The sequence below is a fragment of the uncultured Psychromonas sp. genome (assembly GCF_947489755.1).
Lineage (GTDB): Bacteria > Pseudomonadota > Gammaproteobacteria > Enterobacterales > Psychromonadaceae > Psychromonas.
The window spans coordinates 1-115,343 of the sequence record NZ_CANLFB010000003.1 but is presented as its reverse complement, the minus strand read 5'-3'; the positions used below and the strand labels follow the sequence as shown (position 1 = coordinate 115,343).

General features: G+C 36.6%; 101 protein-coding genes and 1 riboswitch. Of the genes, 45 read left to right on the top strand and 56 right to left on the bottom strand.

Going from position 1 to position 115,343, the window contains the following annotated elements; all coding sequences use genetic code 11:
- Nucleotides 1-395: 395 nt before the first annotated feature.
- From Q0794_RS02780 to Q0794_RS02750, 7 genes are all read right to left on the bottom strand, one after another.
- Nucleotides 396-3,134 (bottom strand): response regulator, encoded by a 2,739-nt coding sequence (locus Q0794_RS02780; protein WP_298939989.1) that lies wholly within the window; start codon nt 3,132-3,134, stop codon nt 396-398.
- 31 nt (nt 3,135-3,165) lie between these two features.
- Nucleotides 3,166-4,023 carry a phosphate/phosphite/phosphonate ABC transporter substrate-binding protein gene (locus tag Q0794_RS02775; protein ID WP_298939988.1) on the bottom strand — a complete coding sequence of 286 codons (858 nt, stop codon included), beginning with the start codon at nt 4,021-4,023 and terminating at the stop codon, nt 3,166-3,168.
- Nucleotides 4,024-4,413: 390 nt separating this feature from the next.
- Nucleotides 4,414-5,892, bottom strand: a complete 1,479-nt coding sequence (locus tag Q0794_RS02770; RefSeq protein ID WP_298939987.1) for a sigma-54 dependent transcriptional regulator — start codon at nt 5,890-5,892, stop codon at nt 4,414-4,416.
- A 12-nt stretch (nt 5,893-5,904) separates the two neighbouring features.
- On the bottom strand, nt 5,905-6,252 hold the full coding sequence (locus Q0794_RS02765; protein WP_298939986.1) for a hypothetical protein: 348 nt from the start codon (nt 6,250-6,252) through the stop codon (nt 5,905-5,907).
- A 147-nt stretch (nt 6,253-6,399) separates the two neighbouring features.
- The gene (locus tag Q0794_RS02760; protein WP_298939985.1) at nt 6,400-7,221 is read right to left on the bottom strand and encodes an EAL domain-containing protein; all 822 of its coding nucleotides are present in this window, start codon (nt 7,219-7,221) and stop codon (nt 6,400-6,402) included.
- 392 nt (nt 7,222-7,613) lie between these two features.
- Nucleotides 7,614-8,012, bottom strand: a complete 399-nt coding sequence (locus tag Q0794_RS02755; protein ID WP_298939984.1) for a response regulator — start codon at nt 8,010-8,012, stop codon at nt 7,614-7,616.
- 427 nt (nt 8,013-8,439) lie between these two features.
- Nucleotides 8,440-9,978 (bottom strand): glucan biosynthesis protein, encoded by a 1,539-nt coding sequence (locus Q0794_RS02750; protein WP_298939983.1) that lies wholly within the window; start codon nt 9,976-9,978, stop codon nt 8,440-8,442.
- A gap of 647 nt (nt 9,979-10,625) precedes the next feature.
- On the opposite strand from Q0794_RS02750, the gene Q0794_RS02745 reads away from it, so the two are divergent.
- Nucleotides 10,626-11,390: a hypothetical protein gene (locus Q0794_RS02745; RefSeq protein WP_298939982.1), complete on the top strand. Its 765-nt coding sequence runs from the start codon at nt 10,626-10,628 to the stop codon at nt 11,388-11,390.
- Between the two features lie 1,537 nt (nt 11,391-12,927).
- Here Q0794_RS02745 and Q0794_RS02740 read toward each other — a convergent pair.
- From Q0794_RS02740 to Q0794_RS02730, 3 genes are all read right to left on the bottom strand, one after another.
- A complete protein-coding gene (locus Q0794_RS02740) occupies nt 12,928-13,317 on the bottom strand; it encodes a hypothetical protein (RefSeq protein ID WP_298939981.1) in 390 nt (129 codons plus the stop codon).
- Between the two features lie 893 nt (nt 13,318-14,210).
- Complete coding sequence (locus Q0794_RS02735; RefSeq protein WP_298939980.1) at nt 14,211-14,690, bottom strand: GNAT family N-acetyltransferase; 480 nt, start codon at nt 14,688-14,690, stop codon at nt 14,211-14,213.
- 110 nt (nt 14,691-14,800) lie between these two features.
- Nucleotides 14,801-15,367 (bottom strand): hypothetical protein, encoded by a 567-nt coding sequence (locus tag Q0794_RS02730; RefSeq protein ID WP_298939979.1) that lies wholly within the window; start codon nt 15,365-15,367, stop codon nt 14,801-14,803.
- Between the two features lie 675 nt (nt 15,368-16,042).
- Here Q0794_RS02730 and Q0794_RS02725 point away from each other — a divergent pair.
- Both Q0794_RS02725 and Q0794_RS02720 read left to right on the top strand, forming a co-directional pair.
- Nucleotides 16,043-16,384, top strand: a complete 342-nt coding sequence (locus tag Q0794_RS02725) for a DUF3316 domain-containing protein (protein WP_298939978.1) — start codon at nt 16,043-16,045, stop codon at nt 16,382-16,384.
- An 84-nt stretch (nt 16,385-16,468) separates the two neighbouring features.
- Nucleotides 16,469-16,813, top strand: coding sequence for a DUF3316 domain-containing protein (locus Q0794_RS02720; protein WP_298939977.1), 345 nt, complete (start codon nt 16,469-16,471; stop codon nt 16,811-16,813).
- Nucleotides 16,814-16,880: 67 nt separating this feature from the next.
- On the opposite strand, the gene Q0794_RS02715 is transcribed toward Q0794_RS02720, so the two are convergent.
- The 4 genes from Q0794_RS02715 to Q0794_RS02700 form a co-directional block, all read right to left on the bottom strand.
- Complete coding sequence (locus Q0794_RS02715) at nt 16,881-17,822, bottom strand: LysR family transcriptional regulator (RefSeq protein ID WP_298939976.1); 942 nt, start codon at nt 17,820-17,822, stop codon at nt 16,881-16,883.
- Nucleotides 17,823-18,023: 201 nt separating this feature from the next.
- Nucleotides 18,024-18,680, bottom strand: a complete 657-nt coding sequence (locus Q0794_RS02710) for a lysophospholipid acyltransferase family protein (protein WP_298939975.1) — start codon at nt 18,678-18,680, stop codon at nt 18,024-18,026.
- A gap of 71 nt (nt 18,681-18,751) precedes the next feature.
- A complete protein-coding gene (locus tag Q0794_RS02705) occupies nt 18,752-19,684 on the bottom strand; it encodes a phosphatidate cytidylyltransferase (RefSeq protein WP_298939974.1) in 933 nt (310 codons plus the stop codon).
- Nucleotides 19,677-20,402 (bottom strand): CDP-alcohol phosphatidyltransferase family protein, encoded by a 726-nt coding sequence (locus tag Q0794_RS02700; RefSeq protein WP_298939973.1) that lies wholly within the window; start codon nt 20,400-20,402, stop codon nt 19,677-19,679. The genes Q0794_RS02705 and Q0794_RS02700 overlap by 8 nt, the downstream gene beginning before the upstream one ends.
- A gap of 353 nt (nt 20,403-20,755) precedes the next feature.
- Between Q0794_RS02700 and Q0794_RS02695 the strand changes: the two genes are divergently transcribed.
- Nucleotides 20,756-22,633 (top strand): DUF294 nucleotidyltransferase-like domain-containing protein, encoded by a 1,878-nt coding sequence (locus Q0794_RS02695; protein WP_298939972.1) that lies wholly within the window; start codon nt 20,756-20,758, stop codon nt 22,631-22,633.
- A gap of 9 nt (nt 22,634-22,642) precedes the next feature.
- Nucleotides 22,643-23,359, top strand: a complete 717-nt coding sequence (locus Q0794_RS02690; protein WP_298939971.1) for a 3'-5' exonuclease — start codon at nt 22,643-22,645, stop codon at nt 23,357-23,359.
- A gap of 662 nt (nt 23,360-24,021) precedes the next feature.
- On the opposite strand, the gene Q0794_RS02685 is transcribed toward Q0794_RS02690, so the two are convergent.
- Nucleotides 24,022-25,602: a BCCT family transporter gene (locus Q0794_RS02685; protein WP_025563117.1), complete on the bottom strand. Its 1,581-nt coding sequence runs from the start codon at nt 25,600-25,602 to the stop codon at nt 24,022-24,024.
- Between the two features lie 504 nt (nt 25,603-26,106).
- Here Q0794_RS02685 and epd point away from each other — a divergent pair.
- Complete coding sequence (gene epd / locus Q0794_RS02680) at nt 26,107-27,126, top strand: erythrose-4-phosphate dehydrogenase (RefSeq protein ID WP_298939970.1); 1,020 nt, start codon at nt 26,107-26,109, stop codon at nt 27,124-27,126.
- Between the two features lie 267 nt (nt 27,127-27,393).
- Here the strand turns inward: epd and Q0794_RS02675 are convergent, their stop codons facing one another.
- Both Q0794_RS02675 and Q0794_RS02670 read right to left on the bottom strand, forming a co-directional pair.
- Nucleotides 27,394-27,696, bottom strand: coding sequence for a YkgJ family cysteine cluster protein (locus tag Q0794_RS02675; protein WP_037048107.1), 303 nt, complete (start codon nt 27,694-27,696; stop codon nt 27,394-27,396).
- A 96-nt stretch (nt 27,697-27,792) separates the two neighbouring features.
- Nucleotides 27,793-28,335 carry an SCP2 sterol-binding domain-containing protein gene (locus Q0794_RS02670; RefSeq protein ID WP_298939969.1) on the bottom strand — a complete coding sequence of 181 codons (543 nt, stop codon included), beginning with the start codon at nt 28,333-28,335 and terminating at the stop codon, nt 27,793-27,795.
- Between the two features lie 215 nt (nt 28,336-28,550).
- Here Q0794_RS02670 and Q0794_RS02665 point away from each other — a divergent pair, with 215 nt between their 5' ends.
- The gene (locus Q0794_RS02665) at nt 28,551-29,564 is read left to right on the top strand and encodes a peptidase U32 family protein (RefSeq protein WP_298939968.1); all 1,014 of its coding nucleotides are present in this window, start codon (nt 28,551-28,553) and stop codon (nt 29,562-29,564) included.
- Nucleotides 29,565-29,600: 36 nt separating this feature from the next.
- Nucleotides 29,601-30,479, top strand: a complete 879-nt coding sequence (locus Q0794_RS02660; protein WP_298939967.1) for a U32 family peptidase — start codon at nt 29,601-29,603, stop codon at nt 30,477-30,479.
- A 73-nt stretch (nt 30,480-30,552) separates the two neighbouring features.
- On the opposite strand, the gene modC is transcribed toward Q0794_RS02660, so the two are convergent.
- The 14 genes from modC to moaA form a co-directional block, all read right to left on the bottom strand.
- Nucleotides 30,553-31,632: a molybdenum ABC transporter ATP-binding protein gene (gene modC / locus Q0794_RS02655; RefSeq protein WP_298939966.1), complete on the bottom strand. Its 1,080-nt coding sequence runs from the start codon at nt 31,630-31,632 to the stop codon at nt 30,553-30,555.
- A complete protein-coding gene (gene modB, locus Q0794_RS02650; RefSeq protein WP_298939965.1) occupies nt 31,625-32,311 on the bottom strand; it encodes a molybdate ABC transporter permease subunit in 687 nt (228 codons plus the stop codon). Before modB ends, modC begins: the two co-directional genes overlap by 8 nt.
- On the bottom strand, nt 32,311-33,030 hold the full coding sequence (gene modA / locus Q0794_RS02645) for a molybdate ABC transporter substrate-binding protein (protein WP_298939963.1): 720 nt from the start codon (nt 33,028-33,030) through the stop codon (nt 32,311-32,313). Before modA ends, modB begins: the two co-directional genes overlap by 1 nt.
- A gap of 388 nt (nt 33,031-33,418) precedes the next feature.
- A complete protein-coding gene (gene moaE / locus Q0794_RS02640; protein ID WP_298939962.1) occupies nt 33,419-33,871 on the bottom strand; it encodes a molybdopterin synthase catalytic subunit MoaE in 453 nt (150 codons plus the stop codon).
- Nucleotides 33,872-34,120: a MoaD/ThiS family protein gene (locus tag Q0794_RS02635; RefSeq protein ID WP_298939961.1), complete on the bottom strand. Its 249-nt coding sequence runs from the start codon at nt 34,118-34,120 to the stop codon at nt 33,872-33,874. It lies immediately after the preceding gene.
- 9 nt (nt 34,121-34,129) lie between these two features.
- Nucleotides 34,130-34,612 carry a cyclic pyranopterin monophosphate synthase MoaC gene (gene moaC / locus Q0794_RS02630; RefSeq protein ID WP_025563129.1) on the bottom strand — a complete coding sequence of 161 codons (483 nt, stop codon included), beginning with the start codon at nt 34,610-34,612 and terminating at the stop codon, nt 34,130-34,132.
- Nucleotides 34,612-35,130, bottom strand: a complete 519-nt coding sequence (gene moaB, locus Q0794_RS02625) for a molybdenum cofactor biosynthesis protein B (RefSeq protein ID WP_025563130.1) — start codon at nt 35,128-35,130, stop codon at nt 34,612-34,614. Before moaB ends, moaC begins: the two co-directional genes overlap by 1 nt.
- A gap of 134 nt (nt 35,131-35,264) precedes the next feature.
- Nucleotides 35,265-35,930 (bottom strand): molybdenum cofactor guanylyltransferase, encoded by a 666-nt coding sequence (locus tag Q0794_RS02620; protein ID WP_298939960.1) that lies wholly within the window; start codon nt 35,928-35,930, stop codon nt 35,265-35,267.
- A gap of 310 nt (nt 35,931-36,240) precedes the next feature.
- Nucleotides 36,241-36,819: a NapC/NirT family cytochrome c gene (locus Q0794_RS02615; RefSeq protein WP_298939959.1), complete on the bottom strand. Its 579-nt coding sequence runs from the start codon at nt 36,817-36,819 to the stop codon at nt 36,241-36,243.
- A 15-nt stretch (nt 36,820-36,834) separates the two neighbouring features.
- The gene (locus Q0794_RS02610; protein ID WP_298939958.1) at nt 36,835-37,302 is read right to left on the bottom strand and encodes a nitrate reductase cytochrome c-type subunit; all 468 of its coding nucleotides are present in this window, start codon (nt 37,300-37,302) and stop codon (nt 36,835-36,837) included.
- 118 nt (nt 37,303-37,420) lie between these two features.
- On the bottom strand, nt 37,421-39,916 hold the full coding sequence (gene napA, locus Q0794_RS02605; RefSeq protein ID WP_298939957.1) for a nitrate reductase catalytic subunit NapA: 2,496 nt from the start codon (nt 39,914-39,916) through the stop codon (nt 37,421-37,423).
- A complete protein-coding gene (locus tag Q0794_RS02600; protein ID WP_298939956.1) occupies nt 39,913-40,188 on the bottom strand; it encodes a chaperone NapD in 276 nt (91 codons plus the stop codon). The genes napA and Q0794_RS02600 overlap by 4 nt, the downstream gene beginning before the upstream one ends.
- 71 nt (nt 40,189-40,259) lie before the next feature.
- Nucleotides 40,260-40,736, bottom strand: coding sequence for a ferredoxin-type protein NapF (gene napF / locus Q0794_RS02595; RefSeq protein ID WP_298939955.1), 477 nt, complete (start codon nt 40,734-40,736; stop codon nt 40,260-40,262).
- 167 nt (nt 40,737-40,903) lie between these two features.
- Nucleotides 40,904-41,881: a GTP 3',8-cyclase MoaA gene (moaA, locus tag Q0794_RS02590; protein ID WP_298939954.1), complete on the bottom strand. Its 978-nt coding sequence runs from the start codon at nt 41,879-41,881 to the stop codon at nt 40,904-40,906.
- Nucleotides 41,872-42,022, bottom strand: a riboswitch (molybdenum cofactor riboswitch). It overlaps the preceding gene by 10 nt.
- Before the next feature lie 268 nt (nt 42,023-42,290).
- Between moaA and Q0794_RS02585 the strand changes: the two genes are divergently transcribed.
- From Q0794_RS02585 to Q0794_RS02560, 6 genes are all read left to right on the top strand, one after another.
- Nucleotides 42,291-43,802, top strand: coding sequence for a histidine kinase (locus tag Q0794_RS02585; protein WP_298939953.1), 1,512 nt, complete (start codon nt 42,291-42,293; stop codon nt 43,800-43,802).
- Nucleotides 43,803-43,909: 107 nt separating this feature from the next.
- Nucleotides 43,910-44,545, top strand: a complete 636-nt coding sequence (narL, locus tag Q0794_RS02580) for a two-component system response regulator NarL (protein ID WP_025563139.1) — start codon at nt 43,910-43,912, stop codon at nt 44,543-44,545.
- 181 nt (nt 44,546-44,726) lie between these two features.
- Nucleotides 44,727-46,784 (top strand): ATP-dependent DNA helicase DinG, encoded by a 2,058-nt coding sequence (gene dinG / locus Q0794_RS02575; RefSeq protein WP_298939952.1) that lies wholly within the window; start codon nt 44,727-44,729, stop codon nt 46,782-46,784.
- 1 nt (nt 46,785) lies between these two features.
- The gene (locus Q0794_RS02570; RefSeq protein ID WP_298939951.1) at nt 46,786-47,568 is read left to right on the top strand and encodes a TSUP family transporter; all 783 of its coding nucleotides are present in this window, start codon (nt 46,786-46,788) and stop codon (nt 47,566-47,568) included.
- Nucleotides 47,553-48,116, top strand: coding sequence for a primosomal replication protein PriC (priC, locus tag Q0794_RS02565; protein ID WP_298939950.1), 564 nt, complete (start codon nt 47,553-47,555; stop codon nt 48,114-48,116). Before Q0794_RS02570 ends, priC begins: the two co-directional genes overlap by 16 nt.
- A complete protein-coding gene (locus tag Q0794_RS02560) occupies nt 48,109-48,288 on the top strand; it encodes a DUF2496 domain-containing protein (protein WP_298939948.1) in 180 nt (59 codons plus the stop codon). The genes priC and Q0794_RS02560 overlap by 8 nt, the downstream gene beginning before the upstream one ends.
- 208 nt (nt 48,289-48,496) lie before the next feature.
- On the opposite strand, the gene cysS is transcribed toward Q0794_RS02560, so the two are convergent.
- Entirely contained in the window at nt 48,497-49,894 is a 1,398-nt protein-coding gene (gene cysS / locus Q0794_RS02555; RefSeq protein ID WP_298939947.1) for a cysteine--tRNA ligase, read from the bottom strand.
- 287 nt (nt 49,895-50,181) lie between these two features.
- Here cysS and Q0794_RS02550 point away from each other — a divergent pair, with 287 nt between their 5' ends.
- Together Q0794_RS02550 and Q0794_RS02545 are read left to right on the top strand one after the other, a co-directional pair.
- Entirely contained in the window at nt 50,182-50,676 is a 495-nt protein-coding gene (locus Q0794_RS02550; RefSeq protein ID WP_298939946.1) for a peptidylprolyl isomerase, read from the top strand.
- 5 nt (nt 50,677-50,681) lie between these two features.
- The gene (locus Q0794_RS02545) at nt 50,682-51,422 is read left to right on the top strand and encodes a UDP-2,3-diacylglucosamine diphosphatase (protein ID WP_298939945.1); all 741 of its coding nucleotides are present in this window, start codon (nt 50,682-50,684) and stop codon (nt 51,420-51,422) included.
- Nucleotides 51,423-51,604: 182 nt separating this feature from the next.
- Here Q0794_RS02545 and Q0794_RS02540 read toward each other — a convergent pair whose 3' ends face one another.
- The 3 genes from Q0794_RS02540 to proQ form a co-directional block, all read right to left on the bottom strand.
- Nucleotides 51,605-53,266: an AMP-binding protein gene (locus Q0794_RS02540; RefSeq protein ID WP_298939944.1), complete on the bottom strand. Its 1,662-nt coding sequence runs from the start codon at nt 53,264-53,266 to the stop codon at nt 51,605-51,607.
- A 69-nt stretch (nt 53,267-53,335) separates the two neighbouring features.
- Nucleotides 53,336-55,330, bottom strand: a complete 1,995-nt coding sequence (gene prc / locus Q0794_RS02535; protein ID WP_298939943.1) for a carboxy terminal-processing peptidase — start codon at nt 55,328-55,330, stop codon at nt 53,336-53,338.
- Nucleotides 55,331-55,342: 12 nt separating this feature from the next.
- Nucleotides 55,343-55,972 (bottom strand): RNA chaperone ProQ, encoded by a 630-nt coding sequence (gene proQ / locus Q0794_RS02530; protein ID WP_298939942.1) that lies wholly within the window; start codon nt 55,970-55,972, stop codon nt 55,343-55,345.
- Between the two features lie 267 nt (nt 55,973-56,239).
- Here proQ and yegQ point away from each other — a divergent pair, with 267 nt between their 5' ends.
- The 13 genes from yegQ to Q0794_RS02465 all read left to right on the top strand — a co-directional run bounded on the left by yegQ (nt 56,240) and on the right by Q0794_RS02465 (nt 70,529).
- Nucleotides 56,240-57,598 (top strand): tRNA 5-hydroxyuridine modification protein YegQ, encoded by a 1,359-nt coding sequence (yegQ, locus tag Q0794_RS02525; protein WP_298939941.1) that lies wholly within the window; start codon nt 56,240-56,242, stop codon nt 57,596-57,598.
- Nucleotides 57,599-57,631: 33 nt separating this feature from the next.
- Complete coding sequence (locus tag Q0794_RS02520; RefSeq protein ID WP_298939940.1) at nt 57,632-57,880, top strand: YfhL family 4Fe-4S dicluster ferredoxin; 249 nt, start codon at nt 57,632-57,634, stop codon at nt 57,878-57,880.
- A 56-nt stretch (nt 57,881-57,936) separates the two neighbouring features.
- On the top strand, nt 57,937-59,211 hold the full coding sequence (locus tag Q0794_RS02515) for an MATE family efflux transporter (RefSeq protein WP_298939939.1): 1,275 nt from the start codon (nt 57,937-57,939) through the stop codon (nt 59,209-59,211).
- Between the two features lie 133 nt (nt 59,212-59,344).
- Complete coding sequence (locus tag Q0794_RS02510) at nt 59,345-60,949, top strand: ABC transporter substrate-binding protein (protein WP_298939938.1); 1,605 nt, start codon at nt 59,345-59,347, stop codon at nt 60,947-60,949.
- Nucleotide 60,950: 1 nt separating this feature from the next.
- Nucleotides 60,951-61,928 (top strand): ABC transporter permease subunit, encoded by a 978-nt coding sequence (locus tag Q0794_RS02505; protein ID WP_298939937.1) that lies wholly within the window; start codon nt 60,951-60,953, stop codon nt 61,926-61,928.
- The gene (locus tag Q0794_RS02500) at nt 61,915-62,805 is read left to right on the top strand and encodes an ABC transporter permease subunit (protein WP_298939932.1); all 891 of its coding nucleotides are present in this window, start codon (nt 61,915-61,917) and stop codon (nt 62,803-62,805) included. The genes Q0794_RS02505 and Q0794_RS02500 overlap by 14 nt, the downstream gene beginning before the upstream one ends.
- Nucleotides 62,805-63,815 carry an oligopeptide/dipeptide ABC transporter ATP-binding protein gene (locus Q0794_RS02495; RefSeq protein WP_298939931.1) on the top strand — a complete coding sequence of 337 codons (1,011 nt, stop codon included), beginning with the start codon at nt 62,805-62,807 and terminating at the stop codon, nt 63,813-63,815. The genes Q0794_RS02500 and Q0794_RS02495 overlap by 1 nt, the downstream gene beginning before the upstream one ends.
- Before the next feature lie 2 nt (nt 63,816-63,817).
- Complete coding sequence (locus Q0794_RS02490) at nt 63,818-64,597, top strand: ATP-binding cassette domain-containing protein (protein ID WP_298939930.1); 780 nt, start codon at nt 63,818-63,820, stop codon at nt 64,595-64,597.
- Between the two features lie 260 nt (nt 64,598-64,857).
- Nucleotides 64,858-66,711 carry a GGDEF domain-containing protein gene (locus tag Q0794_RS02485; protein WP_298939929.1) on the top strand — a complete coding sequence of 618 codons (1,854 nt, stop codon included), beginning with the start codon at nt 64,858-64,860 and terminating at the stop codon, nt 66,709-66,711.
- A 274-nt stretch (nt 66,712-66,985) separates the two neighbouring features.
- Complete coding sequence (gene ttcA, locus Q0794_RS02480; RefSeq protein ID WP_298939928.1) at nt 66,986-67,915, top strand: tRNA 2-thiocytidine(32) synthetase TtcA; 930 nt, start codon at nt 66,986-66,988, stop codon at nt 67,913-67,915.
- A 172-nt stretch (nt 67,916-68,087) separates the two neighbouring features.
- Nucleotides 68,088-68,840 (top strand): triose-phosphate isomerase, encoded by a 753-nt coding sequence (gene tpiA, locus Q0794_RS02475; RefSeq protein WP_298939927.1) that lies wholly within the window; start codon nt 68,088-68,090, stop codon nt 68,838-68,840.
- 259 nt (nt 68,841-69,099) lie between these two features.
- Complete coding sequence (locus tag Q0794_RS02470) at nt 69,100-69,756, top strand: Bax inhibitor-1/YccA family protein (protein ID WP_298939926.1); 657 nt, start codon at nt 69,100-69,102, stop codon at nt 69,754-69,756.
- Nucleotides 69,757-69,926: 170 nt separating this feature from the next.
- Nucleotides 69,927-70,529 carry an arylesterase gene (locus Q0794_RS02465; RefSeq protein WP_298939925.1) on the top strand — a complete coding sequence of 201 codons (603 nt, stop codon included), beginning with the start codon at nt 69,927-69,929 and terminating at the stop codon, nt 70,527-70,529.
- Between the two features lie 128 nt (nt 70,530-70,657).
- Here the strand turns inward: Q0794_RS02465 and lolE are convergent, their stop codons facing one another.
- From lolE to Q0794_RS02450, 3 genes are read right to left on the bottom strand one after another with little or no spacing between them, the layout of a single operon-like run.
- A complete protein-coding gene (gene lolE / locus Q0794_RS02460; protein WP_298939924.1) occupies nt 70,658-71,899 on the bottom strand; it encodes a lipoprotein-releasing ABC transporter permease subunit LolE in 1,242 nt (413 codons plus the stop codon).
- Nucleotides 71,899-72,582, bottom strand: a complete 684-nt coding sequence (lolD, locus tag Q0794_RS02455; protein ID WP_298939923.1) for a lipoprotein-releasing ABC transporter ATP-binding protein LolD — start codon at nt 72,580-72,582, stop codon at nt 71,899-71,901. Before lolD ends, lolE begins: the two co-directional genes overlap by 1 nt.
- Nucleotides 72,575-73,801, bottom strand: coding sequence for a lipoprotein-releasing ABC transporter permease subunit (locus Q0794_RS02450; RefSeq protein ID WP_298939922.1), 1,227 nt, complete (start codon nt 73,799-73,801; stop codon nt 72,575-72,577). The genes lolD and Q0794_RS02450 overlap by 8 nt, the downstream gene beginning before the upstream one ends.
- Nucleotides 73,802-74,017: 216 nt before the next feature.
- Between Q0794_RS02450 and Q0794_RS02445 the strand changes: the two genes are divergently transcribed.
- The 3 genes from Q0794_RS02445 (at nt 74,018) to Q0794_RS02435 (ending at nt 79,048) form a co-directional block, all read left to right on the top strand.
- The gene (locus tag Q0794_RS02445; protein ID WP_298939921.1) at nt 74,018-74,575 is read left to right on the top strand and encodes a PilZ domain-containing protein; all 558 of its coding nucleotides are present in this window, start codon (nt 74,018-74,020) and stop codon (nt 74,573-74,575) included.
- A gap of 92 nt (nt 74,576-74,667) precedes the next feature.
- The gene (mfd, locus tag Q0794_RS02440; RefSeq protein WP_298939920.1) at nt 74,668-78,147 is read left to right on the top strand and encodes a transcription-repair coupling factor; all 3,480 of its coding nucleotides are present in this window, start codon (nt 74,668-74,670) and stop codon (nt 78,145-78,147) included.
- 19 nt (nt 78,148-78,166) lie between these two features.
- Nucleotides 78,167-79,048: a CsiV family protein gene (locus Q0794_RS02435; protein WP_298939919.1), complete on the top strand. Its 882-nt coding sequence runs from the start codon at nt 78,167-78,169 to the stop codon at nt 79,046-79,048.
- 154 nt (nt 79,049-79,202) lie between these two features.
- Here the strand turns inward: Q0794_RS02435 and Q0794_RS02430 are convergent, their stop codons facing one another.
- From Q0794_RS02430 to rluC, 3 genes are all read right to left on the bottom strand, one after another.
- Nucleotides 79,203-80,180: a glycosyl transferase family protein gene (locus Q0794_RS02430; RefSeq protein ID WP_298939918.1), complete on the bottom strand. Its 978-nt coding sequence runs from the start codon at nt 80,178-80,180 to the stop codon at nt 79,203-79,205.
- A 136-nt stretch (nt 80,181-80,316) separates the two neighbouring features.
- Complete coding sequence (locus Q0794_RS02425; RefSeq protein ID WP_298939917.1) at nt 80,317-80,961, bottom strand: HAD-IIIA family hydrolase; 645 nt, start codon at nt 80,959-80,961, stop codon at nt 80,317-80,319.
- A 1-nt stretch (nt 80,962) separates the two neighbouring features.
- Complete coding sequence (rluC, locus tag Q0794_RS02420) at nt 80,963-81,901, bottom strand: 23S rRNA pseudouridine(955/2504/2580) synthase RluC (RefSeq protein ID WP_298939916.1); 939 nt, start codon at nt 81,899-81,901, stop codon at nt 80,963-80,965.
- Between the two features lie 326 nt (nt 81,902-82,227).
- On the opposite strand from rluC, the gene rne reads away from it, so the two are divergent.
- Nucleotides 82,228-85,287 carry a ribonuclease E gene (rne, locus tag Q0794_RS02415; protein ID WP_298939915.1) on the top strand — a complete coding sequence of 1,020 codons (3,060 nt, stop codon included), beginning with the start codon at nt 82,228-82,230 and terminating at the stop codon, nt 85,285-85,287.
- A 180-nt stretch (nt 85,288-85,467) separates the two neighbouring features.
- Nucleotides 85,468-86,418 (top strand): thioredoxin-disulfide reductase, encoded by a 951-nt coding sequence (trxB, locus tag Q0794_RS02410; RefSeq protein ID WP_298939914.1) that lies wholly within the window; start codon nt 85,468-85,470, stop codon nt 86,416-86,418.
- A gap of 227 nt (nt 86,419-86,645) precedes the next feature.
- On the opposite strand, the gene folD is transcribed toward trxB, so the two are convergent.
- Entirely contained in the window at nt 86,646-87,500 is an 855-nt protein-coding gene (gene folD / locus Q0794_RS02405) for a bifunctional methylenetetrahydrofolate dehydrogenase/methenyltetrahydrofolate cyclohydrolase FolD (RefSeq protein ID WP_298939913.1), read from the bottom strand.
- 298 nt (nt 87,501-87,798) lie between these two features.
- Between folD and Q0794_RS02400 the strand changes: the two genes are divergently transcribed.
- The 3 genes from Q0794_RS02400 (at nt 87,799) to yeiP (ending at nt 91,027) form a co-directional block, all read left to right on the top strand.
- A complete protein-coding gene (locus Q0794_RS02400; RefSeq protein WP_298939912.1) occupies nt 87,799-89,994 on the top strand; it encodes an FUSC family membrane protein in 2,196 nt (731 codons plus the stop codon).
- A 116-nt stretch (nt 89,995-90,110) separates the two neighbouring features.
- Nucleotides 90,111-90,437, top strand: a complete 327-nt coding sequence (locus Q0794_RS02395) for a TusE/DsrC/DsvC family sulfur relay protein (protein WP_298939911.1) — start codon at nt 90,111-90,113, stop codon at nt 90,435-90,437.
- A 23-nt stretch (nt 90,438-90,460) separates the two neighbouring features.
- Nucleotides 90,461-91,027 carry an elongation factor P-like protein YeiP gene (gene yeiP / locus Q0794_RS02390; protein ID WP_298939910.1) on the top strand — a complete coding sequence of 189 codons (567 nt, stop codon included), beginning with the start codon at nt 90,461-90,463 and terminating at the stop codon, nt 91,025-91,027.
- Nucleotides 91,028-91,494: 467 nt separating this feature from the next.
- On the opposite strand, the gene Q0794_RS02385 is transcribed toward yeiP, so the two are convergent.
- Nucleotides 91,495-91,950 carry an NfeD family protein gene (locus tag Q0794_RS02385; RefSeq protein WP_298939909.1) on the bottom strand — a complete coding sequence of 152 codons (456 nt, stop codon included), beginning with the start codon at nt 91,948-91,950 and terminating at the stop codon, nt 91,495-91,497.
- A 10-nt stretch (nt 91,951-91,960) separates the two neighbouring features.
- A complete protein-coding gene (locus tag Q0794_RS02380) occupies nt 91,961-92,896 on the bottom strand; it encodes a slipin family protein (protein WP_298939908.1) in 936 nt (311 codons plus the stop codon).
- A gap of 379 nt (nt 92,897-93,275) precedes the next feature.
- Between Q0794_RS02380 and Q0794_RS02375 the strand changes: the two genes are divergently transcribed.
- The 4 genes from Q0794_RS02375 to ptsG all read left to right on the top strand — a co-directional run bounded on the left by Q0794_RS02375 (nt 93,276) and on the right by ptsG (nt 98,772).
- Complete coding sequence (locus Q0794_RS02375) at nt 93,276-93,623, top strand: antibiotic biosynthesis monooxygenase (protein WP_298939907.1); 348 nt, start codon at nt 93,276-93,278, stop codon at nt 93,621-93,623.
- 91 nt (nt 93,624-93,714) lie between these two features.
- Complete coding sequence (locus Q0794_RS02370) at nt 93,715-95,436, top strand: serine protease (RefSeq protein ID WP_298939906.1); 1,722 nt, start codon at nt 93,715-93,717, stop codon at nt 95,434-95,436.
- Nucleotides 95,437-95,559: 123 nt separating this feature from the next.
- Entirely contained in the window at nt 95,560-96,948 is a 1,389-nt protein-coding gene (gene dbpA, locus Q0794_RS02365) for an ATP-dependent RNA helicase DbpA (protein WP_298939905.1), read from the top strand.
- A gap of 417 nt (nt 96,949-97,365) precedes the next feature.
- Entirely contained in the window at nt 97,366-98,772 is a 1,407-nt protein-coding gene (gene ptsG, locus Q0794_RS02360; RefSeq protein WP_298939904.1) for a PTS glucose transporter subunit IIBC, read from the top strand.
- 145 nt (nt 98,773-98,917) lie between these two features.
- On the opposite strand, the gene Q0794_RS02355 is transcribed toward ptsG, so the two are convergent.
- The 3 genes from Q0794_RS02355 to Q0794_RS02345 form a co-directional block, all read right to left on the bottom strand.
- Complete coding sequence (locus tag Q0794_RS02355; protein ID WP_298939903.1) at nt 98,918-99,514, bottom strand: DJ-1/PfpI family protein; 597 nt, start codon at nt 99,512-99,514, stop codon at nt 98,918-98,920.
- A gap of 90 nt (nt 99,515-99,604) precedes the next feature.
- Nucleotides 99,605-100,027 (bottom strand): GNAT family N-acetyltransferase, encoded by a 423-nt coding sequence (locus Q0794_RS02350; RefSeq protein WP_298939902.1) that lies wholly within the window; start codon nt 100,025-100,027, stop codon nt 99,605-99,607.
- Between the two features lie 92 nt (nt 100,028-100,119).
- Nucleotides 100,120-100,554 carry a hypothetical protein gene (locus Q0794_RS02345; RefSeq protein ID WP_298939901.1) on the bottom strand — a complete coding sequence of 145 codons (435 nt, stop codon included), beginning with the start codon at nt 100,552-100,554 and terminating at the stop codon, nt 100,120-100,122.
- Nucleotides 100,555-100,932: 378 nt separating this feature from the next.
- On the opposite strand from Q0794_RS02345, the gene Q0794_RS02340 reads away from it, so the two are divergent.
- Nucleotides 100,933-101,835 carry an HPP family protein gene (locus Q0794_RS02340; RefSeq protein WP_298939900.1) on the top strand — a complete coding sequence of 301 codons (903 nt, stop codon included), beginning with the start codon at nt 100,933-100,935 and terminating at the stop codon, nt 101,833-101,835.
- 172 nt (nt 101,836-102,007) lie between these two features.
- Here Q0794_RS02340 and hpxO read toward each other — a convergent pair whose 3' ends face one another.
- From hpxO to Q0794_RS02305, 7 genes are all read right to left on the bottom strand, one after another.
- Nucleotides 102,008-103,162: an FAD-dependent urate hydroxylase HpxO gene (hpxO, locus tag Q0794_RS02335; RefSeq protein WP_298939899.1), complete on the bottom strand. Its 1,155-nt coding sequence runs from the start codon at nt 103,160-103,162 to the stop codon at nt 102,008-102,010.
- Nucleotides 103,163-103,797: 635 nt separating this feature from the next.
- Nucleotides 103,798-104,304, bottom strand: a complete 507-nt coding sequence (locus Q0794_RS02330; RefSeq protein WP_298939898.1) for a GNAT family N-acetyltransferase — start codon at nt 104,302-104,304, stop codon at nt 103,798-103,800.
- A gap of 144 nt (nt 104,305-104,448) precedes the next feature.
- Nucleotides 104,449-105,057 (bottom strand): LysE family translocator, encoded by a 609-nt coding sequence (locus Q0794_RS02325; protein WP_298939897.1) that lies wholly within the window; start codon nt 105,055-105,057, stop codon nt 104,449-104,451.
- 96 nt (nt 105,058-105,153) lie between these two features.
- Nucleotides 105,154-105,807: a hypothetical protein gene (locus Q0794_RS02320; protein ID WP_298939896.1), complete on the bottom strand. Its 654-nt coding sequence runs from the start codon at nt 105,805-105,807 to the stop codon at nt 105,154-105,156.
- Nucleotides 105,808-106,089: 282 nt separating this feature from the next.
- A complete protein-coding gene (locus tag Q0794_RS02315) occupies nt 106,090-107,424 on the bottom strand; it encodes an ABC transporter substrate-binding protein (protein ID WP_298939895.1) in 1,335 nt (444 codons plus the stop codon).
- A complete protein-coding gene (locus Q0794_RS02310) occupies nt 107,421-108,851 on the bottom strand; it encodes an ATP-binding protein (protein ID WP_298939894.1) in 1,431 nt (476 codons plus the stop codon). The genes Q0794_RS02315 and Q0794_RS02310 overlap by 4 nt, the downstream gene beginning before the upstream one ends.
- A gap of 49 nt (nt 108,852-108,900) precedes the next feature.
- Nucleotides 108,901-109,626, bottom strand: a complete 726-nt coding sequence (locus Q0794_RS02305) for a response regulator transcription factor (RefSeq protein ID WP_298939893.1) — start codon at nt 109,624-109,626, stop codon at nt 108,901-108,903.
- Between the two features lie 594 nt (nt 109,627-110,220).
- Between Q0794_RS02305 and Q0794_RS02300 the strand changes: the two genes are divergently transcribed.
- The 3 genes from Q0794_RS02300 (at nt 110,221) to Q0794_RS02290 (ending at nt 114,433) form a co-directional block, all read left to right on the top strand.
- Entirely contained in the window at nt 110,221-111,639 is a 1,419-nt protein-coding gene (locus tag Q0794_RS02300) for a diaminobutyrate--2-oxoglutarate transaminase family protein (protein ID WP_298939892.1), read from the top strand.
- Nucleotides 111,639-113,111: an aspartate aminotransferase family protein gene (locus Q0794_RS02295; RefSeq protein WP_298939891.1), complete on the top strand. Its 1,473-nt coding sequence runs from the start codon at nt 111,639-111,641 to the stop codon at nt 113,109-113,111. The genes Q0794_RS02300 and Q0794_RS02295 overlap by 1 nt, the downstream gene beginning before the upstream one ends.
- 104 nt (nt 113,112-113,215) lie before the next feature.
- Nucleotides 113,216-114,433 (top strand): carboxynorspermidine synthase, encoded by a 1,218-nt coding sequence (locus tag Q0794_RS02290; RefSeq protein ID WP_298939890.1) that lies wholly within the window; start codon nt 113,216-113,218, stop codon nt 114,431-114,433.
- A 145-nt stretch (nt 114,434-114,578) separates the two neighbouring features.
- On the opposite strand, the gene Q0794_RS02285 is transcribed toward Q0794_RS02290, so the two are convergent.
- Nucleotides 114,579-115,142 carry a hypothetical protein gene (locus tag Q0794_RS02285; protein ID WP_298939889.1) on the bottom strand — a complete coding sequence of 188 codons (564 nt, stop codon included), beginning with the start codon at nt 115,140-115,142 and terminating at the stop codon, nt 114,579-114,581.
- Nucleotides 115,143-115,151: 9 nt separating this feature from the next.
- Nucleotides 115,152-115,343 (bottom strand): transposase (locus Q0794_RS02280; RefSeq protein WP_298939888.1); only part of this gene is annotated, 192 nt, incomplete at its 5' end.

Here is a 115,343-nt window from a genome sequence, read left to right as displayed (position 1 = left end):
CAATCACAATCACAATACATAAATTAACATTATATTACGTGATTAAGCAGAGTGACTAAACTGGGCCATTAACGCGATGAGATTGACTCCTGACATAAAAATAACTTTCGAGCTAAATAAGTTTTGAACCTCTCAACTTCATTAATTTGAGCTAACCTAACCTAACTTTCGTTTATTATAAAATGAACGAGTGATGCCACTTCAATAAGCAATATGCTTAATAAGGTCATAACCGAAATACTATCTTAATCAAGGAATACTGACTAAATGGACTGCAGAGCCCTTTTAAAAGACAGTACAAGGCAGTTAACTACCTGAAAGATATTTCATATTTCCCAATGTAATGGCGTCAATTTCTTTTATCTGATAATTTATTATGAGAATCGAAGAATCAATTAAACACCTGCCATTTGATTCTCTCTAAAATTCGTATAAACCGTTACAGTACGTTCAGTAATATAATTTAATTCCTTACAAAGAGTATTTGCTTTAGGAAGGTCTTTCGCTAAGCTAGCCTGCTCTAAGGCTTTACAAAAAGAAAACATGGCATCAGCACCTAACGACCCAGCTGAACTTTTTAAAGCATGAGCATGTTCGCTAAGCCCTTCAATATCTTCATCAATAAGTGATTGTGCAATCAATTGAGTACGCTGTGCAATATCATCTAGAAAAAAGCCAATTAACGTTAACACTGCTTCAGGTGACGTATCTTCTGTTAGCTGATCAAGTGTATTTTTTGATAACAAATCTGTTTCTGTTAAGCCTTGTCCAGCATGCTTGTTGTTAATGGCATGACCCTCAGTAGCAATGGAGTTATTCGTAGTCGATTTACGCTTTACTTTGGTATTATATATACAGCGATTAATACACTCAACGAGCACCTGAGTATCGAAAGGTTTAGCAATGAAATCGTCCATTCCTGCCACTTTACACCTTTCCCTTTCTGATACTTCAGCATTCGCGGTCATGGCAATAATAGGGGTATCTCGATTAATACTATGGCCTGCTTTTAAAGATATTACAGCATCAATACCGTTCATTCTCGGCATGCGCACATCCATTAAAATAACATCAAAATGTTGTTTTTCTACTATTTCGAGTGCTTCAACACCATCACAAGCAAAAAACACTTCATAGCCACGATTTTTTAAGGTTTCTCCCCCAATAAAACGATTAGCTTCTATATCATCAACTAATAAAATATGACTGCTATGAGTATTTTGCTGATTACTTTGACGGTTATGTTGATGATTGTTTTGATAATTGTTTTGATGACTGTTTTGATCTTTGTCTTGGCGGTTATCTTTGTTTTTTTCTGCTGATGCTTTGGTTTTATTGATAGCATTCAGGTAGCAAATATCATGACAAAATATTGGTCTGTGGATTCTGTTAGCATTTTTATACGCTGAAGGTAGATCTTTTCCTAAACTACTAATGCAATTAATATTAATATCAAGCGCATTTATCCAATCATTATTAGTCTTTTCTTCATCATTCAACACATTGTCATCTATTAACCAAATAGCGGAGTGACTTACAAAACGCTCCTCCATTTTTTCTCGTAATGCATTAATATCATCAAACCCAAAAAATTCTACATTCATATAGGCCATTTTTTCAGTAAAAATAGAACGCATACTTTGATTATTAGAAACAAGCACCATTGGTCCTTCAAATACTGGCATTTTAAATTCAGCTTGGTCTACAAACATCATTGGAAGCGTAAAATAAAACTCGCTTCCTTCACCAATCACACTACTAACACCAATAGTTCCGTTCATTAAATTAATAAGACCTCGCGCTATATTAAGGCCAAGCCCTGTACCACTAGACCTTGCCTCCAATGTTGAGTCCACCTGTTCAAATTCATCGAAAATCGTGGTTAACGCACTATCTTTGATCCCAATACCTGAATCTTTTACGATAACATGTAATACCTCATCACCTGTTTCTGACTTAACACGATTAAGTGAAACCATCACTACGCCTTCATCGGTGAATTTACAGGCATTATCAACAAGAATATTAAGTATTTGACGAAAGTGAATTGCATCCGTAACAACACGTCCAATGGCACCTGGTGAGACATCACCCAATAATGTTAACTGATTTTTAGTGGTTTTTGCTTCAACGCTATCTAGCACATCTTCCACTAAAGCGGCTAGATCTACCTCACTATATTTCAGTTCCATATGGCCCGCCTCAATTTTAGAAAAATCGAGGATGTCATTAACAACACCCAATAACGCATTACCGCTAGTTTTTGCTGTATTCAACAAGCGGATATACTCAGGGGGCTCTTTGATCTTCTCGGCGACTAAATTAACGGCACCTAAAACAGCATTCATAGGTGAACGTATTTCGTGGCTCATTTGAGATAAGAAACGGGATTTAGCTTGGGAAGCTTCTTCTGCTATTTGCTTAGCTTGAGTGAGATGAATTGCATTTTCATTTAATTTTTTCTGGTCCGAATTAATTTTATCTAACATCACATTAAAGGCATTAGCCGTCACACCGAGTTCATCTTTTGAGATGATTTTTGCTCTAGAGCTCATATCTCCTTTTGTCACGGCAAGTGCTACTTTTTGTAAAGTAAGAAGCCCTTTCGTTAAATATCTGCTCAATATTAGAGACACTAAAGCAACAATAAATAATTCAGCTAATGCAATAATGATTAAACGATAGCGCGCATCTGCCACAAACAATAATAAAGAGTTAACGGACAACCCCACTTGTACTTTAGCGAACTCAACACCAGCCACCGATACGATGTCTTGAGTATCAAAAATGCCACCATCAACTTGATGCATTTTAGTATCCTCAACAAAACCATTCTCTAAACTACTTGTATCGCCAGCTTCGGCAAGTATCCCTATATTATCAATGACACGAATATATTGAATATCTTTTAATTTAACAATCTGCTGAGTTATCTCATCGAGTGAGGCAATATCCGATGAGATTACTGATCCCTTAACCAATAAACTAAACAAGTGTGATGTTTCATTCGCTCTGCTATATAAGGCTTCTTCACCAGAACGTTCAATATAAGCCAATGCTTGCCAGAGTAACAAAAGTAAAAACAACGCTTCTGTTAGCCCTATCATTAACATAGTTTTTAATCGAAATGACATACATCGCGTCCTTGTAAAGTTACGTTTACAGCTATTGCTGACCGAGTAAAAAGTTAATATTTAAATCACGGACATCATCCCAATCATCACAATTCGCTTTAACAAAACCTTTCATTGCTAATGGAGCAAGTAATTCAACACGATGTTCAGCATTTTCAACTGCGAGAAATGCAGCTACTAACTTTTGTCTAGTTGCTTCATTAACACTTGGATAAGTGGCAATGGCATGCGGCGTATAATTATCAGATGTCCAAATAATTTTTAATTCATTTCGAACGCTTTCAGGCAATGCATTGAACGTACGTATAATCCCTCCACCAGCAACAAAACGACCTTCTGCAATATTACGATAGACTGCATCATGAGAATTAACATATTGATAATTAAAATTAATGTCTTTTTTAATTAAATTGGCTTTAGGAATGAGCGTCGCAGCAAAAGAAGCAGGGGCAGGGAAAGCTATAGTTTCTTCTGACAAGTCTTCTAGCTTATCAATCACGCTATTTTTATTGGCAACAATAACCCCTTTAATTCTTTTATCTTTTTCATGCACTAAGGCTTTAAATCCGACTTCTTTGTTAAGCACGACATAGTGATAGGGGTTCATATAGGCAATATCATAATCCCCGTTTGCAAGCCGTCTTTCAAAAGTAGGAATATCAGGGGCGGTTGCGAATTTCAGGTTTACGCCCGATTTTTCACTTACAAATTGTAGTAAAGGGATCCAGATTGTTGCTAACTTAGTTGCTGATTGCTGCGGTACCACGCCAAAGACTAAAGTCTTAACCTGCGCTTTGTCTTGAGTATTATTTAATACAATATTTGCATTGACAATATTAACCGTAAAAAAAATATAAATAGCGATTAAGAATTGAAATAATATTTTCATTAGCTTGCCTTTACTTAGTTATCAATACTTAAATACAGCAATTGCTATTCCAAATAATCTAAACCGATAAAAATCAATATAAGATATTGATATATAGTTAATTTATGTAAAATCTAAATCATTGAATTTATCATAGATAATGACTGTTTTAATATAATTTGCATTATGCGAATTATTTTGCAAATCACTTTACAATTGATAAGAAAATATACTATTGCAAAGAGGCTAAATTCTCATAACTAAATTCGTAATAACACTCGTAATAACCATCGAAATAACAACTACAATGCTTTAGAAAATAACAAAATATCTCTTTGACTAAAAACTAAAAAACCAACAGTAAAAAAACGGTTGGTTTATTAAATCAGAATAATAATGCGCTGCTTCTTGTTACCAGCTTTTTATTTTCCGGTAAATAGTTGAAGCACTGACTCCTAAATGAGCGGCAGCAAGAGGAATGTTACCGTCACAAATTTCAATTGCTTTTTCTATTGCATTTTTTTCTACTAACCACATAGGAATAATATCCTTAATCTCATACCGATGATCTCCCTCCTCTGTATGAGCGTCATTATTTAAATGGCTATTTGAATTGTAATTTGAATGGCTATTTGAATGGTTATTTGAATGGTTATTTACTCTATGATGGCTAAAGGTATTCTGAAAAGTAATATTTAGGCCGCTTTGAGCAAAGTTTTCCGGTAACATATCAAGCGTAATTTCATCACCTGAATGTATCACCACCATATTCTCAATGATATTTTGTAATTCTCGAATGTTCCCAGGCCAATCATATTTCATAAACATTGACTGCACATCCGATGAAAACTGACCAAACCCTTTTTCATTTTCTTGATTTTTATCGGTTAAAATTGAATTAGCTAATAATAAAATATCATCACCGCGTTCACGCAAAGGCGGTAACTGAATCGGAATAACATTTAATCTGTAATATAAGTCTTCTCTAAAACGACCTTCTCCAACTTCAGCAGCAGGATGTCGATTTGTTGCACACACCACCCTCACATCACTTTGAATGACGTTCGTGCTACCCACTCGTGTAAAAGTACCTGTTTGCAAAAAACGTAATAATTTAGCTTGTAAATTTAAATCCATTTCGCAGATTTCATCTAAAAACAACGTGCCACCGTTAGCTGCTTCTACCGCCCCTTTTCTGTCGGCAACGGCTCCACTAAAAGACCCTTTCATGTGTCCGAAGAATTCTGACTCAAATAATTCCCCAGGTATAGCAGCACAATTTATCGCAATTAAAGGCGCCTCTTTTCTCGCACTAAAACTATGTAAATATTGTGCACAAACTTCTTTACCCGTGCCACTTTCACCCGTCACAAACACACTCGCTTTACTGCGTAATGCGCTATCAAGTAAACGGAATACGGTTTTCATTGCCAAGGACTCACCAATAAATGAGATCTCTGGTACCGACAATACTTCAGTTTTTACTTTTTTAGATTCAATACTTTCTAAATTAATTTGTTTAACAGCATCTTGAACCGACGTTATCATCCTTTCACGAGAAAAAGGTTTTTCAATAAAATCAAAGCCTCCTAATCGCATGGCATCAACAGCGACGTCGATAGAACTATTTGAAGTAATAATAATGACACGTGCAGGGGACTTTTGACGATTAACAAACTGCAGAACATTTAATCCACTAATATCAGGCAAACAAACATCTTGAATAATAACGCTAGGCATTATTTCTTTTATCGCAGCGAGTGCAGAATAGCCATCAACAAAATGCTTGGTTTCATAACCCGCTTTTTCAAGTTGAGAACTGTATAAAGCACCGCTAGATAAGCTATCTTCTACAATATAAACTAATGTTTTCTTTGATGTTGTTGGCATATAAGTCCCTTACTAAACAGCATTATTATATTTGCTGTTATACGCTTTTAATGTGGTTCGAATTAATGCTAATAACTGCTTGTCAGTATTGTTAATAATCTTTCGCGGTGAACACAATCTATCATTTATTTCTTTAGCGTTTATTGCAACAGAGGTTGCACCATAAAGCATCGCAGAGTTTTTAAGAATATGAGTTGCATTTTCAATGACTGCTAAATCCATTACTTCGAATGCATGCTCTAAATCAACCAATAACAGTCTTGTCTCTTCAATAAATAAACCGATTAATTTATGGCAGGTATCTTTCCCTAAATCATCTTTCATGTTTTGAATAACACTTTCATCAATTAAACTATTCATACTTTAATCACCAATTACGTTTTCTTGCTTATTATCCAATACGTTATAAATATAAAAGAACTATAGTACCGTTTTTCAACAACTACCTTGTATTAGCTCAACTAAAACAAAATTTAATTAACTATATCGCTTGTTAACAACTAACAATCATCTCCAACGTTTTAGGTTATCCTCAAAAGTAGCTGGTCGTCCCAACAAATATCCCTGCGCAGTATCACAACCTAGTTGATTGAGTATTTGTAATTGCACTTCATCTTCAATCCCTTCGGCAACAATATGCATACCTAAACGTTGAGCCATTGCAACTATCGCACTGCATAAAGTAAAGTCATCGTTGCAAGTTGCAATGCCATCTACAAAACTTTTGTCTATTTTCAAACCATTCACTTTAAATTCTCGAAGTAAACTTAAAGAAGCAAAGCCGGTTCCAAAATCATCAACCCAGATTTGTACCCCTTCTTTCTGAAAGGCATCAAACACTTTCGCAATCACTTTAGGGTTTTGAATTAATGCGGTTTCAGTCAATTCCAATTTGATACAACGTGTTGGAATATCTAATCTTTCCACTAAGGTCATTATTTGATTAAAAATATCGGTATTCGCAATCTGTACGGCGGAAACATTAATCGAAATAACAATATCTTTTAAGCCATACTGAAGAAAACGCTTCAAATCTAGTAGCACCTGTTGAATTATCCACTCACCTAGCTCGATAATTTGGCCGCTCTCTTCCGCATGCGGGATTAGCTTATCGGGAGAGATATTGCCAAATTGAGGACAATGACAACGAATCAATGCTTCAAATCCAATTAACTTACTATTTTGCATAGAAAAAAGCGGTTGATACACCATCGAGAAATATTGGTTTTTCATCGCACTATCAATGATGTTCGTTAAATTATCTAAGACTGATGATGCATTAACACACTCGCTTTTGAGGGCAGAGCCTTGACTCTCTGGTGTATTCATAACTTTTGATTCCTGTATTACGTTGGATAGATTACTACTAATACCAATACTGCAATCCACAGACCAAGATGTTAAAACACCAAAAAAGACCGACTAATCATCTGAATATAAAAGATTAAATTAAAATGTATTAACAAGTGGTTAATCGTTGTTTACTTTGATTCGCAAAATGCGAATCAAAATACTAATAACAATTCTCAATTTGCAAGTCATTTCAGTATGCAAAGTGAACATGTCTACGCACTTTTGGATTCAATATTTGTAAATAGTTATTTAAATAAGTGCTGTGGAATGGCTAATAAGAAGAATGAATCTGATGTAAACGGGTTTAAAAAGACTTGTTAAACAGCTATCAAATAGTATTAAGGAATTAGTCTAGCCAATCTTTAAAACTAAATTTTAGAACCTTCACACCAAGATTTTAAAAAAATCTCTAAAATTGCTTTGGTGACAGGCTTTTCAATATGATGGGTAATACCCTTTTTGTATAGGTTATTAATAGCTTCTTCAGTAGCAAGCCCTGTTAACGATATTTTAGGCGTACTCTTATTTATCCCATCACCTTCAAGAATACATAATTGTTCCGCTACTTCACTGCCCTGTAGGCCGGGCATATTTTCATCTAAAAAAATAAGGTCAAATGGTTGTTGACTAGTTACCTCCAAAGCTTCAAGTCCATCGTCCGCTCCTGTTACCTCACAACCTAAGCTTTGTAAGAGAATAATCGTCAACATTTTACTGGGTTTACTATCATCTGCGACCAATACCCTGACTTTATTTACCTTTTGCATCTTTCTCTCCCTATTAATTTTTTAACACTACCTATTATCTTTTAGGTTCTACTTTAGCATTCGATTCAACGGCTCTGTTTAAAGTGACCTCAAAAACTTAGTTGAACAAATCTAGTCTGAATATCACACCAATATGCTCAGTAATGTAGCAATTAATATTCCACTATCTGTCATTTTAAATTAATTATTTACACTTATTATTTGAATCTAAATATTTCCTACAATTACCTTATGTCTATTACGTACTATCTTTCTCATTATTTTATTGCCTTAAATAGTAAGGTGTATCCAATAGCGATACAGAAATTGACGAGCCAGTATAGTAACAACGACCTTTTAACATCTGATACTACATAGCTAAAAGGTAGAGAAAGCGTGATGAGTCGTTACAGTTTATAGATATTAACGACCCACCATACATTCACGCTTATTTAATATTGACACTTGCATCACTTACCCATGTTTCGGTTATTGCTTTATCTTTTTTATCGATTAAATAAGCACGTATACTCACAGGATTTTTGTTAACTTGCTTGTAGTCAAAGGTTAATCTCCATTGGTTTTTTCCGACGATCGGATAGACTCCAATTGGCTCTACGATTTTTCCGTTGCTTGCTTCAATAATAGGCTTTATACCACTTTCACGATCAAGGCCTTTCAATATCCGTCCATCAAAATCGATGACCATTTTATTCACACCCTCTGGTATAGGTTGGCCTGGAATTCCTCCAAGACCTTGTCGAGTATCCACGACATGAGCTAACTCTTTTGATTTTGGATCAAGTGGACGCCATTCAATATCATAAGAAAAGGTAAACTCATCGCCTTTTAAGGCTGGTTTTTCGGGTACCCAATAAGCAACGATATTATCGAACGTTTCATCTTTTGTTGGAATTTCGATTAATTGCACAGCACCTTTTCCCCAATCCCCAATCGGTTTAATCCAAGCAGATGAACGCTTATTATAGAATACGCCATCGTCTTGATAGTTATTGAAATTACGATCTCTTTGAATTAAACCAAAGCCTTTTGGATTATCATCCATAAAACTATTGGTCGATACCGACTGAGGGTTATTAAGTGGACGCCAAATGTATTGGCCTGCTCCCGTGTGAATTGCGAGTCCGTCACTGTCGTGAATTTCTGGACGCCAGTCTTTAGCAATTGTTTTATCTTTTTCTGAATACCAATACATACTGGTTAACGGTGCGATGCCTAATCGTTCAACGTCCGCTCGCATGTATAGATGAGCGGTAACCGAAGTGATATGTCCTTTAGCTTCTTTGTTATCTTTGGATAACCCGAAACGATAGGCTCCGGTAATAGAAGGTCCATCAAGTAATGCCCAAACAGACAAGCTTTCGCCTTTCTGTTCTGCGGGGCCTAGCCAAAATGCGGAAAAGCGTGGAAACTCTTCCGGTTCATTCATACCAGTATTAATCGCGATACCTCGAGCAGACAAACCATATTGCCCTTCGGGTCCATCGGTACGAAAATAGGATGCGCCAAGAAAAGATATCCAATCGGGTTTCATATCTGGTCGCATTATTCTAAAGCCTGCAAATCCGAATCCTTCGGGCAGATCATGGGCGGGACTATCGGATGGCATATCAAAAAATGCATTACTAAAAGGTATGTTTTCAATTAGATTTTTATTATCTCTAACATAAATACTGACAGGTTCTTGAAAATATCGTCCGGGATAAAAAAATTGTACTGGTGCGCTTTTTCCACTTGGATATAACGTTTCCTCTTCTTTAAAGCGTATTTTCCAGTGTTGATCATAAGTAATTTTATCAATTATCTCAGGGGCAGGCACCGTAGGTGGGGAATAGGGTTTCGATGCTGAAGCTTTTGCAAGCGCCTTTAAGTCTTCGAATGTAAATGTCGTTTTATCTCCCCCTTCCACTGCGTAAGACGACATCGACGTAGCAAAAGTAATTGCAATACATAACTTTAATTTCATAAAAATAATCTCCAATAAATTGAGTCTGATAAAAATGATTGCACTGCACGGATTCCGCTGATTAATTATCGACTATTCCAAACCGCACTGATAAAGCTGAATGTCAGCATAGTCAACTCATCGAGCAATGACATAACGTTGTACTTTTTATGTTGCCCTATCTAATACCATTGTCGTTCCAGTCAACAAGTTCAAAGTAATTTATTAAACATAAGGAATAGTCTTTCCTTGTTGATTACTTTTATACATTTTAAGTAAAATCAAAGTTTAGTCATCCAACATGACCTTTAGTTTCATACTTTGAAATAATCCTGTGAATACGTCTAAATTCCGATGTGTATCTGTAAGGTTTAATAACGTGATTGATGCTTCTTCAATCTAATAGAATTTATCGCTATTTTTAATAGTCATAAAAATAAGACGATATAAATAGCTCACATCATTTACTCAAATATAATTTATTAAAATTAATAAAATTTTTAACTTAACCCTAAAAAATATTATTCAAGAGGTTAGGTTTTATTTTTTAAAGTAAAAAGCACTATGATTTATATTTGTTTTAATTTTTATTTATTGATTAACTTTGTCATTATCGTTATCTTACGCAACTTATTAATAATACAGTTATAAATACGGAATATTTTTATATGGTCGAAATGATGTTTGTCATTATTTTCATTTTCATTCTTGTATCAGTAAACTCTGATGGAGGAGATAAGAGAAAAAAAGAGGTTGCATTGCGGGTTGACCTAAAAACAAGAATACAAATTAATTTTATCGAGGGTTTTATTTTTCCTAGAGCTATAAAGGCTAAGATTGCAAAGGTTTATCCACACTTAAGCCAAGAAGAGATTGATTTTACGCTAAAGTCATTAAAATCATTTTTTATTATTTCTCATCGTGCAGGATTAAAACCGGTCGCAATGCCCTCACAAGTAGTCGACCTTGCTTGGCATGAGTTTATTATTTTCACTAAAGACTATGAATATTTCTGCAACAGAGCTTTTGGTCAATTTTTACATCATACGCCAACAGAAGCGATGAAATCTGCAACAACAGCAAAGAATGGAATTAAATTAGCTTGGCGATTGGCATGTGATAATGAATCCATCGATCATAAATCACCTGAACGATTACCGATGATATTTGATATTGATCGTAAGTTAAAAATAAAGAATGGTTTTATTTACTCAATTGATTTTAATCATAGCGTTTTTGATAACAGTAGTAAGCTCAAACGTATTATTAAAGTTAAATCTTCAGCCGGCATTAGTCGCTCTTCCTCAACAAATACGATGGCTGGGATTAGCGTAATAGATATATCTGATGACTCATCTAGTAGCGATAGTAGCTCCGGAAGTGATTGTGGTAGTAGCTGCGGGAGTAGTTGTGGAGGCGGCGGCGGAGATTAATTAACTAATTATTTAATTAATTGTGCTTATTTAAAATATCTCGAAATATACCTCATTGCATCAATATATTGGTTGATTACATTAAAGGGATAATTAATAACTCACAGATACATAATGAGGCTGTATTATTCAGGCTAAAGGGTTTGCCTTGGTTTAATGTAAACGACTCCTTCACTTATTGTTGTGATCATAAGTAACAGTATGAACAAGGCAAACTATATGTCACTGGGTAGTCACATTATCTTGGCCACGTAGGATAAATTTATTCATCCTTTTATTCACGGTGATATTACCGCTCCCGACTTTAAATAAAGTTGGCTCAATAGCACCTAGTTGTTTGCCTTATATACTGGAAATTAAAAAGATATATCATAGATTTATGCGTCTTTCTTTTCCGTTAATTAAAGATATGTTGATACATTATCATCCAGCTCAATTTGTTTGATCTCTTAGCCCTGAACATCGACTGCGTTTTATTAAACTGATTGTTGATTTGTACCAGAAAAAAGCGTGCAAGTATATTTATGACAATTTTGAAGCGCGTACTCCCCTATCTGTTATGGAAGTTATCGATATTATAACGGAATTAGATATTGATGAATCAGTTAAGAATGCCGTTATTAGTAAATTGGAAAGTAAAATTTATAATAAAAATGAAACTGAAGATGCTCAACCAAGTGTAATTAAGCGAATATTCAATACTGTGTTCCGGTTTATTGATGTTTTAAGAAAATAAGCACTTTGCTTTGAACGCTGATGCTATCAATTTAAAGAACGTTTATCGTTTTTTATCCTAGCTGATAAATTCAGAGACATTCACAGTATTTTAATTGATTATAATTTCATACCTACTATTTAAACTGTGTTTTTATATACATTGATTAAGGTACGTATAAAATTATAATCACCTTCTTCTTTAATCTCACTTGATGACAAGTCTATTATCACAGTATCTCTCGTTGTGTGCGTCTGTATTGATGCACTTTTTGTGTAGTCAGGACAAGTACAGAGGTAAAACGTGAGCATCATAGCCAATGGATAGTTGACTGTTTTCGCTTCTTCAGTAATATTTTTTAATGTGATGTTGGCTCTTATGTAATTATGTAATTATGTAATTATGTAATTATGTAATTATGTAATTATGTCTAATCATCATCACCTTGTATTACATACTAATGAAATTGAAATAGCAGCGTGAATTAAAAAACAGTAGGACAACCGATAATTTAAACAGATAAATATTACAAGTCCATTACTGTTGAATGACAAAAAATCGATTGATTGATAACATTTACATCACACCAAAATTTTACTACCTCAAGATTTGATGGCCAACTCTAAATGTTATACATATTTAAAATTAGCGAATACAAATGACAATATTAAAGAAGATTGAGGCGTTAAATTAATTAATGGTTCGTCATAATTCGTTTTAATGGCTATACAGAGTTGACTGGTATGCTCGGTAAGTGAAATCCCCCTTTTAAAGATCCAAAAGTAATTTAACAACCTTTACCAAATCAACCCGTTAACGCTATTAGTTCCGCCAGCTATTGGCCACATCTACTAACTTTAAGCCAGTAGATATAATCGTTCTAATTATACCTGTTACTGCAGATAGAACCCATATACACATCAAAACCAAAAGCAATGTACCTACAGGCTGGTCAAAGCCAAATATAAAATGCCCACTTTCCGTGGTAATAGTTATTGCTCGCTCAGTACCAGTAAGTTTGTCTAATAAGAAATTAATTGGACCAAAATCTTCGGGGTTAATTAATGCGTCAGTGATTAGATATGCAATTGCAATTAAAGTAGCAGCCCCAGCAAGCACTAAAATAACACCAATAGCTAATATCATTTTTTTTGAACGGTTTTTAGGTGGTTCGCTTTTTTTAGGCAGATTCTCAGATGATTCTACGGACATATTTTACCTTTGAGTAAACAACAGATAGTTGGACTGAATAATTAAAGTTTCTACAAAAAATGCATCAAACTTTTATAAAAAACGTAGCATACTTTTTTAAATATTCTTTATCAATCACTTATAAATTTAAACACAATAAGCATTCATGGAAAGCATATCCAGTAATTCAAATTAGTAATATAGTTACCCAACCATTTTTAAGGATAAAAATGTTCAACGAGTAGAAGCTTAAACCGTAATTAATTTTCTGAAAAAGAATATTACGAACAATAAAAAATGAAAGGAGCATCTCACCAAATTTCGAATGGTGTAATGAAAAACTAATTTTCAACTAAAAGATAACAAGAAAGTCGATGGCTATCCGTTAAGACTTTCAGGTTTCAAAAATGAATATAAATTAAGACTTGGGACTATAATCACTTATTTAGGGGGTTGAAATTAATTAAAAATACTCGATATATTTTAATTAACTTACTCAATAAGAAAATACCGAATAATTCCGTAAATATAAAGCAAAGAAAAAATGATATTAACATATTTCAGTTGTTTTTCAGTATGGAGCCAAGCGCAATATATCCAAATTAAACAAAAAGGTAGGCTGATAAACATTGTAAATGGATACCAGTTTTGCACAATAGCGATTGTACTTAATATGCCTAAAACTAATGCAAACCATTTCAACTCTTGCTCGTATTTTGATAATTTAAATCTAGCCACTATGACTTCCTTTTTCATTAAAAATAGACTTCTATTCGTTAAATTTACAATATTTTTTAAGCGTAACAACCATATAACACCGCAATAAACAGACTAAAAAGGGGTTGAAATATGAAGCAAAGCAAGGCAAAACATACCACACTATTTTTGTTACGACTTAATGTGCTTGTATGTTTTTAAAACGCTGCTAACGTGAGTAGGCTTGCACCTGTTAATTGGTAACCGAGCCATTCACTTTTAGGTTTAGCTCCAAGTGATTCATAAAACTTGATAGCAGGAGTATTCCACTCTAAAACACTCCATTCAAACCTTCCACAATCATTTTCTACAGCAAGCTTTGCTAAATATTTAAGGAGTAACTTACCAGCACCGCTACCTCGTTCTGAGTGACGAATATATAAGTCTTCAAGGTAAAGACCATTTTTACCTTGCCAAGTTGAATAATTAAAAAAATAAACAGCAAAACCAATTGGTTGATCGTTACTTTCACAAATAAGGGCTTTTGTTGACGAGTTCTCGCCAAAAATAGAGCTTTCAATAGAAGAAACAGTCGCTATAACTTCGTGCTCTGCTTTCTCATACTTTGCTAACTCCTTTACAAACTTGAGAATTAAACTTGAATCATCTCTATTTGCTTCTCGTATTACGATTGACATTGATACTCCAGTAAGAAAATAATACCCGTTTAAACGGGCAATAATGATTGATTAGAATATGAAGAGAAATAGGACCTAACAAATTATTTTTGTTCATATTTAATACTTTGTTAAGTGTTTATACTGCTATTATATTCTTGATATTGTTTTCTCATTTCTTCTTCAATCCATTCTTCAGTTATACCAAACTTCTTCCAAACTTTTAGACTTAATGACTCAACGGCTAAATCTGTAATTTGAAATAATTTAATTAACTTTTGTAATTTTTTGATCACTTTTTTCCGACCGCTTTCATCACTCATCAGGACGGCATGATCATAAAAGAAATCATGCGCCAAACAATTACGCTTTTGAAGCGATAGATTTAAATGTTCAACAAGTTCATCAGGAAGTTGAACCTTTGTTTTTATTTGATTTAATAACCGCCCGAAAGTTTGACTATTTAAATGTTCATATAATTCAAGCCACTGCTCTTGCGTCAATGACGATTGATCAATTAATTTATATGCCATTGTAAAATTAACCAATGATTTTTCTGCACATTGAGCATTAAATGAAGCCAATCCAAAAAATGCAAAAACCTCTTTTTCATCGGAAGATTCAGCATCTGGAATAGGTTTTAATTCAAAATCATCTAACCTCATAGTAATGCCTAACGAGCCTGTAGAATTTCTCATTCTCAGCCCAAATTTTAATTATAAAAACACAATATTTCATATTTACTTGAGATTCAAATAGATTCTTTAATTCTCAATAAATGATTGATTAAACTGAGTTGTAAAGGTTTTTATAAGGTTAACTAGATAGGATTAGAGAAGTTAAAGGGCTTTGCATTTGGTTTAATAAATTATCCCTTAATTTCTAGCTGTTCAGGAAAGCACGATGAATAAGATAAAGTATCAGACATTATGTATTTACGTTTTATTAGCTGTGCAGCGTAAATTTATTAAGCTTTTTATTTGCTCTATATTCAATCTTTTTACTTATTCTACTGTTTATTTATTCTAATAGTCCCATCCCTAACTTTAAAGGCACCTGTTTTACACATATCACTATTAGTGAGAGAAATACAAGATAGAACAGCACCAATAATACTGATGAAGAGAGTTAAGTTTGTAGTCTATTAATGGTTGAAGTCATGGATCAATCACTACTCAAAATACATATCAAATACGTTTTTTACCTTTTATATATTGATTGGTGACAAAATTGCCACAATGAATGGAAAAAAAGTGTGATGACGCTCACACAAAATAAATAGATAATAGTTTCATCGAGTGAGGCAACGATGCCAAGACAAGAATGTTATTCACTCAAACTAACAGCAAACTATAAAATTTAAAGGTATCGAAATGAAAAAATTAACAACATTAGCGGCAACATTACTCATTAGCTCAAGCGTTTTTGCAAGTTCACAAGTGGTTCACTCAGACAAAAACTTCAGCACAGATGCATTCACTGATAAAACACAAGCATATGAAGCAGGCTTTAATTACTTAGACAGCTTAAAAACATTAAGCGATGCTGAATTACGTCAGAAATTAATCGTGATTTCTCAAACACCAGCACACAACATTAAAATTGATGATTCAAAAGTGTCTATTCAAGAATTTGCACAAACACGTGGCCAAATTGCTTACCGTGCCGTTGTGGATGTTGATTACCACTTCACAACATTAAAAACAGATAACTAATTCTGAAACGTATCCATAAAAGATCATCGCTAGCCACTAGCCGTAGCGATAAGACAACTAAAAAATAAATTTAAAGGTAGGAAAATGAAAAAATTAATGACATTGGTAAGCGCTTTATTAATTAGCTCAAGTGTTTTTGCAAGTTCACAAGTAGTGCACTCAGACAAAAATTTTAATACCGATGCGTTTGCTGATAAATCAGCAGCATATGAAGCAGGGTTTGCTTATTTAGAAAACTTAAACAACTTATCTGAAACACAATTAAAGCATAAACTGTTAGTTATTTCTCAGTCTGCTGCCCATGATGTAAAGATTAATGAGTCTAAAGTCTCTGTTGAAGAGTTTGCAGAAGTGCGTGGTCAAATTGTTTATCGTGCTGTCATTGACGTTGATTATCAATTTACAACACTTAGAACAGATAACCGTTAATATGAGAAATAGTCACTAGTAGTAAAGTAACACTAGTGACTAACCTATTTTATTGATATTTCTAATATTATTTATACATCTTATCGTAACCATCTACATAACTATCCCAAACAGGTGGCGTGCCTATAATCCCTTGTACGGTTTCAATAAATAGTTTGATTAAAGGTGTTTGATTACGATGTGGATAAACAGCATAGATCCCCCAGTTTGTTTCTGGAAATTTATAATTAGTGAGTAATGGTACTAAGCCCATTTCTTTAATGTTTTTTTCTAACGTAAATAAACCTCGATGTGAATAGCCTAACCCTGCTTCTAATGCATTAAAAATAACACTGACCTCATTCACTTCAAGTCGACCTGATATATTGTGTGTACACATAACATCACTACCTGGTGATTCAGATATGGTGAGTTTGTTAAATACACTATCTCCACTTGAAAAAATAATGGCAGGTAATTTGGCCAACTCTTCTGGGGTTTCGGGGTTACCATATTTTTCAATAAAACTTTCAGAAGCTAATATTGCAGAGTTGCTATTTGCTATCTTACGCGCAATTAAACTTGAATCTCGCGGCGGACCAATACGAAATGCGATATCAAAACTCTCGCCTATAATGTCAACTCGTCTATCTTCGAGCACCAATTTGATATGTGTATCGGGATACTTTTCCATAAACAAATTTACAGCAGGTTGAATATATATTTTCCCGAACAATGTTGAACTGGTTATTCTAAGTAGTCCTTTCGGTGTTGAATGGTATGACTCGGCTATTCGTTGCGTATTGGCTAATAGTTCTCTTACTAATTCCGCTTGTTTATAGATTTCTTTACCGGCATCAGTCAAGGAGATAGCACGTGTTGAACGGTTTAATAAGCGTACACCTAAATCATCTTCTAATATTTTTATCTGTTTTGATAACGCTGAGCGATCAATGTTGCGTATTCCCGCTGCTTTTGCAAATGAGCCCTGTATGACAACATCAATAAAAAGGTCCAGTCTAGTCGACATCCCCATGTAATATCCCTTTTGATAGCTTGAATTCAAGTAATAAAACGCTACTTCACGGTTTATTAAAAATTAACAATAATGTTCTCATTATCAATCATAACGTTGCTTATTATTTTTAATATTATGGTTCGAATTTATGTTTTCGTTTTTCGCTTATTAATGTTTGAGCTCATAAATTTTGTTTTAATAATGAATAAGTCTTTAATATTCATCCTGCACAATGGATTGACGCGTCATGCATAACGCCAATAATTGGTTTAATGACTGAGAAACGGAATCAATATAGTGTTTTGCATCTTCTTCAAATGGAATCGCTTCACCAACCACCACATCACAGTTAAAAGGCACAAACACCCTTTCACCTTTAGGTAACGCTCGCCCAAGTCCATGCATCATCACTGGAACTACTTTTAGGGATGAACGTTGTTTAATAATGTGGTGAATACCTCGTTTTAATGCGCTTAACGCTTCAGGCTTTCCACGAGAACCCTCAGGAAAGATGAGTAATATATTGCCATTATCCAGCGCTTTATGGCACTCAGCAAAGAGCGCTTCTTTATCTCGAATATTGCTGCGCTGAATAGGAATGATGCCTATGATATTAAGTGAGAACCAAGCAACGGCTTTATTACATAAGAAATAATCAGCAGCAGCGACAGGTCGTATTTTATGGATCTGACTGAGTGGATACAGGCTCATTAATACTAGGGTATCTAAATGACTATTATGATTTGCAACAACCATCGCAGGGCCTGCTTTAGGTAACCTTGCTTTGAAAAAGATATTTAACCCTAACCCCAACAACACCATCGGTTTAACTAATAGTGCAAAAAATAGTATTTTTAAACAACGATTCATAAACTGTCCTTGTTGATGCTGCTAAGCCTAATCATTCTATTAGGCTTTGTAATGATGCTATGGGGTTACGATTAATAATATAAATAGTACAGAAAGTGGAAAAACAATGGCGCAGTATAAATAAGACTGTCGATTCGGTCTAATAATCCGCCATGTCCTGGAATTAAGGTTCCGCTATCCTTAATCGCTAAATCTCGTTTAACCGATGAAATAACCACGTCGCCAACAAACCCACTCACTGCAATTAACGCACCCGCGACAAAACCTTGCGTTATAGTTAATGGGGTTAAATAAGGTGCGAGTAACCCTGAAATAATAGTGACGGTAACCACCCCACCAATAAACCCTTCCCATGTTTTTTTAGGACTGACTTTTGGTATTATTTTATGTTTACCGAATGTTTTCCCCCAAATATATTGGCATACATCATTAAACTGCGTGATAAAAATCAAGAATAATACAAGCCCTAAGGCTCCTGCTTCTTCATTAATAACAGGCAGTTGCAACAGATAAGCAATATGACTAATGCACAGTACTGATAACATCACAGCCCAATGAATGGTACCTAAAGAACGAATAAATCCTTTGGTTTCACCAATAAAAACAGCTCGCATCGGTAAAAATAGAAAGACGTAAATAGGGATAAAAATAAGAAACATGCCATACCAAGCCGTCTCAACCCAATAATATTGAGCGGGTATTGCTAAATAAGCCCAAAGAATAACGCGTCTATCCGCTTGACGTGTAGGCATTATTGAGAAAAATTCTTTTAATGCGAGGAAACTCAATAATGCAAAAAATATAATTGAAATAGTGGTCGGCGCTAATAAAATTCCAAATAGAATGGCAATCATCCACCACCAAGATTGAATTCGCTGTTTTAGCTCAGTGTAGTCCACAGACGGATTTTTACGTTGTAAACGTAATCGAATTAAAGACCCTGCGACTAATAAAAGAATCACAAACAACATCATATAAAAAGAATGTAACGGTATATTAAACATTATCGTTCTCCTTACTTTGATTGATGGTTTCACTCGTTTCTTGCTCGACAGTCATCCCTTTTTCACTATATTGAGGAGACTCTAAATACTCGTAAGCATCGTGGCTGCGATTAAATAACGTGATCACACAACCAATACAAATACTAAGCAATGCTATCAATAGAACATAAACTTGAGTATCAAATAAAAGAGCTTCAAATGGCATTAACAATAATGCGATAGTCATGATTGCCATTCGATGTTGTTTTGCCATTGGTCCGGTAAACAAAGTCGGAGCATTCATTGACGTAGCCAGCACGCGTACATAAGCCGTCATTACGGCTAACAATCCAGCTAACCAACCTAACTCTGTTGCCCATGGAAAAACAGCAATGGCATAACCAGCACACACCAAAATTAATGGGTCAGCGACTCTATCGGGAATATCATTAAACAACTCACCTGAAGGCGTTGATTTTCCCCCTTCCATCGCGACCATTCCATCGAATAAGTTACATAATAATCGACATTGAACCAATATGGCGGCTAACCAACTTAACCAAATGCTACTGCCTGAACCGACAGCAATTAAACAGAGGCCAGATAAAAGCGCAAAAAAGACACTGGTAATTGAGATTTGGTTAGGTGAAATATTACGTTTACTTAAAGCAATCGCGATTTGATTCATTATTTTTAAGTCACGAACTTTTAAGGGGCGACGAGCATCTGAGTCAGTCATTCTGTTTCCTTACAAAACGGGTTGGTAACGTTTTACTTAATTATTATTGTTGATTGTTGATTGTTTCACTATTACTACTTAGCAATGATTTTTTAATCATTACTATACATTTTCATGACATGTTACTTTAAATTATTTGCTAACGGTATCTAAGCTTTTGTTTAGACGATTATAAATTTAGAGAGTAAAATACTAGTAACAAATACATTGATTTTATACATAATATTGTTGCTATTAAATTATGTACTGAACAGCTGAAAAAATGACTGTATTTATTAACTCGCGACTAACATAGTCAATAGAAGTTGTGTAATATCAGATCATTATCTATCCACCTATATATCGAGCTCCTCATGGAAGTTGAACTATTAGAAATTCAAGATTTTATCAGCCAACACGCCCCTTTTGACCAACTTCCCGAAGAAGCATTAGCTGATGTTGTACGCAGTGTTGAAATTTCTTATTACCGTGCAGAAACTAATATTATTGACTTTAAAGATGATATTAATGAGCTGTATATGATACGCAGTGGCGTAGTTGAAATTTATAGACGTAATGGCAATCTTTATAACCGATTAGATCAAGGGAAACTCTTTGGTCAAATGGGCTTATTAACCAATAATAAAGTCCGTTTTCCTGCTAAAACGACTAAAGATACGCTCTTATATTGTATTCCAGGTTCTGTTTTTTATGACTTATGTGATCGCTTTGAAAGCTTCGCTGATTTTGTAGAAGCGGAAGATAGCACTCGCTTAAAACAAGCCGTAAAAAGCAAAAGTGATAATGCGAATGCACTAACTACCTCGAAAGTGAAAACCTTATTAACCAGAGAGCCGCTAATTTTACAAAGCGATAGCAGTATTCAATCTGTTGCAAAAATAATGGCAGAAGAAAGCCAGTCAGCCGCGTTAATTAAAGACCCGAGTATTGATGACCAAGAAGGTTACAGTTTTGTTGGTTTAATTACTGAGCATGACCTTTGTGCAAAAGTAATTGCCTCTGGCTTAAGTGTTGAAACGCCTGTATCAGAGGTGATGTCTACAGAATTAATGTCATTAGATCATAATGCCTACATTTTTGAAGCGATGTTACTCATGTTACGCCATAACGTACATCACTTACCTATTATGAAAAATAAGCGCCCAATCGGCTTAATTGAAGTCTCTGACATTATTCGTTATGAGTCTCAAAACAGTTTGTTATTTGTAAGCAGTATTTTTCAACAACAAAGTACTGAAGATCTCGCCCAACTATCTGCTCAATTAAAAGATTGTTTTGTACGAATGGTTAATGAAGACGCTAATTCACACATGGTTGGACGAGCGATGTCTGAAATTGGACGTAGCTTTAAGCAGCGTTTATTAGAATTAGCAGAAGAGCAGTTTGGACCACCGCCTATTCCGTATTGCTTTTTAGCATTGGGTTCAATGGCACGTGACGAGCAACTCTTAGTAACAGACCAAGATAATGGACTGATTTTAGATAATAGTTACGATGAAAAGTTACACGGCGAATACTTTGAAAAGCTATCTCACTTTGTATGTGACGGCTTAGATGCCTGTGGTTATGTTTATTGTACTGGCGAAATAATGGCGACCAATCCAGAATATCGTAAAACGCAAACGCAGTGGGAAACTTGTTTTACCGACTGGATAGATAACCCCAATCCTAAAGCATTATTAAACTGTAATATTTTCTTTGATTTAACCGGTGTATACGGCCGAGTGAAATGGGCTGAACAACTTAATGCCTTCATTTTACGTCGAGCAAAAAAGAACAATCGATTCCTTGCTTGTATGGCGCGTAATGCACTTAATAGAAAGCCACCATTAGGTTTCTTTAAAGACTTTGTAATGGAAAATGATGGGCGACATAACAATTCTATTAACCTAAAACGTCGTGGTACCGCCCCACTTGCGGATCTTATTCGAGTTCACGCGTTAGCGATTGGCTCTCAATCTCAAAACTCATTTGACCGTTTAGAAGACATTATTGAAGCGGGGATATTACCTAAATCTAAAGGTGCTGATTTAAGGCATGCCATGGAGTTAATCTCCTTAGTTCGTTTACGTCATCAGTCATTGGATGTTGAGTCTGACATTGAGCCTGATAATAATATTGAGCCAGAGAATATGTCCGATCTTGAAAGGCGTAATCTTAAGGATGCATTTTTAGTATTAAGTAATGCTCAGAACTTTTTAAAATATCGTTACACAGCAAACAAATTTTAAGGTTTATAGATGCATAATTTTACTAATAAAAAAATCTTAAATTGGAATGCTTATTTACAGTTACAGGCACAAAACTGTAAAGATTCACGGCTCAAAACATTCTATAAGACAGGTACTTACCATGATGACACCCAGTTAAAAGAGATAGAGTTTGTTGCTTTAGATTTTGAAACGACAGGTTTAGACCCTAAACAAAATAGTATTATTAGTATTGGTTTAGTACCTTTTACCTTAAACAGAATATTCTGTAACCAAGCAAAAAAATGGTACGTTAATCCACAAGATAAGCTTGAGGAGGAGTCAGTGATTATCCACGGAATCACTCATTCTGACTTGAAAGGTGCACCTGATTTAAGACGTATTTTAAATCAGTTACTTGATGAGTTAGCAGGTAAAATTGTAGTGGTACATTACCGTAATATTGAACGTGATTTTTTAGATTTAAACTTACGCGCTTTGATTGATGAAGGGATTATTTTCCCAGTGATTGATACGATGCAAATTGAAGCTGAAATTCAGAATAAACAAATACAAGGCTTTTTTAATTGGCTGAAAGGTAAAAGACCAGGTTCGATTCGTTTAGGAAATAGTCGTCTGCGTTATAACTTACCCGGTTATCAACCACATGATGCATTAACCGATGCGATTGCGACTGCAGAGTTATTACAAGCACAAGTGAGTTATTATTACAGCCCTGAAACGCCGATTAAAAACATCTGGTTATAAGCTTTAAACAACATTGAAATGAGTATTTCCTTATCGTGAGCGACGATGAGGTAATACTTTAAAGCCAATGAATCAAAGATAGATTGGAAGAAGTGTAGCCAGAGTCAATATCTATAAAACGCAACTTCTATAAACACCACATCTATAAAACGCCACACAGTTGCAATACCGTTTAGCCTCATGTCTTTGTAGCACTAAATCCCTCTATTGAATTTACCCCCTCCTTTTTATTAATCGAACTTTTTTAAATAATCCCATTTTCAATCGCATTAGCTTTAATATATCCATTAAGTTTAATATCCAACCCCAATTCTGGTTAATGAAAGCGGCATTATATTTAAAATCATAGAGCTATATTTTTACTAGTCAGTGCCGTTAGTTTTGCGTAGTTCGAGGCGAATTATTGAAGCAATAACGGGTTAATGAGAGATAATTTAACGTAGAAATCTATGGATATAGCGGTGTTGTATCGCTTTGCTTATACTGTATTGGGGTGTTCTATACATCCCATTAACTCAGCCTTACTAATACAAACCCCATAAAAAAAGCGGAATCACTTTTAATGATTCCGCTTTAATACAACGAATAGTCAAACTATTGTTGCAAACTAATAATGAAAGCTACCTATTAAACTAATAATAGTGAAACTGGTAGCAGTCAAACTAGCTTTTATTATGTTTTTCAGTACGCATACCCATCAACAAGCTCACACACATTATTAACAGAATAATAGTGAATGGTAATGCCGTTGAGATAGCGCCCGCTTGTAGTGCTTGAATCGCGTTTGTTCCGCCAACCCAAAGCAATGCAATTGCGATAGCACCTTCTATTAATGCCCAGAAAATACGTTGTGGAACAGGCGCATCAACTTTACCACCAGCAGTAATACTGTCGATAACTAATGAACCAGAGTCAGAAGAGGTAATAAAGAATACCAATACTAAGACCACAGCCAATAGTGAAAGAATGTTACCAAATGGTAATTGGTCAAACATTTGGAACATAGCAAGCGGTACTTCAGTTAAACCGTTTGCACCTAACTCACCGACGTTATTAATGATTTGATCAATCGCTACACCACCGAACACTGACATCCAAAGAATGGTGACAACCGTTGGAATAATTAATACAGCGATAAGGAATTCACGTACCGTACGACCACGTGAAACACGTGCAATGAACATACCTACGAAAGGAGACCATGAAATCCACCAAGCCCAATAGAACACAGTCCAACCGTGCATCCACGCTTCATCTTCACGACCAATCGGGTTACTTAGGGGGATAATGTTTTCTATGTAGCCCATTACAGTCGTAGGAATAGTGCCCATTGAAACAGCCATTGTGACTAGTGCAACAAAAACAATTAATACAATCGCTAATAACATATTAATGTTACTGATGACTTTAACACCACCATCAATACCACGTACAACCGATACAACGGCTAATAGTGTGACAACGACAATAATGATGATTTGCGTTAATAAGCCATCATCAATACCAAATACATGATGAAAACCACTTGCAGCTTGTTGAGCGCCTAAACCTAAAGACGTTGCAAGACCAAACAAGGTTGCGATAACAGCAAAGATATCAACAATATGACCAGGCCAACCCCATGTGCGATCACCTAAAATAGGATAGAACACAGAACGCATTGAAAGCGGTAAACCTTTGTTATAAGCAAAGAAAGCTAATGATAATGCAACAACACCGTAAATTGCCCAAGGGTGTAAACCCCAATGGAACATGGTTGCGCCTAACGCTAGCTTAGCCGCTTCTGGTGTATTAGGTGTGACATTTAATGGTGTTTCATACCAACCAGTGAAATATGCAACAGGTTCAGCAACCCCCCAAAACATAAGACCAATACCCATACCGGCAGCAAATAACATTGCTATCCAAGACATGGTTGAGTAGTCGCTTTTAGCATCATCACCACCAAGGCGAATTTTACCAAAAGGTGATACCACTAAGGCTAAACAGAAAACAACAAATATATTAGCAGACCACATAAATAGCCCATCAAACATACCAATAATTTGCCACTTTAACCCGTCTAATGCCGCTTTTGAAACTTCAGGGTCAACTAACATAATCGCAATTAAAAACAGTGCAATGAAACCTGCACTAAATCCAAAAACAGGGTTGTGAACATCAAATCCCCATTTTTGAACATTATCCTGACCGACAGTGTAATCGGTGTTATCGATACTGTACTTATCTTTATTTAAACTCATTAATCCTCATTTAGAGCATACCGCTCTTCATTATTAATCCATTTGACCGAATGCATAATAACAAACATATGTCGGTGAAACATAATAGCAAAATCAATGTTACATTTCAGCGGTACATTATCAATTAGCTCATATTTATCTGAAATTGGTCTAAAACTGGCCATTAGAAGGTAATAAAAATGACAATGGATTGTCATATATACTCTCTCATTTGTTCTTATCTATTCTCTTGTCTAACCTCTTGTCTAATATTTTGTATACGGTGATATCGACTTTAAATATTAAACATAAAAACGTCTTGAACCTGCTAACACGGCCTTCTGCTTCTTTAACTGTTTTATCAAAAAATTTATTACTAAAAAAGATAACGATAACTCATTGTTCTTGTTGCTTAATTAGACCTCCTTATTAATACAAACAACCTTCTCAACACTAAGGGAAATGATAGATAATTAATGGTTTTGGCATTACAATGCTTTTTTACCTTTTTTATGTGGAATGTTAATGGCACTTCGAATTGCGATAAATGGTTATGGGCGTATTGGACGTAGTGTGGTACGAGCACTATTTGAAGGTCATCATCAAACACAAATCGATATAGTCGCGATCAATGAATTAGCGACACCCGAGGCGATTTGTCACCTAACTCAATATGATTCAACACATGGACGCTTTCCTTTCGAAGTCACACAAAGCCATGACTTACTGATAATTGAACAGCACCCTATTCAATTATTAGCGTTTAAAGACATTAATGAATTACCTTGGAAAGCATTAGACATTGATATCGTTATTGATTGTACCGGTATCTATGGTTCAAAAGCGGATGCCGATGCACATTTGTTAGCGGGTGCTAAGAAAGTAGTGTTTTCACACCCAGCCGATCAAGATGTTGATGCCACGGTTGTTTATGGTGTTAACCACCAACAATTAACGGGTAAAGAGCAATATATTTCAGGGGCATCTTGTACAACCAATTGTATTGTTCCTGTGATTGCTATTTTAGATGACGCTTTCAGTATTAAGTGCGGCACTATTACCACTATTCATTCGGCAATGAATGACCAACCCGTCATTGACTCTTATCACCATGACTTACGTAGAACGCGAGCAGCTAGCCAATCAATTATCCCTGTTGATACAAAACTAGCAGCAGGTATAGAGCGAATTTTACCTAAGTTTGCTAATAAGTTTGAAGCAATTGCCGTACGTGTACCCACCATTAATGTCACGGCCATGGATTTGAGTATTACCGTTGATAAAAGCGTTTCAATTGCTGATATAAACCAATGCTTAAAACAGATGGCAGAAGGCGAATTAAAAGGTATTTTAGGTTACACGGAAGCGCCATTAGTGTCAGTGGATTTTAATCATGACCCACGCTCTTGTATTATTGATGGTACTCAAACACGTGTGAGCGATGGTAACTTAGTTAAACTATTAGTGTGGTGTGATAATGAATGGGGTTTTGCTAATCGTTTATTAGATACTTGCTTACACTTAAAGAAATTATCAGAGCAGTAAGTTTCAGATTGGTCGTTATGACGTTGGTGAAGTCATGAAGTTGGTGCAGCTTAGGGTTGATTAATAATCGTAAAATCCTAAACTGCATAAATTGATAGTGTTATTAATACACGGTTAAGTCTTATTCAACACTCTATTCTTCTATTCTTCTATTCTTCTATTCTTCTATTCTTCTATTCAGCATGAAAGCTTTATTCTGCAGTCAAATACTTGATAGTGATGAGTTTATTATTTCAGCCATTCAATAAACGTCTTTTTAAAACACCTTTATTTAGCCGCCACAAATTCAACACTACATTCGTAAGAGCCCATTTCGAATATTCGGCATACCCAAGGTCTGTTTTCATAGATAGTGCAGAGCTTTGTATCTCGGTCAACACAGATACACCATCCATCATCTAAACGTTTCATCGTTTCACCGCCCCACTGATCATGTTCGATATATTGATCAGGCACACCGGTATCCGTGATTAGCATGACCTCTAATTGGCAGCACGCAGCATTGCATTTAGCACAGGTTAAATCAGGGCTATTTACTTCTTTTATTGCTATAGGGTTAGAGTCAGTCATTCATCCACAATGTAGTTATTAAAATGTAAAGTGCTAAGCCTATAGCGCTAAGCCTTTAAAAGATACCTTGTTGTCATCAACAGTCTATTTTTACTTTCAAATTTTAATGTTAAGCACATTAGTATCTGGATTAGTATCAGGCAAAGCTGGTATCGACACACCTGTTTTAATCAAACCAGACAAGGTCACGATTATTTTTTCAATTAATGGTGATAACTGATCAAACTCAATGTTATCCAATAGATTTTTAACTTCTAAACCTAGTTCTGTATCGCCTTGTATGTTTAAACGTCTTTGAAAAAATAACGTATCAGGATCTTCTTTGCGGCCAGCAACTAAAATAAGGTCATTCAGCGTCGCACTGAATGACACATCGGTCTGCTCCGCTTTATCTTTAACGATAATATTGTCATCAAAACTGATGAACCACGTTAACTTCAAATCAGTCACCGTCACTTTCAACCATTTTCCCTCTAAAAAAGCTAAATCATCGTCTTCAATCGCTTCTTTAAAAATATGATTAATGATTGAGAGCAAACATTTTTGTTGCACGCTAAATGGAATAAATTGACTGGGTACCGCTAATAATTGAGGTGTAATGACCACCAGCTTTTGTAATAGTTTGTTACGTAATGGCATCAGCATAATATTCCTTTCAATGATCATTTTTTAAAAATAAGAAACAAATTATAAACGCTCGTAAAAACCACAACTTAGTTTAAATCAACATACGCTCTATTATTGACGCTTATTTTTTGAAAATATCATGATGAATGTAAGTTGCATGCCCTACATCAATAAACAATTAAAATAACTTTTTACAATAACGATATTAATAAAAATGGAGTTATTGTATGGAATTGTTATGTCCAGCAGGTAGTTTACCCGCATTAAAGACCGCCATTGATTGTGGTGCAGATGCTGTCTACGTGGGGTTAAAAGATGATACTAACGCACGCCATTTTGTAGGGTTAAACTTTAACGATAAAAAACTCGCAAAAGGCGCTCAATATGTACGTGATCACAATAAACATTTACACGTAGCCATTAATACATTCGCTCACCCAGGCGAAGAAAAGCGTTGGTTTAATGCCGTTGATAAATGTGTAGATTTAGGAGCGAATGCCGCCATTATTGCCGATATTGCGACACTTGATTATGCGGCTAACAAGTACCCTGATTTAGAATTACATTTATCGGTTCAGGCTTCAGCAACAAACACTGCCGCTATCGATTTTTATCAACAAAACTTTAATGTAAAACGTGTGGTATTGCCTCGGGTTTTGTCGCTTCATCAGGTAAAGCAATTAGCGCGTAATACGTCTATCGACTTAGAAGTCTTCGCTTTTGGTAGCCTATGTATTATGGCTGAAGGCCGTTGTTATTTGTCGTCTTACTTTACGGGTGAGTCACCCAATACAGTTGGCGCTTGCTCTCCTGCTAAATATGTTCGTTGGCAAGAAACAGAGAAAGGCCTGGAGTCTCGTCTCAATGATATTTTAATCGATCGTTATCAAGCAAACGAAAAGGCTGGCTACCCTACTTTATGTAAAGGCAAATTTACCGTAGATAGCATTGATAATGAAGAGAAGATCCTTTACCACGCGCTTGAAGAACCCACCAGTTTGAATACCTTATCCATATTGCCTGAATTATTTATGGCCAACGTCAAATCAGTCAAAATTGAAGGTCGTCAACGCAGCCCAGCTTATGTTGAGCAAATCACTAAAGTATGGCGTGCGGCCATTGATAACTACAAGCAATCACCAGCGGATTATAAAGTAAAAGCTGACTGGAATGCTGTTTTAGCCAATGTATCTGAAGGTAGCCAAACAACCTTAGGTGCTTATCATCGCGATTGGCAATAGTCGCTCTATTTTAACGCATCAAAGTTAGGATTAAATATGAAATTATCATTAGGGCCTTTATTATATTATTGGCCAAAACAAACAACCGAAGACTTTTATCAACAAGCCATGAGCAGCGATGCTGATATTATTTATTTAGGCGAAACTGTCTGTAGCAAACGCCGTGAATTGAAAGCGCGTGATTGGATAAATTTAGCTAAAGAGCTCAATCACCAAGGCAAAGAGATTGTCTTATCGAGCATGGCGTTATTAGAAGCCCCATCAGAAATCAAAGTATTAAAACAACTTTGTGAAAATGGAGCGATGTCCGTAGAAGCCAATGATATTGGCGGCATTCAATTGTTATCAGAAAAGAAAGTGCCTTTTGTTTGCGGCCCTGCCATCAATTGTTATAACGCTCATACGCTTAAGTTATTTGTGAATAAAGGCATGCATCGTTGGGTAATGCCTGTCGAACTTTCTCGAGACTGGTTACAAAAAGCATTAACAGATGCAGAAAAAATAGGCATAAGAGGTCATTTCGAAGTAGAAGTTTTTGCACATGGTCATTTACCGTTAGCTTATTCTGCACGTTGCTTTACCGCAAGGTCTGAAAATAAAGCCAAAGATGATTGCGAACTTTGTTGTATCAAATACCCACAGGGAAGAGCGACGAGTACTCAGGAAGGCCAACAAGTATTTGTACTGAACGGCATACAAACTCAATCTGGTTATTGTTATAATTTACTCAATGATATTGAAAGTATGACTGGTCTCGTTGATGTCGCACGCGTTAGCCCAAGCTCTATGGATAGCTTAACCACATTACATCAGTTCAAACAAAGGATATTAGGGGCAGAGCAATACGTTAAGCACGATAACTTACAATGTAATGGTTATTGGCATCAAATTGCAGGCCTTTCTTTACAAGGTTAAGTTGATTTACTTTAAGGGTGATTAACCAGTAAATACATTCGCTAATACATTAGTTAATATATTAGTTAACACATTAATTAATTATGCTCATGGTTTTAACATGAGCATAAACATGACTTCCAATCGCTAAGTTAAGTTTATTAAATGAACGTAGCGTAATGTACGCATAGATTGATTGTGATTCTACTTGTAAGGTCAAGACCACTGCTTTTTGGTTGTCTTGAGAGAAGTCGACTATTTGCGCTGATAAGCAGTTTAATAACGAACTCCCTTCAATAGGCTGAAGTGCAATAATGACATCACGGCTGTTTATTTTTACTTGTATTTGCGATGTGGTAGGTGCTTGTTCTGCAGAAACATACAATGTTTGACCGTCTAAGCACCCTTTAATCAACGCTTCTTGTTGATCATATTCTTTCACTAATACCGTTAAAATTAAGCCTTGTTGCGCAAACTTTATCAACGATAAATGACTGTCTAAAAATAGCTTCTGTGGTTCCCCAATAGCTTCAACTTGGCCATTATTAACCAACAACATCTGTTTACTAAGATAAAACAGCTCATGCTCTGAATGAGTAATATAAAGAATGGGAATTTGTTCACTTACCTGCTTTAAAAAAGGCAATAGTAGTCGTTTACTGGTCACATCTAACGACGAAAGAGGTTCATCCATTACCAATAATGCAGGATTAGTTAATAACGCGCGAGCAATGGCAATTCGTTGCTTTTGTCCTCCAGACAACTGAGTTGTTTGGTGTGATAAAAGATCTGAAAAGCCTAATTTTTCTGCTAAATGGTGAATGGTAAACGTGCTGTTTTTTGCTTTTCGTACTGCCAATTCCAAGTTTTGTTGCACATTCAAATGCGGGAACAACCTGGGTTCTTGAAAGACAACGCCGATGTTCCGATCTTCCACTGCTAACTTATGGATCTTGTTATTACTATTAGATCCTAACCACTGTTGTCCTTGAAAGGTAATATTACCCGTACAGCTTTCTAACCCTATTAAACAACGTAATAACGTGGTTTTACCTGCGCCTGAATCACCGAATATCGTACACACGCCGGATAAGTCAACTTCACCTTTAAAGTGTAAATCTTTACTGTGCTTGTCTTGTCCTTTAAAGGATTTTTGAATATTAAATTTAAGCATTTAACACTCTCTGTTGACGCTTTTGTAGGAATCCATATATCACCACTAGCAAAGAGGTCGAAAAAGCTAATAAGATGAAAGAGAGTTGATGTGCAGCGCTGTATTGTAAAGATTCAACATGATCAAATAAGAGAATAGATAACACTTGCGTCTCCCCAGGAATATTACCGCCAATCATCAACACCACGCCAAACTCGCCAATGGTATGTGCAAAACCTAATGCACCAGCAATAATAAAACTAGGTAATAACATTGGAAATATTATTTTGTATAACCGTTCATACTTTCCATAACCAAGTGTCGCACTGACTTCTAAATAGCTTTTGTCTAAATGCACAAAAGCGCTTTGCAAAGGCTGAACAACAAAGGGTAATGAGTAGATCACTGAAGCAATTACTAAACCAGTAAATGAAAATGCCAATGAAGTATCGTTAAAGCTCAACCACCATTCGCCTAAAAAATGTTCTGGAGAAAAAGCGATTAATAAATAAAAGCCTAAAACAGTGGGAGGTAAGACTAAAGGTAAGGCCACAAGCGACTCTATTAGCGGACGTATTTTTGTTTGGCTGCGCGCTAACCACCACGCCAAAGGAGGAGCAATGATCATCAGCAATAACGTAGTCAAACTCGCTAATTTAAGGGTTAACCAAATTGCTTGGTAATCTCCAGCGCTTAGCATTAATTATAACCCTGAGATTTAATCTGTTGTTGTACTTCCTTAGACAGTAAGAAGTCTCGAAACAAATTAGCTTCCTTTAACTTCTTATCATTGAGTACGATACCTGATTGTATTAATGGTTGATGCCATGCGGTGGGAATTAACAAATAATGCTGTTGATTTTTTTGCAGTACTGCGGCGTACGACACTAACCCTGCAACAACATTTTTAGATTCTACAAATTGATAGGCTTGGTTGATGTTATTACCTTGGATATATTCAAGGGATTGCCACTTATTGGTGAATTCAAGCGATTGTTGTGCGGCAATACCATAAGGAGCAAACTTAGGATTTGCGATGGCGAGCCGGCCTGTGTAAGCCATAAAATCATCTATTGTAGGATTACTTAAAGCATTGGGTTGCCAAAATACTAAGCGCCCCTGTGCATAGATAAAGTCTGGTTGTGTTGTTTTGTTTTCTGCTTTTAATAGATCGACATGCTTTTGATCCGCCGATAAAAATAGATCAAAAGGAGCGCCACGTAATATTTGTTGGTACAACGTGCCTGTTGAAGCGCTAGAGATATTAACCTCGATAGCGTATTTATCAGAAAATTGTTGTCCAATATCTAATGCTAATAATTTAAAGTTACTAGCGACTGCAACATTTAAAGCAGCATGACTTTGCAAGCTCACTAAACCAGTGAATATAAAAATAATAATGCTTAGATATTTATTCATTAATGTTAATAACCTTTATGACGATGCTCAAAAAAAAAGGGTTCAAATACAGAGGTGGAGAACTCTATCCCTTAAACTAGAACCAATCAAGCATAGAGGGCGGTGTAACAAAGTGAATACAGTAACAAAGTGAATACAAAAATTGATTCGAACATAACTTGAATCTGCCACTTAAAAAAATAACTTAGAAAAATAAAACCAAATCACTTTACGATGAAACGAATTAACCACTTAAAAGCGCCATTAAGCAATATAACGAAGCAGCATCATACAGTGGCACCACATAGCAAAACAATATAGTAAAACAATATAGTAAAACAACATAGTGCACCGATTAATAAAAAGCCTATTATTGCAACTAAATCACCACGTGAATTAGTTTACTGTTTTATTTAACAGCCCACTTAGACAGCGCATCTTGGTCAACTTCGCGAGCATCTACCCATTGAGTTTGGCCATCGGACATCGTCTCTTTTTTCCAAAATGGTGCTTGGGTTTTTAAGTAATCCATGATGAATTCACAGGCAGAAAACGCATCACCTCGATGTTGGCTGGCAATACCAACAAATACAATTTGGTCTGAAATAGCCAAGTGCCCTACACGATGGATCACCGTTGATTCTATAATATTCCAACGCTGTTTTGCTTGTGCAACAATGTCTATTAAGCACTTTTCAGTCATACCAGGATAATGCTCTAACGATAAATCGCTAACACTTTGACCATTATTAATATCACGTACTAAGCCTGTAAAAGTCACAATGGCACCGACCGATGTTTTACATTTTAAGCGGTCGTATTCTTCTTGCTGATTAAAGTCTTGTTCTTGAACACTGATCATTTATCCGCCTGTCACCGGTGGGAAATAAGCTACTTCGTCACCGTCTTTTAATAACACATTGTTGTTAACCATCGCTTGATTAACGGCTTTCAAACAAAACTGTGACGTTAAAATAGAGCTCCACTCAGCTTTTTGTTCAATCAAATATTGAAATAGCTGATCAGTATTTTCAACGGCAGTCGCATCGACTTGTAGTTCTCGACAACCAAGTTGTTCGCTCAGCTTGGCAAAAAAAAGTACTTTAATCATTTAACAACCCTATTCTGCGGCTTTGAAGTGGCCAGATTTTCCACCTGTTTTTTCTAACAACTTCACAGCGGAAATAACCATGTCTTTTTGAATCGCTTTACACATATCATAAATAGTTAATGCCGCGACCGATGCAGCCGTTAATGCTTCCATTTCAACACCTGTTTTACCCGATAACTTACAGAGACTTTCAATACGTACTCTATTGTATTCAGGCTCTGCGGTGATATTCACTTCGACTTTAGTTAAGGCAAGTGGATGGCATAATGGAATAATGTCTGATGTTTTTTTAGCGGCCATGATGCCTGCAATGCGAGCAGTGGCAAATACGTCACCTTTATGATGTTGACCATTAACAATTAACGCTAAGGTTTCTGCGGACATATCGACATAGGCTTCAGCAATCGCTTGACGGACCGTCACTTCTTTTGCTGTGACATCAACCATATTAGCTTTGCCATCTTGGTTAATATGGGTAAAAGTAGCAGACATTATTTAGCTCCTAGGTGCGGCATAAAGTTGCATGGCTTATGTTGAGCGTTGATTTGCTCTTCAATTATTTTAGTCCAAGCTGTTTTACAAGCACCAGTAGATCCAGGCATACAAAAAATAACGGTATTGTTAGCAAAACCCGCTAATGCACGACTTTGGATCGTTGAAGATCCAATTTCCTGATAAGAAACAGCGCGGAATAACTCACCAAACCCTTCGACTTGTTTATCAAATAATACTGATACTGCTTCAGGCGTTGTATCACGGGCTGTAAAACCAGTTCCACCTGTGATTAACACAACTTCAATTTTCTCATCTGCAATCCACTGTGACACAATTGCGCGGATTTTATACGGGTCATCAATGACAATTGTCTTATCGACTAGTTGGTGACCTGCCGTCGTTAACGCTTCAACTAAATACCCACCTGATGTGTCAGTCGTTTCATTACGCGTGTCGGAAACTGTTAACACTGCAATTTTTGCAGCAGTAAATTCTTGGCTTGATAAATGACTCATATTAATCCTTGTTGATCTCATTCTAAAATACACGATTATATTGTTTAATTCTTTTTGTACTTATTTAGTATCACTTTTCTTTATTTGGTATTGCTTTATTTAGTATTGCTTTGCTTAATTGGGTATGGCTTTGATTAGGTTGTTTGTTGCATCGCCCGTAATAGGGTTAAGCAGTGTTGCCATTGTTCCGGAGTATTCGTATTTTCAAATCGAAATGCGTCTTCTTCTTTTTGATTAAACCCTTTTATATCAAGGGATTCAAGTAGACGATACAAAGAACGGTGTTTTTTATTGGTGGTCGTAACAACGTCAGCTAAATAATCTAGCAACGCTTGGTTTAATGTGAGCAACATCGGAAAGGTTGTTTTCTGATAGTAGACACCCTGCGAGAGGGATAACTCAGTATTTGTTGTGTTTAATGTAAGAAAATACTGTAGTAAATAACGGCAGTCTTGTTCAGCTAATAACGGCATGTCGACAGGAATAATAAACACTGCGTCATAATCACGATCAAGCTGCTTAGCACATGCCGCAATGCCTGCAATTGGGCCTAAGTCAGTTTGTTGATCAGCAATACAATCAAAGCCTTCATATTGTCCACTTACAAAGCAATCGTCGAACCCAACGCGATGTAATAGGTCAACGCTTCGTTCCAATAAAGTTTGTTGTTCAATAGTTAGCGTCGCTTTATCTCGCCCCATTCGTAATGACTGTCCACCCGCTAAAACAACACCTGCAATTCTCACATCAACACCTAATGATTTCCGTACACTTTCATGCACTTCCATACTAAAAATCAAACTATACCCACTCGGTATCGTTATTAAACTGGAACATTAAAATGCCCTTTTGACAACGATGAAAATGAGTTAACTCACTTAAATAGCTTAATCAACGTTGTACATCGTTTAACTCGCTTTATACCATAAACAAAAAAGGAGCTATAAGCCCCTTTTTATTGATTAGAACACCAATTTTAGCATCTAAACCATTGTAACAACTACGTTGCTGATCTGTTCAACTATTTATTTAAGCTGAGCAAATCATTGTTTTGAGAGTAATAAACATTTAATTTACTCCTTACTCAATTGCCAAATAGAGTGTTACATATTACTGCCAGCCTTCAATACCTTTCATATCAGGTAATTGATGTGCAATGCCTTTATGGCAGTCAACACAGGTTTTATCGCCAGAGGCAAGCGCTGTTGAATGTTGGCTTACACTGCGTTTACCTTGTTCACTGAAATCCATATATTCAAATTGATGACAGTTACGACATTCTTGTGAATTATTTTCTTTCATTCGCTGCCATTCACGGTTAGCTAAATGAGCACGACGAGCTTTAAATTTCTCATCAGTATCGATTGTCCCTATTGCAAATGCGAACAACTCTTTAGAAGCTTGCACTTTACGTACAATTTTATCAGTCCATTTATGTGGCACATGACAATCAGAACAAATAGCACGTACTCCTGAACGATTAGAATAGTGAATGGTTTCACGAATTTCTTTTACGATAGGTGCATGACAACCTGAACAAAAGGCTTCTGTATTAGTCGCCTCCATGCCAGTATTAAATCCGCCCCAAAAGATGATGCCTCCTAGAAAACCAATGACCAGGATAAAGCCAAACGAGGCTGTCGAAGGTGACTTCATGATCACCCATAAACGCTTTAATAGTTTAAGCATATTTTGTGCTCCTGCTTAGCGTAATGAATCAACCGGGATAAATGTATTATCTACTAACGGCTTAGCATCTGCCTGCGTTACGTGACACTGTAAGCAGAAGTAACGACGAGGCGACACATCTGACAATGTGGTACCTTCACGTGTAATAAAGTGCGTGACGCTTACTTTCGTTGCACCCATCGCACCGGCATTTTTAAAGCTATGGCATGACAAACATTTATTCGCGTTTAAATTCACCTGATAACCTCGTATAGAGTGAGGAATTAAAGGCGGCTGTTGCACATAATTTCGGTCAATCAAGTGTTGCTCACGTGGTACTTTCTTTAAGGCTTCTGCTTTATTCACATCTGAAACTTCAACTAAACTACGTAATGAGGGTACGCCACCATTATTAGTTAAAACAACTTCTTCTGTGCTAAACACAGCAGGCGAAGAAAATGCGATGACAGAGGCAGTGAAGATCGCTGTTAATATTTTTTTCATACTCTTTCTCCATTTTGTTACAACTGATATGAATAAGTTATCCGTTGTAACAAAGTGCGCTAAATTTAAATAAGTGCTCAATCATATAATTAAGCGGCATTATAAATACCGCATTTAATTAGGCTTTTTTAGTGATTTTAACGGCACATTTTTTATAGTCAGTTTGTTTTGACAATGGATCAGTTGCATCCAGCGTTATCTTATTGACTAACTGCTTTGCATCAAACCAAGGCATAAACACTAAGCCTTTAGGCGGACGGTTACGACCACGCGTTTCAACACGAGACGTTAGCTCACCGCGTCTTGACGCCATCACAATTTGATCCCCGCGACGTAAGCCACGTTGTTGTGCATCATCAGGATGCATAAATACCACTGCATCTGGAAATGCTTTATACAATTCAGGCACACGTCTTGTCATCGAGCCTGAATGCCAATGCTCAAGTACACGTCCAGTGCTTAACCATAAGTCATATTCTTCATCTGGAGACTCTGCAGGTGGCTCGTAAGGTAAAGCAAAAATAACCGCTTTTTTATCTGCATGCCCATAAAACTGGTAACCAGTTCCTTTTTCTACATAAGGGTCAGAACCTTCTCTGAAACGCCATTGTGTTTCTTTACCGTTCACCACAGGCCAACGTAAGCCACGTTCTTCATGATATCTATCATAAGGTGCGAGATCATGACCATGACCACGACCAAAACTTGCATACTCTTCGAATAAACCTTTATGAACGTAAAAGCCAAAATGACGCGCATCATCATTTAGTTGATCATCTTTGATTTCATCTAAGCTAAATGCATCAACATTGCCATTTCGATACAGTACGTCGTACATGGTTTTGCCTTTAACTTCTGGCATTTTAGCGATCAAATCTTCGCTCCAAACTTCTTCAATCTTGAATCGTTTAGCAAACTCCATCATTTGCCATAAATCAGACTGTGCACCTTCTGGCGCTTTAACTTGTTGATGCCAAGCTTGAGTACGGCGTTCAGCATTACCATAAGCCCCCTCTTTTTCTACCCACATTGCCGTCGGCAAAATAAGATCACCTAGTTGCGCAGTAACGGTAGGATAAGGGTCTGATACCACAATAAAATTATCTGGATTTCTGTAACCCGGAATAACTTCTTCATTAATATTAGCAGCCGCTTGCACATTGTTATTACACATCACCCAGTAAGCATTCAATTTGCCATCTTTTAACATACGATTTTGTAACACCGCATGATATCCAGGTTTAGCAGGAATAGTGCCTTCAGGTAACTTCCATAGCTTTTCAGCGATAGCACGATGCTTAGGGTTGTTAACGACTAAGTCTGCAGGTAAACGATGTGAGAACGTGCCCACTTCACGAGCAGTACCACAAGCAGATGGTTGACCCGTTAAAGAGAACGGACCTGAACCTGGTTTTGATATCTTGCCTGTTAATAAATGCACGTTGTACATTAAATTATTAGCCCATACGCCACGAGTATGTTGGTTAAAGCCCATGGTCCAGTATGATGTTACTTTGATTTTTGGATCGGCGTATATTTTGGCAAGTCGAATTAATTTATCAGCCGGTACGCCTGACATTCTTTCTGCATACTCAACATCAAATTCAGAAACATAGTCAGCAAACTCTTCAAATGACATTGGCGTTGAAGCACCTGAATCAGGGTTTTTAGCTGCCGCTTGTAAAGGATTAGTAGGACGTAAGCCATAACCAATATCAGTCGTACCTTTACGGAAATTAATGTGTTTATTGACAAAGTCTTTATCAACCGCATCATTTTGAATAATGTAATTGGCGATAAAGTTTAATATCGCTAAATCAGTTTGAGGTGTGAAAATCATTCCGTTATCGGCAAGCTCAAAAGAACGATGCGTATAGGTTGATAATACATGCACACTCACATCAGGACTGCTTAAACGACGATCAGTTAAACGCGACCATAAAATAGGATGCATCTCTGCCATGTTTGATCCCCATAATACAAAGGCATCTGCATTTTCAAGATCATCATAACAACCCATTGGTTCATCAATACCAAAAGTACGCATAAAACCACCGACAGCTGAAGCCATACAGTGACGTGCGTTAGGATCTAGGTTATTACTACGAAAACCCGCTTTCATTAATTTACTCGCGGCATAGCCTTCCATCACTGTCCATTGACCCGAACCAAACATTCCTACAGAGGTGGGTCCTGTTTTTTTCAGAGCGGCTTTAAATTTATCAGCCATGATGTCAAAGGCGGCATCCCAAGAGATAGGCTCAAACTCACCTTCTTTATCATAAACCCCATTTGTCATACGTAATAACGGCGTTGTTAAGCGATCTTTACCGTACATTATTTTAGAAAGAAAATAGCCTTTTACACAGTTAAGCCCTTTATTAACAGGCGCTTCAGGATCACCCTGTGTAGCAACTACTTTGCCATTTTGTGTTCCAACTAACACACCACAACCTGTACCACAAAAGCGACATGGCGCTTTATCCCATTTAATTTTAGTGGCATCTTTGCTAGCAATAAGATTGCTTGCAGAGACAGGTAATGCAATACCCGCAGCCGTTGCGGCTGCAGCTACTGCTTGTGCTTTCATAAAATCACGTCTGGTAAAATTCATTGTGCTTCCTCGCTGTTATTTTGCGTAGATTGTTCAAACTCATGGTAAACAAGACTGGTATGTACAACGCCGTCTATGTCGTTAATATTGTCAATACACTTCATTATTTCTCGTTGGTTTGCAGCTTCTATTACTACAATGGCTTTACCTTTTTCAGTGACCGTAACCAATTCCGCTTGTTGTGACGCTTCAATGCAAGTTGTAAGGTTTGATATATTTTCAGGCTTAACATGAACAATTAAGCTTGATATATGCAATTCATCTGTTCTCATTTACTTTCCTCATTAACTCTCCACCCTTCTCTGACTTGACTTACTGTGTCTATTCTCATCATTTAACTGCATCATTTACTTTGTTCAATATTAATGGCACTTGTTGGGCAAGGTGAAAAGCATGCGCCGCAACCATTACATTTTTCTAAATCAATTTCTGGAACCGCATTAATGCCAATTTGAAAATGTAACGCTTCCTCAGGACAACTTTCCCCACAACTTCTGCAATACACATTTTCAAGTGCTAAACAGGCATCGCTGATCACGGCTTTTTTATGCCAAGCTTGCTCTGTTATTGGTGTAAAAATATCCTCCTGACAACTTTCAGCACATTTGCCACAAAAGGTGCACTCTCCCAATGAAAAATCAATCACAGGGAAACCACCATCGCCTTTTAGGATAATATTTTCAGGGCAACTTGTTACGCAGCTTTCGCATTGAGTACAGCTATCAAAAAATTGCTGTTGGTCATCAATCCACGGCATTAAATTATTAATAATGAGGTCTGATTTTCGGCGAAATAAATTGCGTTTTTGTATATCAACCATAGGTATAAAATATATGTTAATTTAATGTAAAATAAGATAAGTGTAACTGTAGCAGAACTATTTTAAGAAGTGAGATAGATTGAATGTTGCTTGATTTGGATCAACTGAATTTATGAGCTATTTAGACATTCTCCGCAAAAGCGGAGAAATTATAAACAAATGAGTAACTAACCGCCAATAGATGCTAAGTGAGGAGTGCCACCAGTTAAGCCTAAATCGAGAAAGTGTGAGGATTTCTTTTCTTTTAAAGCAGCTAAAATTGTCGATTTTAATTCGTTTTTATCAGCACTATTTTGTAACAAATGACGAAGATCAACACCATCTTCACCAAATAAACAAAGGTGTAAACGTCCAACAGCAGAAACACGTAATCGATTACAATTATCACAGAAATCTTTACTGTAAGGCATGATTAAACCGATCTCTCCTAAATAATCAGGATGGGAAAAAACTTCCGCTGGACCATCGTTAGCATATCGCGTTTTTTGAACCCATTGTTGGCTTAGCAAGACATCTTTAATACTTTGACCAGATAGATGATATCGATTAAAAAACTCGGCATTATCATCAGTCTGCATTAACTCAATAAACCTAAGCTGTATTGGTTGTTTTTGAATCCAAGTTAAAAATGTACTGAGGTCGTTATCATTCAACCCTTTCATTAATACACTGTTCACTTTGACTTGTTCAAAACCAGCAGCAATACAGGCTTCAACACCTTCCATTACCTTGTGAAAGATATTTTTTCCCGTAATTAGGTTAAAAGTATTGGCATCTAAACTATCTATACTCACGTTAATTGCACTTAAACCTGCTTCAAACCAATCTTCAGCATGTTTACTTAAATTAAATCCGTTAGTCGTCGTTACTACTTTTTTAATACCGTCAGTATCGGCTATCTGTTCGATAATATTCGGGAAGTCTTTGCGTAAGCTAGGCTCCCCTCCTGTAATTCTAACTTTACTAGTGCCTAATTCTGCAAAAGCATCAATTAGATTTTTGATTTCATTTTGAGATAAAAATTGCTTTTGATGAGTACGCTGGTAGCCATCAGGTAAACAATAATTACATTTGAAATTACATTCATCGGTAATCGACAAACGTAAGTATTCAAACTTTCGATGATACTTATCAATTAGTTGCATGGTCAGTTCCTTTCCAAACACGGGAGGCAAACCCATTTCTAAGTTTACCCTTCTTAACCATTTATCAGTTAAGCGGCTTATATCGCATATTTAAAAAAATATGTTAAAGTTAGCGATATGAGCTCGGAGCTAAATTAAATATAAATGACGTAAGCCTCCTTTAATAACGGAAACTCGATCAACATGTTACCTACAATTTTTAACTATGTCTTAACTATGTATGAAGATTAATCTACTATTTCATTCACTTTCTATTACGAAGGTGATTACAACGATCGCTTTACTGATATTAATCATATCAGGGTCTCATATTTTTATTTTTCTTACGACAACGCACAGTCAAAATATTAATAGAGAAGCCATTAAAAATTTAGTTGTTCTCAAAAACGAGGCCCAAAACTTCATCAATATGAAAAAAGTCGATCGCGATGACATCGTTACTTCTTTTAATAAGTTCTCACCACTGCTTGCAAATAAATTACTCGAAAGAAAGTTTTTTGATGTCACTCATATCTACTCAGCAAACACAGAACTAAAATTTAAATTATCAGCACTACAAGAAAAATTCAGTGAACTTTCAGATGCTGAACTGGATACACAGCTAGCAAATTTAGTCGATAACATTATTTTGACGGTAAAACAGTATGACCTTCTATTAGAAAAGGAAGCGTCGGTTATCTTCATCTCTCAAATAGTTGTATTTTTATTTATATTACTTATTTCATTATTTCTATTAGTTTATTGCAGACGATACATCGTCACGCCGCTTAATCAATTAGAAGAAAATGTACTGTCAATTTCTAACCATCATTTTAATGTCGAATTTTTAGATCACTCAAACGAAATTGGCGTGGTTTCAACTGGTTTAAAAAGCATGTCAGCAGAACTTGAATCTTTAATTGCGGCAATGCAAAAGAAAGTATTCGATAAAAAAACCGAATTAGAAAGTGCCAATGAAAGCATTCAATTCTTATTCACTATTTCTCAAAAACTAAGCACCGTTAAATTAACCCATCCTATTATTATTGAAGCCTTAAACGCATTAGCAAAGCAAACTCACCTGACAAAATTATGTTTAGAGCTTGTGAACGGTGTGCAAATAGACAGTGACTATGGCTGTGCAACAGAAGATAAAAATAACAAGCGTATCCCTATTATTATTAATGGCGAACCTTATGGTTATTTAAACTATATTCAAGCAATCACAACGGATGAAAACACCTCTATCATTGTTAGCTTTAGTAGTTTGTTAGCCCGGGCTTTATACCAAGAAGAATACAGCTTACAAGAACAGAAATTATTATTAATGGATGAGCGTGGTGTTATTGCTCGCGAACTTCATGATTCTATTGCACAAGCACTTTCATTCCTTAAAATACAATGTACGGTATTAAATCGTCAAATTGACTCAAATGCAGACAGTGAACAAGTTAAAAGCTCAGTCAGTAATATTAAAGAAGCGGTTACCGATGCTTATGTGCAACTTCGATCATTACTTTCTACTTTCAGGTTAAATATCAGTGTTTCTGATTTTAAAGAAGCGGTGTTAATTATGACCTCTCAATTACAGAAACAAACAGCTGCAAAAATCCAATTAGGATTATTTGAATCCAACTTCCAAACCCATGCCAATCAACATATACATTTATTACAAATAATAAGAGAAGCGATAATAAATGCGATGAAACATGCAAATTGTGACAACATTGTTATTAATTGTGTGGTTATCGACCAAAAACTTGCTACACAAAAGGTTATCATTACTATTTGTGATGATGGTGTCGGAATAGAAGAAAAACCAGGCAAAGATAATCATTATGGGATAGAAATCATGAACCAAAGAGCAAATGAGCTCAATGGTATTTTAGAAATCAAAAACTTACCCGTCGGCACAGAAATAAAACTTATATTTGAAATTTAGCTTTTTATTAAAAAATCATTTATATTTCACTTTTATTATTACTTTAAATTCGCATTTATACTGTTTTAGTATGTGTAATTTAAATATCACCAGTAAAGGAATCACAAATGAGCAATGTATCTACCGTTATTGTTGTTGATGACCATCCCCTTATGCGTAAAGGCATTACACAACTATTAAGTATTGACCCTAACTTTGTTGTTATCGACGAAGCGACCAATGGTATCGAAGCTGTCAGCATGGTAAAGAAACAGCACCCTGATATGGTATTGTTAGATTTAAACATGAAAGCGGTGTCAGGTTTAGAGACACTTAAAGCATTACGAAATGATGGTATCACCAGTAAAATTGTAATTTTAACGGTATCTGATGCTAAACAAGATGTTATTTCTTTAATCAATCAAGGTGCTGACGGTTACTTATTAAAAGATACCGATCCAGAAATCTTATTGGATAGTTTACACCGCATTCAACAAGGTAAATTAGTGGTGAGTGAAGGGTTAACACAATACTTAGATTGTTTAGATCAAGAAAACAACATCAGAGAAAAAATCGCGACATTAACACGCCGTGAAAATCAAATCATGGAAGAAATTTCACGAGGATTAAGTAACAAAGAAATCTCTGAAAATCTTAATATCTCTGAAGGTACTGTTAAAGTACACGTTAAGAGTTTACTTAAAAAATTAGCCATTAAATCTCGGGTTGAAGCGGCGGTCTTATTCTTAGAGCAACCTAAGTAGTCAGCATTAAAATAAAAAAGATCTGTGTTATGAGATAACAAATAGCAATATTATGAAATAACATATAGCGATATTATCGCAGCTAAATAACCTTTATTTTGGTAAACTCCCGAAATAAAGGTTTTTTGCTTTTGTTCGTTTACTATTCTGTTTGTTAATGCACCGAGAATACAAAAAATTTATGCTTTCAGACTCACTCAAAAAAGAAATTCGTACTAACTACGAGCTTATTACTCAATCATTACCGCAATTCAAAGCGCGTAAAGCTCAAAACTATTTAGTCGCAGAAATAGCAAAAGTATTAGCTGGAAATTACGATAAGTCACGTCGTATTTTAGTGGCAGAGGCCGGAACAGGTATTGGTAAATCTTTAGCGTATATTTTAGCCGGCTTACCAGTCGCCTTAAGACTTAACAAAAAACTTATTATTTCAACCGCGACAGTGACATTACAAGAACAGTTGATCAGTAAAGAGCTGCCTTTCTTTCTTCAGCATAGCGATTATAAATTTACCTTTACGCTAGCAAAAGGCAGACAACGTTATTGTTGTGAGCATAAATTATTAAATCTCCAAGCGAATGATCCAGAACAAACATTATTATTCGCTGAAAAACCGCAGGCTGGCGATACTGAATTATTAGCTAAACTAAAAAATGCTTATTTAGACGGGAAATGGAATGGCGATCAAGACAGTTGGCCAATGCCCATTCCTCGCCGTATTTGGCAACAAATCATTTCTGATAAACACAGTTGTAAAAAAGCCTTGGCGAATCATCGTCAATGCCCGTTTCATCGTGCACGAGATAACATCAACAAAGCAGACGTTATTGTGGTTAACCATGCATTACTGTTAGCTGATTTAGAGTTAGGTGGCGGGGTTATTTTACCTGAGCCAGATGCTTGTTTTTATGTATTGGATGAAGCACATCACTTACCAAAAATTTCGCGTGACTTTTCAAGCGCAAACGTCAACATTAAAACCAGTCAAGATTGGCTTAAAAAAATAAAACAAGTCAGTGCGCATGTTAATCGAGTTGTGCATCGCCAAACGACCATCACTCCTGGTATTAATATGCTAGAAAGTGCTAATGAAATGGTGAATGACTTACAGAGCATTGAACTCTATTTTAGAAATAACCCACTCGACTACAATAAATCGAATCAATATCGATTTTCAATGGGTGAAGTACCACAACCTATTGTTAACTCTTTAATTAGTTTAAAAGAAGAAACAAAAAAGTGTTTAAGTGCCGTTAATAAGTTATCGAACATAACCTCTGAAGAATTAAAAGACGCGAGTATTAAATTATCAGACGCTGAGCCTATTTTAATCGAAACAGGTTTCTATATTCAGCGCTTAGAAAACTTAGCATCATTATGGAAAATGTTACTAAAAGATAGAGCAACAAACCAAGCACCTATTGCAGCATGGGTAAACAACGAAAATGATGGATTCACACTCTGTGCTAGCCCATTAGAAGTCGGTGGTTTATTAGAATATATGTTGTGGTCACAAGCGGCGGGCGTGATTTTATGTTCGGCAACGTTAACTTCATTAAACAGTTTTGATTACTTTATGCGTCAAGCCGGTTTAAAAAATAATGATGGTACTCAATACTTACGCTTAAAATCACCATTCGACTACCCTGCTATCTCATTGAATGTCGCGAAGATGCAATATGACCCAACAGAGAAAGGCTTTGATAACGAATTAATTGATAATATTGCACAGCGAATAGAAGACAAAGCAGGTAACTTAGTTTTATTTGCTTCATATTGGCAAATGAATTTAGTCGCAGATAAGTTACGTCGAAAGTTTCCAACCTCTTTGTTAGTACAAGGTGAAAGCTCACGTACTAAAATGATCACCACTCATAAAAAGAACTGTGATCAAGGGCTAACGAGTATTTTATTTGGCACCGGCAGTTTGGCTGAAGGGTTAGATCTTCCAGGGCATTACTTAACCAATCTCATGATTACTAAATTACCCTTTGCAGTGCCAGACTCACCTGTCGAAGAAGCCCATGCAGAATGGATAACATCGAAAGGGGGTAATCCGTTTATGCAAATCACTATCCCAGAAGCCAGTAAAAAATTAATACAATCTTGCGGTCGATTAATTCGTAAAGAAGAAGATACAGGAAAAATTACTATTTTAGATAAACGAGTGGTTACCAAACGATATGGCAAAAGCTTAATTGACTCCCTTCCTCCTTTTGCTTTCAACGTAGAGAAATAAAATGACCGAGTTTGCATTAGATCCAAACAGTTGGATGCTATTAGCATTAGTAGGCCTAGTAGCAGGATTCATTGATGCTGTAGTCGGCGGAGGTGGCATGTTAACCGTCCCTACTTTATTAAGCGTTGGTTTACCGCCACATTTAACGCTAGGTACTAATAAACTATCTGCAAGCTTTGCATCAGGCACCGCTGCTTTTACTTACTTTAGAAAGAAGTTGTTTGATCCACAGTTTTGGAAGCATTGTTTCTATAGTACTTTTATTGGCGCTTTATGCGGCACAATTTTAGTTAATTACATTTCTACAGAATTCCTCAATAAGTTTCTCCCGTTAGTAATATTAGCTGCCGCTATTTATACTTTATTTAGCCGCGTTAAAGAAATTGATAATGATACCTTACCCGAGCAAACACATTTATTAAAAATTAAACAACGAATTCAAGGGGTTATCTTAGGGTTTTATGATGGGATATCAGGCCCAGGAACGGGCGCATTTTGGGTTATTTCAAATATGCGTTTATACCGTTTAAATATTTTGTTATCCAGCGGTATCGCGAAGGCAATGAACTTTACCAGCAATTTTGTTTCGCTATTAACCTTCATCTACTTCGGCCAAGTCAATTGGCTAATCGGTTTAACCATGGGAGCTTGTTTGATGTTAGGGGCTTTTATTGGTGCCCATTCCGCTATCTATTTTGGCGCTAAGTTTATTCGCCCCTTGTTCATTATTATTGTATTAATAATGGCCATTAACCTTGGATATAACGCATGGTTCAGTCAATAGACTTAAAACACTTAAACGCTTTATTTACACAGCTTGAAGCGCTTAGTTTGCGTTGCAGAGAATGGGATAATAAAATCACTTTATCAGAAAATAAGTCATTTCGTTTTGAAGTGCATTTATTTAACGCCAGTAGCTTAACCTTGTCTGGTTACTGTCAACAAATACAAACAACCTTTGAGCATTTAAAACACGTCATTACCAAAAGCATGGGTAATACCATCATTAATTATGAATGCGAAAAGTTCATCAATCAGTTTTCAGCTTTATTAAATATTGTAAACCAGTTGGATGCAGGTAAAGCGGAAGGTTTGTATAAACGCTACTCCACACAACAAGAAAAAGTATACCAACAGTTACAACGCCAATATCAATATGAGAAAAGATTATTAACCATGATAGATGAAGAAAATACCCTTTATCGAGATGCAACCAGTGCACATAAAGAAATACATAAAACCAGAGTTGGCGTACTCAAAGAGCGTTATCAAAAATGCAATGAGTTCACACAATCATTAGAATTTAAGATGGAAGCATTAGACAATGACTAATAGTAAAAATGAACAAAATACCGGTCTGGAAACAGCACCAGAGGAAATAAAATTAGCAGTCGATTTAATACAACTGTTAGAAGAAAATGAACTTGAATTAGAAACAACCATTCAAGCATTAGAAATTGTATTAGCAGACTTTAAAAATAAGCGAACTATTCAGAATAAATGATACGTTTAAAGCGAGACTTAGAAAGTAGGTATAGGAAGTAGCTATTAGGAATTAAAACTAAAAGTAAAAAGGAGAACTATTGTTCTCCTTTTTTGTAGGCTTACCGTTATTACAGTCACTTATTACAAGGACTTATTACAAAGAATTAGTTGCTACTGTCTGCTATGCACTTCAAGGTTGAATCTGCCTAGCTTACAATTTACAAAGCTTAAACTTTACGCCACGTTGTGCCGTTAGCACCGTCTTCAAGTACTACGTTTAAAGCCGCTAATTTATCACGTGCATCATCTGCGCTAGTCCAATCTTTATTGGCTCTTGCCGTATTACGTTGAACGATTAACGCTTCAATTTCAGCAGCTTGATCGTCTGAACCACTATCACCTTGCAAAAATTGATCTGGATTTTGTGTTAATAAACCCAATACATTAGCAAATTTAACTAACATACTTGCTAACTGTATTGCTTTGTCTGCGTCGTTAGATTTAACACGGTTAAGCTCTTTAGCAAGGTCGAACAATACAGCCAAAGCTTCAGGCGTATTAAAATCATCATCCATTGCTTTAACAAAACCTTGATAAAACTTACTTTCTTTAACGGCAACATCTGATGTTGTAATGTCAGTAATATCGATATCACGGATTGCCGTGTAGAGACGCTCAAGGCTTGCTCTAGCTTGTTTTAAATTATCTTCAGAGTAATTTAATTGGCTGCGGTAATGACCTGAGATTAAGAAATATCGCACTGATTCACTGTCGTAAACATCTAATACATCTTTAATCGTAAAAAAGTTATTCAATGATTTAGACATTTTAACTTTATCGACTTGCACCATACCTGAATGCATCCAAGTATTAACGTATTGACCGTGATGTGCACAACATGATTGTGCAATTTCATTTTCATGATGTGGGAAGCTTAAATCTGAACCGCCACCGTGAATATCAAAGACTTCACCTAAATGTTTTTTATTCATCGCTGAACATTCTATATGCCAACCTGGGCGCCCTTCCCCCCAAGGAGATGACCAAGCAGGTTCACCTGGTTTAGCCATTTTCCATAACACAAAATCAAGCGGATCGTGTTTACTGTCTTCTAATTCAACACGAGATCCAGCTTGTAGCATCTCTAGATTTTGTCCGCTTAATTGGCCATATTCAGGAAAAGATGAAACAGAGAACAGCACATCACCGGACTCAGAAACGTAAGCATGCTTTTTAGCAATTAATGCTTCTACCATTTCAATGACTTCAGGCATGTGGTCTGTCACACGAGGTTCAATATCAGGTCTGATCATATTTAATGCATCAAAATCGGCATGCATTGCATCAGTAAAGCGAGCAGTTAATTGATCACACGTTTCACCATTTTCATTGGCGCGTTTAATGATCTTGTCATCAACATCCGTGATATTACGAATAAAATTTAAGTCGTAACCACTAAAGCGCAAATAACGTGCAACAGTATCAAAAGCAACAAATGTACGTCCATGGCCTATATGACAATAATCGTAGATGGTAACACCACACACATACATTCCCACTTTGCCTTCAACAAGGGGTTTAAATTGTTCTTTGCTACGAGTTAGTGTGTTATATATTTTTAACATTTTCCATCCAATGCGATTACTGTAAAAAAGTTTATTCTAACCTGCTAAAGTGACAAATTCACCCTTTGAATGGAATGAATTAGCAGGTTATATCGAAGGCAGTCATCAACTGCTCAAGTATTATGCTCTAAAATGAATATTAACTCAGTATGAAATAAAAAAGAGAGTTATTTTTCTTTAAAAATCATCACTAACAAGGACTCGATTTGAATACGTGAGAGCGAGCATCTTTTTAATTTCATTGCTATTAAGGTACAATAAGACTCTTTTTAGGATAGGATTTTATAATGATTACTTTACATACAAACTTTGGCGACATCACATTAGAAATGAATGAAGAAAAAGCACCTAAAACGGTTGCTAACTTCATTAAATATGCAACAAGTGGCCATTACGACAACACCATTTTTCACCGTGTAATCGATGGTTTCATGGTTCAAGGTGGCGGTTTCGCAGCGGGTATGGAAGAAAAAGATAGCCAAAAGCCAATTAAAAATGAAGCAAACAACGGTTTATCAAACGTTAAATATTCAGTAGCAATGGCTCGCACGATGGAACCACATTCAGCTTCAGCTCAGTTCTTTATCAATGTTGGCGATAATAAATTCTTAGACTTTAAATCAGAAACAACTGATGGTTGGGGATACTGTGTATTCGCTAAAGTAACTGCAGGCGAAGATGTAGTTGATAAAATTAAAGGCGTCGCAACAGGTAATGCACATTACGTACATCAAGATGTGCCACTAGATGACGTTGTTATCACTAGTGTTACAGTAGCGTAGTTACTATGCGCACTTTATTCATTGCAGATTTACATCTCAGCGAGAATCATCGTCATATCACCGATGCTCTTTTTTCTTTTCTTGAAAAAGAAGCAACTAATGCAGAAACGCTTTATATTTTAGGCGACATGTTTGAAGTATGGATTGGAGACGATGAACACACACCTTTAATGGATGAAGTGGCGCAAAAGCTAACCAGTTTTGCTAAAAAAAATAATGCCAACATATTCTATATACACGGAAACCGTGATTTTATGATCGGTAAACGTTATGCAAAACAAGCTTCAATGACCTTGTTACCTGAGCACACTGAAATAGATTTATACGGTACAAAAACGTTAATCATGCACGGTGATACACTTTGTTTATTTGATAAAAATTATCAACGTATGCGCAAAGTCATTCATAACCCAATATTACAGTTTATATTTAATTGTTTACCGTTAAAATTACGTAAACGTATTGGATGGAAAATCCGCACAGCGAGCCAATCTAAAAAAGTGTATAAAAATACTAATATGATGGGCGTTACTGACCAAGAAGTCATTCGTTTAATGGAATATCATAAAGTACAACGTTTAATACACGGTCATACTCACCAAGCTTTTGTTCATGATTTTACGGTTAATGAGCAAGCAGCACAGCGCTTTGATGTAGGGGATTGGTTCACAAACTTGAGTTTTGTTGATGCTAATCCAGAGGGTGTTGAGTTAGTTATTTTACCGATAGATTATTACCAGCAATAACACTGCGTCATTTACAGAGGCTAAACGAGTTAATTTATTAAACAATATTATTTAAATAATATAAATTAACTCGCTTTCCTATTTTTATTTCTTAGTTCTTAGTTCTTAGTTCTTAGTTCTTAGTTCTTAGTTCTTAGTTCTTAGTTCTTAGTTCTGACTAAAATCTGATCACTGAGTAACACCTACCTTTCCTTTAATAAACGCCGTAATACTTTTCCGACATTATTTTTAGGCAATTCAGTCACAATCTCTATTAGTTTAGGCTGCTTATAGCGCGTCAAATATTTCGCACAATGGGTTTTAATGTTTCCAACCGTGACCTTATGATCGTTCAATACAACAAACAGTTTAACTTTTTCACCTGTTGCTTCATCGTCAATGCCAATAACCGCAGCTTCAAGCACACCATCCAACTGAACCACTATATCTTCAATTTCATTAGGGTAAACATTAAAACCAGAGACTAATATCATGTCTTTTTTACGATCGACCAAATACAGAAGTCCATCTTCATTAAACAATCCTATATCACCGCTTTTAAACCAACCATCATTAAATGCCTCTTCTGTCTCGGTTGGGCTCCCCCAATAACCGACCATGACTTGCGGGCCTTTAATTTCGATCTCGCCAACACAATTTACGGCTTCGATGACCTCATTTTGATCATTTATTAATCGCAGATCAGTGCCCGGCATGGGAAGTCCGATAGACCCATCATGTACTTCAACGTTATACGCGTTAACACTAACCATCGGTGCACATTCAGTTAAACCATATCCTTCAATAACCGTACTGCCAGTCACTTCTTTCCATTTTTTAGCAACTTTGGTTTGTGTGGCCATTCCCCCCGCCAGCGTAATTTTTAAATGAGAAAAATCAACGGTATTTATTTTCGGGTGGTTTAATAACGCATTAAATAATGTATTAAGCGCAGTAAAGTAAGTAAACCTATATTTACTCAGGGTTTTAATGAAGGTATCTAAGTCGCGTGGATTAGTAATAAGTAAGTTGGTCGCCCCTCTTTTAATAAAGAATAGGCAATTTACAGTTAACGCAAAAGCATGGTAGAGAGGCAAGGCAGTCACAATCATTTCTGTTTCTTGTTCAATTGTTAAGCCAAAGACTGCATCTGCTTGTGCAAGGCTTGCCGCCATATTTCGATGAGACATGACAGCGCCTTTAGATAACCCAGTTGTCCCACCGGTGTACTGTATAAATGCGATATCATCCAAATTAATAACAGGTCGAATATATTGACCTTTTGCGCCTTCTTTTAGAGCATTTCGATAACTCTTCGCACTTGGTAATTTAAATTTAGGGACCATTTTTTTGACATAAGCAACGATAAAGTTAACTAATTTACGCTTCATCAATGGCAATGCATCACCGATTTTAGTTAATACCACATGCTCAATGTCAGTCTCTTTAACAATACTCTCTAATGTCTGCGCATAATTAGAAACGATAAATATGGCTTTAGCACCAGAATCGTTAAGTTGATGTTTTAATTCTGAAGCGGTATATAAAGGATTAACATTCACAGCAACCAAGCCCGACCTTAATATACCCAGTAAAATAATAGGATACTGTAGAAGGTTAGGCATCATTACTGCAACGCGGTCACCTTTTGATAATTGGGAGGTTTGTTGCAGATAAGTCGCTATATCACGCGATTGTGACTCTAACTCTCTGTAGGTTAACGTTTCATCCATGTTGATAAAAGCAATGTGATCTGCATATTCATCGAATGAATGTTCAAACATATCAACTAGGTTAATTAGTGTTTTTTCGTTAATATCGCTACTAATACCAGGTGGGTATTTATCTAACCAAGGTTTAAACATAATCAATTCCTACTAAAATAAAAAAACCGACTATAGAAGTCGGTTTTTATTTTAATACCGATCGATTATCTATAGGTTGGCATAATCCAAAGTGATGTGGCCAGCTTCAATTAAAAATGCATCAACAGGTTCAAAATCATCTGGTAAATCATCTAATGATTTAACTTCTTTTAAACCTGCACGCTTAAGGCGTTCATTCGTGCGTTTTAGGTTATCTGCTTCATTTGCTTCTCGTTCAGAGACGCGATCTTTTTCAACTAATGAAATGCTTTTTTTATCTTTTTCAAGTATATATTCATTAATATCATCGGCTAGATAACTAAACTCGATTTCATCTTTAATACGTTTCTTATGATCTAATGTTAGTTCTTTTATTTGTTCTTGTAGATCATCAACTTTATTATATTTTGCTGATTTAACATTATCCCACGGTAACGCATTCTTCGCTAAACTTTCGCCTGTATCTTTAGGGTCGATCCCAGTTGGGAAAGCAATATCAGGAATCACACCTTTATTTTGTGTGCTTCCACCATTAATTCGATAAAATTTTGCAATGGTATATTGCACTGAACCGACAGCATCTTGATTAGTATCGTAATAACGCGCAATACGACGATGTTGTTGAACCGTCCCTTTACCGTAACTTTGCTCACCAATAATAATAGCTCGGCCATAATCTTGTAATGCAGCAGCAAAGATCTCTGATGCAGAAGCACTATTACGATTAATCAATACGGTGAGAGGACCATCGTAAGAAATAGACTCATTGTCGTCTACTTGAACAGAGATTTCTTGACGGCTATCTCTTACTTGCACAACAGGACCTGTTTTAATAAATAACCCTGTTAATAATGTTGCTTCGCTTAATGCACCACCACCATTGTTGCGTAAATCAATCACAATACCTTTAACATCTTTTTTAGCTAATGCAGCTAACTCACGGTCAACATCTTCACTAAGATTAATATAAAAGCTTGGAATAGTGATGACACCAATATTTTTACCATCAATCACTTCTACTGATGATTTAGCTTCTCTGTCTTCAAGGTGAATTTCTTCACGTACGATATTGATGACTTTATTAACAGCGCCAGCTTTACCCGATAGAATTTGTAGTTGAACTGTGGTGCCTTTCGGACCTTTGATTAATTCAACGATGTCGTCTAAACGCCATCCAACCACATCAACAATTTTTTCACCTTTTTGACCAACACCGATTATTTTGTCATCTTTTGACAATAGTTTAGATTTATCAGCAGGACCGCCAGGTACAAGGCTACGTACAACCGTGTAATCATCTTCAAGTTGTAAAACGGCACCAATTCCTTCTAAAGAAAGATTCATTTCCATTTTAAAACGTTCAGCATTACGAGGAGATAAGTAACTTGTATGTGGTTCAATCGTGTATGCATAAGCATTCATGAATGTTTGGAAAACATCTTCGCTTTCCGTCTGCGTTAAATGTTTGAGAGCATATTTATAACGTTTAGTTAATAACGTTTTAATCTCAGGCCACTTTTTATCAGATAATTTTAATGTCAATGCATCGGATTTAACACGAGCTTGCCAAAGCAAATCTAACTCTGCTTTATCTTTAGCCCAAGCTGCATCACTTCGATCGTATTGATACTCTTCTTCTGTATCGAACTTAATTTCATTGTCTAATAAAGATAATGCATAAGTATAACGTTCAAATCGACGTGTTAAGTTAAGTTGATAAATTGCGTAGATCGAATCTAATTGACCAAACTTCAAATTATCATCAAAAGTGAATTGATATGCTTTCATATCATCAATATCACTTTGCATGAAAATTTGTTTATTAAAGTCTAATTGCTCTATATAACGCTCAAATACCTTGGCAGATAATTCATCGTTTAAAGGAATATATTTGTAATGAGAGCGACTGAATAAGTCACTCACTCTTTTCGCCACTTTTGCATGTTGAGATTCTTGCTTCAACTGTGGAATATCTTTTAAAGTGACACTATCGGTGGCGGAAAATGTCGCCCCGACAAAACATAACTGAGAGAGAATTAATGCATGACGAAAGAGTTTTTTCATTAAAAAGACCTTTTATACGATTAAATGCTTAGCTTTAACTTTCACAACCATTCCTGAGTCTAGTTGTACTTGTACTTCTTCTTTTAAAATTTCTACTACGGTTGCAGAGACTGGAGACTTACCTAAAAGAACTTTGACTGATTGCGCCACTTTTAGTTCATTATGGTTAGCTTCTTTATATTGGCTTAAATCAATTTCAGGTTTTTTAGCTACTTTTTTAGGCGCCTCTTTTTTACGACTTGGCACAGATACTTTTTTAGCAGCGCGGGCAGGCGCTTTATTTGAGTCTGTTTTTTTCTTATTAGCAAATGCTTTTTCTTTGCTTTCTTTTAGCGACAATTGAGCGTGGTCTGCATGCTCTTGTGACACTTCATCTCCCTCGACACCGTCTAAGTCGATGCGTTTAGCACCCGCTTTAACACAGTGAAGGTAGCGCCAGCTCATAGTGTATTGACGTAATGCACCTCTAAGCTGTGTTTTACTTACACGAGGTTCATTTTCTAAACGAGCTGCTAATTCTTGGAACACACCAATTTTTAATGGTTTTGCAGATTCTGAACCAGCGATGAAACAAGCAGGAAACTGTTCTGTTAAGAAGGCAATGATTTGTTTGTTATTTGTAAACTTTTCTGTGATTTCCATGTAAAACCTAATATTTAAAAACGATGTTGAAAGATATCCAGAATAAATTTCTGATTATCATTAAGAAAATTACTCGGTAGTATAGTGTTGCGTTTATTAAATGTGAACCGAATTATTGTTATAGGAACCTATTCGCGTCAATTTATTGATATTTATTATGAAAAGTTAAGGTTTATCAGCTTCTTCTACACCTTTTTTAGAAAAACAAGTAGTATATTTAGCTTAATTTTTCAATATTACGCCTACATTATTACTTAAGAGAGACAAATGAAACCAGAATTATTATCGCCAGCAGGCACTTTAAAGAACATGCGGTATGCTTTTGCTTATGGAGCAGATGCTGTTTATGCAGGTCAGCCTCGTTACTCTTTACGCGTACGAAATAATGAATTTAATCTCGAAAAATTACAGATTGGCATTAATGAAGCACATGCTCAAGGTAAAAAATTATATGTAGTTTGTAATATACAACCTCATAACTCTAAACTAAAAACATTTATCCGCGATATGAAACCTGTTGTCGATTTAAAACCAGATGCATTAATTATGTCTGATCCTGGCTTAATTATGATGGTACGAGACGTGTTCCCTGATATGCCGATCCATTTAAGCGTACAAGCAAATGCTGTCAACTGGGCAACCGTTAAGTTTTGGTATCAACAAGGTATTGAACGCGTCATTTTATCTCGTGAACTATCACTAGATGAAATCGAAGATATACGTTACCACTGTCCTGAGATTGAAATTGAAGTGTTTGTTCATGGTGCGTTATGTATGGCTTATTCAGGACGTTGCTTATTATCTGGCTATATTAATAAACGAGACCCAAATCAAGGGACTTGTACCAACTCATGCCGCTGGAAATATGATGCGCATGAAGCGACAGAAAATGAAACCGGTGATATTGTTGCTATCCAACCTGCTGAACCTACGCCCGTTGAGCCTACCTTAGGTAGCGGGCAAACAACAGATCAACTATTTTTGTTACAAGAACAAGGTCGCCCTGGTGAATATATGCCCGCTTTTGAAGATGAGCATGGCACTTATATAATGAATTCAAAAGATTTACGAGCGATTCAACATGTAGAGCGACTTTTAAAAATAGGCGTTCATTCATTAAAAATTGAAGGTCGTACCAAGAGCTTTTATTACTGTGCACGTACTGCGCAGATTTATCGTAAAGCAATGGATGATGCAATCGCTGGGCGCCCTTTTGACCCATCATTAATGAGTTCTTTAGAGAACTTGGCACATCGTGGCTATACCGAAGGTTTTTTAAGCCGCCATACTCATGACCAATATCAAAATTATGATGTTGGTTACTCTGTCAGTGATACACAACAGTTTGTCGGTGAAATAATGGGACGTAATGCTCAAGGGCTTGCTGAAGTTAACGTTAAAAACAAATTTTTAGTCGGTGACAAACTAGAATTAATGACACCACAAGGTAATATCAACTTTAAACTTGAAGAGCTACATAACCGCAAAGGCGAATTAGTCGATGTTGCGCCAGGCTCTGGCCATACTTTATATATCCCAGTGCCAAAAGAAATTGATTTAAACCATGGGTTATTAATGCGTAATCTTGTTGAAGGTAACGATACCCGCAATCCGCACTCTAAATAAGATGGCTTAGTTATAAAATGGTACTACTATAAAATGGCTCTACTAATAGAAGATAGCTGTATCAATTGCGATATGTGCGATCCAGAATGCCCAAATGAAGCAATCACATTTGGTGCAGAAATATATGAAATAAATGCAGATCTTTGTACTGAGTGTGTTGGTTTTTATGAAAAAGCAACTTGCGTCGCTGTCTGTCCTATTAACTGTATTATTGTTGACCCTAATAACAAAGAAACACAACAACAGTTGTTAGATAAATTCGCTACTTTATACGTTAATTAACGGTGTCGTTAACCGCTAAATTTACACAAGGAGATATCTCCGGACACATTATAAAAATGGCACTCACCAATGTGATTGGATTGAGTGTCTTCTTTATTGTCGATCTTGTTGATATCTACTTTATTAGTTTATTAAATCAACCTCTACTTTTATCTGCCATTGGCTACGCTGCTGCGATTTTGTTTTTCACAACGTCTATTACCATCGCAATGATGATTGCAAACTCAGTAGTTGTCGCAAGAATGATTGGACAACAACAATATCAACAAGCTAAGCAAGCAGCAATGACTTGCTATCTACTCACCTTTATTTTTAGCTTACTAGTTAGCTTGCTTATTTTTTGTAACACAAATAGCTTATTAACATTATTAGGCGCCAAAGGTGACGAATTACAAGCAGCGAATGATTATTTAAATATCACGCTGTTCGCATTCCCTATCATTGCACTTGGTATGCAAATAACCTCAACATTACGTGCATTAGGTAAAGCAAAGTTAGGCATGTATTGCACGGTTACCGCAGGCGTAGTCAATATTCTTCTTGACCCTTTAATGATTTTTTATTTTGAATGGGACCTTAAAGGTGCTGCTTTTGCTTCCTTAATCGCTAAAAGCGCGATGTTATTGCTTGCGGCATATTATTTATTGCTCAAGGCTAAATTTATAACCAAAATTGGATTTACAGCGTTTAAACAGCAAGCTAAAAATATTTTAAAAGTGGCGATTCCCGTTTCACTCACACAAATGGCAACACCGCTTAGCCAACTTTACATTACCTATGAAATAGCTAAATTTGGACCAAGCTTTGTGGCTGGCTGGGCTATCATTAGTCGATTAATCCCTGTTGTTTTTATGATGCTATTTGCAATGCCAGGCGCTATTGGACCAATCATTAGCCAAAATCTTGGTGCAACGCAATTCAAACGTGTTAGAAAAACATTAAACCAATCACTTAATTTTATTATTAAATATGTGTTTGTATTGGCATTAGCGCTGTCTTTATTACAAGAATATTTGGTTACCTTGTTTAATGCGCAGGATGGGGCAGCTATTATGATTCGATTTTTCTGCCAATATATTAGTATTAGCTTTATTTTTGTTGCCATGAATTTAGTTGCGATGTCATTTTTGAATAATGTGGGGCATCCAAAAATAGCAAGTACCCTTAATCTCGCAAAAATGTCGTTAGGTACTATTCCTTTTGTGAGTATTGGCGCTTATTATTATGGTGCTCAAGGCATATTAATCGGCCAAGCATTAGGCAGTGTTATATTTGCTATCATTGCCATTACGATATGCTATCAAATACTGCGCAAATTAGATTATAATTAGCTCAATTCGAATGAATTTATTGTATTAATTTCATTAAATTACCGAGTTAACCTCTCCTTCTGATATTTAATATTTTATTTCAGCTTATCAAATGTTAAATTAGCCTTATTACTCTAATGGAATAGCAAACACTATGCGTTTAATATGCTTATTGTTCTCAATTGTCAGCCTCAGTGGTTGTTATCAAAATAAAGCGCTGACACAAAATACGCTTATTTATTGTACTGATAGTCAGCCGACGTCATTTAATCCCCAAATTAGCGATGACATCGCGAGCTTAGATGCAACAACGCATCAAATATTTAGCCGATTAGTAAAAATCGACTCTAAAACTAATGAGTTTGTACCTGACTTAGCGAAAAGCTGGGAACGTAGTGATGACAAATTGCGTTACCGTTTTACATTACGCAATAACATCAGCTTTCATGAAACTGATTATTTTAAGCCAACTAGATTTTTAAATGCAGACGATGTGTTGTTTAGTTTCAATCGTATGCTAGATGTAACGAGCCCTTACCATACTGTTAATAATCAATCAGTAAATTACTTCTATAACCACCCTTTTACTAATTTATTATCTGCAATAAACAAAATCGATGAAGATACCGTTGAGTTTGTTTTATCAAAACCAGATGTCACTTTAATCGCTAATTTAGCGGCACATTATGCAGTCATCCATTCTAAGGAATATAGTGAACAGTTACTAAAAGAAGGACATCCAGAAAAAATTGATTTTCAGCCGATCGGCACAGGGCCATTTAAATTCAAGAGCTTTGATAATAACAGTACCATTCGCTATACAAAAAATGATCTTTATTGGCAATCGATGACTAATATCGAAAATCTTATTTTCTTCACTAATCCAAGTGCGACGAAACGTTATACTAAATTATTATCTGGTGAATGTGATGCTATCTCGTACCCTGCTGCTAGCCAGTTAGAAACCATTAGCCATAATAAAAACATCACATTGAACAGTAAGTCTACCGCGAACATTTCATTATGGGCATTCAACACTCAACAAGACAAGCTGAAAGACCCAAAAATTAGACAAGCCTTAGCCCAAGCTGTCGATACGGAAACTATTTTAAACGCGGTTTATTTTCAAAGTGCAATACAAACAGAAACATTATTAAGTAAACAATCATGGGCATTAAAGCCACGTTTTGATAACGATTTATTTAACCCAGAACAGGCAGAACAAACATTAAAAGATCGACACTTTGATTTCTCACAAACACTGCGCATTTTACTGCCTGACGGAGCAGATGTATTTAACCCTAACTTTCATAAAACGGCTGAATTAATTCAAGCTAATTTAGCCGCTGTTGGCGTTAAAAGTCGTATTGAAAGTTTAAATGAAATCGCATTAAAAGCTGAACTAGACAGCGGGGATTATGACACTTACCTAACCGGCATTAACGTTCATATCAATGATCCCGACAGTATATTCAGACCCCTACTCAGTTGTAACTCTACGCCAGAAACAGGCAACAGCAGCCAATGGTGCTCGGTGAATACACAAGTACTGTTGGACCAATCATTAACTGAATCTAATTTCGCACAACGTATTAAAAACTACTATCACATCCAAGATGAAGTATTTAGTCAACGTCCGTACTTACCTATTGCACATGTTTTAAGATTAGATGCGATTTCAAAATCGATCTTGAATGTAGAAGTTAATCCATTAACCGGCATTAATTTTCAGAATGCCATTAAACAAGATTTGAATTAATATGCTGTCATTTTTAATCAGACGTTTAAACCTACTATTAATCACTGCACTTATTTTAACGATTATTGCTTTTATAATTGATCGGACAGTGACAATAAGCCACGCAATGGCAACGTTAGATGACAGAAATTATATTGCCCAATATTTCTCTTATCTATGGCAGATTATCAATGGTAATTTTGGTTACTCTTCAATTGACCAACATGGTTTACTAAAACGTGGACTCGTCTTTTTTGCTTCAACCTTAGAGCTCTGTTTTGTTGCTTTATTATTTTCAAGCTTAATGGCTATCCCGCTAGGATTACTCGCAGGGTTATTCAGAAATACAAAACTTGATTATATGATCATGACCATTGCTATTGTCGGCCTTGCATTACCTGTGTTTTGGGTTGGGGTGATGGCTATTTTATTACCGAGTATCGGCGGTGATATTTTACCCGTCGATGGCAATTTAAGTTTAGTGTATGACATTCCAGTGGTCACTGGCTTTTTATTAATCGATACTTTATTGGTGACTCAACAATACGGTGTTTTCGCTTTTATTGACCGCGTTGCCCACTTAATATTACCGGCCTTGGTATTATCCTTTTTCTTAATTGCAGAGATAGTTCGTTTGACACGTCATTCGATGACCATGGTGATGCGCAGCAACTATATACAAACTGCTTACGCTAAGGGTTTTTCAAGAACTAAAATCGTTTTCACTCATGCACTGAAGAACGCACTCCCCCCCATTATTCCCCAATTACGTTTACAATTAAGTACTATTCTTTCGTTCGCTATGACCATAGAAATTGTATTTAACCTAAACGGTATTGGAAAATGGTTATTCATTTCCTTAAAGTCTGGCGATTATCTAGTGCTTCCTGCGGGTATGTTGATTATCAGCGGCTTTATTTTAATATTCAGTATCGCCACAGAAATCTTTATGGTACTCATTAGCCCACTAAGAAGAGGTTCGTTATATGTTGATAAATAACGGGTTTAATGAAGATAAAATTCAATCACCATTGCGTTATATCTGGTCTATTTTTAAAGGTAAAAGTATTGCGGTCGTCGCAATGTGGTTGATGATTATATTAATTATCTCCTCTATTTTATCACCTTGGTTTATGCCACATTCCCCTTTAACGCAAGACCCTGAAAGTATGTTACTCCCTCCCTACTGGGCAGAAGGCGGCAATATAAATCATATATTAGGGACGGATGATTTAGGACGAGATACGCTATCTCGTTTATTTCAGGGATTGCAATTTACACTGGGTGGCGCTTTAACGATTACCTTTTTTGTCGCTTTTTTAGGAATGGTAATTGGCGCAGGAGCGGCATTAACAAAAGGTGTTAAAGCCAGTGTTTTACATCATTTATTAGACGCCCTGTTAGCGATCCCTTCTTTATTGTCGGCATTAATATTGATTACTATTTTTGGGCCTAGTTATAGCAACTGTTTAATTGCCATTGGACTTTCACTCTTACCTCAGTTTATACGAGCCAGCTACATCGTCATTGAACAAGAACTAAGTAAACAATACATCGTTGCTTTACAATTAGACGGAGCAACAAAAACACGGTTATTCCGTTATGGCATTTTACCTAATATTTTAGAACCAACGATTACTATCCTTAATCGTCTATTCACTATGTCTATTATCGAAATTGCCACATTGGGATTTTTAGGGTTTGGTGCTCAATTACCACAAACAGAATTAGGCTCATTAATTGCCAATAGTATGGAGCTTATTTATTTATCTCCTTGGTTAGTGACCTTTCCGGGCTTAGCTATTTTCCTCGTGATCATTATCGTGAATATTTTTGCAGAAGGCCTTCGTCACGCTGTTATTGAAGGAGAAGAGTAATGGCATTATTAGATATCAGAAATTTAAGTATTGATATTGAGACGGCACAGGGCAAAATTCGTGTTATCGATAAAGCCTCATTGAATATTGTCGATGGTTCAATACACGGTTTAATCGGTGAGTCAGGTTCAGGTAAAACATTAATTGCTAAGGCCATACTAGGTTTGCATAACAGCAACTGGACGGTTACGGCTGACCGTATGTTCTTAGGTAAAACAGACCTATCAAAATTATCACAAAAAGAACGACGCCAGATTCTAGGGACTGAAATATCAATGATTTTTCAGGAACCAAGTTCTTACTTAGATCCCAGTCAAAAAATACATACTCAAATAGAATCTGTTTTACCCAAAAAAACAATGCAACAGCGTTTTAGACGAATTTTAAGTAAAATAAAACGAGTTCATATTTCGTCAAGACGTTTACAAATTAAAGAGTTATTACATAAAGTAGGCATTCAAAATGATGTAGCAGTGTTAAACTGTTATCCTCATCAACTATCTGAAGGTGTATGTCAAAAGGTCATGATTGCGATGGCGATTGCTAACAACCCTCGATTAATTATTGCCGATGAACCGACAACATCAATGGAAGCCGTAACACAATCACAAATATTCCGTTTGTTGTACAAGCTTAATCAATTAAACAATACGACATTGCTAATATTAAGTAACAATTTTGCCAATACAAGTGGCATATCAGATTACATGACCTTAGTTTATTGTGGGCAAACAGTTGAATCTGGTTCGTATAAGCAAATTATGGGTTCTGCAATGCATCCTTATACGCAAGCAATGCTTAAAACAATGATCAATAATGAAGAAATCTATGAGCATAAAGCACAGCTTTATACGTTGCCGGGTAACATTCCCTCTTCAAATCAATTACCCATTGGTTGCCGTTTAGGACCAAGATGTCCGAGAGCACAACGTATTTGTGTCAAAAACCCTACCTTGACGATCAAGAAAGGTCATAGTTTTCGCTGTCATTATCCAATCAAACTGAGTTAATTATGCCGTCATTATTAAAAGTTACTAATCTTTGTAAAAGTTTCACACAACCTTCTGGGTTATTTACTACGCGTGAAAAAGTAGCCTACGGCCCGGTTAGCTTTACTATTGAAGCAGGACAAACATTAGCAGTAGTCGGTGAAAGTGGCTCAGGAAAAAGTGCTTTAGTAAGAACCATAGCGGGCGTATTAAAAGCAACATCAGGTAATATATTTATAAAAGGTGAACCTCTCGAATCTCTTAGTTCTCAACAACGCTGTTTATCTATTCGTATGATATTTCAAGACCCAAGCAGTTCATTGAATCCTAAAATGACGGTAGGTAAAATCCTCAATGCACCATTAGAATTAAACACCAATAAGAATGCAACTGAACGACATGAGAAAATTCTTGAAACATTAAAGCTGGTTGGGTTACTACCGGATTATTTAGCGTTCTTTCCTAATATGTTGTCTAGTGTTCAAAAGCATCAAGTCGCGATTGCACGTGCGATGATTTTAGACCCCGACATCATCTTAGCAGATGAAATTTTAACAACATTAGATATCTCATTAAGGTTTAAAATCGTTAATTTGCTACTTAAAATTCAGAGAGAAAAAGGTACAAGTTATATTTTTGTTGCTCACAACATGCATTTAGTGAAACACATGAGTGATCAAATTATGGTATTGCATCAGGGAAAAATAATAGAAAAAGGCTCAACAGCAACTATTTGTGAGCACCCTCAACAAGAACAAACAAAATATTTACTATTAACGCACCAACCAGACTACAGAAAGTAACTTATAGTTGACAAAATTATCATAAAAAAAGATACTTTACCCTATCGCTAAATTATAGTTATCAATATTTACCTTTTACTGTCATCTTATTATCAAATACGTTTATCAGTAATCAACAATTTTGTAACTAATTGTAAGCCTTACTAAAAAATAGATGTTTAATGGTGAGCAATAAAATCAAATAATTAATGTAAATAGTGTAATGTAGTAAAATTAAGCAGCCACTTTCCAGAGTCTAATCACACCAAGAGGCACCCTACTTGAACAACTTCAAACACAGCCTTTGGGCCTCTAGCCTATTTTTTATTATTCTAGCCGTTGCATTAACTATTGCTACCAAAGCCATGTTTAATGCAAACCTAATACACCAACAGCAATTATTAAGTGGTAGTGAGCAGTTATCTGCTTTACCTGATATCACATCATTAAATCAACTTACTGAAGTGATAGATATTGATAAGTTTAGTTATATCAAGATAAGCAATGATCAATTGCCTTCGCCTCTTACCTTAGATCATGAGTCAGGCGTCAACTCTTTCATACCTAAATTATTACCGATTGCTGAATCGTTAGAAGTATCAACAACAACGAATCAAGTCATTGAATACTCAGCAGCAAATAACGACCTTTATCAGTTATATGAAAACATTATTTATTTAATGCTGGGCGGCTTATTACTCACTTTCTTATTCAATAATATTATCTACTTTAGACTGTTTAACTATATTGAACGCATGATAGTGGGTGAAATAATCAATAGTAAAGCTAAAAAATCACCGCTTAAGACCGTTTCAAAACACATTGAGGACAAAAGACATTTATTTGAAATACAGCTTCAACTAAAAGAAGAAAAAATCATTAAATTGACCAGCCAAGCAACGTTGGATAATTTAACCGGTCTAAATAATCGCCATGCATTCCGTAAAGAATTGACACAATTTTTATCTGATGAATATCAACAACAACATGCAATATTATCTATCATAAGAATATTTGAATTATCAGCGGTTAATATTACGCGTGGTTCGCAACAAGGCGATGAATATATACTCAGTATCGCGAATATTATTCGTGACGTTGCCGCTAAATTTAAAAATGTAAATGTATTCAGAATTAGCGGTTCAGATTTTGCCGTCATAGCGCATAACATGAGTATCACTAATGCCCAAAAATTCAGTAATGAATTAAAAATAAGATTCGACCAATATCAATCGATTAATGAATTGGAAAGTGTTGCTTTTAACGGTGTCACTTCTATCTCATCTAATCAGTTACCAGAGCAAGTATTAGCCCGTGCAGATATCGCGCTAGCGAAAGCACAAATTAGCGGCTCAAATGCGTGGGCATTTGAAGATAGTAAAAGTATTAACCAAGAGTTCGAGCTAGGCGAAAAATATTGGCGTGCAGTGATTATAGACATAATGGAAAAACGTTCATTTTCTTTTCTACAGCAACCCGTTCAAGCGGTACATCGCAATATGAAAGGCTATCAAGAAATATTCACTCGATTCCTAGGTGATAATGATAATACGATTCCAACAAGTACTGTTTTCTCTATGGCACAAAGAACTGATACCATTATTAAACTTGAGAAAATAATTCTTGAAAAAGTGATATCTAATTACCACCGTAAAGCCAAACCTAATACACGTTGGGGAATTAATGTTAGTTCTACAGCGATACAAAATAGTAGTTTTATTATTTGGTTAGAACGTTTGTTACTAAGAGAACCTGATATTGCCAGTTCGTTGTTTTTTGAAATACAGGAACGATTATTAGATAGCAATTTAGCTTCTAGCAAACGCTTTTTTGATATGTTAAAAAGAGTAGGTAGTCACTCAGTCATTTGTAATTTTGGTAAAGGTATCGGCTCGTTTAGTTTATTTAAAGAGTTAAAGCCAGACTACATTAAAATTGATGCAAGCTTAGTTGCTGATCTTGAACATGATAGTTCAAATCAACAATTCATTCGCATGATCATTGACGTAGCACAGCGCATGGAGTGTCAAGTCATCGCTGAAGGGATTGAAACCCCAGAGCAAAGGCAGATACTTGAAAGCATGTATATTGATGGAGTACAGGGTTTCTTGATTGCCCGCCCAACTGATTTGTAAAGTGATGCGTTTCGGTTGAGTTTTAGGGCTTTAGGGACTGATTTCAAACCATCGACAGTCTAAAAATTAATAGGATGAAAGTAAGTTAATGATAAGCATTAATTAATCTAATCACTTACTTTCCTTGATTAAATTTACAACATACAAATACGTTATTTTCACCAATCAAATAGATGCCTTATTTATCCTGATTGCTATTCGCCAGCTCTTTACATTCACTCCCCTCTTTTTATACAATGCGCGTTGTTTTTACTCTCTCTAAACAAGGCTTACCATGACGCAACAACTTTCAGAAAAAGAATTATTCGATCTTAAAAAATTAAACAAAGTGTTGCGTAGACAAACAGGCCAAGCGATTGCCGATTACAATATGATCGAAGATGGCGATAAAATCATGGTTTGTTTATCAGGAGGAAAAGATAGCTATACTTTATTAGAAATCTTAAGCCAATTAAAAAAAGTAGCGCCAATCAAGTTTGATATTATTGCCGTTAATCTCGACCAAAAACAACCTGGTTTCCCTGAACACGTATTACCTGAATACCTTGATCAATTAGGCGTCGATTACAAAATAGTAGAGCAAGACACGTACAGCATTGTGAAAGAGAAATTAGAGCCAGGAAAGACAACTTGTAGCCTTTGTTCTCGTTTACGTCGTGGTATTTTATATAAAACTGCAAAAGAATTAGGTGCAACAAAAATCGCATTAGGTCATCATCGCGACGACATGCTGGCGACAATGATGTTGAACTTGTTTTTTGCAGGTAAAATGAAATCAATGCCGGCAAAATTGGTTTCGGATAATGGTGAACATGTGGTTATCCGTCCGCTTGCCTACTGTAAAGAAAAAGACATTGAAGCCTTTGCTAAATTACAACAGTTCCCTATCATTCCTTGTAACCTATGTGGCTCTCAGCCTAACTTGCAACGTCAATTAACCAAAGACATGTTAAATGAATGGGATGTTAAATACCCAGGGCGATTAGAAACCATGTTTACTGCAATACAAAATGTAGTACCTTCACATTTAGCAGATACGAGTTTATACGACTTTAAATCTATCACTAAAGACTCGGGTATTATTGATGGTGGCGATATCGCATTCGATAAAGAATCTTTTGCTCAACCAGCCGTCATTGACGAAGATTTAAACAATGATTTTTATAAACAACAGCCAGCAGTGCTATTTACCGAAATAAATTAATACATTATTGATTGAACACAATAAAAATAAGACTTTCAGTCAACGCTTGCTTGTATTTAGAGGAGATAACAGATAATTTACTCGGATAGATCAAGTAATGGTAAGTGAAGTAATTTATAATTACACAAATATCAGAAAAGCATTCAATTTTAATATAACAATGGAGTCAAACATGAGAACACCTCTTGTAATGGGTAACTGGAAACTAAACGGTACAAAAGAATCAGTTTCTACGCTAATCAAAGGCATTGAAAGTGCTGCAGACGCTGCGACTAATGTTGAAGTAGCAGTATGTCCGCCAGCAATTTTCATTGAACAAGTTGCGAACCTAACTACAAACAGCAGCATTGAATTTGGTGCACAAGATGTAAGCACAAATGTTGCTGGTGCATTTACGGGTGAAACTTCACCAGTAATGGTTAAAGAGTTTGGCGCTAAATACAGTTTAGTAGGTCACTCTGAGCGTCGTCAATACCATAACGAAACTGATGCAGTTGTTGCTGCTAAATTCGTTGCTATTCAAGAAAATGGTCTAGTACCTGTTCTTTGTATTGGTGAAACGCTAGAAGAGCGTGAAACTGATAAAACATTTGCAGTAGTTGAAACACAACTTAAAGCAGTTGTTGAAGTTGCTGGTATTGCTGCACTTGAAAATGCAGTTATTGCTTATGAACCAGTTTGGGCAATCGGAACAGGTAAAGTTGCAACATCTGAGCAAGCACAAGAAGTGCATGCACATATCCGTAATTGGTTAAAAGCACAAAGTGAAGTCGTTGCAGAAAAAGTGCAAATCCTTTACGGCGGTAGCGTTAAAGCAAACAGTGCAAAAGAGCTATTTGCTCAAGCAGACATCGACGGTGGTTTAGTAGGTGGTGCAGCACTAATGATTGAAGAATTTGTAGGTATTATCGAAGGCGCTAAATAAGCTCTTTCAATAAACTGAAATGATAAAAGGCACTTTAAGTGCCTTTTTAGACCCTGTAAATAATTCTTTATACTGTTATTGATTACGAACGTCTCTTACGATTAAGCTTTAGCTTCTTTATAACGCTTTCTAAAACAAGCCAATATCACAACCTGCAATAAAAATTCCCACTATTTTATGATCTAAAACAAAAACACTGCACAAGCTAAAATCTGATGTTATGATGTTAATAATTATAATTCATCAACTGGAGTACATTATGAATTCTTCAATTAACACTAACGCCCAAGGTGTTGGCGTTTCAATTAACAAAGTATTAAAAAATACATATATGCTATTAGGTATGACATTAGCGTTTAGTGCAGTTACTGCAACGATAGCGACAATGGTTGGCATTGGTCCAATGGCATCATTAGGTTTAATGCTAGTTGGTTTTGGCCTTTTATTTGTTGTTTCAAAAACAGCAGACTCTAGTAAAGGGTTATTCTGGGTATTCATGTTTACAGGCGTGATGGGTGCATCACTTGGTAATATGCTAAACCACTATTTAACAATGGCAAATGGCCCTGCACTAATAATGCAAGCATTAGGTACAACAGCCATTATCTTCTTTGCTTTATCTGCATATGTATTAACAACACGTAAAGACTTCTCATTCATGAGCGGCTTTTTAATGGCAGGTATGATTGCAGTTATTGTTGCTATCATTGCAAACATCTTCTTACAAATTCCATTACTGCAATTAGTCATCAGTAGTGTTGTTGTTATGATTATGTCTGGTTTAATTTTAGTTGATACAAGTCGTATCATTAACGGTGGTGAAACAAATTACATTCGTGCAACGGTTTCTTTATACCTAAATATCTTCAATATTTTCGTTCACTTACTAAGTATTCTTGGTATTTTAGACGATTAATCATTAGCGTTAAGTTTTATCAAAGCTGATTAATAAAATAGCGTACTGTTAAGTACGCTTTTTTTTGCCCATAATTTATTGTTACCTTGCTCAGTACTTTCATTACAACTAATGAGCCTACTTGATGTATACAAAAGTTTAATTGAACAACTATGACGAGATACTCATTAATGAAAAAATTGCTTTCGATCGCCTTCACTCTTTTACTGACAGCTTGTGGTAATTCAGAGACGCTTACTCCTCTTAACAACCAACAACCTATTTTAGCTTTTGGCGATAGCTTAACTTATGGATACGGAGCCGCTACAGCACAAAGTTATCCAGTACAACTTAGTCAGTTATTAGGCATGAAAGTCATTAATGCCGGGGTCAGTGGAGAAAGAAGCAAACAAGGACTAGAACGACTAAACGCTTTATTAGATGAACATCAACCGCAATTATTAGTGCTATGTCATGGCGGTAATGATGTGCTTAAAAAGCAAAGCCTAGAGAGCATGAAAGAAAACCTAGCTCATATGATTGAAATGGCGCAAAGCAGAGACATACAAGTCGTGCTTATTTCAGTACCGGAGGCATCTCTATTCTTACCTGATATTAAACAATACCAAGAACTTGCAGAGCAATATAAGATTCCATTAGAAAATAACATTATAAAAGACGTATTAAAAAAACCTTCATTACACAGTGATGCAATACATCCCAATGCCCAAGGTTACCGTTTAATAGCAGAAGCGGTTTACGAGTTATTAGAAGAACATGGCGCATTAAAATAAGTGAGAAAAAATCAACTTAAGTTAGTAAGCTACTTGAAAGTGACACATAAAAAAGGATAGAAATATCGAACGCATTCTATCCTTTTTTAGTTACTTATATATAGATTTTTTATTTATAAAGTCGTGAATTAATGGCTATAGCCTAACTCTTTCGCTGGCTCAATATTACTGGCTGTCCAAGCAGGATAGATTGTTGCAACAATACTCATCACAAAGGCGACACCAGCAATAATAAATACTTGTTTATAATCTAATTGTGACGGTAAGTAATCAATGAAATAGATATCACCAGAAAGTAATTTACGCCCTAACAGCTCTTCAAATGCACTAAAGATGCTGCTTAAGTTAATAGCTAAATACACACCAAGTAAAGCGCCGAAAATACATCCCACTAAACCATTAAAAGCACCTTGAACAATAAAGATAGCGCGTAAAGACCATTTATCAGCCCCCATTGTTTTTAAGATAGCTATATCCCCACGCTTTTCATTCACAGCCATGACTAAAGTCGATACGATATTGAAACAAGCAACGGCAACGACTAACAATAAAATAACGTACATCAGTGATTTAACCATTTGAATATCTTGATAAAGGTAGCCTTGACTAGTGATCCAACTCTTTATATACATATAAACAGGAATGCTATAAGCCACTTCTCTCGACAATACCTGTGCTTGTAATACATCATCGACCTTAAAGGCAATACCCGTTGCATGCTTAAGGTTAAGCATTTCTTTCGCTTTATTAATATGAATAAAGCCTAAAGTACTATCAACTTGACCACCCATTTTAAACGTGCCAGTTAATGTAAACATAAATTTACGTGGCGCTCTTAACTTATCACTGCCCGTTTGAGGCAACAATAGGGTAACGTGCTCTCCAACAGCTAAACCAAGCTCCTTAGCAACAGGTTCACCTAAAATAATACTGCTATCGGTGGTAGATAATAATTCCCAACCACCTTGTTTAATATACTTTTCAACCGAGGTCACTTGGGTTTCAGTTTCTGGCGTGATCGCCCTCATTTGTAAGGCTTTCATCTTAATATTGTTTTGTAACAAAGCATTCATCACAATATAAGGGCTCGCTCCCGTTACACCAGGGTGAGTTCTGACTTGTTTAAGGATATTAGTTTCATCCTCAAAATCACCTTTGACAACTTCTAACTCCGCATGCGGGATCACCGATAATAACTTATCCCTTAACGCATTTTCAAAACCGTTCATGGTTGACAGGCCAACGATTAACACCGCCACTCCCAGCACAATACCAAAAATAGAAGCCATTGAAATAAAAGAAACAAACTTATTTTTATGTTTGGCTTTGCTATAACGTAAACCAACAAATAACGATAAAGGCCTAAACATTATTGTGTGTCCTTTAAAATGCCGTTACTCATATATAACTGTCTATCGAGCTTATTCGCTAACTGTTGATCGTGTGTCACAACAATAAATGCAGTACCAAATTCCGTATTGAGCTCTTTTAGTAACTGATAAACAGATTCAGCACTCTTAGCATCTAAATTACCGGTTGGTTCATCAGCAAGCACTAAAGAAGGTTTATTAATCAAAGCTCTTGCAATCGCAACGCGTTGTCTTTCACCACCCGACAACTCAGAAGGTCTATGTTCAATACGCTCACTTAACCCAACCCGTTCTAATAATTCAGTGGCTTTTTTCTGTGCTGCCTTTATTGATTCACCAGCAATCAATAATGGCATGGCAACATTCTCTAATGCACTAAACTCCGATAACAAGTGATGAAATTGGTAAACGAACCCTAATTCTTGATTACGCCATTTTGACTGCTGCTTTGAAGACAATTGATGTATATCTTTACCATTGAATACAATATTACCGGTCGTAGGCGCATCCAATGCACCTAATAAATGTAGAAGTGTACTTTTACCAGAACCAGATGTTCCAACTATCGCCAATAACTCACCTTGAGTCACGGATAAGTTGACACCCTGTAATACTGGTGTTGCTAAACGCCCTTCTTGATAAATTTTACTTAAATCATTACATACTATAATTGAATTATTCATATCTTAATGCCTCTACTGGGCTGACTTTACCTGCACGATAAGCAGGATATAAAGTAGCTAATAAACTTAAAAACATAGCACCAAACATGATTGAGACTATTTGTATTGGTTCATGTACAACGGGTAATAAACGAGCGCCACCAGAAGCATTCGCTAATAAATGTAACCCTAGAAATGTCATGACTTCATTAATATAAGTACTTAATAACAATCCTAAGCCAGTGCCGATTAATGCGCCGATAATGCCGCTAAATGCACCTTGGATAATAAAAATGAAATTAATGGTGGAAGCTTGAATCCCTAATGTTTTTAAAATGGCAACTTCTGCACTTTTATCTGTCACAACCATCACCGAAGAAGATAATATGTTAAACGCAGCGACAGCAATGATCAGGCATAACAATAACCAAATCATATTTTTTTCCATTTTGACCGCTGCAAAAAGTTCGCCATGTGTGCTTCGCCAATCGACAATCATTTCTCCCTTTTCAAGCGTAGGCGGTACCCAAGACTCAACAGCAAAAGGTTCAGTAAAATAAAAGCGTAAATCCGTCACTTGATTGGTGTCGATACGAATCAAACGAGCCGCATCTTCCGCATGCATTAACACAAGATATTGGTCAACATCAGAGCCGACATTAAAGAAACCTGCGATGGTGAAGTTACGCTGACTAGGTACTTGGCCAAGTGGTGTATATCGAACGCCTCTTGTCGAGGTCACTCTGACTTTATCACCCAAACGCACACCTAATTGATTGGCAAGTTGATCACCAATAATGATTTTATATTCACTCGCTTGTAAGTCATCAACACTACCAATAATAATATTATCTTTTACTGTTTGACTGCCGTATTTTTCGGGGTAGATACCTTCTATTTTGACACCTTGTAACCCCGTTTTACTTTGTAAAATGGCCTCCGTATTAATCATCGGCTCAATATTGACGACTAAAGGATCATTAGGGATTGAATCAATACGTTGTTGCCAGTGATTGATGGTTTGGGATTCATTAGTTAACTTAGCATGAGGAATCGCACCGAGGATGCGTTGTTTTAACTCACCTTCAAAACCATTCATCACAGACAAAACAGTAATTAAGGCTAAAACACCTAAAATAATGCCACCAGTGGAAAATAAAGAAACAAACGACACAAATTGATTATTACGTTTAGATTTTGTATATCGCAAACCGATAAATACACTCAAAGGATAAAACATAGTTACCTTTTTATTTTTAGTTGTCTTAATAAAGCATGATTGTTATAAAAATAGCGTTATCCGCCAACAATCAAGATTAATAGCGCTAAATCTAGACTTAACTTGTTGATTACATTTTAATGGAGGCCATTCTAATGTATCTTTATTCGCTAAGACAGACAAAACTCCTACAATAAGGTGTTTCTGTATCATTCAATAACAGCCTGGTTTGTAGATATGAATAATAATGAATATTTTTTAGTAGATCATGCACTTTCAATCAATTTAAAATCAATTGAAAAGTGCGACTTACCACTTAACCAACACGCTTTTGAAGATGAGATCCCCGGACCATTCAGAATGGCCAGCGATCTTGCAAAAGCAGATGCCAGCGTATTAGCGCCGTTAAAATTAAACAGCGATAATACACAAGCATTATGGAATTATCTACAGGCACAAAACCAAAAAATCAATACGTTACTGAGTTATGTCCTGACACAACAAGATGATCAGAAATCTCGTCATCAAACCATTAAGTTTAGTGCTGGCAGTCTTGTTATTAAAAACAACAACACATTGAAAGTAGATGATAATATTAGACTAAAAATATTTTTGCCTGAAGAATCTTCTGCTATCTATTGTTATGCTACAGTGTCAGACATTAATGACTCAGAGGTCGCTTTCACATACACCTTTATACGTGAGCAAGACCGAGAATTATTAATTAGAGCGAGCCTACATGTACAATCGCAACAGCTAAAAAACAGAGCAAAGCAACGCGAATTAAACACTTAAATTCAGGACCTGCATTCATCATCGACTCAGGTACAAAAAATTAGATAACGCATTTATAATTAGCAAAAATATAGTGAAAATAAGTCAATAATATGAACAGTTTACTCGATATACAACCATTAAAATCTTCTACTGACACACAACAACTGGCTAATTTAGTTGGCAGTAGTCAAAGCTTTGTCATTAATCAATGTGCTCAAGCTAACCCACAGAAGTCGCCGTTAGTGGTTGTGGTTAATGACACGCCTAGTGCCATTAAGTTGCATCAAGAGTTACTTTATTTTGCTGAAGGCAAGTTTGAAGTGAAATTGTTCCCTGATTGGGAAACATTGCCTTACGATCACTTCTCACCTCACCAAGATATTATCTCAACCCGTATAGAAACCTTATATCAATTACCATCAATGAAAGATGGCATTTTGATAGTACCTGTGACGACATTGTTATTGAGACTAGCGCCACCAAGCTATTTAAAACAACACACTTTACTCGTTAATACAGGCCAAAAATTAGAATTACAGTTACTACGAGAGCAACTTCAAGAAGCCGGTTATTACGCAGTAGACCAAGTACGCGAACATGGTGAGTTTTGTGCAAGAGGGTCATTGTTAGATATTTACCCAATGGCCAGTGATACACCTTACCGTATTGATTTCTTTGATGATGAAGTCGACTCGATCCGCCCTTTTGATACTGAAACGCAACGTTCATTACCAACGATAAAACAAATAAAAATGTTACCTGCGCATGAATTTGCAACGGATAAACAAGCGATTACCAACTTTAAAACCGCTTATAGTGAAAAATTCACTGCAAAATTGTCGACTAGTGCTGATTCTATTTACCAGCAAATATCGCAATCCAACTTACCTGCAGGTATCGAATACTACTTACCACTGTTTTTTAATGAAACCGCTACTTTATTTGACTATTTCCCTAAACATACTCGCTTATGTATTGTTGGCGACATTAATAGTGCAATTGATAGTTTTTGGAAAACAATAGAACACCGCTTTGAAGAACGAGGGGTTGATTTATTACGTCCTCTACTACAACCTATCGCCGTTTATTTACGACAAGAACAATGTTTTAAACGTTTAAATGAGTTTCCTAAGTATCAATTACAACAAGATTCTTTTGCAGCGCCTAAAACAGGTAAAACTAATTTACCGCTAACGACCCTGCCAGAAATAAAGATTCACCATAAAGATAAAAACCCACTGGCCAACATTGCTGCTTTCATTGAAGGCTTTCCAGGTAAAGTCTTATTAAGTGTTGAGTCAGCTGGACGTAAAGAAGCCTTATTAACCTTATTGAGCCCTCTTAAATTATCTATCAAATCAGTCGATAGCATTACTGAATGCCATCAAAGTAAAAACAAAGTGTCTATTACCATTAGCCGTGTTGAAAACAGCTTCTTAATTATCGACAGTCAATTTGCTTTTATTACTGAAACGGAATTACTCGGTAGTAAAATCACACAACGTCGACGTCAAAATAAAGAGAACCAAAGCGAAGAAAGCTCTGAACATATAGTACGTAACCTCGCTGAATTAAAAGTAGGTCAACCTGTTGTTCATATAGACCATGGTGTTGCACGTTATTTAGGGCTACAAACGATTGAAGTATCAGGCAGCATTAATGAGTTTGTAACTCTTGAATACCTTCGAGGTGATAAGTTATATGTCCCGGTAACCTCCTTACACCTTATTGGACGTTATAGTGGTAGTGATGTTGAAACAGCACCCATTAGTAAACTGGGTAATGATACTTGGGCTAAAGCTAAAAAACGTGCTGCTGAAAAAGTACGTGATGTCGCGGCTGAATTACTTGAAATTTATGCACAACGTGCGGCTAAAAAAGGCTTTAAATATCAATTTAATCAAACTAATTACGCCGCCTTTAGCGATGACTTCCCTTTTGAAGAAACCCATGATCAGGCATTGTCTATTAATTCTGTCATTTCCGATATGTGTTCATCACAACCAATGGATAGGCTTGTTTGTGGCGATGTAGGTTTTGGTAAAACAGAAGTTGCAATGCGTGCGGCATTTATGGCGACAGATAATGCTCGACAAGTTGCTCTCCTCGTACCAACGACACTACTTGCACAGCAACATTTTGAGAACTTTCGGGATCGATTTGCCAACTGGCCAGTTAAAATAGAAGTGTTGTCTCGTTTTAAAACAGCAAAAGAACAGAAGCTTATTTTACAAGAAGCCGCTGAAGGTAAAATCGATATATTAATAGGCACACATAAACTATTAAGTGATGGCATTAAGTTTGCTGATTTAGGTTTATTAATTATTGATGAAGAACATCGTTTTGGTGTGCGTCAAAAAGAAAAAATCAAACGCCTTCGTGCTCAAATTGATATTCTAACGTTAACGGCCACACCTATCCCACGAACATTAAACATGTCGATGAATGGCATGCGTGACTTATCTATCATTGCATCTCCGCCAGCAAAACGTTTAGCGGTTAAAACATTTGTAGAACAAAGAACTGATCAAACCATCAGTGATGCTATCACCCGTGAAATTATGCGCGGTGGACAAGTTTACTTTTTACATAATAATGTTGAGACGATTGCCAAAGCAGCAGCAGATTTAGAAGTTCTATTACCACAGGCGCGTATTTCTGTTGCACATGGCCAAATGAACGAACAACAACTTGAACGTGTGATGTCTGACTTTTATCATCAGCGTCAAAACGTTTTAGTGTGTACCACCATTATTGAAACGGGTATTGATATTCCAACGGCTAACACCATCATCATCAACAGAGCCGATCATCTAGGTCTTGCTCAATTGCATCAATTACGTGGTCGAGTGGGTCGCTCACATCATCAAGCTTATGCATATTTATTAACGCCAACGCCGAAATTAATGACCAAAGATGCAAAAAAACGCTTACAAGCCATCGGCTCATTAGACACATTAGGGGCAGGATTTACCTTAGCAACACACGATCTAGAAATTCGTGGTGCGGGTGAGTTACTGGGTGACGAACAATCAGGCCAAATAACTAGTATCGGCTTTAACCTTTACATGGATATGTTAAATCAAGCAGTTGATGCATTACGTAATGGTCAAGAACCAAGTTTAGAACACCTACTAGCAACGCAAGCAGAGGTCGAGTTACGTATACCGGCCCTCATACCAGATGATTACATTCCAGATGTGAACATGCGCCTTTCTCTATACAAACGTATTGCGAATAGCAAAAACAATAATGAACTCAATGAGATTCAAGTTGAACTAATTGACAGATTTGGCTTATTGCCGGACGCGACTAAAAACTTAGTGGCGGTAACGGCCATCAAACAACGTTGTTCAAAACTGGGCATTGCACGCATTGAAGCACATGCTTTAGGTGGTGCAGTTACGTTTACTGAACATTCAAAAGTAGATCCGATGTTTCTTGTTTCGTTACTGCAAACTCAATCAAATACCTTTAAACTAGACGGTCCAAGTAAACTAAAATTCACCATGGCACTAGAAAATAGCGCAGAGCGTCTAAATTGGTTGAAACAATTACTTGATAGCTTTAAATTACACCTAATTAAATAAATCCAAGAAAGGATAAGCTTTGAATTTACGTTATATTTTACCATTACTGATCGCAACAACATGCTCATTCAACGTACAAGCGGGAGATCGTTGGTTTGACGTCGAAATAATTGTATTTAAACGTAATGTTGATGTGAAAAATACCAGTGAACAGTTAGATCAGAATAATGTTTATTTGAAACAACGTGATCGCCTAGAAGTCATTAAAGCGCAACCTGCAACAAGTTGTATATCAGGTCAACCTTGTTTACATAAACAAAATCCAGTTCAAATAACTGATAATGAAATGGTAAAAGAAGGTAATAGACTTATATTATTGAAAGGATTAAGACTTAAAGAGCAACTTAGAAGACTTAATAATCATCAATTATTTACGCCACTATTACATACTGCATGGCGTATGCCGATTCAAAATAAACAAGATGCATTGCCAATTCATTTGTTTGCAGGTAAAAACTACGCATTAGATATGCCTCAATCGGCGAATCTTGAAAAAGCACAAGCCACCACAGTGTCAAATGAGCTTACAGCAGATTCGAAGAAATTAGATGTTCTATCATCACTACAAAAAAATGAAATCCTGCAAGATCTCTATGAAATAGATGGTAACTTTTTGATTTATGTTCAACATTATTTACAAATAGAAGCACAGTTAATTGTTAGAACTGAAACAGAAAAACCTGTCTCTTCTTCAGTATCGGTACTCGCAACTGAAGCGCCGGCTGTCGAAACAGATGCTACAGCAGAAGTTGTTGCTCAAGAACCCATCCCTAAAAGAAATGTTAGAACAGAGAAAGTAATAACAGAAACCTTGTTTGATCAAACAAGACGTTTAAAGAGCGGTGAAATCCATTATTTAGATCACCCTTTATTTGGGATTATTATTCAGATACGCAGATAGTTTTTAAATATAAGACTATACCTTAACTAATTTAAACTAATTTAAGCGACTGAATACAATAAGCTTAATTTAGAACGGGTCAGTCAGTATCATAAAAAAGGAAGCTAATGAGCTTCCTTTTTTGTTTGTGCTGTTTATCTATTTATGGAAAACGTTAAATCGTTCGACTTTCCCATAGTTGTTTTGCTTTTTGTAATGCTTCGTCTTGCGAACTATCCGGTTGCATTTGTTTTAAGACCATTGCAACGGTAGTGATAACAGCCGCATCACCATAAGCATCCTCAATCTCTTTATTCCAAACTTTCAACAAGTACTCAGCAGAAACTTCTGTATGAGCGCCAGAGAAGTCTTCTAAGTACGTTGGCCAATCTTGTTCAACATATTGCGCTTTACCATTTACTTGCGTTACACCACAAGCCAAAGTAGAAACACGAGGATTAACTTCACTTTCTCCGCCTTCCCCTTTAAATGCAATAATACTGTGTTCGTTATTTAATAATGCAGCTTGTGCATGAATCTTTTCATAACTTTTATGAAATACGCCATGAATACTATAAGGCGCATTACTTGGATTGATACTTCTAGCAACGGTATTAAGCGGAGTACGTAAACCAACTTGTTCGCGTAATGCTAATAACTCAATTAACTCAGGACAATAAGACGATAAAGGTACATACACCAATGAATCATTTTCTAATGCGATGTTGGCTTTCTCAGGTGTGTCGGCAATAACAATATTGAGTAAAGGACAGGCTGACTCAACTTGGTATTTTACTAAATCAACCGTCATGTGACCGTGTAAAAATATTTTCACGCCATTGGCAGCAAGCACCTTAGCGGCTAACAGTAACCAAGGTGGTTGTCTTTTTTTGCCCGCAAAACATGGCCAATCGAGATCTGGCGTTAACGTATGCCAATCATTTGAAACTTTAGTACGCAGTGCTGCAATATAGCCAGCTGCTTCTTCAGGTGTTTCACAACGAACGCGTTGTAACATCAACAACACAGCTAACTGTAATAAAGTAGCATCACCATTTAAGTAATCCGTTAAGGCTTGTTTTGATTCATCCATGGTTAAAGGGCGACGGCCTTTTTCACCACGGCCCGTTAATTTAATATATTCACTAAACATTATCATTCCTTTTAATCGATGAATATTTCACCAAGACTTAGTTACAATACCAACTAAGCACAAACTATTAACGATCACTTATTCGACACGACAGCCATTGACTATCTACCGATGACAACAAAACTAAACATAGCCATTAAATGTAGTCATATAGTTGCGTCGCTAAGCAATCAACAACCGTAACAGGTGCAGACAACATTAGAATATCGCGACCATGCACACCATAACTAACGCCTAGGCTATTTACGCCAGCATTAGCAGCCATGTCTAGATCATAACTTGAATCCCCCACCATTAATGCTTCCGATGGATTTATATTTAATTCATTTAATAAGGCGTAAATCATCGATGGATCTGGTTTCGAAGTAGATTCATCAGCGCATATTGTGGCTGAAAACAAATGTTCAGTATTTGTTTTACTCATCATGCGGTTTAACCCGTTACGCCCTTTACCTGTTGCAACAGCAAGCGTATACCCCTGTGCTTTCAGATCTATTAATAACTCAGCAATACCATCATAAAATGGAGTGTCGATCTCATGCATTCTATTATATTGATCTCGATACGCTTCAACTAATCGCCCATGTTCAATTAATGATAACGAGGGGAAAAGCTGTTGCATTGCTTTTAATAAGCTTAACCCAATAATATTTTTGACAGCCTGCACATCAGGAATTGCCTGCAGTTGTTGTTCAGCAGCTTGTTGCATACACAGAACAATTTTATCAATGGAATCCATTAAGGTGCCATCCCAGTCAAAAATAATTAATTGGTATTTCATATTAGCTTCGCTGTAACTTCTCTAATAATTCCTCTAAACGAGGACAAAGTGGTGCGCTCACTGTCATTCTTTTCTCAAGCACAGGGTGAAAGAAAGTAATATGAGCCGCATGCAAAAATAGTCGATTCAACCCTAATGCTTTCATTTTACTATCAAAGGTTTTATCGCCATAGCGTTCATCACAAGCAATATTATGACCTTTACAAGCCGCGTGAACACGAATTTGATGTGTTCGCCCAGTAACAGGGCTGGCTTCAACTAAAGTAGCGCCTTCATAACGTTGAACAATTTTAAAGTGTGTTTCTGATGCTTTTCCTAAGGGGCTCACTTTAACCACGGAATCCTGAGGAATTTTTAATAACGGTTCACGGACTAAGCGGTCTTTTATATTCCACTGCCCTTTTACTAAAGCAAAATATTGCTTTTTCATGGTTTTTTGACGAAGTTGTTCGTGTAATGCACGTAGCACACTGCGCTTTTTAGCAATTAATAAACACCCTGACGTTGCTTTATCAAGGCGATGTACTAACTCTAAAAATCGAGCGTCAGGACGTAATGCGCGCAATCCTTCGATGGCGCCAAAATCCAAACCACTTCCACCATGAACGGCAAGCCCTGAAGGTTTATTAAGAATGATTAAGCCATCATCTTCATAAACAATCTCTGACTCTAAATTCTTAATGCTGTTAAGTTTAGGTGACGGTAACGCATTATCAGGATCAACTTTAACAGGAGGAATACGAACACTGTCGCCAACCTGTAATTTATAATCTGGTTTAATGCGTTTTTTATTTACTCGAACTTCTCCCTTTCGTACTATTCTATAGATCATGCTTTTAGGCACGCCCTTAAGATGTAAGCGAAGAAAGTTATCGATGCGTTGTTGTGCATTTTCTTGAGCGATGTCAATAATGCGTACTGAGTGATTTATCTGTTCCATTCGTTAAGTTTATCACGCCTGATCGCATAATATGTAAAAACTTTGTTGCTTGTAAGTAGATATAAGTGCGACAATAACAAAGTTAATGCCTCGTGATTTTATGACTATAAAATCGCTAGTAGGCATAGCTATTATGAAAGCAAATCAAATGATTAGAATGTAACGCTGCCGTGTTAAATTAATGTTGATTTAACCTATTTGTATCCGCTTTTAACGCACCTCAGAATACTTCCAGTCGAGAGATTGTATAACCAGACATGAGGTCAGCATGCAAATAACAGTTAGTACATATAAAAATAACGAAAAAATTAAACAAGAGTTCACAAATGAAAAGAATGTTAATCAACGCAACTCAAGCAGAAGAGTTACGTGTAGCCCTAGTAGATGGGCAAAAGCTGTATGATCTTGATATCGAAAGTCCAGGTCACGAACAAAAGAAAGCAAATATTTATAAGGGTAAAATCACACGTGTTGAAGCAAGTTTAGAAGCTGCATTTGTAGATTACGGCGCTGAACGCCATGGTTTTTTACCGCTTAAAGAAATTGCTCGCAACTACTTCCCAGAAGGATATTCATTCAAAGGCCGCCCTAACATCAAAGATGTTATTAAAGAAGGCCAAGAAGTTATTGTTCAAATTGAAAAAGAAGAACGTGGTAATAAAGGTGCAGCCTTAACTACCTTTATAAGTTTAGCGGGTAGCTACCTTGTTTTAATGCCAAACAATCCTCGTGCTGGCGGTATCTCTCGTCGTATCGAAGGTGATGAACGCACTGAATTAAAAGCAGCGTTATCAAATCTTAAATTACCAAATGGTATGGGTTTAATCGTTCGTACTGCAGGTGTTGGTAAATCAGCTGAAGAATTAGAATGGGATTTAAATGTCCTTGTTAATCATTGGCAAGCGATTGACCAAGCGTCAAAAACTAAAGCAGCTCCTTTTTTAATTCACCGTGAAAGTAACGTCATTGTACGTTCGATTCGTGATTATTTACGTCGTGATATCGGTGAAATTGTTATCGATAATGCAAAAACATTTGAAACGGCTAAAAGCCATATCGAAATGGTGCGTCCAGACTACGTTAATCGCCTTAAATTATACCAAGGTGAAATCCCACTATTTACACATTACCAAGTAGAAAGCCAAATTGAATCTGCTTTCCAACGTGAAGTGCGTTTACCATCTGGTGGTTCAATTGTCATTGACCCTACTGAAGCATTAACCTCTATCGACATTAACTCAGCACGTGCAACACGTGGTGGCGATATCGAAGAGACAGCCTTCAACACTAACTTAGAAGCAGCTGAAGAAATCGCTCGTCAACTACGTTTACGTGATTTGGGTGGTTTAGTGGTTATCGACTTTATCGATATGACACCAGCTCGCCATCAACGTGAAGTTGAAAATAGAATGCGTGAATCAGTTCGTCAAGATAGAGCGCGTATTCAATTAGGTCGAATTTCTCGTTTTGGTTTGATGGAAATGTCGCGTCAACGTATTCGTCCTTCTTTAGGTGAATCGGCTTCCCGCGTATGTCCTCGCTGTCATGGCCAAGGTACTATTCGAGATAATGACTCATTATCTTTAGCTATTCTTCGTTTGATTGAAGAAGAAGGCTTAAAAGAAAATACAGCTCAAATTCAAGCGCGTGTACCTGTAGCCGTTGCTGCATACTTACTTAATGAAAAACGCAAAGCCGTGGCTAAAATTGAAAACCGTCATGGATGTGAAGTTTATATCGTACCTGACGCTAACTTATTAACGCCTCATTTCGAAATTAAACGTACTCGTAAAGATGGTAAAGAAGATATCAATTACGATGCGTTGGAAAAACAGCATACTGTTTATATTCCTAACATCGCTCAAAAAGAGCATGAAGAATTAGAAGAACCTTTATTAAGTGGCTTCAGTGCACCAACGAAAGAAGTACCTGCCGCTAAAGTTAAACCTGAAGCGCCAGTACACGCAAAAGTAGCTGACACGTCAGAATCTTTCGTGACTAAAGTCATCAATGCAATCGTTAAATTCTTCAGTGATGATTCAAAAGTTGAAGCGAAACCAGAAGTTCAAGTACAACCTGAAGCAAAAACTGAACCGAACCGTACTCCGCGTAACCCTCGTAATACGAAAGGTAACTCGAACCGTAACCGTAATGAAAAACCTGCTGATAGCTCAACTGAACGTCGCGGTAACCGCAAACCTTCAGATCGAAAACCTTCGGTTCGCAAACCAGCACAACAAACTAAGAAGTATGAGAGTGAAGTAAAACCTTCTCCAGAAAATACTGAAAAGACGAATACTCAAGAAGTTGTTGTAGCGCGACGTAAACGTCGTAACATGCGTAAAAAAGTACGTGTTCAACAGCCTGAGAACGTAGTAGAAAACACAGTTGAAAATAATACAGAAGTCGCTGATGCTAATGTAGATATAACAGCTCAACCTACTGCTAACGCTGAAACTAAAAAGCCAAAAGCTAAAGTGAGAAAATCACCTGAAGCCGCTAAAAAAGTTGAAGCTAATCAAGCACCTGTTGTTACAGACAACTCAGCTGAAACAGAGTCTACAGATAATGTACCATCATCAAATGATGAAGGTTACACACCTGTTGAGATTCCACAGCGTCGTTCTCGCTATTTACGTAATAATGGACAACGTAACAAGCGTGATCAGCAAGATGATCAACAAGCTCAAGCAGTGACAAGTCGTTACCCAGAAACGGATACGAATTCAGACTCAGAAACAACAAATGTGAAAGCAACCGTTCCAGTTGCTAAAACAGTTGATGAAATCGCTGAAAATAAAACACAGCAGCAAGAAGTTGAACAACTTCAACAAATCGCTGAGCAATCTCCTGTGACACAAGCACAAAAGATATTGCCAGTACAAAAGGCTAAAACAACAACGAAAGTAAAAGAAATTACTACCCCTGTTGCAACTGAAACAACGACACCTATCGTTGAAGACGTTAATGTTGAAGCACCTGCGGTTACTGAAGCTATTGTTGAAGAAACAAAGCCAGAAGAGCCTAACGTTGAAGCACCTGTAATAGCTGAAGCGCCTAAAGTTGAAAATGTTGAAGTTAAAGCAGAAGAAGTCAACGTGACGCCTGCAAAAACTGAAGTACCTGAGACAGCTACAACAACTACAGCAACTAAAGCAACTAAAGCAGCGACAGTTCCAACAAGTAAAAATGGAACCGTTAGTATCGCTAAAGGTCAATCTACATCAGCAACGGTGAAGACAATCTCAGCACCATTAGATTTATCTAAAGAGATTACAATTGTTGCAGCAACAAATCGCCAAGCAATTGTGAAAGCAACACAACAAGCTGGTAGTTCATTTGCAAGTAATAAAGCAAGTAGCGAGACAGTAAAAACATCGCTATAACTTAATAGGTAACATTCTAATAGATGACAACTATTAATAAAAACGGATATTTCTATGAAGTATCCGTTTTTTTTTACTGAAATTTATGTACTAAAAGTTTAGTATTAGCGTCATTTATTAATTATTAAGGTCAGCATTACATATTAGCTGATCTGTTTTTTCATTATTCAAGGTAACGATATGAGCGAAACTATACATAACAAATTATTGATTTTAGGTTCAGGCCCTGCAGGTTATACCGCTGCCGTCTATGCAGCTCGTGCCAACCTTAAACCAGTATTAATTACAGGTATGCAGCAAGGTGGACAATTAACGACTACCACTGAAGTTGAAAACTGGCCAGGTGGTGCAGCGGATATGACCGGTCCAGGTTTAATGGAAAGCATGAAAGAACATGCTTTACGTTTTGATACTGAAATAATTTTTGATCATATCAACGAAGTTGAACTCACTAAGCCTCCTTTTACACTTAAAGGTGATACTGGAACTTATACTTGTGATGCATTAATCATAGCAACAGGTGCTTCGGCACGCTACTTAGGCCTAGAGTCAGAAGAAGCATTTAAAGGTCGCGGTGTTTCAGCATGTGCAACTTGTGATGGATTTTTCTACCGTAATCAAAAAGTGGCCGTTGTGGGTGGTGGTAATACGGCTGTTGAAGAAGCATTATACCTTTCTAATATTGCTTCAGAAGTACATTTAGTACACCGTCGTACTACGTTCCGTTCAGAGAAAATTTTATTAGACCGTTTAAACGAAAAAGTTAAAAACGGCAACATCGTATTACATACCGACCGTACTTTAGATGAAGTATTAGGTGATGATATGGGCGTAACTGGTTTACGTTTAAAAGACACGTTATCTGATAAAACAGAAGAACTAGCAGTAATGGGTGTATTCATTGCCATTGGCCATAAACCAAATACTGATATGTTTGTTGATCAATTAGAAATGAACCATGGTTACCTGAAAGTACAAACAGGTAGCGAAGGTAATGCAACGCAAACCACTATCCCAGGTGTATTTGCTGCGGGTGATGTGTCTGACCATATTTACCGTCAAGCAATCACTTCTGCTGGAACAGGTTGTATGGCTGCGTTAGATGCAGAAAGATACTTAGATAACTTATAAGCTTATTTGCTAGAGAAATTTAATTCTCTGGCCATCCCTTTTTAAGGGTAGATGCTAAAGATTTAGCTATTATCAATAAGTCCTTAAGCTTAAAATTAAAAAAGACTGCAATTGCAGTCTTTTTTATTATGGTTTTTTTATTACCAAAATTTTGATTCTGTCGCTTTCAGCAGAAGCTCGATAAGTATAAATTAATTAACGAAAAGATTAATTTAATACCATGCTTTTTATGAGTGGTATTCATTACAAGCAAACAATGTATTTTCTATTAGTGTCGCGACCGTCATTGGCCCTACGCCACCTGGCACAGGCGAAATCCAAGCTGCTTTTTCTTTTGCCGCTTCAAATTCTACATCACCAGTAATTTTGCCATTTTCTAAACGATTAATGCCCACATCTAATACGATAGCGCCCTCTCTAATCCATTCGCCCGGAATAAAGTTAGCTTTACCACGCGCAACCACAAGTATCTCTGCTTGACGTACATGGTGTTCAAGGTCTTTAGTAAAACGATGACACGTCGTTGTTGTACAACCCGCAAGTAAAAGCTCTAACGTCATCGGACGACCCACGATGTTTGATGCACCAACAACAACCGCATGTTTACCATGCAAATCAATATCAATGGATTCAAGCATAGTGATCATACCGCGTGGTGTACATGATCTTAATAAAGGAATACGTTGCGCTAAGCGACCAACATTATAAGGATGAAAACCATCAACATCTTTACTTGGTTTAATACGTTCAATTACTGATGTTTCATCCAAACCTTCAGGTAATGGAAACTGCACTAAAATACCATCAATCGTTGAATCTTCATTCAGTTCATCGATAAGTGATAATAAGTCTTGTTGAGATGTCGTTGCTGGTAAATCAAATGCTTTAGAAGTGAATCCTACTTTTTCACAGGTACGGCGTTTACTTTGTACATAAATTTGCGAAGCAGGATCTCCGCCCACTAACACTACAGCAAGACCGGGAACACGTAACCCCTTGTCTTTACGGGCTTGAACCCCAATAGCTACTTTATCCGTAACCTTAGCAGCAATCGCTTTTCCATCAATGATTTGTGCAGACATCAAACATTACTCTTTTAAGTTAAAAAATTCGACGCTATTGTCGCAAAACTCACTTAAAATGTCACATCAAAGATACAAAAATTAGTAACTTAAGCTTAAGAATTAAGGTTAAAATCAACTCTTTGATTCACTGCCTTTGTTTATGCTGATATTCAGCTTATAAAGTCATTGTTAATGATGATAAGTTAACGAAACAAGTTCGGTATAGATTATTAATACTTAATCCAAGTATTTTATCAATAACAAGATTTCTGTGCCGACACTGATTGCGATTAACCACGCTAATGAGAAATAGTACATGCAATACTCTTTTGCTTTAATGCTTAGACGATTAATTTCTGACTCTAATGCACACTCTGGATTCCGTGTTGTCATTGCCATGGCATGCACCTTTATACCTGTGTTATTTGACTTTCATCTAGGCTTATTTGAACAATCTAATTTAGCGGTTTCACTGTCACTTTGCTTGGGAGTAATGGCGAGTGCTATTGTTGAAGTTGATGAAAATACCAAAGAGAGAAAGAAATTCATTGCAACGGTTATCGCTTGCTTCTTTGTTGCTGCCTCTAGTGTTGAATTGTTATTACCCTACCCTCTCTTTTTTGCCCTCGGTTTAGGCACCTCTACCTTTGCTTTTATGATGTTAGCGAGTCTTGGAACGCATTATACTAAAATTGGTTTTGGTGCGATTTTAATCGCGATCTATACCATGATTGGCCACAAAGCTAACGTAGTTTGGTTTGAACAACCTCTTTTATTAGCTATCGGTGCTCTCTGGTATGGTTTATTTGCGATTTATTGGTCGCATTTAAGTCCTAATAGAACCTTGCGAGAACAATTATCACAACTCTTTTATGCGATAAGCCGATATCAGCTACAAAAGTCAGACTTATTTGATGCGCAAAAAGGGAATTCTAAACAAGCCATTATTGATACAAGACAGAAGCTAGCGGTCTTAAACATCAGTATCATGGCCCGTTTAGAATCCTCTAAAAGCATGATCAAAGGTCAATACAAAGCGAATAGACGACAACAAGAGCTAAGTTTATTGAACCAATATTATTTAGTTGCAGAGCAAATTCATGAACGTATTAGTGCGAGCCAATATTTATATAGTCAATTAGAAAACACCTTTGGTCGAAGCCAAATACTAGAAGGATTTCACCAACTACTTTTGCAATTAAGTGCCGATTGCCATCAGGTAGGCGCCAATATCAGTGAAAAAAAACGATACCAACATTCACGTCGTTTAAAGTGGACAATAGAAGCACTCGCAGATCAACTTTATGTATTAAAACAAAAACTACAGTTATTCGATAATAATCAAGAGGCAATGCAAGCTTTACAAGCTATTTACGACAACCTGAATGGGATAGACAACCTATTGCATTCTTTAACTATTAATAACAAAGAAAATCCAGTAATTGTTGTTGATAGCGAAAAAAAGCAACCACTTAACTTCTGGAAAACAATCCAAAAAGCCTATCAACAAAAAACACCAGTATTTAAACATGCTGTTCGTATTAGTATCTCATTAGTCATTGCTTATCTTATCCAAGTACAGTTTCAACTTAACAATGGCTTTTGGATCCTATCGACGGTGTTATTTGTTTGTCAGCCTAGCTTCAGTGAAACCCGTAAACGCCTTACGTTGAGAAGTTTTGGTACACTATTGGGCATCTTGCTGAGTTTTCCGGTTTTTATCATGATTGAAAATGAGCTATTACAATCAATATTAATGGTTGTTTCAGCATTTTTATTCATTAACTACGTGCGAACAAATTACGGTTTAGCCGTTATATTTATTACTTTATTTGTAATGATATTAACGAATCTACTGGCTCCTTCTGGTATTGATGTTTTATACGCACGCATTTATGAGACCTTAATTGGTTGTATATTAAGCTTTTTAGCGATTAGTTTTATTTACCCTGATTGGCAATTCAAACGCTTCCCGACTTTAGTGAGTAGTCATTTGCTCAATAGCAGTCGTTACTTTAAACAAATAGCACAACAATATCAGTTTGGGCGAAGTGAAAGTATTATATTCCGCCAAACTCGCTTTGCGTCATTCAAATCAGATGCGGCATTAACATCTGCTTGGCAAAGCATGCTTTTTGAACCCAATTCAAAACAACACCTTAAACAAGAAGTGTTCGGTTTAGTTAATCGTTGTGATGCATTAAATTGCTATATTGCGGCCCTCTCTTCACACCGTCATAAAATTGAATCAGAGCAGGATTTAGCGCTATTAAAGCAGCTTTTTGTCGCCACTTCGGAGCAAATTTTATATACCTATCGCCCTGAATTAAAAGAGACTGCAATTGAAAAAATTGAAATTGAGTCATTTCAATTATATAAAGAAACAATGTCAGATGAATCTAAATTAATTGTTGAGCAATTACGATTGATTGCTTTTACCGCGTTAGATATACAAGCTCTCTTACAAAAAATTGAACGTAGAGCACAACGCGAATCACCTGCAGCTGTGTAAATAACTCATACAAGTGTAAACAATGTAAAAGATTGCTCTTTTTAGGATAGGCAATTTATCACTTTTAATATAGAATTTTGCTCCAATAAAGCACTCACTAGGTAAAGGAATGAGACTTGATATTTAATGGTCAAGAAATTGCAACAGATGCACAAGGTTACTTACTCGACTCAACACAGTGGGATGTAGCATTAGCAGATGAAATAGCACAATTAGAAACGATAGCAATGACAGATGAACACTGGCAAGTTATCTATTTTGTTCGTGATTTTTATGAACAATTTAATACTTCACCAGCGATTCGAGCACTGGTCAAAGCGATGCAAAACAAATACGGTAAAGAAAAAATCAATAGCCGTTATTTATACAGATTATTCCCAGATGGCCCAGCGAAGCAAGCCACTAAAATTGCTGGTTTACCTAAACCAGCACGTTGTATATAAGCACAATATAAAGGAAAGTTAATATGCCTAAGGCAAGTGATATCAAAAAAAATACTGCAGTTGAATTTAACAACAGCGTTTACATAATTAAAGACATCGAACGTTCAGTTCCTCAAGGTCGTGCAGGCGGCAGTTTATATCGTATGCGTATGTACGATGTGGTTTCTGGTGCAAAAACAGATGAAACATTCAAAGACAGTGACATGCTGACATTAGCAGACTTAATTCGTCGTAATGTTATGTTTTCATACCTAGATGGTGATGAGCTAGTATTCATGGACAGTGAAGATTACACACCATACAACTTAAATAAAGACAGCATTGCTGATGAAGTGTTATTTATTGATGAAAATACACAAGGTTTACAAGTGGTTATCGTTGATGGTTCACCAGTAGGCGTTGAATTACCAGCCAGTGTTGATTTAGTGATTGTAGAAACAGACCCTTCTATTAAAGGTGGATCTGCCACTGCTCGTACAAAACCAGCTATTTTATCAACTGGCTTAACAGTACAAGTACCAGAGCATATTTCAACGGGTGACAAAATCCGTGTTAACACCACTGAAAAGAAATTCATGGGTCGTGCATAAGCTCATGTAGGGTTATTTTGTAAACTGACTTTGTTCACTTATTGTTAAGCAAAAATCCTATAGATAACGCTTTAATTGACCTTCATAAGCCGATAATTTTATCGGCTTTTTTATAGCTATTTTACCCATTTCCCCAATGACCATTTTCTCAATGGCCATTTCCTATAGATATCTCCCCTGATAGCTAACTTCAGATACTCTTTAAATACACTTTTATCGAACATTTAAAATCAGTATAAAATCCCTACGACTCAACTGTCCAGGGTACAGCTGCGTCAAAAAATAGTTTTAAAAGCAAAGCGTTATAGAAAAAGGAAAGGTAGAAAATATTATGTTTGTATTAAGAAATTGTTGTTACAAAAAAGAGAGGATAAATAGACAGGGTTAACAGTAAGAAAGTCATATAACGTAAACCTCTTGTTTACACTATATGACTGTATATTTTTACATTTACAACACTTTAAAACTTAAATAACTGGTTCAACGGTCAATAAGCCCACTTGCATAGCCTTAATTTTGACTTCCGTGCCGGCACTCAAAGGTTCATTTGCTTTCACTTTCCAATCAATTCCTGAGTAACGATGGTTAATCGTTTTACCCACTAATAGATCTTCAGACAATGTAAATTGCTCGCCAATCATGCCATTGCTTACTTGATGTACTTCGCCTTTATTTTGTAATCGCTTCATCGGTTGCCAGCTAATCAAAGCAACAATTGTCGATATAATAGCGGTTGCTAATAATGCATTAAGCATAGTCGCAGGCATAACACCTAACGCCATTAAAATACCAGTAATGATCGTACCGAGCCCAACAAAAAATAATACAAAAGTTGAAAAGCCCAGTACCAATACTTCAATAGCTAAAAGAATAAGACCCAGTACCACTAAAGCCTGCGGTAAATGTAAAAGAATATATTCCATAACTCAGCCTTTATTTTTTATTTAAGCTAGTAATAATGGTCATCGCTTGAGCCACCATAGACGCTGCATCGTTACCACTATCAGGTAATAAAACCACAGACGACTCTTTAGCAATAGCCGCTTTCGCTTGAATCGCTTTAGTCGCTAAATCTAATTGAATCGCTTTTTGACCAGAGTCTGTATTTGCCGCTTCACCAACGCGATTTAATGCTTCAGCCTGAGCTGTTGCAACAGCAATAATAGCCTCAGCTTCACCTTGAGCTTGAAGTACTTGCTCTTCTTTTTCAGCTTCTGCTTTTAATACTACTGAGCGTTTTTGACCTTCAGCAACATTAATAGCCGCTTGACGGTCACCTTCAGATTCTAAAATTTGAGCACGTTTAACACGCTCCGCTTTCATTTGTGTTTCCATCGCTTCCATCACGGTTGTCGGCGGCACAATATCTTTAATCTCATAACGTAACACTTGAATACCCCATGGACCTGCCGCTTCATTAATTGATGCAACAATATTGGTATTCAACACATCACGTTCTTCGAACGTTTTGTCTAATTCCATTTTACCTAATTCAGAACGCATAGTGGTTTGTGATAACTGCGTTACTGCAAATACATAATCATCGATACCATAAGTCGCTTTATGCGGGTCTAGTACTCTGAAAAACAGCACGCCATCAACACTTAATGAAATGTTATCTTTAGTAATTGCACTTTGACTTGGCACATCAACTGCTTGCTCTTTTAATGAGCGATCTGCACCAATATGATCGATGAAAGGAACAAGGAAGTTTAACCCCGCTTCTCGAGTGGATTGGTATTTACCAAATCGTTCGATTAAGTACGCACGATTTTGTGGCACAAAAACAATTGATTTTTTTAAGATAATGACAACTAACACTAGAATGAAAACTTGTATATTGAAGATGTATTCAAATAAGAGGTCCATATTGATTCCTTTAGTAAAATTATATAATTAAGTGATAATAACGTGTTGCCTCATTAAATAACACAACTCATTCCCCTCTACCGTTAACATAAATTTTTGTATTTAAATATTGTGATTCATGTACTACATTAGTTTTTATGCAGTCAAATTTATGTCAAACTACCACTATCATCTGCCAACATTAAAACTTAAAGTAGATATAGCGAAATATCATTATCAACTAGATTTTTATTACAGATAATACTCTCACTAACAATATACGTAGATTATCGATATAAAGGTCACATAAACACTTACGTTGAAGAAATTAGGTTAAAGGGAATAGTTGTAACTTTACTAAAAGTTATGGCGCTCATTCCCATTTTATGAGGAAAATAACATGTCACAAAAAGTTTACTGCATTGCAATGTTTAGAGCTAAACCAGGGCAAGAAAACGCATTATTTAAAATATTACAATCACTTGAACCTAATTCACAACGTGAAGATGGTTGTATTCAATATTTAGCCACCCGTCACGTACAAAGTGACTTTGCGACAGGGGAAAGTTTCCCTTTAGTATTTAATGAAATTTGGGCAAGTAAAGCGGCGTTTGAGGCACACTGCCAACGCAAAGAAATTGTCGCATTTTTTGAACAACAATGTGTTGCTGAAGACGGTTTAGTTGAAGCACACAATGTCTGTGTTTATAGTGATCAACCCGCTCACTATGATGCCCCAAACGTATAAGTTATAGAGAGAATATTAACCATCATCTTCACATATAAAAACTAAGAGTCACCAATAACACCTTAAACGGATTTTATTTAATAGGGATATTATGAATAACACAACATTTGCTAAGCAGCTTACTTTCTCATGTTTATTAATCATATCGATTAACGCATTTGCAGAAGAGTCGCAGCAATTATCTACACGTATTATAGGCGGTAACGAAGTCGCCGATAAATCAACTTATCCATGGATTGTGAGCATTAAAACAGCAAACACAGAAAACCATTTTTGTGGCGGCTCTTTAATCGATGAACAATGGGTATTAACAGCATCACATTGCATGGAAGATGTTACAGCAAACAATATAGTAGCAACAATTGGTGAGTACGACTTATCATCTTATCCTGAAACAACCTCTACCAGCATAGATAAAATAATTATTCATCCTGATTTTAATTCAGCTAGTTTAGATAATGATATTGCACTCATTAAACTATCAACGCCTGTGACTAATACAACAATTGCGATATTATCAAGTTTAGAAACATCAGAATTTACTGACGTTGACACCATAATATCAACGGCTATTGGCTGGGGGTCAACGGCTGGATACTCATCTGATGAAGATGATGTAGACCCAATATACCCTGACATTTTAAATGCAGTATCGCTTCCGCTACTCTCTACAGACACATGTGAATCTAGCCTCAACCGTTTCAATGGTAATCAAGGCCCTTTCACTAATAACATGATATGTGCAGGAGATATTGCAAATGGTGGCCTCGATTCATGTCAAGGTGATAGCGGTGGTCCATTAGTTGTAGAATCAATAGACCAAAATGAAACACAACAAATCGGTATTGTCAGCTTTGGATTTGGTTGTGCAGCTCCTAATAATCCAGGGGTTTATACTAAAGTTGCTAATTATACAGAATGGATTAGCGCGCAAATAAATGGCGTAAGCAGTGTTTATGGCACCGATTATTTTGTAGCGGATATCAATGAATCAAAACGTTTTAGTATCACCATTGAAAATAACTCTGAGAATACCATTTCACCTGATTTCTCTTTATCTGATAACACAAAATTTTCACTACAGACAACCGAATGCGCTAATTTAGCAGCAAAAAACACTTGTACAATTAGCTTTGACTATACTCCAGACGCTTATCAAACCGATACAACGACCCTCTTCGTAACAACCAATGACGATGCTGTTTCAGACTCAACAATTGAAATTGCAGCAAGGGGAATGAAAAGTGTAAATGCGAATGAAATAACTTTTATAGATAATGCCGATGTAACCTGGTATCAATCAAACTCACAACCATGGTTACTTTCAGAAGATGATAGCTACCTTCAATCCCCTTCTATTAGCGATAATGGTTCAACACAAATAACCACTATTATTTCAGGTGATTGGATACTCTCTTTCGATTGGGCAACAAGCTCGGAAGCAGGATATGATTTTTTAACCTTGTTTATTAATGGCATCGCGATGGATAGCATTTCCGGATCGCAAGATTTCATTTCAGAAAGCTATCAAATAACAGGCGCAAATACAGTGATTACTTGGCGATATACTAAAGATGGAAGTATCAGTACTGGTTTGGATGCGGCCTTTTTACATAATGTCCGCATAACTGATACTAATGAATCATCCACAAACACAGGAACAGAATTGCCGGCTATAGACACCACAACAGTAATCTCCAGTAGTAGCAGTAGCGGTGGCGGTAGTTTACACTGGTGGACTTTATGTTTATTACTGATAGTCAGCGCATTTAAACAGCCGTTATTCAGGCTTTCTCTTGTTAGTAGTAAATAATCCAAGTTTAAAGCGAATTTAACGCTATACTACTAACAATTTTTTGTGACCTACCATACAAACTGTTATGGTAGCGTCCATTATTACCACCCTATTTTTACAGCCTATCAGGAAGTTATTATCGTGAGTGAAACCTCTTTTGCAACCTTACCTTTATCAAAAAGTCTTTTAACTAATTTAGAGTCTTTAAACTATCAAAAGATGACTGAAATACAGGCGCAATCTTTACCATTAATTTTAAATGGAGAAGATGTTATTGCACAGGGCAAAACGGGCTCCGGTAAAACAGCGGCCTTTACGCTTGGTATATTACATCGCTTAAACGTTAAGCAATTCAGAATCCAATCATTAGTTGTTTGCCCTACTCGTGAATTAGCAGATCAAGTCGCTGCAGATATCAGAAAACTAGCACGCTCGATTCATAATATTAAAGTCATGACGTTATGCGGCGGTACACCACTAAGCCCACAAGCAGCTTCTTTAGAGCATGGCGCACATATTATTGTAGGCACGCCAGGTCGTCTTCAAGATCACCTTAATAGAGGTTCATTGAAGCTTGAACATTTAAGTGTATTAGTACTTGATGAAGCAGACCGCATGTTAGAAATGGGTTTCCAAGATGCGATTGATTGCATTATTGAACATAGTCCAAAACAACGTCAAACTTTGCTATTCAGTGCAACTTACCCAGAGCAAATTGAAAAAATCGCAAAACGTATTATGAATGCGCCAAAGCAAGTTACCGTCAAAGCAACACACGATAACAACGTCATTGAGCAAACGTTTTACTCAGTACAAAACAACCAAGATCGTATGATAGCGTTACGTTTATTATTAAACCGCCATCAGCCAGAATCGAGTGTGGTGTTTTGTAACACCAAACGTGAAGTACAAGAAGTAACAGATGAGCTTGCAAACCGTGGCTACAGTGCGATTGCGCTTCATGGCGATTTAGAACAGAAAGATCGCGATCAAGCATTAATTCGATTCTCTAATAAAAGTGCCCGTATTTTAGTAGCAACCGATGTAGCGGCGCGTGGATTAGACATTGATAACTTAAGTGCAGTATTTAACTTCCATGTTGCGCATGACCAAGAAGTGCATGTTCACCGTATCGGTCGTACTGGTCGCGCTGGCAGTAAAGGTTTAGCATTTACTTTTTACAGTAATAAAGATGACCATAGAATCAAATTATTAGAAGATATTCTTGACCGTAATATCAGCCCAAGTCCATTACCAGATAATGCATTATTAGAGACACCACCAGCAGCCTCTGAAATGATCACCATACGTATTGAAGGCGGTAAAAAGCAAAAAATTCGTCCGGGTGATATTGTAGGCGCATTAACAGGACAAGATGGTATTACAGGCCAACAAGTCGGTAAAATTGCAGTGTCTGAATATTGGTCTTATGTTGCAGTACAGCGTGAGCACCTTAAAATTGCCTTTAAAAAATTAAGTGAAGGTAAACTGAAAGGCAGAAGCTTCCGTGTAATGGTAGTAAGAGGTTAAATATAAAATCAAGTACCAGTTTAATTTGATCAAATTAAACTGGTACTTTCCTTATAAATAAAATGACTACTCATATATAACAACCCTCCACTCACTATTAACACATGAATATCAACGTCTCCCCTTTTTAAAGCTAACCATGACTTACTTTTTGTTTCAAAAGTGAACCTAACTTTAATACGATATCAATTTCGATTTTAAACTCTAAAAGCATACAACGCTCAACATCTATAGATCAGATTTAACCACCCTTCCAACACTAATTTGTAATGTTTTGTAAAAATGTTTCCGCAATTGTAAGTAAATGTAACTTCTTTTTTTATGTGAGCATTTTATCATTTTTTCTAAATCATGACCGTTACACTGCCGCCATCGAGTTAATCGAACAAACGCTAATAAACCACAACGGAGTGAGTTATGAATATATTTGGAAGTTTACAAAAAGTCGGGAAGTCATTAATGCTTCCTGTATCAGTGTTACCTATTGCAGGTATTTTATTGGGTGTCGGCGCCGCTAAATTTAGTATTTTACCTGATGTTGTTTCACAACTAATGGAACAAGCAGGTGGCGCTGTGTTTGGTAATATGGCGTTATTATTCGCCATTGGTGTTGCACTTGGTTTTACTAAGAATGATGGTGTATCAGCACTTGCTGCTGCGGTTGGTTATTACATCATGATGCAAACAATTGAAACATTAGCACCTGGCGCCAATACCGGTGTACTCGGTGGGATAATTGCAGGTGGTATCGCTGCTGCCATGTTTAACCGTTTCTATAATATTTCATTACCTGATTATCTCGGCTTCTTTGCCGGTAAACGTGCCGTACCGATCATGACGGGTTTTGCAGCTATTATTGCGGGCGCAATACTATCCATTATCTGGCCGCCAATTGGCGCAGCTATCTCATCGTTTTCTGAATGGGCTGCACACCAAAATCCAACCGTCGCATTTGGTATTTACGGTGTGGTAGAACGCTCATTAATTCCATTTGGTTTACACCATATTTGGAATGTCCCTTTCTTTTTCGAAGCAGGTGATTGTGTTAACGCTAACGGTAAAGAACTACACGGCATCTTAACATGTTACTTATCGGCTGATGATGCATCTCGTGCAGCGGGTAATGGTTTTGGCCAACTAGCTGGCGGTTACATGTTCAAAATGTTTGGTCTACCAGCTGCTGCGATTGCGATTGCACACTCTGCTAAACCAGAAAATCGCGCCAAAGTAATGGGCATCATGGCATCAGCTGCATTAACGTCTTTCTTAACAGGCATTACTGAACCGATTGAATTCTCGTTTATGTTTGTTGCGCCAGTTTTATATGCTATTCACGCTCTATTAGCGGGTTCTGCATTTGTTGTAACGAACATGTTAGGCATGGTTCACGGAACCTCATTCTCACACGGTTTGATAGACTTCTTAGTACTATCAGCTAACGCTCAAAAAATAACGTACTTCATTATCATTGGTCTTATCTACGCGGTGATTTACTACTCGCTATTCCGTATCGTCATCAAAGCACTCAACCTAAAAACACCAGGTCGTGAAGATGAAGAACAAGTAGCGTCAGTTGTATTGAACAACGAAGAGATGTCTTCTGCATTAGTTGCAGCATTTGGCGGCAAAGCAAACATCGATAATCTAGATGCTTGTATTACGCGCTTACGTATTAGCGTTAATGATATTGCGCTAGTTGATCAAGCGGGTCTTAAAAAATTAGGCGCTGCAGGTGTTGTTGTTTCTGGTAACGGTGTCCAAGCTATCTTTGGTACTAAGTCAGACAACTTAAAAACAGATATGGAAGCTTATTTAGCTAAATAAAAACGCTAATTAAAATAGCTTACTTAAGTTAAATAAAGCCATTAAAGAAAAAGGTAATCATTAATTCATGCAACCTGCAGAATAAAGTGATTACCTTTTCATGTTTGGCAGATTCAATGTTGAAGTGCAAAACAAAAACTCAATACTAGAGATAGTCAGAGACAACCGATAAGCAATGTTTAACCGTTTCATCTTTCTCACCGACAGATGCAACGTAATGTATTGCCGCTTCTGCAGCGCTTTTATCTGCTAACTTACTAATGACCCATGTTGCTAAATACTGTGAGGCTAAACATCCACCAGCAGTGGCTATATTGCCTTTTGCAAAAAAAGGCTGATTGAGTACCTCAACGCCGGACTCAATGACCCAAGGTTTTGTGGTTAAATCAGTACATGCAGGAATATCATCCAATAACCCCAACACCGACATCAACAGCGCGCCTGAGCATTGCCCTGCAATTAATTGTTTCTCAGGGTTCAAAGATAGACGGCTTAATATGCTAGGGTCTTTTGAAATATCACGAGTTTGTAATCCACTACCGAACAAAACAACATCTGCACTGTTAGCGAATTCAAGTGGTTGTTGTGCAAGTACAGTCACGCCGTTCATAGAGGTAACAGATTCTGATGGGCAGGTTATTTGTACATTCCAGCCAAACTCTTTCATGCGGTTCATGATGCTTGCTGCAACAAATGAATCTAATTCGTTAAAACCTTCAAAGGTTAAAATAGCAATATTCATCGATAACTCCATTTATCTTAAAGTGAGGAAAGTATTACAATCGATAACAAAAACACAGATTCAACATGTCTGCTAATGAATTTTAATCCGTTAAATATCTGTTGTCGTAAAATGATGACTTACAATATCGAAACGTTCTCTTAAGTAGAATCGATGAGCGGAAAAACGTTGAACACCTGAATCGAGATGCAATTGTTGGCACCCCATTTCTTTAGCGTATTTTTTCAACCAGTTAATGAGGAGAGACCCTGCCCCTGTTGAGCGAGATGCTTCATTAGTCACAAGATCATCAATATAAATAGACTTACCCCATGCTAACTTTTCACCAACAACAAAACCTGCAACACAAAGTATTTCTTCTTCTTTTTTTACATAAGCGATTTGATAGCCCGTCTCTTGTTGTCGTTCTATTTGCGCTTGTAAATCTTTAAGATCATATTGAGGGCGAAGCTGTAAAAGGATTTGCGCTACTTTTTCTAACTCATCATTAGATGCTAATAAATAGACTTCCATGATATTCCTTACCGTTAACCGTTATAAAATAATATCGATACAACCATAAATGAATAAACACTACTTTTATCGGTTCTTGAATTCAGATGCACTCAATTACTTTCTTTAAGGTCAATACCTTCTAAGGATTGGATTAACGTATCTGATAAACAATAAAGGGTTGTCACTAATTGTTGATTATCTTCAATGATCACACCTGATGATATTGAATGTTCTTCAGTAAATCGCTCCATTGAAACAAACACAATATAATTAATCTTTCCATTCGGAATAGTCACTGAATACCCCATCTCTCGACCAACACCGTTCCATTGCCATGTTGAAGCTTGCTCTCGAAGCACAGATAAGACCAACTCCGGATTTTCTAAGTGTCGTCCAAATCGATACTCAATGTGATTCCCTAGATCCTTAACTTCGATTTTTTTATTGTTAGCTGTTTCACAGGAAAAAATAGTGTCTGCTTTAACAACACTGGTTAAGGTTACTGCGACGGACAACCCAATAAACAACATTGTTTTATTTATCATAGTTACTCATCATTTCACTCTTCATTACACTTTTAATTACACTTTTAATTACACTCATAGCATTCATTTAAGTCGAATGGCTTAACCAGACTTTATAAAATATTTTGAATGGTGGCGACAAGTATTTATTTTCTTTTATAGAAAAACACCTTTACCAATATAAATTCAAAAAATAGCATGAAACACTCTTTTCAAAAATGCTATCTCACAAAGCGATGTTCAATGAAACTTTTACAGTTTTTTAAAATGTTATTTTTCAATACTTTATTATAAGAGGCACGACCGATATACTCTGCCACCTTATTTAAGCTGACTATTTTAAGATAACAACTTAAGTGTAAAGTGCAAAATGATTATAAAATGTATAAGCGAGATAAAATGATTAAGGAAGTGATTCGGTTTTTAGGGTTACAAAGTAATGTTGTCAATTCTGAAAAGACGGTAGCAACAATAGGCGGTATGTTAGCTATTTTTTGTTGTTTTTATGCAACCATCTATTTTACAGGAGATGCTGGTTCCGTCGCCATTTTGCCCTCGATGGGCGCTTCCGCGGTATTGCTTTTTGCAGTCCCGCACGGTCAGCTTTCTACGCCATGGGCTTTTTTTGCAGGTAATATTCTTTCCGCGATTGTGGGGGTGACCTGTGCAACATTCATAGACTCTATGCTTATCGCTGCTCCCGTGGCCGTTGCACTATCAATTTTAGTCATGCATCTCACTCGTAGCTTACATCCACCCGGCGGTGCAACAGCGTTAGCAGCAGTGATCGGCGGCCCTACCATTCACGGGCTCGGCTATTGGTATGTGATTACGCCAACGCTAATTAATTGCAGTATATTGTTTTTAATCGCTATGATTTTTAATAACCTATTCAGCTGGAGGCGCTATCCACAAAGCTTCATGCATTATCAAAGTGTTGGGTACCACCCAGATACGCGTCGCATCAAAATGCAGCATATACATGAAGCAATAAAACGTTCAGATCTGGTGGTCGACGCAAGTGATGAACAAATCAAACGCGTTGTTGATTTAGCCGATGCTATTTATCATGAAGAATTGATTGAACAGTTTGTGCTTGAACTAGGTGCTTTCTATACCAATAGTAAACCAGGAAGACAATGGGCAGTACGGCAAGTAATAGACCGACGTGAACATAACGACCCTTCTCGTTACCTAGTGATTTACCGAATCGCAGACGGTGATAGAAAAGGAACGACAGATACCTGTTCGTTGCAAGAGTTTGCTGAATGGTCGAATGAAAAAATGCGCCCTAAAAAGTAAGTAATAAAGAATGTATTAGAAATTGAAAGTGTATTGGTTTTATACGTAAAGCCTAGAAATTACTAATGAACGTCTAATAAACGACCCAAGCACGATTTTGGGTCGATTTATTAAAAATGAACGCTGATCATTTAATAAGTATGACCAACATTATTAACGGTTCAACACTAACTTAACCGAGTGGCCCACCCAATATTGTTTCTTTTAATCCAGCCATGATGTTGTCGCCTTTTTCTTGTCTAAGGTCAGCATACCAAGCTTCAGTAATATTCATATCTTTACCATGAACCACATCACAACGTTTACGCGCTTTTAATACTAAGTTTTTAGCACGTCCATTACGTTTAAGTTCATAATCTTTCAAAGCGATTTCAATCTCTTTGGTTTTAGAAAATGCTATGCCCAACGCAACAGCATCTTCCATTGCAGAGCAACCGCCTTGCCCAATATCAGGCGTTGTAGGATGCGCAGAATCACCTAATAAAGCAATACGACCTTTAACAAAAGTATCAAATGGTTCAGCATCGTGAATTTCGATACGATTAGTCGTTGAAGGATCCAGCACATCAATTAAGTGCTGAACAGGTTCAGCCCATCCTGCAAAGTACCCTTTTAAATCAGTTTTTAATGTATCGCGATTTTCAGGTAACCCCAGTGGTAATGGAACATCTAAGAAGAAATAAAAGCGATTTTCTGAAATTGGCATCACTGAAACACGTTGCCCATCAGCAACAAAGATGGTCCACTGCTTTGTAGGTGCAATTGCTTCATCAGCTTCGACTAAACCATTCCAGTTAACATAACCTGAGTAACGACGTTCTAAGTTGTAACCAATGATATCAGCACGCACGACAGAGTTGACTCCGTCAGAAGCAATCATAAAATCACCATGTGCTACAGAACCGTCTTCAAAATAAGCCGTCACCCCTTTATCATCTTGCTCAACACGTTCAATGCGCTTACCAAACTGAACTTTGTCACGTCCCCAATCATCAATCATCATTGATTGTAAATCTGCACGAGAGACAGGGCATGGACGCTCACCAACAGCTTCGATTAAAGGAGCAAGGCTAAACTGCGTCATGACTTCCGCTGTTTTGCCGTCTTGATATGCCATGTTCAACATTGGCCCACCTAACTTATCCATAATGTACCCCATGCCAAGATGGTTCATACATTTCACACCATTAGACCAAATTGAAATAGCAGCGCCAACAGGTTTTATCTCTTTAACCGCTTCAAAAATCTCACACTCAATACCCTGTTTTTTTAGTGCCGCTGCAGCAGACATACCACCAATTCCAGCGCCTATAATTAATGCTTTCATTATTTCTTATCCTTTATGAAAATATTCAAGCAGATTGAAATATTACCCATCAATAATGAATAACCTTTGTCACTAGAAGATACAACCTGCCAATGCTATACACCTTTCAACGCAATCACTATGCCAGTTCAGTCAACCCTTGCATATCAAGCTTCGACATAACCGTTTGGTCAAGACTTAGGGTTGTTGCACCAGATTAACGCAGAAAAGCATCCTATTTTGGTGCGAGTGATAAAAGAATAAAATCAATATGACGTAATAACATTACGTCATGGATTCAGATTAAAAGAGTTCAAAAATTGAAAGTAAATGTCTATTAAAATGAAGTTAAGTGAAGATATTTTTATAGCAGATATGAATAGAAAAGTTTATTACGCAAAACTAACGCATTAATTTCAAATTCATTAATGATACAACACTAGATGGTAGTGATTGGACATAATGGCATAAGCGCAGATATTGAGAGATTAAAGATTGAATCAAGATGGCGCATGTCTTGAATCATCGACTGCTGACAGTAATACTTGGGATTGTCTAGATTGAGCCACTACACCCCCTCGCAATAAAAATGGTATGACTAAAAAATAGATTCCATTTAAATATTAATCCAAAAAGATAGGATGTCCTGTTTTTTGTTATCCAATATTATTAACAATATATCGTTGAACAATTCCGTCATTTAACACTATTTCAGAATCAAGTTCACCACCATTATTTATAATGGTAAAAGCAGAGGGTAAGTTAGTTTTATGACAATGAATGTGTATATTGCTTACGCCCATTTTATGTAATACATCAATCGACTCTTTCATGAGTAGAGACCCGAAATTTTGACCTCTATAAGATGGACGAATACCTAAACCAATGTGACCACCGCAATATTCAATGTCGCTATTTAAAAAATGCCTAATGTTAGTGACACCAATAATTTCTTGATCTTTTATTAGCCAAAGAGTGGTGCTTGGTACTTTACCTTCAGGTAAGTTTTCCCCATTAGCAAAGTCATCTAACTTTACCAATAAAGCGTCAAAATTTTCATAATCAAAACCTAGCGTAAATGGATAACGCACTTCATCACCTAGCTCTTTAATGTATTCGATATAACTGCTTTTGTATTTACTTGATGGAGATACAATGTCCATTTCATTTCCAAAGGTTAATTAAATAAATAGCTATAGTTAATGTGGTGGTGAGAATAACCGAGTCAGGTATTGTTTTCTCTACAGGCAAAGGGCAAGGCTGCCCCTATTATTTTACTTACCCGTAAACGACTGTAGTAATATCTATTACTTCGCAGTAGCTAGCCCAGCACCAAAAAGCATGTAAAAAGCACCACTCGCTTTGCTTAAAATTTGGCTTCCTTTTGGTGTTGATAACTTAGCTCTTGCTGATTTAGCAAACAATGCATAGCTAGAGTGAATGATTACGACTAGTACGCTAAATGTTATGGCTAATGATAGAAACTGAAATATATAAGCTTGATTGGGATTTATGAATTGAGGAAAAAGAGCCATAAAAAAGAAAATAGGTTTTGGGTTCAATAATGTAATTAGAAAACCTTCGATGAACTTTTTCTTATTACTTTTAGTTATTCTATTAGGACTGATGTTTGAGCTTGAAGAAGATCTCCACATTTTTATACCCAAATAAATGAGGTAGGCTGCTCCTATACATTTTAAAATAGTAAAAGCTAAGGCAGAAGTAGAAAGAATTGCAGCAAGACTAGTAGCAGATATTATAGCGATACAAAGCATTGCAGTAGCCACACCGATTATTCCAGAAATTGCTCCTCTAAAACCATCTTTGATTGAGTTTGTTATAGTCAAAACGACACCAGGTCCAGGACTTGCAATAGTTGCCGAGGCAATGGCTACAAATAAAATATAATCTTCCATTAATATTACCTTTAAGTATAACGTCTTATTCAGAAGCAAAAAATAGTTGGTTAAAGAATTGAAAACTAACTATTTATTATCGTTTGGAATATTTTGTTAGGCTTTTCCACGCCACTGTTTCTTCCAGTCTTTAAAATCTATAGAGTCAGAATTTAACGATAACATACAGACTGTTTCTTCTATCATTTTCTCTAGATCCTCAATTACGTCACCGCCACACATAACATGTACGATTGAACCGCCAGTTCCAGCACCATCAGGCTCCATGTTTGCACGGTGAAATGTAAAACGGCTTTTAGTATATTCAGATATGTATTCTCTAGGCTCTTTACCATCAAAATGCGCTGGCGGGAAAAACTCGGATAATTTTACCCAGTAATCTTGTAAAGAATTAATAAGATCGTAGCTACCTTGCCTCATATTAGCCGTAATTCCACTATCCCATAATTCTTGAGAGCTTTGTTCTACAACTTTTTTAAGTTTGGGTAGATTGTTAATAAAGTGACATTGGTGAGGTTGATCTAAATACCTTCTATCATAATCCTTACTTGGACGATTCTTTTCGCCTACATCAGCTTCCTCTGAAGGTTTTATTTGTCGTCTAGCAACTTCTAAAACAAGAAGCAGAAACCCTATAAATACCAAAATAGGCTCATAGTTTCCTTCGGGTGTTTGTATCCAAAGCCCACCAATAATTAATGCAACTACTAGTAAAAAGATTTCACTAATCGCAATTATTTTTTTGAACAATTTGGTCTCCAATGCTAAGTAAAGCGTAACTGTGTATTAAACAGAATTTATCCGTGCTTCCAGTGGATAAATAGAACCTTCTAATTTACTTAAATTTGATTAAACAATACCGATAAAAACAAATTAATCAACATGTTAAATATAAGTCTAAATTATTAATCATGTAGATAGACCGAATAGCTCCATATTAACTGAATCCAAGGCTGAAATACGGCACTATCGACATCATTTAATATAGGTTTTATTCGTCTCTCTTATTTAGCTTACTTTATTTAACTTTCTTTATTTAGACGTTAAGGCTTTCACCAATACGCCTAATTGCCTTACGGCATCTTCTGCGCTTAATGAGTCGCTATTGAAGTAATCGCTGATCAATTGAATGATTTGTGCTTTTTGATGGCTACTGGTGGCCATGTTTTGAGTGAAAGACGGTACTTTACTGTCATGTTTAAAGTCAGTCGATGAGAGTTGAGAACAGGCATCAAAACCTGACAAATCGAGATCGGTACGTGCAGGTAGTGAGCCTTTTAGTTGGCTGAAGTCTTGTTGAAAACTGGGTGACATAAGTGTGTCAACGAATATGCTTTGGCTGTGTTGATCCGGTGATAAGTGGGCTTTTTTAAATAATACGAAGCTATCAATATTGTAACTAAATACGCCTTGTGTGCCAGGTGCAGGGATACATTGATAATCTTGCATCGCTTTTTTACCCATTGCTGTCCAACTGCCTTTTACCCAATCGCCCATAAATAGCATGGCCGCTTCATTATTAATGAAAGCCTGAGAAGACCAAGTCCAATCTTGGCCTTGTTGTTCGGGTGTTGCGTAACGATGAAACCGTTTAAATAGTTTAAAGGTATTAACCATTTCTGGTGAGGAGATCACGTCATGATTAAATTCAACGAACGCTTGTTTATACTGTTCTGCGCCAAGCTCTGATATCGCAATCGATTCAAACAATAAAGCATCTTGCCAAGGTGTTCCGCCAAATACTAAAGGTTTGATACCTTTTGAGGTTAAAAACGTCGCCGTCGCAAAAAATTGCTTCCAAGTTGTTGGCGCTGCTAAACCATATTGCTTAAATATTTTTGTATTCAACCATAACCAGTTCACTCTGTGTATATTAATGGGCACAGCCATATAGTTGTTATCAACGCTAATATCGTCAATCACGACCTTAGGTAAAAACTGCTGCCAAGCGCTGGTATCGGTCAATTCATTAATGCCAACTAACATGCTCAAGTTGTTCCATTCTGCGATATCGGGTCCTTTAATTTGCGCGGCTTCAGGTGGATTCCCCGATAAAGCGCGCATTTGTAAAACGTGTATGGCACCGCCGCCGCCACTGCCTACAATCGCAAAGTCTTCAAATTCAATATTGTTAACTTTTAAATGATCAACGAGCACTTGCTTAGACTGTAGCTCGCCTTGCTCTGTCCACCAATGCAATACTTCAAAAGGGGCTGCAAGTGCATGATTAGAAAAGCTAAGCCCTAAACTAAATAGCGTTAATATGGATAAAGTGCCCTTGTTAAAAGGGGCAAGTAACTTTATTAGTGAGTTGCAAGCTATGTGGAGACGTATGTAATCTATGTAGCAAGTTATGTAATATTTCATCGGTATGCCCTTGGTAGAACCACGCAAACTTCTAACCCACCTTTTGGATGATTAAATATGCGAATATCACCACCATGTGCCTGAATGATATTACGCGCGATACCCAAACCTAAACCGTGCCCTTCTTGATCATCATGTAACCTGACATAGGGTGTGAAAATTGATGATAGCGCAGACTCTGCAATGCCCGGACCTTGATCTTTAATCACGATGACTAACGATTGTGCGGAATCTTTAACATAGATATCGACTTTTTCACCATACTTAACAGCGTTGTCAATGAGGTTCGATAAACTCCGTTTTAAGGCGTGTGGTTTTCCTCTGAAATTAGTGTGCGTATTAATATGTAAAGTCACCACGTCTTGCTGAGTACCGACTATTTGTAATAATAATTTTTGAATATCAATGTCGGCTATATTCTCGTGAATATCAGTGTCTTTGACTGTTTGTAAAGCCGCTTTCACTAACATTTCTAAGTCTTCTAAGTCGACATTGAAGGCATCTGTTTGTTTTTCATCATCTAATAATTCAGCACGAAGTCGAAGGCGAGTAATAGGCGTTTTTAAATCGTGAGACACTGATCGAAACAGTACCTCTCTGTCTTTAATATAACTTTGTAGCTTTTGTTGCATGTGGTTAAAAGCACGCGTAGCAGCAATAATTTCCGTGGCCCCTTTCTCTTGTAAAGGCGGTTTAGTGAAATCAATACTGAATTCACCAACAGCCGAGGCTAAGTTTTTTAATGGCTTGGTTTGCCAATGAAATGCGATGTAAATCAATACCAATAAAATCAAGGTAGTAAAGGTGATAGATACAAATTGTTGCGCAGAAATAACCGGTAAATCATCTAACAGGTATGGTGGAGGTAATACCGCTGCTAAATATAACCATTCGTCTTGTGCCAGTTCCATTTGTAACACCAAAATAGGGGAACTAACTGACGGTATAATTAAGTTATAAGCCCCCCACGATGGTGGCAAATCTTTAAGTAAAATATTGTTATTAATGACATGTAAATCATCAGGACTTGAAAACTCTAACAACAGTGTTCTGTGTTGCCCTAGTTTTTTATAAACAATGCTTTTTATATTAGTGAGTACTTGTTGCTTTAATTCACTGTCATTAATAGGGTTAATATCGACTCTTTGCTTGTTAAGTGACACAAAGAATCGTGAGCCGCCTAAGTCTCGTAATTGCTCAAGCACTAAATGACGATAGGTATTAGGCAGTTTTTGAAAGAATGAAATGGTACTGACAGCGCTATTACCAAGGTTTTCAGCATTGGTTAATACAACATTTTTCTCACTGTCTGCAATCTGTGTCACCCAAAAAATACTGGTGAGGCTTTGTGCAACAACGACTGACACAATGGTCAGTAATAGCATACGAGAGATTAATGAACCAAATAGCTTTCTAATATATGCCATACACGCCTGATATTTTCACATTGAAATAGATGATTAAAAACTAAAGTACTTATTGGGCTAAATGCTGTACTTCAGCAATAAAGGTATAACCTGCGCCACGGACTGTTTTAATAATTTGAGGGAATTTAGCATTATCCCCTAAGCTTTGGCGTAAACGACTTAGGTGCACGTCTATTCCGCGTTCGTTAGCAAATGCATCACGACCGTGCAGTGCTTGGCATATTTGGTCTCTCGAAATAGCGGTATAAGGTTTGTTTAAAAATAACATTAATAATTGGTAGTCTGCGCCCGTTAAGGATAACGTTTCACCAGATTCAGTTTCTAAGTTATGTTGCTGCGTATCTAGCTTCCACTGAGCAAATTTAATATAACGTAGTTTAGCGGGCGTCGATTCATCTTTAATGAAGCTGCTTCTGCGTAATAACGCTTTGATACGCGCTAACAATTCACGCGGGCTAAAAGGTTTAGCAATATAATCATCTGCACCAATCTCAAGACCTAATACTTTGTCTACTTCATCTGAGTTAGCCGTTAGCATAATAATCGGGACATTTGATGTTTGGCGAATACGTTGGCATAAAGTAAAGCCATCGTCACCGGGCATCATTACATCTAAAATAATTAAATCGGGTTGGTTATCTTTCAATTTCAACGTCATCTCAATACCATCTTCGGCAGATATTATTGAAAACCCTGCTTTTGCTAAATATTCAGATAATAATTCACGTATCGATTTATCATCATCAACGACTAATATTTGCTTTGTATTGTCCACACTGACTCGCTTATCACTTGAAAGTTAACCATTTAACCTTTTTGATTTATGGCGCTTATTTTAAAGCAAATAAGTTATAGCGGACATTATTCGTTATAGTTTTATGTTGAAGTATCGAGTCAGCGCGCAAAATCATGACAAAATGACCATGATTAAACAACAACCTCTCAGATTAATATTCAAACAATTAAACCAATAAAAATATAAATATCAGTTAGTTACTACCTACATTTAGTTTAATTTAAATAAAGATGTTTTTTAAGCTTGCACTGACTAATAACGATGATAAAATGCGCGCGTTTTTCCAATTCAACTATTTTATTATAACGACTTATTATTACGGAGGCTTATTACAATGCAACACACTTACATTGATTCATCTAAACCTCTCAAGCGTTATTTTACTCCCCAAGATCAGTATTTAATACAGTGTCGAGAACGTGCGGTAGAACCTTGAATTAACCAATTCATCTAGCCCTAGTTCACTAACGATTACTTGTAATTACAATTATTGCTACCCTTATTTATCGATCCTATTTATATTTTATAAATAGGATGATTTACTTTATTTATTCCAATTTAGCGGAGCGTAAAATGCCAAACGTCCTAAATTTAGCACCAGAATGTCACGCAGAAAACTATTCAGAAGTACCTGTTATTACTTCACCTTATGATTTAACACCTGATGAAGTGTTACTCAGCCAAGAGCATTATGAATCTGAAGTGCGTTCGTACCCTCGTCGCTTACCGATTGCTATCAAAAGCGGTCGTGGTGCTATCATTGAAGATACAAAAGGACAGGTTTACCTTGATTGTCTAGCTTGTGCTGGTGCTTTACCGTTGGGTTATAACCACAGTGAGATTAACCAAGTATTAATTAACCAAATTAATACAGGTGTTCCTTACCAAACGTTAGATTTAACAACGCCAAGCAAAGACGCATTCATTAAAGCAGTGATGCAGTTTTTACCGGCTAACTTTGCTAAAACAGCACGTATTCAGTTTTGTGGCCCATCGGGCGCAGACGCAGTAGAAGCATCGATTAAATTAGCAAAACTATACACTAAACGTAATACCATGATGTCTTTTCAAGGCGCTTACCACGGTATGACTAATGGTGCATTAGCCTTGACAGGTAACTTGGGTTCTAAGAGCCGCCGTACTGGTTTGATGTCTGATGTGCACTTTATGCCTTTCCCTTATGATTTTCGTTGTAAATTCGGTTTAGGTGGCGAAGAAGGCGCTAAGCAAAGCATTCGTTATATCGAATCTGTGTTATGTGATGATGAATCAGGTATTACGAAACCTGCTGCTATTATTGTTGAACCAATCCAAGGTGAAGGTGGTGTAATACCTGCGCCGAAAAAATGGCTACAAGAACTACGTCGCATCACGACTGAACACGGTATTTTGTTAATATTTGACGAAGTACAATGTGGCATTGGCCGTAGTGGCGATCACTTTGCATTTGAAGAATCAGGCATTGAACCAGATATTCTTATTTTATCTAAAGCGATTGGTGGCGGTATGCCGATGTCAGTTATTTTATACAATGATAAATTTGATTGTTGGAATGCAGGTGAACACACGGGTACATTCCGTGGTAACCAATTAGCAATGGCAAGTGGTGCAAAAACATTAGAAATTATTCAACGTGATAACTTAGCAAAAAATGCCGCTGAACGCGGTGAGCAATTACGTGAAGCATTACGCCAAATTCAAACGGATTTCCCTCAAATTGGTGATGTACGTGGCCGTGGTTTAATGAACGGGATTGAAATTGTTAAACCAGGTGAGTTTAATTCACTAGGTCAAGCTGAAGCCGATCCTCAATTAGCGATTAAAATTCAACGTGCTGCGCTAGAGTTAGGTTTGATTATTGAAAAAGGTGGACGTCAAGGCGCTGTATTACGCTTCTTACCACCATTAATCATCAGTGAAGTACAAATCAACTTTGTTGCTGAAACAATGGCAAAAGCGATTGCAATTGCAATTGCGGTGGATGCTAAATAATGACTCAAGGTAATAAGTGGTCACATTATTTTGCTCAGCTTGGTGAAAACCAAGCTTTTGAGCAAGCAACGGCACAAACACAACAAGCTATTAATAGTTTATTTAAAAATGCGGATAAACCCTACTCTGGGCTTGAGCCAGCTTTATTGAAACAACAAATTAATGCGGTGGATTTTTCACAACCAGCTTCGTTACAAGACGTCATTGAAAGTACTAATGAGCTGATCGCTAAAAACTCATTATTAGTACAGCATCCACATACTATTGCTCATTTACATACACCGCCACTCATTGCGTCGATTGTTGCAGAACATTTTATTGCTGCCTTAAATCAATCGATGGACTCGTGGGATCAAGCTCCTGCTGCGACTTATGTAGAACAGCAAATGGTCGATTGGTTATGCAAAACCTATCAACTAGGTGAGCACTCTGACGGTGTATTCACCAGTGGCGGTACGCAAAGTAATTTAATGGGCTTATTGTTAGCGCGTGATTGGTTTGCAGCGAATCGTTCTCAACATGATGTGCAACAAGATGGTTTACCTGAGTATGCACACAAGATGCGTATTATTTGTTCTGATAAAAGTCATTTTACGGTACAAAAATCAGCGTCCTTAATGGGTTTAGGCGAGCGTAGTGTTGTTTTAGTTAACACCAATGTACAAGGACAAATTGATGTCCAAGCATTACAACTCACTATCGATGCTTTGAAAGCGCAGGATTTATTACCTTTTGTCGTTGTCGGTATGGCTGGTACAACTGACCATGGTGCCATTGATGATTTAACAGCTGTTGTCGATATTGCGCGAGCAGCGGGTTGTTGGTCGCATATTGATGGGGCTTACGGTGCTGCATTACAATTAAGTGAGCAACATAAGTCTCGCCTTAAAGGTATTGAGTTAGCTGACTCAGTAAGTGTTGATTTCCACAAGCTGTTCTATCAAACAATTAGTTGTGGCGCCCTACTGATCAAAAATAAAGCTAATTTTAATACCTTACTACACCATGCAGATTACCTGAATCGTGAAGGTGATGAATTACCTAATTTAGTCGATAAAAGCATTGCAACCACAAAACGCTTTGATGCTTTAAAAATGTTTATGACACTCAAAGCAGTAGGCGAAAAGCAATTAGGTGAGTTTTACGATTACCTTTTATTACTGACGCAAGAAGTGGCGAGCAAATTTGAACAGAACAAACACTTTGAATTATGCTGTACGCCATTATTATCGACGGTATTGTTCCGCTTATCACCTTTATTACAAGGCGATTTAAGTGAGGCTGAATTTAATAAATTGCATCAAACATTACGTTTAACCATGCTAACCACTGGTGAAGCGGTTATTGCGGAAACGAAAGTAGATGGTCAATTAGTCCTTAAATTTACCTTATTAAACCCTTGTTTACACATCAGTGATTTTGATTCACTGATCGCCAAAATTGAAGAGACAGCACTACAACTATTAAATTAGTCAATACAACACGTTTATTACATTGAGATTACTGACACTGCCTAGTGTATTAGGCAGTAGTTAAGTAAAAAATAATATTAAGAATTAAAGAATAGGAATTGATAATGTCTGTACTACAAATTGGCGCCGGTGGCGTGGGATGGGTGATCGCACATAAATGTGCTCAAAATAATGATGTGTTTGGTGATATAACTATCGCTTCTCGTACGCTTTCTAAATGTGAAAAAATTATTACGTCAATCAAAGGTCGTAATAACCTTAAAGACACCACTAAAAATATCACAGCGCAAGTCATCAATGCCGATGATGTTGACGCGTTAGTTGCTTTGATTAAACAAGTACAACCTGACTTAGTCATTAATGCGGGTCCTCCTTGGGTGAACGTAGCGATTATGGAAGCGTGTGTACAAACTAAAACCGCTTACCTAGATACCTCTGTTGCCACGGATCTTTGTAGTCCAGGCCAACAAGTACCAGAAGCGTACGATCCACAATGGGCTTTTGCAGACCGCTTTAAAGAAGCAGGCATCACGGGTATTTTAGGCGCTGGTTTTGATCCAGGTGTCGTCAGTGTATTTGCGACTTACGCTCATAAACACTTATTCGATGAGATCGATAGTATCGATGTGATGGATGTGAATGCCGGCGATCACGGACAAAAGTTTGCCACTAATTTTGACCCTGAAACCAATATGTTAGAAATTCAAGGCGACTCTTTCTATTACGAAAATGGCGAATGGAACCAAGTACCTTGTCATAGCCGTATGATGGAATTTGATTTCCCTGTTGTTGGTAAACAAAAAGTATATTCAATGGCGCACGATGAAGTACGCTCTATGGCTGAGTTTATTCCTGCTAAACGTATTGAATTTTGGATGGGTTTTTCAGACAGTTACTTAAACTTCTTTAACGTAATGCGCACTATAGGCTTGTTAGATACAAAACCAGTGACCACTTGTGATGGTATTACCGTTGAGCCGCTTAAAGTATTAAAAGCTATTTTACCTGACCCGACGTCACTAGCACCTGGTTATACGGGTAAAACCTGTATTGGTACTTGGTTACGTGGTAAAAAAGATGGCGTTGCTAAAAGTATCTTTATCTACAATATTTGTGACCATAAAGAATCATACAATGAAGTAGAACATCAAGCGATTTCTTACACAACAGGTGTACCAGCGATTACCGCCGCGTTACTTTATTTCCAAGGGAAATGGAGCGATAAAGGCTTATATAACGTTGAACAACTGAACCCAGACCATTTCTTAGCATTAATGCCTAAAATTGGCCTTAGCTGGGAAATATTAGAATTAACGGCATAAATAAAATAGACATAAATAGTATTAATTCTGTCTAGAATATAAAAAATCCTGAATATGAATTCAGGATTTTTTAATTATTACATTAAGAATTAAAATGCGCCTGTAAATAAAGGGTCTCTATTAATTCAATACTAAAGTTAGAATATCATTTTTTAACTTTACGTGTCGCGGCAAACCCCATTAAGCTTAATACAAACAACATAACACCAGCAGGAGCTGGTACACTTACGGCAAGATCTCGAGAAACTTGCAAAGTATAATCATCCCCTGAAATCGGTGCACTGCCATTAAAACCACTATCGGTTGCACTTGTAGGGTATCGAGCAACACCAATCACATAAAGGCCTGAAGAGCTTGATTCCCAAGAGAATTTAGGATCATATGAATGTACTGAACCAATATCTACTATACTACAAAATGATACTCCATTTTCTACACAACTATCATCTTGATCAGCAAGTAAAGCTGAAGTAGTATCACTGATTGACCACAAACCAATTTCAGCATCTAAATTTGGCATACCATAGTCAATATCAAAAATATAATTTTGGTTTGCTAATGCGGTAAATGAATAATAATCATATGTTCCATCGCCGTCTAAAGAAACTATTGAACTCCATTCCCAATCAAGCTCATTCGCATTATAAATATCATCATTTACACCGCTACTGAATGTTCCATCTATATTTTGAGCAGTAAATAATACCATTCCGCCTAATTAGCTGATCAGATTCATCCAATCCCTAGTGCACATTTTTATTACTCTTTGACTATCACTTACAAAGTCATTCCATGCATCACAAACAGCATCCACAATTGATTCATAGCCATTAAAACAACGATTAGCTAAATGATGTTGACGCAACCAGCTCCATACTTGTTCTATCGGGTTTAATTCTGGCGAGTACGG

Bases quoted from the DNA above. Each gene is read 5' to 3' on its own strand.
- Q0794_RS02780 (WP_298939989.1), bottom strand. From the start codon at position 3,134: ATGTCATTTCGATTAAAAACTATGTTAATGATAGGGCTAACAGAAGCG.
- Q0794_RS02775 (WP_298939988.1), bottom strand. From the start codon at position 4,023: ATGAAAATATTATTTCAATTCTTAATCGCTATTTATATTTTTTTTACG.
- Q0794_RS02770 (WP_298939987.1), bottom strand. From the start codon at position 5,892: ATGCCAACAACATCAAAGAAAACATTAGTTTATATTGTAGAAGATAGC.
- Q0794_RS02765 (WP_298939986.1), bottom strand. From the start codon at position 6,252: ATGAATAGTTTAATTGATGAAAGTGTTATTCAAAACATGAAAGATGAT.
- Q0794_RS02760 (WP_298939985.1), bottom strand. From the start codon at position 7,221: ATGAATACACCAGAGAGTCAAGGCTCTGCCCTCAAAAGCGAGTGTGTT.
- Q0794_RS02755 (WP_298939984.1), bottom strand. From the start codon at position 8,012: ATGCAAAAGGTAAATAAAGTCAGGGTATTGGTCGCAGATGATAGTAAA.
- Q0794_RS02750 (WP_298939983.1), bottom strand. From the start codon at position 9,978: ATGAAATTAAAGTTATGTATTGCAATTACTTTTGCTACGTCGATGTCG.
- Q0794_RS02745 (WP_298939982.1), top strand. From the start codon at position 10,626: ATGGTCGAAATGATGTTTGTCATTATTTTCATTTTCATTCTTGTATCA.
- Q0794_RS02740 (WP_298939981.1), bottom strand. From the start codon at position 13,317: ATGTCCGTAGAATCATCTGAGAATCTGCCTAAAAAAAGCGAACCACCT.
- Q0794_RS02735 (WP_298939980.1), bottom strand. From the start codon at position 14,690: ATGTCAATCGTAATACGAGAAGCAAATAGAGATGATTCAAGTTTAATT.
- Q0794_RS02730 (WP_298939979.1), bottom strand. From the start codon at position 15,367: ATGAGAAATTCTACAGGCTCGTTAGGCATTACTATGAGGTTAGATGAT.
- Q0794_RS02725 (WP_298939978.1), top strand. From the start codon at position 16,043: ATGAAAAAATTAACAACATTAGCGGCAACATTACTCATTAGCTCAAGC.
- Q0794_RS02720 (WP_298939977.1), top strand. From the start codon at position 16,469: ATGAAAAAATTAATGACATTGGTAAGCGCTTTATTAATTAGCTCAAGT.
- Q0794_RS02715 (WP_298939976.1), bottom strand. From the start codon at position 17,822: ATGTCGACTAGACTGGACCTTTTTATTGATGTTGTCATACAGGGCTCA.
- Q0794_RS02710 (WP_298939975.1), bottom strand. From the start codon at position 18,680: ATGAATCGTTGTTTAAAAATACTATTTTTTGCACTATTAGTTAAACCG.
- Q0794_RS02705 (WP_298939974.1), bottom strand. From the start codon at position 19,684: ATGTTTAATATACCGTTACATTCTTTTTATATGATGTTGTTTGTGATT.
- Q0794_RS02700 (WP_298939973.1), bottom strand. From the start codon at position 20,402: ATGACTGACTCAGATGCTCGTCGCCCCTTAAAAGTTCGTGACTTAAAA.
- Q0794_RS02695 (WP_298939972.1), top strand. From the start codon at position 20,756: ATGGAAGTTGAACTATTAGAAATTCAAGATTTTATCAGCCAACACGCC.
- Q0794_RS02690 (WP_298939971.1), top strand. From the start codon at position 22,643: ATGCATAATTTTACTAATAAAAAAATCTTAAATTGGAATGCTTATTTA.
- Q0794_RS02685 (WP_025563117.1), bottom strand. From the start codon at position 25,602: ATGAGTTTAAATAAAGATAAGTACAGTATCGATAACACCGATTACACT.
- epd (WP_298939970.1), top strand. From the start codon at position 26,107: ATGGCACTTCGAATTGCGATAAATGGTTATGGGCGTATTGGACGTAGT.
- Q0794_RS02675 (WP_037048107.1), bottom strand. From the start codon at position 27,696: ATGACTGACTCTAACCCTATAGCAATAAAAGAAGTAAATAGCCCTGAT.
- Q0794_RS02670 (WP_298939969.1), bottom strand. From the start codon at position 28,335: ATGCCATTACGTAACAAACTATTACAAAAGCTGGTGGTCATTACACCT.
- Q0794_RS02665 (WP_298939968.1), top strand. From the start codon at position 28,551: ATGGAATTGTTATGTCCAGCAGGTAGTTTACCCGCATTAAAGACCGCC.
- Q0794_RS02660 (WP_298939967.1), top strand. From the start codon at position 29,601: ATGAAATTATCATTAGGGCCTTTATTATATTATTGGCCAAAACAAACA.
- modC (WP_298939966.1), bottom strand. From the start codon at position 31,632: ATGCTTAAATTTAATATTCAAAAATCCTTTAAAGGACAAGACAAGCAC.
- modB (WP_298939965.1), bottom strand. From the start codon at position 32,311: ATGCTAAGCGCTGGAGATTACCAAGCAATTTGGTTAACCCTTAAATTA.
- modA (WP_298939963.1), bottom strand. From the start codon at position 33,030: ATGAATAAATATCTAAGCATTATTATTTTTATATTCACTGGTTTAGTG.
- moaE (WP_298939962.1), bottom strand. From the start codon at position 33,871: ATGATCAGTGTTCAAGAACAAGACTTTAATCAGCAAGAAGAATACGAC.
- Q0794_RS02635 (WP_298939961.1), bottom strand. From the start codon at position 34,120: ATGATTAAAGTACTTTTTTTTGCCAAGCTGAGCGAACAACTTGGTTGT.
- moaC (WP_025563129.1), bottom strand. From the start codon at position 34,612: ATGTCTGCTACTTTTACCCATATTAACCAAGATGGCAAAGCTAATATG.
- moaB (WP_025563130.1), bottom strand. From the start codon at position 35,130: ATGAGTCATTTATCAAGCCAAGAATTTACTGCTGCAAAAATTGCAGTG.
- Q0794_RS02615 (WP_298939959.1), bottom strand. From the start codon at position 36,819: ATGCTTAAACTATTAAAGCGTTTATGGGTGATCATGAAGTCACCTTCG.
- Q0794_RS02610 (WP_298939958.1), bottom strand. From the start codon at position 37,302: ATGAAAAAAATATTAACAGCGATCTTCACTGCCTCTGTCATCGCATTT.
- napA (WP_298939957.1), bottom strand. From the start codon at position 39,916: ATGAATTTTACCAGACGTGATTTTATGAAAGCACAAGCAGTAGCTGCA.
- Q0794_RS02600 (WP_298939956.1), bottom strand. From the start codon at position 40,188: ATGAGAACAGATGAATTGCATATATCAAGCTTAATTGTTCATGTTAAG.
- napF (WP_298939955.1), bottom strand. From the start codon at position 40,736: ATGGTTGATATACAAAAACGCAATTTATTTCGCCGAAAATCAGACCTC.
- moaA (WP_298939954.1), bottom strand. From the start codon at position 41,881: ATGCAACTAATTGATAAGTATCATCGAAAGTTTGAATACTTACGTTTG.
- Q0794_RS02585 (WP_298939953.1), top strand. From the start codon at position 42,291: ATGAAAAAAGTCGATCGCGATGACATCGTTACTTCTTTTAATAAGTTC.
- narL (WP_025563139.1), top strand. From the start codon at position 43,910: ATGAGCAATGTATCTACCGTTATTGTTGTTGATGACCATCCCCTTATG.
- dinG (WP_298939952.1), top strand. From the start codon at position 44,727: ATGCTTTCAGACTCACTCAAAAAAGAAATTCGTACTAACTACGAGCTT.
- Q0794_RS02570 (WP_298939951.1), top strand. From the start codon at position 46,786: ATGACCGAGTTTGCATTAGATCCAAACAGTTGGATGCTATTAGCATTA.
- priC (WP_298939950.1), top strand. From the start codon at position 47,553: ATGGTTCAGTCAATAGACTTAAAACACTTAAACGCTTTATTTACACAG.
- Q0794_RS02560 (WP_298939948.1), top strand. From the start codon at position 48,109: ATGACTAATAGTAAAAATGAACAAAATACCGGTCTGGAAACAGCACCA.
- cysS (WP_298939947.1), bottom strand. From the start codon at position 49,894: ATGTTAAAAATATATAACACACTAACTCGTAGCAAAGAACAATTTAAA.
- Q0794_RS02550 (WP_298939946.1), top strand. From the start codon at position 50,182: ATGATTACTTTACATACAAACTTTGGCGACATCACATTAGAAATGAAT.
- Q0794_RS02545 (WP_298939945.1), top strand. From the start codon at position 50,682: ATGCGCACTTTATTCATTGCAGATTTACATCTCAGCGAGAATCATCGT.
- Q0794_RS02540 (WP_298939944.1), bottom strand. From the start codon at position 53,266: ATGTTTAAACCTTGGTTAGATAAATACCCACCTGGTATTAGTAGCGAT.
- prc (WP_298939943.1), bottom strand. From the start codon at position 55,330: ATGAAAAAACTCTTTCGTCATGCATTAATTCTCTCTCAGTTATGTTTT.
- proQ (WP_298939942.1), bottom strand. From the start codon at position 55,972: ATGGAAATCACAGAAAAGTTTACAAATAACAAACAAATCATTGCCTTC.
- yegQ (WP_298939941.1), top strand. From the start codon at position 56,240: ATGAAACCAGAATTATTATCGCCAGCAGGCACTTTAAAGAACATGCGG.
- Q0794_RS02520 (WP_298939940.1), top strand. From the start codon at position 57,632: ATGGCTCTACTAATAGAAGATAGCTGTATCAATTGCGATATGTGCGAT.
- Q0794_RS02515 (WP_298939939.1), top strand. From the start codon at position 57,937: ATGGCACTCACCAATGTGATTGGATTGAGTGTCTTCTTTATTGTCGAT.
- Q0794_RS02510 (WP_298939938.1), top strand. From the start codon at position 59,345: ATGCGTTTAATATGCTTATTGTTCTCAATTGTCAGCCTCAGTGGTTGT.
- Q0794_RS02505 (WP_298939937.1), top strand. From the start codon at position 60,951: ATGCTGTCATTTTTAATCAGACGTTTAAACCTACTATTAATCACTGCA.
- Q0794_RS02500 (WP_298939932.1), top strand. From the start codon at position 61,915: ATGTTGATAAATAACGGGTTTAATGAAGATAAAATTCAATCACCATTG.
- Q0794_RS02495 (WP_298939931.1), top strand. From the start codon at position 62,805: ATGGCATTATTAGATATCAGAAATTTAAGTATTGATATTGAGACGGCA.
- Q0794_RS02490 (WP_298939930.1), top strand. From the start codon at position 63,818: ATGCCGTCATTATTAAAAGTTACTAATCTTTGTAAAAGTTTCACACAA.
- ttcA (WP_298939928.1), top strand. From the start codon at position 66,986: ATGACGCAACAACTTTCAGAAAAAGAATTATTCGATCTTAAAAAATTA.
- tpiA (WP_298939927.1), top strand. From the start codon at position 68,088: ATGAGAACACCTCTTGTAATGGGTAACTGGAAACTAAACGGTACAAAA.
- Q0794_RS02470 (WP_298939926.1), top strand. From the start codon at position 69,100: ATGAATTCTTCAATTAACACTAACGCCCAAGGTGTTGGCGTTTCAATT.
- Q0794_RS02465 (WP_298939925.1), top strand. From the start codon at position 69,927: ATGAAAAAATTGCTTTCGATCGCCTTCACTCTTTTACTGACAGCTTGT.
- lolE (WP_298939924.1), bottom strand. From the start codon at position 71,899: ATGTTTAGGCCTTTATCGTTATTTGTTGGTTTACGTTATAGCAAAGCC.
- lolD (WP_298939923.1), bottom strand. From the start codon at position 72,582: ATGAATAATTCAATTATAGTATGTAATGATTTAAGTAAAATTTATCAA.
- Q0794_RS02450 (WP_298939922.1), bottom strand. From the start codon at position 73,801: ATGTTTTATCCTTTGAGTGTATTTATCGGTTTGCGATATACAAAATCT.
- Q0794_RS02445 (WP_298939921.1), top strand. From the start codon at position 74,018: ATGAATAATAATGAATATTTTTTAGTAGATCATGCACTTTCAATCAAT.
- mfd (WP_298939920.1), top strand. From the start codon at position 74,668: ATGAACAGTTTACTCGATATACAACCATTAAAATCTTCTACTGACACA.
- Q0794_RS02430 (WP_298939918.1), bottom strand. From the start codon at position 80,180: ATGTTTAGTGAATATATTAAATTAACGGGCCGTGGTGAAAAAGGCCGT.
- Q0794_RS02425 (WP_298939917.1), bottom strand. From the start codon at position 80,961: ATGAAATACCAATTAATTATTTTTGACTGGGATGGCACCTTAATGGAT.
- rluC (WP_298939916.1), bottom strand. From the start codon at position 81,901: ATGGAACAGATAAATCACTCAGTACGCATTATTGACATCGCTCAAGAA.
- rne (WP_298939915.1), top strand. From the start codon at position 82,228: ATGAAAAGAATGTTAATCAACGCAACTCAAGCAGAAGAGTTACGTGTA.
- trxB (WP_298939914.1), top strand. From the start codon at position 85,468: ATGAGCGAAACTATACATAACAAATTATTGATTTTAGGTTCAGGCCCT.
- folD (WP_298939913.1), bottom strand. From the start codon at position 87,500: ATGTCTGCACAAATCATTGATGGAAAAGCGATTGCTGCTAAGGTTACG.
- Q0794_RS02400 (WP_298939912.1), top strand. From the start codon at position 87,799: ATGCAATACTCTTTTGCTTTAATGCTTAGACGATTAATTTCTGACTCT.
- yeiP (WP_298939910.1), top strand. From the start codon at position 90,461: ATGCCTAAGGCAAGTGATATCAAAAAAAATACTGCAGTTGAATTTAAC.
- Q0794_RS02385 (WP_298939909.1), bottom strand. From the start codon at position 91,950: ATGGAATATATTCTTTTACATTTACCGCAGGCTTTAGTGGTACTGGGT.
- Q0794_RS02380 (WP_298939908.1), bottom strand. From the start codon at position 92,896: ATGGACCTCTTATTTGAATACATCTTCAATATACAAGTTTTCATTCTA.
- Q0794_RS02375 (WP_298939907.1), top strand. From the start codon at position 93,276: ATGTCACAAAAAGTTTACTGCATTGCAATGTTTAGAGCTAAACCAGGG.
- Q0794_RS02370 (WP_298939906.1), top strand. From the start codon at position 93,715: ATGAATAACACAACATTTGCTAAGCAGCTTACTTTCTCATGTTTATTA.
- ptsG (WP_298939904.1), top strand. From the start codon at position 97,366: ATGAATATATTTGGAAGTTTACAAAAAGTCGGGAAGTCATTAATGCTT.
- Q0794_RS02355 (WP_298939903.1), bottom strand. From the start codon at position 99,514: ATGAATATTGCTATTTTAACCTTTGAAGGTTTTAACGAATTAGATTCA.
- Q0794_RS02350 (WP_298939902.1), bottom strand. From the start codon at position 100,027: ATGGAAGTCTATTTATTAGCATCTAATGATGAGTTAGAAAAAGTAGCG.
- Q0794_RS02345 (WP_298939901.1), bottom strand. From the start codon at position 100,554: ATGATAAATAAAACAATGTTGTTTATTGGGTTGTCCGTCGCAGTAACC.
- Q0794_RS02340 (WP_298939900.1), top strand. From the start codon at position 100,933: ATGATTAAGGAAGTGATTCGGTTTTTAGGGTTACAAAGTAATGTTGTC.
- hpxO (WP_298939899.1), bottom strand. From the start codon at position 103,162: ATGAAAGCATTAATTATAGGCGCTGGAATTGGTGGTATGTCTGCTGCA.
- Q0794_RS02330 (WP_298939898.1), bottom strand. From the start codon at position 104,304: ATGGACATTGTATCTCCATCAAGTAAATACAAAAGCAGTTATATCGAA.
- Q0794_RS02325 (WP_298939897.1), bottom strand. From the start codon at position 105,057: ATGGAAGATTATATTTTATTTGTAGCCATTGCCTCGGCAACTATTGCA.
- Q0794_RS02315 (WP_298939895.1), bottom strand. From the start codon at position 107,424: ATGAAATATTACATAACTTGCTACATAGATTACATACGTCTCCACATA.
- Q0794_RS02310 (WP_298939894.1), bottom strand. From the start codon at position 108,851: ATGGCATATATTAGAAAGCTATTTGGTTCATTAATCTCTCGTATGCTA.
- Q0794_RS02300 (WP_298939892.1), top strand. From the start codon at position 110,221: ATGCCAAACGTCCTAAATTTAGCACCAGAATGTCACGCAGAAAACTAT.
- Q0794_RS02295 (WP_298939891.1), top strand. From the start codon at position 111,639: ATGACTCAAGGTAATAAGTGGTCACATTATTTTGCTCAGCTTGGTGAA.
- Q0794_RS02290 (WP_298939890.1), top strand. From the start codon at position 113,216: ATGTCTGTACTACAAATTGGCGCCGGTGGCGTGGGATGGGTGATCGCA.
- Q0794_RS02285 (WP_298939889.1), bottom strand. From the start codon at position 115,142: ATGGTATTATTTACTGCTCAAAATATAGATGGAACATTCAGTAGCGGT.